At 42.2% G+C, this 115,343-nt stretch carries 107 protein-coding genes, 2 riboswitches and 2 other annotated features (2 of these 111 cut by a window edge); of the genes, 72 read left to right on the top strand and 35 right to left on the bottom strand.

Annotation, left to right across the window (positions count from 1 at the left end):
• The 12 genes from A5870_RS10405 to efp all read left to right on the top strand — a co-directional run.
• Window positions 1–735, top strand: the 3' portion of a protein-coding gene (locus A5870_RS10405) for a DUF1803 domain-containing protein (RefSeq protein ID WP_086292728.1). 75 nt of this gene lie to the left of the window's left edge; the window shows 735 of its 810 coding nt (coding positions 76–810); its start codon lies beyond the left edge, outside the window; the stop codon is at window positions 733–735.
• 197 nt (window positions 736–932) lie between these two features.
• Window positions 933–1,379 carry a hypothetical protein gene (locus A5870_RS10400; RefSeq protein ID WP_081119138.1) on the top strand — a complete coding sequence of 149 codons (447 nt, stop codon included), beginning with the start codon at window positions 933–935 and terminating at the stop codon, window positions 1,377–1,379.
• Between the two features lie 94 nt (window positions 1,380–1,473).
• Window positions 1,474–1,881 (top strand): hypothetical protein, encoded by a 408-nt coding sequence (locus tag A5870_RS10395; protein ID WP_077452679.1) that lies wholly within the window; start codon window positions 1,474–1,476, stop codon window positions 1,879–1,881.
• A 174-nt stretch (window positions 1,882–2,055) separates the two neighbouring features.
• A complete protein-coding gene (glgB, locus tag A5870_RS10390; protein WP_086292726.1) occupies window positions 2,056–4,002 on the top strand; it encodes a 1,4-alpha-glucan branching protein GlgB in 1,947 nt (648 codons plus the stop codon).
• A 31-nt stretch (window positions 4,003–4,033) separates the two neighbouring features.
• On the top strand, window positions 4,034–5,176 hold the full coding sequence (locus A5870_RS10385) for a glucose-1-phosphate adenylyltransferase (protein WP_016610807.1): 1,143 nt from the start codon (window positions 4,034–4,036) through the stop codon (window positions 5,174–5,176).
• Window positions 5,166–6,317: a glucose-1-phosphate adenylyltransferase subunit GlgD gene (gene glgD / locus A5870_RS10380; protein WP_077452536.1), complete on the top strand. Its 1,152-nt coding sequence runs from the start codon at window positions 5,166–5,168 to the stop codon at window positions 6,315–6,317. The genes A5870_RS10385 and glgD overlap by 11 nt, the downstream gene beginning before the upstream one ends.
• Window positions 6,314–7,747, top strand: coding sequence for a glycogen synthase GlgA (gene glgA / locus A5870_RS10375; RefSeq protein ID WP_086292724.1), 1,434 nt, complete (start codon window positions 6,314–6,316; stop codon window positions 7,745–7,747). Before glgD ends, glgA begins: the two co-directional genes overlap by 4 nt.
• Before the next feature lie 117 nt (window positions 7,748–7,864).
• Window positions 7,865–10,318 carry a glycogen/starch/alpha-glucan phosphorylase gene (locus A5870_RS10370; RefSeq protein ID WP_086292722.1) on the top strand — a complete coding sequence of 818 codons (2,454 nt, stop codon included), beginning with the start codon at window positions 7,865–7,867 and terminating at the stop codon, window positions 10,316–10,318.
• Between the two features lie 81 nt (window positions 10,319–10,399).
• Window positions 10,400–11,161, top strand: a complete 762-nt coding sequence (locus A5870_RS10365; protein ID WP_086292720.1) for a hypothetical protein — start codon at window positions 10,400–10,402, stop codon at window positions 11,159–11,161.
• Between the two features lie 349 nt (window positions 11,162–11,510).
• Window positions 11,511–12,080, top strand: coding sequence for a DUF2179 domain-containing protein (locus tag A5870_RS10360; RefSeq protein WP_005236782.1), 570 nt, complete (start codon window positions 11,511–11,513; stop codon window positions 12,078–12,080).
• A gap of 104 nt (window positions 12,081–12,184) precedes the next feature.
• Window positions 12,185–13,123, top strand: a complete 939-nt coding sequence (locus A5870_RS10355) for a cation diffusion facilitator family transporter (RefSeq protein WP_086293416.1) — start codon at window positions 12,185–12,187, stop codon at window positions 13,121–13,123.
• A 74-nt stretch (window positions 13,124–13,197) separates the two neighbouring features.
• A complete protein-coding gene (gene efp / locus A5870_RS10350) occupies window positions 13,198–13,758 on the top strand; it encodes an elongation factor P (protein WP_005229668.1) in 561 nt (186 codons plus the stop codon).
• Window positions 13,759–13,820: 62 nt separating this feature from the next.
• Here efp and A5870_RS10345 read toward each other — a convergent pair whose 3' ends face one another.
• Window positions 13,821–15,032: a chloride channel protein gene (locus A5870_RS10345; protein ID WP_086292718.1), complete on the bottom strand. Its 1,212-nt coding sequence runs from the start codon at window positions 15,030–15,032 to the stop codon at window positions 13,821–13,823.
• A 90-nt stretch (window positions 15,033–15,122) separates the two neighbouring features.
• A riboswitch (Fluoride riboswitch) is annotated at window positions 15,123–15,195 on the bottom strand.
• Window positions 15,196–15,426: 231 nt separating this feature from the next.
• Here A5870_RS10345 and A5870_RS10335 point away from each other — a divergent pair.
• Window positions 15,427–16,119, top strand: a complete 693-nt coding sequence (locus A5870_RS10335) for a hypothetical protein (protein ID WP_081119131.1) — start codon at window positions 15,427–15,429, stop codon at window positions 16,117–16,119.
• Between the two features lie 82 nt (window positions 16,120–16,201).
• On the opposite strand, the gene A5870_RS10330 is transcribed toward A5870_RS10335, so the two are convergent.
• Window positions 16,202–16,480 (bottom strand): GIY-YIG nuclease family protein, encoded by a 279-nt coding sequence (locus A5870_RS10330; protein WP_077452529.1) that lies wholly within the window; start codon window positions 16,478–16,480, stop codon window positions 16,202–16,204.
• The gene (locus A5870_RS10325) at window positions 16,470–17,204 is read right to left on the bottom strand and encodes a tRNA1(Val) (adenine(37)-N6)-methyltransferase (RefSeq protein WP_086292716.1); all 735 of its coding nucleotides are present in this window, start codon (window positions 17,202–17,204) and stop codon (window positions 16,470–16,472) included. Before A5870_RS10325 ends, A5870_RS10330 begins: the two co-directional genes overlap by 11 nt.
• A 137-nt stretch (window positions 17,205–17,341) precedes the next feature.
• On the opposite strand from A5870_RS10325, the gene A5870_RS10320 reads away from it, so the two are divergent.
• On the top strand, window positions 17,342–17,977 hold the full coding sequence (locus A5870_RS10320) for a lysophospholipid acyltransferase family protein (RefSeq protein WP_005229679.1): 636 nt from the start codon (window positions 17,342–17,344) through the stop codon (window positions 17,975–17,977).
• Between the two features lie 53 nt (window positions 17,978–18,030).
• Here the strand turns inward: A5870_RS10320 and A5870_RS10315 are convergent, their stop codons facing one another.
• The 3 genes from A5870_RS10315 to anmK all read right to left on the bottom strand — a co-directional run bounded on the left by A5870_RS10315 (window position 18,031) and on the right by anmK (window position 21,717).
• Window positions 18,031–19,122: a DUF871 domain-containing protein gene (locus tag A5870_RS10315; protein ID WP_086292714.1), complete on the bottom strand. Its 1,092-nt coding sequence runs from the start codon at window positions 19,120–19,122 to the stop codon at window positions 18,031–18,033.
• A gap of 117 nt (window positions 19,123–19,239) precedes the next feature.
• On the bottom strand, window positions 19,240–20,535 hold the full coding sequence (locus A5870_RS10310; RefSeq protein ID WP_005229683.1) for a PTS sugar transporter subunit IIC: 1,296 nt from the start codon (window positions 20,533–20,535) through the stop codon (window positions 19,240–19,242).
• Window positions 20,536–20,556: 21 nt separating this feature from the next.
• Window positions 20,557–21,717, bottom strand: coding sequence for an anhydro-N-acetylmuramic acid kinase AnmK (anmK, locus tag A5870_RS10305; RefSeq protein WP_086292712.1), 1,161 nt, complete (start codon window positions 21,715–21,717; stop codon window positions 20,557–20,559).
• 254 nt (window positions 21,718–21,971) lie between these two features.
• On the opposite strand from anmK, the gene A5870_RS10300 reads away from it, so the two are divergent.
• From A5870_RS10300 to A5870_RS10290, 3 genes are read left to right on the top strand one after another with little or no spacing between them, the layout of a single operon-like run.
• On the top strand, window positions 21,972–23,093 hold the full coding sequence (locus A5870_RS10300; protein ID WP_086292710.1) for an exonuclease SbcCD subunit D: 1,122 nt from the start codon (window positions 21,972–21,974) through the stop codon (window positions 23,091–23,093).
• A gap of 2 nt (window positions 23,094–23,095) precedes the next feature.
• A complete protein-coding gene (locus A5870_RS10295; protein WP_086292708.1) occupies window positions 23,096–26,224 on the top strand; it encodes an AAA family ATPase in 3,129 nt (1,042 codons plus the stop codon).
• A 16-nt stretch (window positions 26,225–26,240) separates the two neighbouring features.
• Entirely contained in the window at window positions 26,241–29,405 is a 3,165-nt protein-coding gene (locus A5870_RS10290; protein WP_086292706.1) for a DEAD/DEAH box helicase, read from the top strand.
• A 47-nt stretch (window positions 29,406–29,452) separates the two neighbouring features.
• On the opposite strand, the gene A5870_RS10285 is transcribed toward A5870_RS10290, so the two are convergent.
• Window positions 29,453–30,187 (bottom strand): HAD family hydrolase, encoded by a 735-nt coding sequence (locus A5870_RS10285; RefSeq protein ID WP_086292704.1) that lies wholly within the window; start codon window positions 30,185–30,187, stop codon window positions 29,453–29,455.
• A 244-nt stretch (window positions 30,188–30,431) separates the two neighbouring features.
• Here A5870_RS10285 and A5870_RS10275 point away from each other — a divergent pair, with 244 nt between their 5' ends.
• From A5870_RS10275 to pepF, 5 genes are all read left to right on the top strand, one after another.
• On the top strand, window positions 30,432–32,168 hold the full coding sequence (locus tag A5870_RS10275) for an ABC transporter ATP-binding protein (protein WP_034858408.1): 1,737 nt from the start codon (window positions 30,432–30,434) through the stop codon (window positions 32,166–32,168).
• Window positions 32,169–32,877: 709 nt separating this feature from the next.
• Window positions 32,878–33,276 (top strand): transcriptional regulator SpxA, encoded by a 399-nt coding sequence (gene spxA / locus A5870_RS10265; protein ID WP_003127030.1) that lies wholly within the window; start codon window positions 32,878–32,880, stop codon window positions 33,274–33,276.
• 152 nt (window positions 33,277–33,428) lie between these two features.
• Window positions 33,429–34,079 carry an adaptor protein MecA gene (locus tag A5870_RS10260; protein ID WP_005229698.1) on the top strand — a complete coding sequence of 217 codons (651 nt, stop codon included), beginning with the start codon at window positions 33,429–33,431 and terminating at the stop codon, window positions 34,077–34,079.
• Window positions 34,080–34,179: 100 nt separating this feature from the next.
• Window positions 34,180–35,169 (top strand): competence protein CoiA, encoded by a 990-nt coding sequence (locus tag A5870_RS10255; RefSeq protein ID WP_086292701.1) that lies wholly within the window; start codon window positions 34,180–34,182, stop codon window positions 35,167–35,169.
• 68 nt (window positions 35,170–35,237) lie between these two features.
• The gene (pepF, locus tag A5870_RS10250) at window positions 35,238–37,055 is read left to right on the top strand and encodes an oligoendopeptidase F (protein ID WP_016610833.1); all 1,818 of its coding nucleotides are present in this window, start codon (window positions 35,238–35,240) and stop codon (window positions 37,053–37,055) included.
• Window positions 37,056–37,185: 130 nt separating this feature from the next.
• Here pepF and A5870_RS10245 read toward each other — a convergent pair whose 3' ends face one another.
• A complete protein-coding gene (locus tag A5870_RS10245; RefSeq protein ID WP_086292699.1) occupies window positions 37,186–37,842 on the bottom strand; it encodes a DsbA family protein in 657 nt (218 codons plus the stop codon).
• Between the two features lie 108 nt (window positions 37,843–37,950).
• Entirely contained in the window at window positions 37,951–38,526 is a 576-nt protein-coding gene (locus A5870_RS10240; protein WP_086292697.1) for a CYTH domain-containing protein, read from the bottom strand.
• A gap of 196 nt (window positions 38,527–38,722) precedes the next feature.
• Between A5870_RS10240 and A5870_RS10235 the strand changes: the two genes are divergently transcribed.
• Genes A5870_RS10235 through mgtE form a run of 4 tightly spaced genes read left to right on the top strand, consistent with a single transcriptional unit; the run spans window position 38,723 to window position 42,480 of the window.
• Window positions 38,723–39,391: a GTP pyrophosphokinase gene (locus A5870_RS10235; RefSeq protein WP_005229708.1), complete on the top strand. Its 669-nt coding sequence runs from the start codon at window positions 38,723–38,725 to the stop codon at window positions 39,389–39,391.
• Window positions 39,392–39,396: 5 nt separating this feature from the next.
• Window positions 39,397–40,194: an NAD kinase gene (locus A5870_RS10230; protein WP_026008090.1), complete on the top strand. Its 798-nt coding sequence runs from the start codon at window positions 39,397–39,399 to the stop codon at window positions 40,192–40,194.
• A gap of 4 nt (window positions 40,195–40,198) precedes the next feature.
• A complete protein-coding gene (locus tag A5870_RS10225; RefSeq protein ID WP_074932946.1) occupies window positions 40,199–41,098 on the top strand; it encodes an RluA family pseudouridine synthase in 900 nt (299 codons plus the stop codon).
• A 17-nt stretch (window positions 41,099–41,115) separates the two neighbouring features.
• Window positions 41,116–42,480, top strand: coding sequence for a magnesium transporter (gene mgtE, locus A5870_RS10220; RefSeq protein WP_010749430.1), 1,365 nt, complete (start codon window positions 41,116–41,118; stop codon window positions 42,478–42,480).
• A 53-nt stretch (window positions 42,481–42,533) separates the two neighbouring features.
• Here mgtE and A5870_RS10215 read toward each other — a convergent pair whose 3' ends face one another.
• Complete coding sequence (locus A5870_RS10215; RefSeq protein ID WP_010749431.1) at window positions 42,534–43,370, bottom strand: AraC family transcriptional regulator; 837 nt, start codon at window positions 43,368–43,370, stop codon at window positions 42,534–42,536.
• 144 nt (window positions 43,371–43,514) lie between these two features.
• Between A5870_RS10215 and A5870_RS10210 the strand changes: the two genes are divergently transcribed.
• On the top strand, window positions 43,515–45,266 hold the full coding sequence (locus A5870_RS10210) for an ABC transporter ATP-binding protein (RefSeq protein ID WP_010749432.1): 1,752 nt from the start codon (window positions 43,515–43,517) through the stop codon (window positions 45,264–45,266).
• Complete coding sequence (locus tag A5870_RS10205; protein ID WP_016610838.1) at window positions 45,253–47,034, top strand: ABC transporter ATP-binding protein; 1,782 nt, start codon at window positions 45,253–45,255, stop codon at window positions 47,032–47,034. The genes A5870_RS10210 and A5870_RS10205 overlap by 14 nt, the downstream gene beginning before the upstream one ends.
• A 64-nt stretch (window positions 47,035–47,098) precedes the next feature.
• Here A5870_RS10205 and A5870_RS10200 read toward each other — a convergent pair whose 3' ends face one another.
• Window positions 47,099–47,749: a copper homeostasis protein CutC gene (locus tag A5870_RS10200; protein WP_086292695.1), complete on the bottom strand. Its 651-nt coding sequence runs from the start codon at window positions 47,747–47,749 to the stop codon at window positions 47,099–47,101.
• Between the two features lie 102 nt (window positions 47,750–47,851).
• On the opposite strand from A5870_RS10200, the gene A5870_RS10195 reads away from it, so the two are divergent.
• From A5870_RS10195 to A5870_RS10175, 5 genes are all read left to right on the top strand, one after another.
• A complete protein-coding gene (locus tag A5870_RS10195; RefSeq protein ID WP_077452507.1) occupies window positions 47,852–48,694 on the top strand; it encodes a methyltransferase domain-containing protein in 843 nt (280 codons plus the stop codon).
• A gap of 352 nt (window positions 48,695–49,046) precedes the next feature.
• Window positions 49,047–49,550: a tRNA (uridine(34)/cytosine(34)/5-carboxymethylaminomethyluridine(34)-2'-O)-methyltransferase TrmL gene (trmL, locus tag A5870_RS10190; protein WP_077452506.1), complete on the top strand. Its 504-nt coding sequence runs from the start codon at window positions 49,047–49,049 to the stop codon at window positions 49,548–49,550.
• A 17-nt stretch (window positions 49,551–49,567) separates the two neighbouring features.
• A complete protein-coding gene (locus A5870_RS10185) occupies window positions 49,568–50,221 on the top strand; it encodes a histidine phosphatase family protein (protein WP_086292693.1) in 654 nt (217 codons plus the stop codon).
• Between the two features lie 20 nt (window positions 50,222–50,241).
• The gene (recD2, locus tag A5870_RS10180) at window positions 50,242–52,896 is read left to right on the top strand and encodes an SF1B family DNA helicase RecD2 (protein WP_086292691.1); all 2,655 of its coding nucleotides are present in this window, start codon (window positions 50,242–50,244) and stop codon (window positions 52,894–52,896) included.
• 101 nt (window positions 52,897–52,997) lie between these two features.
• Complete coding sequence (locus tag A5870_RS10175; RefSeq protein ID WP_081118454.1) at window positions 52,998–53,225, top strand: cold-shock protein; 228 nt, start codon at window positions 52,998–53,000, stop codon at window positions 53,223–53,225.
• Window positions 53,226–53,330: 105 nt separating this feature from the next.
• On the opposite strand, the gene A5870_RS10170 is transcribed toward A5870_RS10175, so the two are convergent.
• Complete coding sequence (locus A5870_RS10170) at window positions 53,331–53,954, bottom strand: response regulator transcription factor (protein WP_086292689.1); 624 nt, start codon at window positions 53,952–53,954, stop codon at window positions 53,331–53,333.
• The gene (locus A5870_RS10165; protein WP_411268835.1) at window positions 53,951–55,060 is read right to left on the bottom strand and encodes a sensor histidine kinase; all 1,110 of its coding nucleotides are present in this window, start codon (window positions 55,058–55,060) and stop codon (window positions 53,951–53,953) included. The genes A5870_RS10170 and A5870_RS10165 overlap by 4 nt, the downstream gene beginning before the upstream one ends.
• An 86-nt stretch (window positions 55,061–55,146) precedes the next feature.
• On the opposite strand from A5870_RS10165, the gene A5870_RS10160 reads away from it, so the two are divergent.
• From A5870_RS10160 to A5870_RS10150, 3 genes are read left to right on the top strand one after another with little or no spacing between them, the layout of a single operon-like run.
• Window positions 55,147–56,079, top strand: coding sequence for an ABC transporter ATP-binding protein (locus tag A5870_RS10160; RefSeq protein ID WP_086292685.1), 933 nt, complete (start codon window positions 55,147–55,149; stop codon window positions 56,077–56,079).
• 13 nt (window positions 56,080–56,092) lie between these two features.
• A complete protein-coding gene (locus A5870_RS10155) occupies window positions 56,093–57,238 on the top strand; it encodes an ABC transporter permease (protein ID WP_086292683.1) in 1,146 nt (381 codons plus the stop codon).
• Window positions 57,225–58,397 carry an ABC transporter permease gene (locus tag A5870_RS10150; RefSeq protein ID WP_086292681.1) on the top strand — a complete coding sequence of 391 codons (1,173 nt, stop codon included), beginning with the start codon at window positions 57,225–57,227 and terminating at the stop codon, window positions 58,395–58,397. Before A5870_RS10155 ends, A5870_RS10150 begins: the two co-directional genes overlap by 14 nt.
• 54 nt (window positions 58,398–58,451) lie before the next feature.
• On the opposite strand, the gene A5870_RS10145 is transcribed toward A5870_RS10150, so the two are convergent.
• On the bottom strand, window positions 58,452–59,423 hold the full coding sequence (locus A5870_RS10145) for a diacylglycerol/lipid kinase family protein (protein ID WP_077452497.1): 972 nt from the start codon (window positions 59,421–59,423) through the stop codon (window positions 58,452–58,454).
• A gap of 653 nt (window positions 59,424–60,076) precedes the next feature.
• Between A5870_RS10145 and bsh the strand changes: the two genes are divergently transcribed.
• Window positions 60,077–61,051, top strand: a complete 975-nt coding sequence (gene bsh, locus A5870_RS10140; RefSeq protein ID WP_077452496.1) for a choloylglycine hydrolase — start codon at window positions 60,077–60,079, stop codon at window positions 61,049–61,051.
• Between the two features lie 59 nt (window positions 61,052–61,110).
• Here the strand turns inward: bsh and A5870_RS10135 are convergent, their stop codons facing one another.
• Window positions 61,111–61,638, bottom strand: a complete 528-nt coding sequence (locus tag A5870_RS10135; RefSeq protein ID WP_077452495.1) for an FUSC family protein — start codon at window positions 61,636–61,638, stop codon at window positions 61,111–61,113.
• Window positions 61,639–61,978: 340 nt separating this feature from the next.
• Here A5870_RS10135 and A5870_RS10130 point away from each other — a divergent pair, with 340 nt between their 5' ends.
• The gene (locus tag A5870_RS10130) at window positions 61,979–62,677 is read left to right on the top strand and encodes a sunset domain-containing protein (RefSeq protein ID WP_086292679.1); all 699 of its coding nucleotides are present in this window, start codon (window positions 61,979–61,981) and stop codon (window positions 62,675–62,677) included.
• Window positions 62,678–63,291: 614 nt separating this feature from the next.
• Window positions 63,292–63,801 carry a QueT transporter family protein gene (locus A5870_RS10125; protein ID WP_086292676.1) on the top strand — a complete coding sequence of 170 codons (510 nt, stop codon included), beginning with the start codon at window positions 63,292–63,294 and terminating at the stop codon, window positions 63,799–63,801.
• Window positions 63,802–63,883: 82 nt separating this feature from the next.
• On the opposite strand, the gene cbpA is transcribed toward A5870_RS10125, so the two are convergent.
• Window positions 63,884–64,522 carry a cyclic di-AMP binding protein CbpA gene (gene cbpA / locus A5870_RS10120; protein WP_077452493.1) on the bottom strand — a complete coding sequence of 213 codons (639 nt, stop codon included), beginning with the start codon at window positions 64,520–64,522 and terminating at the stop codon, window positions 63,884–63,886.
• A gap of 155 nt (window positions 64,523–64,677) precedes the next feature.
• On the opposite strand from cbpA, the gene rpmG reads away from it, so the two are divergent.
• From rpmG to A5870_RS17340, 5 genes are all read left to right on the top strand, one after another.
• Window positions 64,678–64,830 carry a 50S ribosomal protein L33 gene (gene rpmG / locus A5870_RS10115; RefSeq protein WP_005229764.1) on the top strand — a complete coding sequence of 51 codons (153 nt, stop codon included), beginning with the start codon at window positions 64,678–64,680 and terminating at the stop codon, window positions 64,828–64,830.
• A gap of 12 nt (window positions 64,831–64,842) precedes the next feature.
• Window positions 64,843–65,013: a preprotein translocase subunit SecE gene (secE, locus tag A5870_RS10110; RefSeq protein ID WP_005229766.1), complete on the top strand. Its 171-nt coding sequence runs from the start codon at window positions 64,843–64,845 to the stop codon at window positions 65,011–65,013.
• A 118-nt stretch (window positions 65,014–65,131) separates the two neighbouring features.
• A complete protein-coding gene (gene nusG / locus A5870_RS10105) occupies window positions 65,132–65,674 on the top strand; it encodes a transcription termination/antitermination protein NusG (protein WP_005229769.1) in 543 nt (180 codons plus the stop codon).
• Between the two features lie 128 nt (window positions 65,675–65,802).
• A complete protein-coding gene (locus A5870_RS10100) occupies window positions 65,803–67,293 on the top strand; it encodes a DUF1576 domain-containing protein (RefSeq protein WP_086292674.1) in 1,491 nt (496 codons plus the stop codon).
• A complete protein-coding gene (locus tag A5870_RS17340; RefSeq protein WP_170924081.1) occupies window positions 67,284–67,439 on the top strand; it encodes a hypothetical protein in 156 nt (51 codons plus the stop codon). The genes A5870_RS10100 and A5870_RS17340 overlap by 10 nt, the downstream gene beginning before the upstream one ends.
• Before the next feature lie 5 nt (window positions 67,440–67,444).
• On the opposite strand, the gene sdaAA is transcribed toward A5870_RS17340, so the two are convergent.
• Window positions 67,445–68,317: an L-serine ammonia-lyase, iron-sulfur-dependent, subunit alpha gene (gene sdaAA, locus A5870_RS10095; RefSeq protein ID WP_086292672.1), complete on the bottom strand. Its 873-nt coding sequence runs from the start codon at window positions 68,315–68,317 to the stop codon at window positions 67,445–67,447.
• A 13-nt stretch (window positions 68,318–68,330) separates the two neighbouring features.
• Complete coding sequence (sdaAB, locus tag A5870_RS10090) at window positions 68,331–68,996, bottom strand: L-serine ammonia-lyase, iron-sulfur-dependent subunit beta (RefSeq protein WP_005229781.1); 666 nt, start codon at window positions 68,994–68,996, stop codon at window positions 68,331–68,333.
• 319 nt (window positions 68,997–69,315) lie between these two features.
• Here sdaAB and rplK point away from each other — a divergent pair, with 319 nt between their 5' ends.
• From rplK to rplL, 4 genes are all read left to right on the top strand, one after another.
• Entirely contained in the window at window positions 69,316–69,738 is a 423-nt protein-coding gene (gene rplK / locus A5870_RS10080; RefSeq protein WP_005229787.1) for a 50S ribosomal protein L11, read from the top strand.
• A 100-nt stretch (window positions 69,739–69,838) separates the two neighbouring features.
• A complete protein-coding gene (rplA, locus tag A5870_RS10075; RefSeq protein ID WP_005229790.1) occupies window positions 69,839–70,528 on the top strand; it encodes a 50S ribosomal protein L1 in 690 nt (229 codons plus the stop codon).
• A gap of 63 nt (window positions 70,529–70,591) precedes the next feature.
• Window positions 70,592–70,718 (top strand) — a sequence feature (ribosomal protein L10 leader region).
• A 65-nt stretch (window positions 70,719–70,783) separates the two neighbouring features.
• Entirely contained in the window at window positions 70,784–71,284 is a 501-nt protein-coding gene (rplJ, locus tag A5870_RS10070) for a 50S ribosomal protein L10 (RefSeq protein WP_016610861.1), read from the top strand.
• Between the two features lie 61 nt (window positions 71,285–71,345).
• Entirely contained in the window at window positions 71,346–71,717 is a 372-nt protein-coding gene (gene rplL, locus A5870_RS10065; RefSeq protein WP_003127081.1) for a 50S ribosomal protein L7/L12, read from the top strand.
• A gap of 145 nt (window positions 71,718–71,862) precedes the next feature.
• On the opposite strand, the gene A5870_RS10060 is transcribed toward rplL, so the two are convergent.
• From A5870_RS10060 to A5870_RS10050, 3 genes are all read right to left on the bottom strand, one after another.
• Entirely contained in the window at window positions 71,863–73,158 is a 1,296-nt protein-coding gene (locus A5870_RS10060; protein WP_086292156.1) for an ISL3 family transposase, read from the bottom strand.
• Window positions 73,159–73,354: 196 nt separating this feature from the next.
• Window positions 73,355–73,528, bottom strand: coding sequence for a hypothetical protein (locus A5870_RS17335; protein ID WP_005231922.1), 174 nt, complete (start codon window positions 73,526–73,528; stop codon window positions 73,355–73,357).
• A 148-nt stretch (window positions 73,529–73,676) separates the two neighbouring features.
• Window positions 73,677–74,696, bottom strand: a complete 1,020-nt coding sequence (locus A5870_RS10050; RefSeq protein WP_086292670.1) for a branched-chain amino acid aminotransferase — start codon at window positions 74,694–74,696, stop codon at window positions 73,677–73,679.
• Between the two features lie 210 nt (window positions 74,697–74,906).
• On the opposite strand from A5870_RS10050, the gene A5870_RS10045 reads away from it, so the two are divergent.
• Entirely contained in the window at window positions 74,907–75,875 is a 969-nt protein-coding gene (locus A5870_RS10045) for a pyridoxal-phosphate dependent enzyme (protein WP_086292668.1), read from the top strand.
• Window positions 75,876–75,970: 95 nt separating this feature from the next.
• Here the strand turns inward: A5870_RS10045 and A5870_RS10040 are convergent, their stop codons facing one another.
• The 5 genes from A5870_RS10040 to A5870_RS10020 form a co-directional block, all read right to left on the bottom strand.
• Window positions 75,971–76,408: a helix-turn-helix domain-containing protein gene (locus A5870_RS10040; RefSeq protein WP_077452488.1), complete on the bottom strand. Its 438-nt coding sequence runs from the start codon at window positions 76,406–76,408 to the stop codon at window positions 75,971–75,973.
• A 9-nt stretch (window positions 76,409–76,417) separates the two neighbouring features.
• On the bottom strand, window positions 76,418–77,968 hold the full coding sequence (locus A5870_RS10035; protein WP_086292666.1) for an ABC transporter ATP-binding protein: 1,551 nt from the start codon (window positions 77,966–77,968) through the stop codon (window positions 76,418–76,420).
• 97 nt (window positions 77,969–78,065) lie between these two features.
• Window positions 78,066–78,884: a TPM domain-containing protein gene (locus A5870_RS10030; protein ID WP_077452486.1), complete on the bottom strand. Its 819-nt coding sequence runs from the start codon at window positions 78,882–78,884 to the stop codon at window positions 78,066–78,068.
• Window positions 78,881–80,002 (bottom strand): ATP-binding protein, encoded by a 1,122-nt coding sequence (locus A5870_RS10025; RefSeq protein WP_086292664.1) that lies wholly within the window; start codon window positions 80,000–80,002, stop codon window positions 78,881–78,883. The genes A5870_RS10030 and A5870_RS10025 overlap by 4 nt, the downstream gene beginning before the upstream one ends.
• Before the next feature lie 16 nt (window positions 80,003–80,018).
• Window positions 80,019–81,245: an SPFH domain-containing protein gene (locus A5870_RS10020; protein ID WP_077452484.1), complete on the bottom strand. Its 1,227-nt coding sequence runs from the start codon at window positions 81,243–81,245 to the stop codon at window positions 80,019–80,021.
• Between the two features lie 282 nt (window positions 81,246–81,527).
• Here A5870_RS10020 and dnaX point away from each other — a divergent pair, with 282 nt between their 5' ends.
• The 13 genes from dnaX (at window position 81,528) to A5870_RS09955 (ending at window position 92,004) form a co-directional block, all read left to right on the top strand.
• On the top strand, window positions 81,528–83,249 hold the full coding sequence (dnaX, locus tag A5870_RS10015; protein ID WP_086292663.1) for a DNA polymerase III subunit gamma/tau: 1,722 nt from the start codon (window positions 81,528–81,530) through the stop codon (window positions 83,247–83,249).
• Window positions 83,250–83,269: 20 nt separating this feature from the next.
• Entirely contained in the window at window positions 83,270–83,584 is a 315-nt protein-coding gene (locus A5870_RS10010) for a YbaB/EbfC family nucleoid-associated protein (RefSeq protein ID WP_086292661.1), read from the top strand.
• 14 nt (window positions 83,585–83,598) lie between these two features.
• On the top strand, window positions 83,599–84,195 hold the full coding sequence (gene recR, locus A5870_RS10005; RefSeq protein ID WP_005229813.1) for a recombination mediator RecR: 597 nt from the start codon (window positions 83,599–83,601) through the stop codon (window positions 84,193–84,195).
• 21 nt (window positions 84,196–84,216) lie between these two features.
• Window positions 84,217–84,864: a dTMP kinase gene (gene tmk, locus A5870_RS10000; RefSeq protein WP_005229815.1), complete on the top strand. Its 648-nt coding sequence runs from the start codon at window positions 84,217–84,219 to the stop codon at window positions 84,862–84,864.
• A gap of 32 nt (window positions 84,865–84,896) precedes the next feature.
• A complete protein-coding gene (locus tag A5870_RS09995) occupies window positions 84,897–85,226 on the top strand; it encodes a cyclic-di-AMP receptor (protein WP_005229817.1) in 330 nt (109 codons plus the stop codon).
• A 14-nt stretch (window positions 85,227–85,240) separates the two neighbouring features.
• On the top strand, window positions 85,241–86,173 hold the full coding sequence (gene holB / locus A5870_RS09990) for a DNA polymerase III subunit delta' (RefSeq protein ID WP_081118471.1): 933 nt from the start codon (window positions 85,241–85,243) through the stop codon (window positions 86,171–86,173).
• Between the two features lie 29 nt (window positions 86,174–86,202).
• Window positions 86,203–87,003 carry a PSP1 domain-containing protein gene (locus A5870_RS09985; protein WP_086292659.1) on the top strand — a complete coding sequence of 267 codons (801 nt, stop codon included), beginning with the start codon at window positions 86,203–86,205 and terminating at the stop codon, window positions 87,001–87,003.
• Window positions 87,004–87,022: 19 nt separating this feature from the next.
• The gene (locus A5870_RS09980; protein ID WP_077452675.1) at window positions 87,023–87,370 is read left to right on the top strand and encodes a DNA replication initiation control protein YabA; all 348 of its coding nucleotides are present in this window, start codon (window positions 87,023–87,025) and stop codon (window positions 87,368–87,370) included.
• Between the two features lie 74 nt (window positions 87,371–87,444).
• A complete protein-coding gene (gene rsmI, locus A5870_RS09975) occupies window positions 87,445–88,305 on the top strand; it encodes a 16S rRNA (cytidine(1402)-2'-O)-methyltransferase (protein WP_086292657.1) in 861 nt (286 codons plus the stop codon).
• 172 nt (window positions 88,306–88,477) lie between these two features.
• Window positions 88,478–89,695 carry an ammonium transporter gene (locus tag A5870_RS09970; RefSeq protein WP_086292655.1) on the top strand — a complete coding sequence of 406 codons (1,218 nt, stop codon included), beginning with the start codon at window positions 88,478–88,480 and terminating at the stop codon, window positions 89,693–89,695.
• 16 nt (window positions 89,696–89,711) lie between these two features.
• Window positions 89,712–90,053: a P-II family nitrogen regulator gene (locus tag A5870_RS09965; protein ID WP_086292653.1), complete on the top strand. Its 342-nt coding sequence runs from the start codon at window positions 89,712–89,714 to the stop codon at window positions 90,051–90,053.
• Window positions 90,054–90,203: 150 nt separating this feature from the next.
• A complete protein-coding gene (gene dinB / locus A5870_RS09960; protein WP_086292651.1) occupies window positions 90,204–91,328 on the top strand; it encodes a DNA polymerase IV in 1,125 nt (374 codons plus the stop codon).
• Between the two features lie 19 nt (window positions 91,329–91,347).
• Window positions 91,348–92,004, top strand: coding sequence for a DNA alkylation repair protein (locus tag A5870_RS09955; protein ID WP_086292649.1), 657 nt, complete (start codon window positions 91,348–91,350; stop codon window positions 92,002–92,004).
• A gap of 80 nt (window positions 92,005–92,084) precedes the next feature.
• On the opposite strand, the gene nrdG is transcribed toward A5870_RS09955, so the two are convergent.
• Both nrdG and nrdD read right to left on the bottom strand, forming a co-directional pair.
• On the bottom strand, window positions 92,085–92,681 hold the full coding sequence (gene nrdG / locus A5870_RS09950; RefSeq protein ID WP_077452476.1) for an anaerobic ribonucleoside-triphosphate reductase activating protein: 597 nt from the start codon (window positions 92,679–92,681) through the stop codon (window positions 92,085–92,087).
• 83 nt (window positions 92,682–92,764) lie between these two features.
• Window positions 92,765–94,960 carry an anaerobic ribonucleoside-triphosphate reductase gene (gene nrdD, locus A5870_RS09945; RefSeq protein WP_077452475.1) on the bottom strand — a complete coding sequence of 732 codons (2,196 nt, stop codon included), beginning with the start codon at window positions 94,958–94,960 and terminating at the stop codon, window positions 92,765–92,767.
• Window positions 94,961–95,246: 286 nt separating this feature from the next.
• Here nrdD and A5870_RS09935 point away from each other — a divergent pair, with 286 nt between their 5' ends.
• The 6 genes from A5870_RS09935 (at window position 95,247) to A5870_RS09910 (ending at window position 102,038) form a co-directional block, all read left to right on the top strand.
• Entirely contained in the window at window positions 95,247–96,011 is a 765-nt protein-coding gene (locus A5870_RS09935; protein WP_005236606.1) for an ABC transporter ATP-binding protein, read from the top strand.
• Window positions 96,001–98,055, top strand: coding sequence for an FtsX-like permease family protein (locus tag A5870_RS09930; RefSeq protein ID WP_086292647.1), 2,055 nt, complete (start codon window positions 96,001–96,003; stop codon window positions 98,053–98,055). The genes A5870_RS09935 and A5870_RS09930 overlap by 11 nt, the downstream gene beginning before the upstream one ends.
• Before the next feature lie 134 nt (window positions 98,056–98,189).
• Entirely contained in the window at window positions 98,190–99,272 is a 1,083-nt protein-coding gene (locus A5870_RS09925; RefSeq protein ID WP_077452472.1) for a M42 family metallopeptidase, read from the top strand.
• 9 nt (window positions 99,273–99,281) lie between these two features.
• Complete coding sequence (locus A5870_RS09920) at window positions 99,282–100,067, top strand: DUF975 family protein (protein WP_242595959.1); 786 nt, start codon at window positions 99,282–99,284, stop codon at window positions 100,065–100,067.
• A gap of 207 nt (window positions 100,068–100,274) precedes the next feature.
• Entirely contained in the window at window positions 100,275–101,015 is a 741-nt protein-coding gene (locus A5870_RS09915) for an MBL fold metallo-hydrolase (RefSeq protein ID WP_077452470.1), read from the top strand.
• Window positions 101,016–101,033: 18 nt separating this feature from the next.
• Window positions 101,034–102,038 carry a lipoate--protein ligase gene (locus A5870_RS09910; protein ID WP_077452469.1) on the top strand — a complete coding sequence of 335 codons (1,005 nt, stop codon included), beginning with the start codon at window positions 101,034–101,036 and terminating at the stop codon, window positions 102,036–102,038.
• A gap of 47 nt (window positions 102,039–102,085) precedes the next feature.
• On the opposite strand, the gene proS is transcribed toward A5870_RS09910, so the two are convergent.
• Window positions 102,086–103,519 (bottom strand): proline--tRNA ligase, encoded by a 1,434-nt coding sequence (proS, locus tag A5870_RS09905; RefSeq protein ID WP_086292643.1) that lies wholly within the window; start codon window positions 103,517–103,519, stop codon window positions 102,086–102,088.
• 41 nt (window positions 103,520–103,560) lie between these two features.
• Window positions 103,561–103,765: a binding site (T-box leader), on the bottom strand.
• A 96-nt stretch (window positions 103,766–103,861) separates the two neighbouring features.
• Entirely contained in the window at window positions 103,862–105,703 is a 1,842-nt protein-coding gene (locus A5870_RS09895; protein WP_242595958.1) for a hypothetical protein, read from the bottom strand.
• A gap of 178 nt (window positions 105,704–105,881) precedes the next feature.
• Between A5870_RS09895 and A5870_RS09890 the strand changes: the two genes are divergently transcribed.
• The gene (locus A5870_RS09890; protein WP_077453859.1) at window positions 105,882–106,400 is read left to right on the top strand and encodes a signal peptidase I; all 519 of its coding nucleotides are present in this window, start codon (window positions 105,882–105,884) and stop codon (window positions 106,398–106,400) included.
• A gap of 58 nt (window positions 106,401–106,458) precedes the next feature.
• Here A5870_RS09890 and A5870_RS09885 read toward each other — a convergent pair whose 3' ends face one another.
• Genes A5870_RS09885 through A5870_RS09870 form a run of 4 tightly spaced genes read right to left on the bottom strand, consistent with a single transcriptional unit; the run spans window position 106,459 to window position 109,693 of the window.
• Complete coding sequence (locus A5870_RS09885) at window positions 106,459–107,139, bottom strand: energy-coupling factor transporter transmembrane component T (protein ID WP_086292638.1); 681 nt, start codon at window positions 107,137–107,139, stop codon at window positions 106,459–106,461.
• On the bottom strand, window positions 107,066–108,478 hold the full coding sequence (locus A5870_RS09880) for an ABC transporter ATP-binding protein (RefSeq protein WP_086292635.1): 1,413 nt from the start codon (window positions 108,476–108,478) through the stop codon (window positions 107,066–107,068). The genes A5870_RS09885 and A5870_RS09880 overlap by 74 nt, the downstream gene beginning before the upstream one ends.
• On the bottom strand, window positions 108,475–109,077 hold the full coding sequence (locus A5870_RS09875; protein ID WP_086292633.1) for an ECF transporter S component: 603 nt from the start codon (window positions 109,075–109,077) through the stop codon (window positions 108,475–108,477). Before A5870_RS09875 ends, A5870_RS09880 begins: the two co-directional genes overlap by 4 nt.
• A complete protein-coding gene (locus A5870_RS09870; RefSeq protein ID WP_086292631.1) occupies window positions 109,070–109,693 on the bottom strand; it encodes a YkoF family thiamine/hydroxymethylpyrimidine-binding protein in 624 nt (207 codons plus the stop codon). Before A5870_RS09870 ends, A5870_RS09875 begins: the two co-directional genes overlap by 8 nt.
• 94 nt (window positions 109,694–109,787) lie before the next feature.
• Window positions 109,788–109,887: riboswitch (TPP riboswitch) on the bottom strand.
• Window positions 109,888–110,210: 323 nt separating this feature from the next.
• Between A5870_RS09870 and A5870_RS09865 the strand changes: the two genes are divergently transcribed.
• Both A5870_RS09865 and A5870_RS09860 read left to right on the top strand, forming a co-directional pair.
• Entirely contained in the window at window positions 110,211–111,755 is a 1,545-nt protein-coding gene (locus tag A5870_RS09865; RefSeq protein WP_086292629.1) for a metal ABC transporter solute-binding protein, Zn/Mn family, read from the top strand.
• 66 nt (window positions 111,756–111,821) lie between these two features.
• Window positions 111,822–112,832, top strand: a complete 1,011-nt coding sequence (locus A5870_RS09860) for a plasmid pRiA4b ORF-3 family protein (protein WP_077453853.1) — start codon at window positions 111,822–111,824, stop codon at window positions 112,830–112,832.
• Between the two features lie 92 nt (window positions 112,833–112,924).
• On the opposite strand, the gene A5870_RS09855 is transcribed toward A5870_RS09860, so the two are convergent.
• Window positions 112,925–114,040 (bottom strand): NAD(P)/FAD-dependent oxidoreductase, encoded by a 1,116-nt coding sequence (locus tag A5870_RS09855; protein ID WP_086292626.1) that lies wholly within the window; start codon window positions 114,038–114,040, stop codon window positions 112,925–112,927.
• Window positions 114,041–114,158: 118 nt separating this feature from the next.
• Between A5870_RS09855 and recQ the strand changes: the two genes are divergently transcribed.
• Window positions 114,159–115,343, top strand: partial view of a DNA helicase RecQ gene (gene recQ, locus A5870_RS09850; RefSeq protein ID WP_086292624.1) — the 5' portion only. Its footprint extends 582 nt past the window's final position; 1,185 of the gene's 1,767 nt are visible here — the first part of the coding sequence; the start codon lies at window positions 114,159–114,161; its stop codon lies off the right edge, out of view.

Below are 115,343 nucleotides of genomic sequence, written 5' to 3'. Positions count from 1 at the left end.
CATGTGCTTCTAAGCTGTCAAGAACCGCCGACATTACGAGAGCTAAAAGCCAAGTTTCCGGAGGTGTCATTTGATAAAACTCTTGACCGCCTGATCGCATCAGCTTTGATCATCCGTAAAAATCGACGCTATTTTTTAGGTTTTCCTGTTTATACTGAAGAAGATCAAAAGCAGTTGCAAGAAAGTGACGGTTTTTATCAAGAAGCCCTTGATTGGTCAACACAAGAGATTGCTGATTTTATCAAAAGCTTTACGGTGACAAGTGCTAAAAACAAATATTTTTATGGTTGTTTGCAAGGAGTGGAGCAAGGAGTCGTGTATTCGTTGACTCATGAGACGTTTCAGATGATCACTTACGCAGAAGCGCCATGGCCACCGACACTACCGGCTTTTTTTGAAGCAAATCGCCAGCTACAAAATCTAGCGGTTTATGACGAACTAATGGATTTGATCGGCGATGTCGATCCAGTCTATTACTTAGATCAAGTAAGTGTCATCTTTGAACGTATCCGTAAAAACAAAAAAGTGCGTTCAAGTATTTTTCTAGAATCGCTCCAACGATTGAAAATTGTCAGTTCCGAGCTAGATTTCTTGCTGGAAGAAATAAATTGTGATAATCTAAAAAACGGTCGTTATCCTCCTTCTGAAAAGGATAGTTTCTTGCAACGATTAGTGATTGCTCAATTAGCAATAAGGACAGGTTCATACAACACTTTATTTTTCAATAATATTTGACATTTCTAATAATTGTGTTATTTGTTTAAAATTATATGATTTTTTAAAAGCTGTTAGACATCATTCTAACAGCTTTTTTTAGTTTTCTTTAAAATGATAATTTGATGAATAAAAATTAAAAAACAACAATCGTTTTGTTTGGAGTTTTGATTTCTTGGTGATATGATGATTTCAGAACTTTGAAAGGGGATATAAAAATGGAAGGATATAAAACGGTTGAGTTTGAACAGTTGGAAGGGCATAAAACGAAAGCAGAAATGATTACATTCGTATCGATGACAGAAATAGAAGCTGCTCGGCAAGCAATTACAAATGCGGGGATCGATGAAACACGTTTTTCTGACGGAGATCTCATTCTGGCATTGAAGCAAAAGGAACGATTTGGGGCAAATACAATCGTTTCCGTGGTTATTGATTGGCTAGTGAATCAAAATTACTTAGTGAATCCAGCCCATGCTCTGCGTTACTTGGCAAAGAAAATGGCTGATGGTCCTGTAACGAGTTATAAACTATTAAGTGAGAGTGAGTTTGACTGTGATGGGAATTACTACTTGATTGGTCACACTGGTAAATCATTGGCGGTAAATAAAGCCTATAAAGTTTATACTGACGGACAAGTAAAAGAGCTTTGGCAAGCAAAATAGTTGAAGATGATTTCGGCTCTAGCGGGGAAAGAAAGTGACTGTAGAAACAGTTGTTTTCAAAAAAGGATCAAATATTGAAGGTTGTGAAAGATGCGTGAAACTAAACATTCGAATCGGCTTAGCTGGCAGTCATCTTCTGATTGGTGCATTCAGCCTGATCGGCGCACTGCTGACGCTTTACAAAGTACCAACTAGTTTTGGTACGATCCAAGTCTTGTTAGGTGAAATTTATTATACCGATACGGTATTTGACCGATTTACTCAGCTTTTCTTATTGGGGATCATTAGTCTTTATACCGTAGTGACGAGTTTTTATGGGTTTCGATTTTGGTGTTTTTGCTCCGCCTCTTCTGCATTTGGGACACTGTTGGCATATGTTGAATTAACTGAGACACTTCCGATGATGGTTGTTTTTATCCTAGTATTGGTAAGTTTGTTTCAGTTATGTGTAGTCACATACTTCATTTTCCAAAAGCTAAAAAGTAGAGCTGAAACAGGTTGAACAGATACGTTCAAGCTGTTTTTTTCTGTCCAGAACAATTCGTTCGTATCATAGGGTTATTACGTTACTAGAAATTTATTTTATGCTATGCTAACAATAGAGAACGTTTGATTGCGAATGTTTCGCTAAGGAATAAACGTGACATGATCGATCGTTTAAGAATAAGCGATCAAGATGAGTCGAAGGAGGACTGATGAGAGAGTGGTTACCAAACAACAGGTACTGACTGCGGAAAAAGACTTTCTGAGTGGTGAAAATTTTTATGTCCAACATTTCTTAGGCGCCCATCAAGTAGATGATGGCTACGTGTTTCGCGTTTGGGCACCAAATGCTCAGCAAGTATGGCTTGTTGGCGACTTCAACCAATGGACGGATACCTTGCCGATGAACAAAAGGGCAGAATCCGGTGTTTGGGAAATTGAGACCAACCAAGTAAAAGAAGGACAGCTTTACAAATACAAAGTAAAACAAGCGAATGGACGAGAAGTATTGAAGATTGATCCTTTTGCCGTTCATTTCGAAACTCGACCAGGAACTGCTGCCGTGTTGCATTCGATTCCACAAAAAAAATGGCGAGATGGGTTATGGCAAGGACGGAAAAAAAGACAAAAAACATTTAATCGACCTCTTAATATTTATGAAGTTCATGCCAGCTCATGGAAGCACCACGAAGATGGTACCCCTTATCGCTTCTCCGAATTAAAAGATGAACTTATTCCTTATGTAAAAAAGATGGGTTATACCCATATTGAATTTATGCCTTTGATGGAACATCCTTTAGGAACTTCATGGGGCTATCAATTGACTGGTTACTTTGCACTTAGCTCCTATTATGGAACACCCGAAGAATTTCAAGACTTTGTAGAGGCTTGTCATTTGGAAAATATAGGCGTCTTCGTTGATTGGGTACCAGGACATTTTTGTGTCAATGATGACAGCCTAGCTTATTATGACGGCACGCCGACATTTGAATACATGGACGTGAATCGAGCCAAAAATGTGCGCTGGGGAGCAATCAATTTTGATTTAGGGAAACCGCAAGTCCAAAGCTTTCTGATCTCAAGTGCCTTGTTTTGGATTGAATTTTACCATATCGATGGGATTCGAGTGGACGCTGTTTCTAACATGATTTACCGCGATTATGACGAAGGTCCATGGGAACCCAATCACGAAGGGGGCAATCGAAATTTTGAAGGCTATTACTTCTTGCAGAAGCTTAATTCCGTTATCAAGTTAGCCCACCCAGCAGTGGTCATGATAGCAGAAGAAAGTACTTCTGAGACCAAAATAACAGGAATGGTCGAAGAGGGAGCATTAGGATTTGATTATAAATGGAATATGGGCTGGATGAATGATGTCTTGCGTTTTTACGAAATGGACCCGATTTTCCGTAAAGACCATTTAAGTTTGCTTTCTTTTTCTTTTATGTATCGGATGCAAGAAAATTATATTTTGCCTCTCTCCCATGATGAAGTGGTTCATGGTAAAAAAAGTTTGATGCACAAAATGTGGGGGGACCGCTACAAACAGTTTTCACAATTACGCAATCTTTATACGTACATGATGATTCATCCAGGAAAAAAACTATTGTTTATGGGTAGTGAATGGGGACAGTTTTTAGAATGGAAATATGATCATGGGCTTGAATGGGTCGATTTAAACGACGCATTCAATGCAAAAATGCAGTTCTTCACCCAGACCTTGAATGAATTGTACAAAGAAGAACGAGCCCTTTGGGAATTGGATGATCAAGAAGATTCATTGATGGTAATCGATGCAGACAACTTAGATGAAACGACATTGACTTTCTTACGACAAGGAAAAACAAAAAAAGATTTCTTGATCGTGGTGGTCAATCTGACACCAGTGGAGCGTCACGATTTTGCGATCGGGGTGCCATACGAAGGAACGTATCGCGAGATTTTAAACACGGAACGGGATGTATTTGGCGGAACTTGGGTGGCGAATAACCAAGACTGCCAGACCAGTAATACCCCTTTTAAACAATACGACTATCAAATCAAAACAATTTTGCCTGCGCTTGGGGCTTTAATCATCAAACCAGAAAAAATCAAAATGACTCGTAAAAAAGGACCAACAAAATCACGAAAAAAAGAGTAAAGGGGGAAAGGTGAGTAGATCACCAAACAAAATGAAAACAGAGATGTTAGCAATGATCCTCGCAGGGGGACAAGGGACTCGATTAGGGAAATTAACAAAGAATATTGCTAAACCAGCGGTTCCATTTGGTGGCAGATATCGGATCATCGATTTCACGTTGAGTAATTGTGTCAATTCAGGAATCAAAAATGTGGGTGTTGTCACGCAGTACCAGCCATTAGCACTTAACAACCATATCGGCAATGGTGCGAGCTGGGGATTGGATGGCATCAGTACCGGAGTGACCATCTTACAGCCATATTCAAATTCAGAAGGCGAAAAATGGTTTGAAGGAACCGCCCATGCCATCTATCAAAACATCGCCTATATCGATGAGATGGACCCGCAATATGTCTTGATTTTATCCGGCGATCATATCTATAAAATGGATTATGAAGAAATGCTGGAAAAACACAAAGAAAATGATGCTTCATTGACGGTTGCAGTTCTCGAAGTTCCGATGAAAGATGCTTCTCGTTTCGGGATCATGAATACTGATAAAAATGACCGCATCATCGAATTTGATGAAAAACCAGCCGAACCAAAAAGCAATCTTGCTTCGATGGGGATCTATATATTTGATTGGAGTCGTCTACGCAGTATGCTATTGAGTAACTACACAAAAGACGGCGAAATGGTCGATTTTGGGAAACATGTCATTCCTTCTTATCTCGAAAGCGGCGACAACGTTTTTGCCTATCGCTTCTCTGGCTATTGGAAAGACGTAGGAACAATCGATTCCTTATGGGAAGCCAACATGGAATTTATTGATCCAGCCATGGAGTTGAATATCCGTGATAAAAGCTGGCAAGTGTTCTCTAAAAATCCAATCGCACCCCCACATTTTGTGACTGAAACCGGTGCTGCAAGAAATTCGCTTGTGATGGATGGCTGCTATGTTGCTGGGGAGATCGAGCACAGCATTTTATCAGAGAATGTGCAAGTGAAAGAAGGCTCGACAATCAAAGACAGTGTGATCATGCCAGGAGCGGTGATCGGCAGAAACGTCAAATTAAACCGAGTGATCGTTGGGGAAAATGCAGTGATTGGTGACGACGCAGAAATCGATGGAACAGACGAAATTGCCGTAGTCGGCTATTCTGAAATTTTAGGGGTGACGATTGATGAGAACTAATAAAATGTGTGCGATTTTAGGGAACCTACAGCGATACCAAGACTTGATGCCATTAACGGAAAATCGTCCGCTATCAACCTTGTTATTTGATTGCAAATATCGCTTGCTAGATTTCAATCTTTCAAGTATCGAAAATGCCAATATCAAACAAGTCTATATGATTTTCAATGAAGGAGAAACGCAGTCGGTCTTCGATCATATCGGTGGCGGAAAAGAGTGGAACTTGGACGGCGTACAAAACCGGTTCTTTATCCACTTATTCCAAGACTCATTGAAAAAGCAAGCCGAAGGGCAAGAGTACTACTATAATGTCATTGACTATCTGGAAAAATCCAAATCAGATCATACTGTATTTATGGGCAGTAAGATCTTATGCAACATTGATTTGCGTGCATTGCTGAAAATTCATCAACTACAAGGCAATGAAATGACTGTGGTGTATAAACGTATCGGCAGTGATCATGTTTCTGAAAGCGACTTGTTGTTCAATGTTGACAGTGAAGGTCACTTAGAAGAAGCGATCCAAGCGAAAAAAGGGGAAGTTGGCTCCTTAGTCAATTTATGTACGGATATTTTTATTATTCAAACGGATCGACTGATCACGGCTCTTAAAGAAGGCCAAACGGTTGGCGCAACGGCGGATCTCGGTCAATTTTTAAGAGAAATGATCTCTGTAGAGAATACCGGCCTTTATGAATATACTGGTTATTTAAGTAATATTTACGACATCTCTTCTTATTATCAAACCAACATGGATATGTTAGATGTGCACAAATTCACTTCATTGCTTTATTCGAATCAAAAAATTTATACCAAATTGAAGAATGAAGTACCAACCTATTACTCGGAGACGTCTGAGGTGAAAAACAGCCATTTTGCTTCTGGTTGCATCGTGGAAGGTATGGTCGAACAGTCACTGGTTGCCCGTCGTACGAAAATCCATCCTGAGGCAAAAGTCAAAGGCGCAATCATTTTCGGGAATAACGAAATCAAAGCAGGTGCGGAAGTTTCTTATGCGATCTTAGATAAAAATGTGACCATCGCAGAAGGTGTAAAAGTTCAGGGAACCAAAGATGCGCCGATCGTTATTAAGAAGAATTCTCATGTGACAGAAGATGTTATCGGAGGAGCAAGCGCATGAAGGTTTTGTTTACAGCAGCAGAATGCGCCCCGTTTTTTAAAACAGGCGGATTAGGGGATGTTGCAGGTGCATTGCCAAAAGAGTTGGTCAAAAAAGGCGTCGAAACAGTTGTCGTCTTACCTTACTTTACGAAAATGCCTGCCGAATACCAAGACCAAATGGAGGATTGTTTTTCCTTTGAAGTGGCGGTCGGCTGGCGCAAGCAATATTGTGGGATCAAAAAATTAGTTCTAGGCTCTGTGACCTATTATTTCATAGACAATCTCTATTATTTTGGTCGCGAACGTCTCTATGATTTTTATGATGATGGGGAACGCTTTGCTTTCTTCCAATTAGCCGTGATCGAAATGATGGAACGCATTGAATTTATTCCAGACATCGTTCATGTCAATGACTACCATACGGCGATGATTCCGTTCTTGATCAAAGAAAAATATCATTGGATTCAAGCATATCAAAACATACGCACCGTTTTGACGATCCATAACATTGGGTTTCAAGGGTGGTATAGTCGCGATATATTACCAGATCTTTTTGGGATGGGTACGGAAAGATACGATGATGGAACCTTGCGCTTAAACGATTGCTTGAACTTTATGAAGGCAGGAATCTTGTATGCTGACCGCATCACGACCGTTAGTCCTTCCTATAGTGAAGAAATCAAAACCTCTGAGTTCGGCTGTGGGCTTGAAGTCATTTTACGTATGGAAAGCGGCAAACTCAGCGGCATCTTAAACGGAATTGATTATGAAATGAACGATCCAGAAACCGATCCTCATTTGGACTATCCTTTCAGTGTCGAGGATTTATCAGGAAAAGCCAAAAACAAGCGAGCGCTACAAGAACAGTTTGGCTTGCCAACTCGTAAAGAGGTTCCGTTGATTTCCGTTGTCAGTCGTTTGACCACTCAAAAGGGGTTCCATTTAGTTCTTGAAGAAATGGAAAACCTCTTGCAATTTGATGTCCAGTTTATCCTATTGGGAACCGGTGAGCATGATTTTGAAGAAGGCTTTCGTTACTTTGCGCAGAAATATCCTGACAAATGTGCCGCCGCGATTTCTTTTGATATCGCATTGGCGCAAAAGTTATACGCAGCAGCGGATCTCTTCTTGATGCCTTCCGCCTTTGAACCATGTGGACTATCGCAGATGATCGCGATGCGTTATGGTACATTACCCGTCGTCCATGAAATCGGTGGCTTGAAAGATACGGTAGATTCCTATAATCCGATCACCAAACAAGGTACCGGCTTTGGCTTTCAAGAGTTTTCACCATTCTACTTGATGAATGCCTTGAAACAAGGAATCGAATTGTACGAATCGGATCAGACAACCTGGAACGCTTTAGTCAAGCAAGCAATGAAAAAAGATTTTAGCTGGAATCAAAGCTCAGATCTTTATGTTGAGTTGTATAATACTATCAAAGTTTGATTGTTTTAAGACAGAAGAATCCTTGTCTGCAACAGAACGGTTAGTTGTATGACTAGCCATTCTGGCGGCAAGAATTCTTCTTTTTTATAAACGGTTAGCATAAAGGAGTGTAACCCTATGACAAAAGAACGATTGCGTGAACTGCTAGAAACCAACGTGCACGAACTGTTTGCGATAGAGATCGATGAAGCATCGCCGCAGGAATTGTTTCAGGCACTAGCCAATGTTGTGAAGCAATTGTATTCAGAAGACTGGCGCCAGACCAGAAAAAATCTCTTGTTGGAGGATCAAAAACAAGCGTATTATTTTTCTATCGAATTTTTACCCGGCAAAATGTTAAAGAGCAATCTGTTGAATATGCAGCTGTTGGAGCAAGCAGAAGCCGTTTTTGAAGAGCTAGGGGTTTCACTTGACGATGTTGCGGAAACAGAAAAAGACATGGCTTTAGGCAACGGGGGCCTGGGTCGCTTGGCGTCTTGTTTTATGGATTCATTAGCTTCTTTAGGTTTGCCGGGAAATGGCAATGGGATTCGCTATCGCTACGGATTATTTAAACAAAAATTTATTGACGGTCATCAAGTAGAATTGCCCGATGATTGGTTGCGTTCGGGGAATGTTTGGGAAGTCCGCAAAGAAAGCAAGGCGGTGCCAATTCGTTTCGGCGGACAGGTCTATCTCGTTACCGGAGAGGACGGAAAATTAGCCCCAGTCTATGAAGGTGGCTTTACCTGGCGGGCGGTTCCTTATGATACAGCAATGGTTGGCTATCAAAATCACAATCTCAACACCTTGCGCTTATGGAGTGTTGAGGTCCCTGCAGAAGATGAGGCGCACTATGCCACACTAGAATCGCGCCAAGCATTGGAAAATCTGACAGCGGTCTTGTATCCTGATGATTCCAATGAGACAGGCAAACGGACTCGGCTGATGCAAGAATACTTTTTTGTATCTGCAGGGATCCAAAGTATCGTCCGTTATTATAAAAAATTGAATTTACCTTTGGCCATGATGAGTGAACGAGTAGCGATCCACATCAATGATACGCACCCAGCCCTTTGCGTCCCAGAATTGATGCGCATTTTAGTTGATGAAGAAGGTCTTGCTTGGGAACAAGCGTGGTCGATCACCGTGAAAGTCATGAGTTATACGAACCATACGATTATGGCGGAAGCTTTAGAAAAATGGCCTGTGCGCATGATTGAAGAAGTTTTGCCAAGAATGGATCAGATCATTAAAGAAATTGATCGGCGCTTTGTCGAAGGAATGCAAGGGGTTCATCCACAAGCCTTACTGGATCGGACGCGAATCATTATTGATGATCAAGTCCATATGGCACATCTCGCGATCATCGGCAGCCATAGTGTCAATGGCGTAGCCAAGCTCCATTCTGATTTACTAAAATCAGTGGTACTCCATGACTTTTATCTTATTTATCCTGCCCGTTTCAACAATAAGACCAACGGCATCGCGCAACGGCGTTGGCTTCAGCTAGCCAATCAACCATTAGCCAAAGTGCTGGATCAGTCCATCGGTACAAGCTGGCGCAATGATCCATTAGACCTGCAACTGCTCAAAAACTATTATGAGGACGAAACCGTTCTACAACAAATTGCCGAAGCAAAAATGAGCAATAAACGAGCGCTGGCTCGTTACATTCAACATACGACTGGTGTCACAGTTGACCCAACAGCAATCTTTGATGTGCAAATCAAACGACTACATGCCTACAAGCGACAATTGTTAAATCTCATGCACATCTTGAAGCTCTACTTTGAGGTCAAAGACGATCCGACTGCAACGTTTCATCCAAGAGTCTTTATCTTTGGCGCTAAAGCAGCACCAAGCTATCACTATGCCAAATCAATCATCAAAGTCATCAATGAAGTGGCGAATCTGATCAATCATGATGAAAGCATCAATGACAAAATCAAAGTTGTCTTTTTAGAAAATTACAACGTTTCTTTGGCAGAAAAAATTATTCCAGCAGCGGATGTCAGTGAACAAATTTCGTTGGCTTCAAAAGAAGCATCGGGAACAAGTAATATGAAATTAATGCTGAATGGGGCAGTAACGATCGCCACTTTAGATGGTGCGAATATTGAGATTCGAGATGCGATCGGTGATGAAAACATTGCGATCTTTGGGCTAACGGAAGAAGAAGTGTATCAGTATTACGCCCAGCGTAATTATTCTGCCTATGCGTATTATGAGTCAGATCCAGTATTACAACGGGTAGTCAATGCCTTTATAGATGGGACGATCCCGAATATCCAAGTAGAAGGTCGCGAGATCTTTGATTCACTTTTGAAATACAATGATGAGTACTTTTTATTAAGAGATTTCCACGCCTATTGTGATGCACAGCATCGGGTAGATATTGCTTATCAAGATACCCATCGCTGGCAAAAAATCAGTCTAATGAATATTGCGAATGCTGGGAAGTTTTCAGCGGATGAAACGGTGCGAAATTATGCAGCAGATATTTGGCAGATCGATCCATTATTTGCCCATATCAAAGAACCAAATGCGGCAAGCTTGACGGAGTCAGTGCCTCCCTTGGGGAACAGTTGAAGTGACTTCGGTTGAAATGGTGTAGTCTTTCGTGAAATTCTCTTTTATTTGTGGTATGATGAAAAAAATGCATGTAAGAGGATGAGTACAGTGGCAAATTATTTAGATGTGAAACGAAAACACTTCCGTTTTCCTGCGTATGATGATACAGATGGGGTGAAACTGCAATCTGAGCATCGCCCCGCCTTCAGTAAAGCAGATGATTGGATTTTAACAGAAATCAAAGATACCGTGAGTCATTCTCATAAGGAAGAAAATCAATCTTTGCAGCGTAAAGTGCAGTCAAGTCAACGGGATCGCGGACATAATGTGCGTCAAAAAGAAGAACTCGCCAACCACCGTGCCAACTTACCTCAGTATGGAAAACGTCCGGTGAAAGAGCAGATGCCGACAGGAAAAACCAATTTTTTTGGCAAGGATGCTAAGCACTCTTCGTATCAAGTCACAAGCAAACAAGAACGAGCGGAAGTAGCTTCATCACCAAAAAAAGAGTACTCAGGTCGTTCGTATTTTGTTCCTAAATATATCCCAGCTTCAATAATCCCTGATGAACAAAAACCAGAAATTACGTCTGACGACCTGATGGATGCAATGGCAAAAAAACAAGAGAGTTATTTGTTATTTGATAACGAACCAGCAGCCTACCAAGTCAAAGAAGAAAATGATCCGACGGTAAAGAAATTCAATCGTCCCCAATCGGTGGGCATGACTCGTAGTGAGTTTCGCGCCAATAACAAAAAAAATAGTGATAAGAAGCGGTCCGTTCTAGATCGTTCTTTACAAGGAATGATTGAAGACGATCAACGGGAGGACTCAGCAAACGGTTATTTTCGTTCGGAGTAACTTAGCAAAAAGCAAACAAACAGCAGGAACCAGAATTGAAAGAAAGAATACGGATCAAACCAGTTAGAAGCTTAAATCTAACTGGTTTTTTGAATAGTCATTGTAACAAATGAATGTATGACAGTCGGAGGTCTGCATCACTCGATGGAGAAACTGGTTTTTGTAGATTATGAAAGAGAGTGAATCGCAAATTGTGTACTCATTTTCTGAGTGTCTTTGAAAAAAACGGTGCTTTTATTCATGGAGGTGGTTGATTGATTTTATTAAAGTGTTTTAGTAGTTAACTCCTGCTCAAATATTTTAATTTTCGCTGACCTTTTGATATGCTAAGAACAAGGGGGAATCAAAGATGGAAGTTGATTTACAAATGCTGGCGATGATTTTCTTTATCAATCTCGCCTATGTTACATTGAATACATTGCGATTTTTATTGACAATGAAAGGGTATCGTGTGATTGCCCCATTAGTGAGTATGATTGAGATCACGATCTATATTTTAGGATTATCTATGGTATTGGATCGTTTGGATAACCCACTGAATCTCTTGTTCTATGCGCTAGGCTATGCCGCTGGAGTCAGTATCGGGATCAAAATCGAAGATAAGCTGGCTCTCGGGTACACAATGGTTACCGTGATCTTGCCTAGTAATACGGATGAGGAAAAAAGTTTGCCTAAGATCTTACGACAAGAAGGCTACGGAGTTACACAAAGTTATGGAGAAGGCTTAGAAGGACCGCGACTGATTTTAGAGATTCTCTCCCAAAGAAAAAGTGAGAAAAAGCTCTATCAGACGATCAAAGCAGTGGAAGAACGAGCATTCATCATCAGTTATGAACCCAAGTATATTTCAGGCGGTTTTTGGACCAAAAAAATCAGCCGCCGAGAAGCGAAGCTAAAAAAACAAGCACCTGTTGATTGAAGGAGTTTAGTCAGGCATGATTCATTCGAGAAGAATAGCTGAGTATAAAGCAGGGAGTTTATTGATGAGAGGAAGCGTTAGGTGTGGAAAAGAAAGCAAATGGCATGATGGCGGTCATCGCTGCCTTGATCTCAAACATTTTGGTGGCAATCAGTAAGTTTGTCGGTTATGCACTAAGTGGCAGTGCGGCCATGCTGAATGAAAGCATTCATAGTGTCGTAGATTGTAGCAATCAAATCTTTTTGTTGATCGGGGATAAACGGGCAACAAAGGGACAAAGTGAACTGCATCAGTTTGGTGAAGGTCGAGCGAAATATTTTTTCAGCACGATCGTTGCCATGATGCTCTTCTTTGGTGGGGGCGCACTCGGTGTGATGGAAGCGGTAGAAAAGCTGCTGCATCCTGCCCATGAAGTTGGTAACGCTTGGTTGGTGATCGCTATTTTGATTTTCGGGATGATCGTTGAAGGAAGTTCGTTGTGGATCGCGATCAAGGAGATCCGCGAACTGAATGTGGAACGTCAACCAATCTATCGTTTTTTGAAAGAAAGTCGGCATAGTGAGATTCTGATTATTTTCACAGAAGACTTTTGTGCAATGATCGGCCTAATGATCGCACTATTTGGTACGATTTTAACCATGATTACGGGTAACGCATTTTTTGATGCCTTCAGTGGTTTATTGATTGGTCTCTTATTGATGGTAGCAGCCATTTTCTTAGCCCGCGAATTTTATAGTCTACTGATTGGCGAAAGTGTCACAAAACGGGATCTAGCAGTGATCAAAAGAGCATTTGAACGGCCAGATGTTGATCGCTTGATTGATGTTAAAACGGTGCATTTAGGACCAGCAGAAATTTTGATTGCGGCAAAAGTTGATATTGCCGCAAAACAAGAAGAGGTCGGCTATGAGATCATTAATGAGATTGAAGCCGAGATTCGACACCAGATGGCAGATAAAAAAGTCTATATTTATATTGAGACAGATGAGTATGACCCTCACTATATGGAGAAACGCCGTAAACTTGTGCGACCTTCCCACTGATTTAGCTAGAATAAAGCAGCTTTTTTTGATACAATAGACAAGGATTATCACATAGTGAAGGAGATTTCAAAATTATGATCAATGCAAGTGACTTAAGAGCTGGAATGACATTCGTTCAAGACGGCAAACTTATCAAAGTATTAGATGCTAGCCATCACAAACCAGGTAAGGGAAATACGGTTATGCGTATGAAATTACGAGACGTTCGGACTGGTTCGACTTACGATACAACCTTCCGTCCCGAAGAAAAATTTGAAAAAGCGCATATCGATACGAAAGCTGTACAATATTTGTACACAATGGATGATACAGCATTCTTCATGGATCTGGAAACGTATGAACAATACGAAATTCCAGTTGAAGTGGTCGAAGAAGAAATGAAATTCATTCTTGAAAATATGGAAGTAAAAATCCAATTCTTCGGCAGCGAAGTAATCGGCGTGCAATTACCATCAAGTGTGATCTTGAAAGTCGTTGAAACACAGCCATCAATCAAAGGGGCGACTGTGACTGGTTCAGGCAAGCCAGCAACGATGGAAACGGGCTTAGTTGTCAATGTTCCTGACTTTGTTGAAGAAGGCGAAATGCTAGAAATCAATACAGCTGAAGGTACCTACTTGAAACGTGCGAAATAAGAAAAAAACCGCGATTTGTTCGCGGTTTTTTCTTTTGCTCTGGATGAGGGATCAAAAGTACATCATTTCCCATCTGCCAATGACTTTTGTAAGGGATAGATACTATAGGAGTTGCTGACAAAGTAGGCGACGGAGCAGACGATCACAAACAAGGGCAGATTTTCAAAACCAAAAACTTCCCCACCGATAAAGATTGGTGCAAATAAAGTGCTAGTAGCACTGCCAAAGACACTGGCATAGCCTAGGGCTGCCACCAGTTCGATAGGCAGTCCAAAGAGTGGTGCCAGCACGACGCCCAAAGAGGCGCCAATCGCAAACAAAGGGGTAACTTCTCCACCCAAAAAACCAATACTGATGGTCAGTACGGTTAACACCAACTTAAACAGCCAGTCATAAGAATAAATGGGTTGATCAGCAAAACTGGCGCTGATCAAATTCGTTCCTAAACCTGAATAACGACCATGGTACAAAAGGACAAAAAGTAAAACCAGTACGAGTGAACCGATGCCGATACGCCAGAGAGGATGAGGAAACCGCCGTTTCATGATCCGTTTCATCGTTTCTAATAATCCCGCAAAACTGCCGCCAACAATACCAAATAGTAAGCCAATCAAAAGTAATTTCAGAAAAACAGCCAAAGTCAAATCAGGGGACGGTGACAAAGCAAAACTAAACTTTTCTAATCCTAACAATTGAGAAGTCGTACTAGCGGTGAAAGCAGCCAGCAAAGTCGGTAAGAGTGCATGATGACTGAATTTACCGATGACAAGTACCTCCAGTGCGAAGAACGTCGCAGCGATCGGGGTTTCAAATAAACCAGCAAATCCCGCAGCCATCCCAATCATGATCAGGGTGCTGGCATACTTTTCTAGTCGCAGCCATTTTCCTAAACGGTTGGCAATGGTGGCTCCTAATTGAACTGCCACCCCTTCTCTGCCGGCACTTCCTCCAAATAAATGCGTTAGCCAGGTTCCCACCATCACAAATGGGATCAAGCGCAACGGAATGTCTTTTTCTTCTTCATATCCGACTAAAAACACTAAATTCATTCCTTGAGGACTTCGGTCACCATACTTTTGGAACAGGAAAGTAAAGCAAATACCGATAATTGGTAAAAAGAGAATCAAGGGCAAAAAATGACTTTCACGAAAGGCACTTAAGGAAAGTAGGATTTTACCAAAGAAAGTATCGACGGCTCCAGCAAGCACCCCAATCACCAGACTGAGCAATCCTATTGCAACCAGTTCAAAATACGTTGTTTTTTGTTTCTTCATTTCTATCACGATCCTTTAAAAAAATAGGAATAATGCTCTTGCAACTATGATGAACGAGTGAAAATAAAAAATGACTACTACACACTAAAAAAAGTGGTAGAAGTCATTAGCAAAATTGCGGTTTCAGTAAGAACTGAGGGAGACATTCATTCCCGATTAGCATTAATATTATCTGATAAAACCCTCCTTTTGTCAATGGATGCTGGTCGTGAAAAGCAATCCAACGAATACTTATCTTTTATACATACTTATGGTAAAATTAATTTCATAAGAATTTACATGTGAATTGTGCGTCGTAAGAGTCACTGACAAGAAAAGGGATGAAAGGACGATCCTTCTACTGTTTGACCAAGGGAAAAACAGTGGGCAGGGAGGAATCGAAGGGGAAGAAAAAATGATTGCATTTATGACGAGCGAAAAATGGCTGCAAAGTGAGCGTTTTTACTATGTGATCCTACCAATTCTCATGGTGGTTGGTTTGATTGCGTTATTAGGGTTCCTGATGGTTCTGCTTTATCGAGAAAACCGCAACCCGAAAGTGACGCTATTGCTTGGCGGCATAGTCGTTACGTGTCTATTAGGTTTTTTTATTGGTGATCAAATGTATGGTGAATTCAAAACGTATAATGCGCTGATCACACCGAATATCCGAGACCGCGAAAAAATGTTTCTAGGCTATAAATATTACGAATCTGATACTACAGCAATTTATCAGCGCATCCAAAGCAATGAAGCGATTGAAACTTTAGGGATCTATCAAGCAATACCGGTGGAACGGGAGATTGAATATCTTGGTTCTGCGCATAACTCCGTATATTTTAAAATGGGCGCCCAGATTTACTATGCTCGCTATCAACCGACATTTGTGGAAGAGGAAACAACTGCTAAACTGCAGGGGGTTCAATACCATTTGACGGATCCTTCCTTTGAAACAATTGGATTCTATTCCGAAACCAACAACTATTTAACGGCAATTACGATTCCAAAGACCCAAGAAACCCTCGAGTATCAATCCGTTGATTCTGTGATCCCGAAAGAATTCGGGAAAAGTCAAACCCAATGGGCGTTACCGAATAGGAATGAATAACCATAAAAGAAAACTACCTAAGTCACGCAAGGAAGTTTCCTCAAGCAGGAATCTTCCTTGCGCAGGTAGTTTTTTGGCTTGGTCAGATAACATTGCTTTTCCTATGACTGATTAGGTAGTCCTCTTTCTTTTTGCGAGGCAATTTTTTGAAGGCGGCTTCTGCTTGAGTGGCTTCACTGCGAGTGGAAAAGCTTTCTGCATGAATCATTTGCACAGGTCTGCGACTAGCAGGACGGGTATATTTTGCCCCGATCCCTTTGTTGTGCTCTAATAAGCGGCGACTCAAATCTGTGGTATAACCACCGTAGAAGGACTGATCGTTGCAACGCAAGACATAAAAATAATGATTCTCAGCAGCCATAGAGCATCGCCTTCACTTCTGAACTATAGGCACCTGTTTCATCATAGGTAATGAGAGGGGAATCAATTTTAAAGCCATCCGCCTTACCATCCTTGATTCCTTCAATCAATAAAATATTTGCCTCTTTGCCTACTTTCGGATAGACGAAGCGGACGCGTTTTGGGGCGATTCGATGGGCACGCATATGGTCCAAAATATCAAGAAAGCGATCCGGTCGATGAACCATCGCAAACCGTCCGTTCATTTTTAATGCTTTGCTTGCGGTTTGGATCACTTCATCTAAAGTTGTGGTGATCTCGTGCCGTGCGATCGCAAAATAGGGATTCGGGTTTTTGATCGCCGTCGGTACATTTTTAAAATAAGGCGGATTGCAGACCAAAAGATCGACGGAATCAGGTTTGATTTTTTGAAAGAGGTCCTTCAAGTCCATAGGATAGACCGTCAGCTGGTCTTGCAAGTCGTTTAATTCGATACTGCGCTGCGCCATATCCGCTAAGCGTTCCTGTAATTCGACCTGATAAATATGAGCGGTCGTTTTTTTGCTGATAAATAAACCGACTGCACCATTCCCTGCACAAAGGTCAACGATCACACCTCTTTTTGGCACTCTAGCGTAATTTGCTAATAAGACAGCATCTAATGAAAAAGAAAAAACTTCGGAACTTTGAATGATCTTGATGTCATCGGCATACAATTGGTCGATGCGTTCGTTCGGTTGCAACATGAAGCATACTCCTGTTCTAAATTCATTTCAATGTATTATACTACGATTAAGAATAATGGGAAACGCTAAAAAATGCTTGTCATTTAAACCGTTTTTTTGCATACTTGAATAGGAGAGAAATAGAAAGGAAAATGAGTATGTTTTTTCGCTTTATGCGCGGTGTGGTTCGCGTAGTATTATTTTTGATCAACGGCAATGCTCGTTATCAAAACAAAGAGGTTTTACCTAAAAATGAAAACTATATTTTAGTGGCTCCTCACCGAACCTGGTGGGATCCATTGTACCTAGCAGTGGCTGCTCGGCCAAAGAAATTTAGTTTTATGGCGAAAGAAGAGCTGTTCAAAAACCCGATTTTACGGTTCATTTTGATCCATGCCAATGCTTTTCCAGTCAAACGGGACAAACCGGGACCGAGTGCGGTAAAGACGCCAGTCAAAATCTTGAAGGAAACCGATCTTAGCTTGATCATGTTTCCAAGTGGTACCAGACATGCAACGGCTTTAAAAGGTGGCATGGCGTTGATCGCAAAAATGGCCAAAGTCAAGATCGTTCCCTCTGTTTATCAAGGACCGCTGACGTTAAAGGATTTATTTAAACGCAAGCGAGTGACTGTCCGCTTTGGGGAGCCCATTGACATCAGTGACATCAAAAAGATGGACAAAGAGGGCTTGGCGGAAGTGGAACGGCGCATCCAAGGTGCATTTGACACACTGGATCAAGCGATCGATCCGTCATTTGTTTATCAAATCGATGAGTCCAAAAGAGAAGATTAATACGCAAGAAAAGCCGCTGATCCTTTTGTGATCAGCGGCTTTTTTCTAACGATTTAGTCCAACAATTCGAAAGCAAATTTGGTCCATGGTTTCAAATATTCCAACAAAGGCAACTCCTCTTTGGGAATAGCGCCGACTTTGTTTTTTCGGGCGTCTTGGTGAGGGGTCAAAACGATCTGCAATTCGTTTTTGTACTGACCAAAGGTATCATTGCCGATAACGATGTCCCCATAGGCAAAAGGTTCTTGGTTTGTATGAGGGAGGTTTTCGATGGGACGGTACTTCACCCGTGACTGTGTGGAACGAGCGACTAACGCATTACTGTCACCACGACGAAAATGATTGGTTTCGGCTAATATTCTTCGTTCGATTTCGCTGGCGTCTGCGTCTACGAGAACGCCAAAGGTCAGCTTGTAACGATCGATCGCCGCCAGAGCTTTCAGCTCTGCATCCGACGCATAGGCATTGCCAATAATCACCGTATCGATCAACCCAGAAGCAAAAAGCAGTTTCCCTTGCAGCGCCAATGGTAAATCTCGACAAGATTCTAAGGTCGGTAAGCCATCATTGACTTCCCAAGGGCCAATTTTGGCTGATTGACTAGTGATGAAGGCGGCTGTTTTCAACCCGTATTTTTTAAAACGTTGGCTGCAGCTGCGGAAAAAAGTATCCGTTAAGCCTGTGCCTCGTTGGGGGTAAAAATTGTGGCAGCCATATAAAAAAGGTTCATTGGCTTGATAAGAAAGGATATTTTCTAAATAGTTCACATCATTACTCATGTTCAATTCAATCGCCAAGCCAAATGGATTAAAGGTCAGCTGGGCTTCTTTATTGCCATCAAACCCTTGATCCAAGCGGATACCGTCCGCACCTAATTCTGCAAAGAAGCTAAGATCGTCATAAGAGATCGCCAGATCACTAAAAACAGCAGGCGAAATATCTACTATCGTTTCAAAGCCAAGGTTCTTGGCAAAGCCGATAATCGAAGAGAATTTTTTTCTGACGGTCTCTTTGCCTTCACTGACTTCTAGCATACTCATAAATAAGCGAGAGTAACCAAGGGCAGCAGCTTTTTTTAAATAGTCTTGATCCAGTAAAGGATCGCTATGGTCGGGGTAAATCGAAAGGCCAATTTCTCGTTTCAATGGTTTTCCTTCTTTCTAAAAAACCGCACGAAGCACCTCTTGGCATTGGAAAAAGCTGCTGAGGAAGGCTTCTTCTGTTTGTCTTGGTGGGTGCTTCGTACGACCGTTATTTACACATTATTGTGCGACTGGTTGATTTTCTTTTTCCAATTCGTTTTTGTCATAGATTTTTACGAATGGGTAATAGATCAGGATCGATAAAAGAATCAAAAGAACATTCAGCACGATCGCACGCCAATCGCCGCCAGTCGCTAAGAAAGCGCCAATTGGTCCAGGCAATGTCCAAGGGGCATTGACCGTAACTGCATTGACTAAACCAGCTGAGGTAGCGACCCACGCAATGACGCCATTGATCAGTGGTGCAATGATGAAAGGTGGGATCAAGATTGGGTTCAAAACGATCGGTGTACCGAAAATCAGTGGTTCGTTGATGTTGAAAATAGCTGGGATCAAGGCTGTTTTTCCTAGCTTTGAACCGAATTCCGATTTGGTGCGAAACGCTAACAAGATAGCCAAACCAATCGTTGAACCAGCCCCACCGATCCAGATGAACCATTGATAAAATGGTTCGGCTGCGATATTGGGAATCATATCTCCTGAAGCAAGCGCAGTCGTATTTCCTTCCAATAACTGCAACCATAATGGACGAGCCAGTGAACCAACGATAGAAGCACCATGGATCCCGAATGACCAGAAGAAGGTCGTCAAGAAGGTGATCAAAAGCACACTTGGCAAGGTGTCTGCGGCACTGACTAAAGGATCGACGACTTTTGCCACGATCGTGTGCCAGTCAAAGCCGATATAGTAAGTGATCGCACCCATTCCTAAAATAATGACTAAGGTAGGGGTTAAGGCTTCGAAAGAGCGAGCGACTGCAGGTGGGACTTGTTCTGGCATCGTGATTTTAAATTTCGATTTGTCCGTTAACCGATAGATTTCAACGGCAAGAATCGAGGTGATGATCGCCACGAACATACCAGCACTCCCTAAATTGGCCATTGGCAAGACAAAGCCGACCGTTCCAGCAGCATCCAAGGCTTCTGCTGGGATATTGACAGGGGTGAAGGTCAGTAAGAAGGCGGTCGTAGCTAGGATCCCGCCAGAAAGACCATCAAGCTTATAAGAGCGAGAAAGACTGTATCCGATCCCGAATGCCGCATACAAGCTCATAATGTACATCGTCATTCGATAAGGCAATAAGATCGTTGTGGCATTGCTAGACAAGAATTGATAGATGCCCCAACTTTGAGGCAGCGGTGGAAAGGCTAAAATCATAAAGAACGAACTGACGATGATCAATGGCAAGGTTGAAACGATCCCGTCACGAACCGCCCGCAAGTGACGCTGGCTGCCAAGTTTTTCCATCGGTCCTGCCAAATGGCGCTCGATGAATTGAGTGAATTTATCTAACATGGTTTATCCTCCTAAGGTGTTTTACATTTTTGCTTCCCATGGATTCGGAATGATTTTCCCTAAAATCACGCCTTGGGCTGCCCCGGTTGCTGCAGGGGCATTGTTGACACGGCTGTGAAGGGTTTCATTTCCTAAGATGGCAAAAGCCACCGCTTCTTTGGCATCGTTCGAACCGCCAATGTCATCTTGTGTTCCAACGGCTACTGATTCTGGTAAATAGCCTTGGATCAGCTCAATCAGCAGATGATTGTGGGCACCGCCCCCCGAGAGAATCACTTCTAGATCGTTTGTTCCCAACTGAGGAAAAATGAACCGTTGGTAACTGTCAGCAATGGAAAAAGCGGTGAAATCGGTCAAAGTCCTCACCAAGTCTTCAGGTGCTGCTTCGGGATACTTGGTCAATAACTGCTGCACGAATTGTTTTCCAAAAAGCTCACGCCCGGTGCTTTTCGGCGGTTGCTGGGACAAATAAAAATGAGTTCTTAATTCCTTTTGCAAGGCTGGTATAATTGCTCCCGCACGGGCTGTTTCACCAAACGCATCATAAGGCTGATCGAATAGCTGAACCATTAATTCATCGATGACCATGTTTCCGGGACCTGTATCAAAGGCATACAGCTCGTTTAAGCTGCCACTTTTTGGTAGTACAGTAACATTGCCGATGCCGCCAATATTTTGCAGCAAACGATTTTTGGTGTCTGATTGATAGAGCAGATAATCTGTATAAGGAACAAGAGGGGCGCCTTGACCGCCAGCAGCCATATCCATCACTCGAAAATCGGCGACGACTTTCGTTTGTAAGCCATAAGCGATAATCGAAGGTTCGCCAATTTGCAAGGTGCTGTTTTTCGCTGGATCAGAATCGGGGGAGTGCCAGATCGTTTGTCCGTGGCTGGCAACAAAATCAATGCTTTTTTCTTCAATACCAGCTTTTTGGCAGAGGATTTGACACGCTTTCAAAAATTGATATCCTAATTCAGTATTTAATTGGCAGATGAGGGGAACATTTGATTCCACCGGATCACAAGCGGTTTTTATTCGTTCCTTCAATTCTTCACCAATGGGTAGTGTGACCATTTCCATCAGCTGTACGTCTGTTTCGGTGCCGCAGCCATTGATTTTTACTAAAGCAGCGTCGATCCCATCCAAACTGGTTCCTGACATTAGTCCTATTGCAAGCATAGCGTTTCTCCTTTCTTTTAGAATAGTGATGAAAGCGATTGTTGAATTCGATTTCACACTCATTGTAAATGAAGTGTAATTATATTTCAAGATATAAATTTATAATTGAAAAAACATTTCAACATAATGATGTCAGGCGTTCGCTCTTTTTATCAAAAATGGGTGGTAAGTGAAATTTCGCTGGCAGAGAGATGTCTAACGATCAGGGAAAGTGGTATAATGGTTGGAAGGATATTTTTTAAGAAGGTGAAGAAATGCGCTTTATACATACAGCTGATTGGCACATCGGAAAAAAACTACATGGCTATGATCTGCTGGAGGACCAGCGAGCAATTATCGATCAAATCATTGCGATCGCTTTAGAAGAAAAAGCCGATGCCATCGTCATTGCGGGGGACCTTTATGATCGTTCTGTTCCTGCTGTTGATGCAGTCAAATTACTAAATGAAAAAATCGCTGAAATCAATTTAACGAATGAACTGCCATTATTGGCTATCTCAGGAAACCATGATAGCCCAACGCGGCTAGAAACCGGCAGTCAGTGGTTTCAACAAACACGTTTTTATCTGTCCACTAGCATCGAACAAAGTTTACAATCGGTTGAGTTTGACGATACACAATTCTTTTTACTGCCTTATTTCGAACCGATCGAGGCCCGGATATTTTTTGACGAACCGTTAATGAAAATTTCAGATAGTGTCCAAAGAGTGATTGAGGAGATGACCAAGCACTTTGATTCGTCAAAAAAACAAGTGTTAGTGACCCATTTTTTTGTGGCGGGCGCTAGCCAAACGGATTCTGAAACGAAAATTCAAGTTGGCGGATTGGACAGTGTGCCGACCACCGCTTTTGCACCTTTTGATCGGGTGGTTTTAGGCCATTTACATGCCAATACGGCTCTGAAACATCCGAAAATCGGCTACAGCGGCTCACCGCTGAAATTTTCTCTTTCTGAACGGACGAACCAAAAAGGGATCTATCTTGTTGATACCGTAAAAGATACCAATGAATTTATTCCGCTGACACCAAAAAGGGATATCCAGCAGCTGACGGCGTCCTTTGAGGAGTTGATCGATCCGGTTTTTTACCGTGATCTGGATCGTGAGGCGTTTTGGCATTTTCTGCTGACGGATCGTGCTGTGATCCCAAATATGATGAATCAGTTGCGAAAAATTTATCCGTTTATTTTATCTGTCGAACGGTTGAATGGACGGGAACAGACAAAAAAAAGACAATTAACGACACGAGAAACCGATCCACAGACTTTGATCAGTCATTTCTTTCAAGAGATGACAGGAGATTCATTGCTCGATTCACAAACCAAATGGATCGAACAAGGGTTAAATGAAGCATTTGTCGTGGAAAAGAGGGAATAGTCATGCAACCAAAGTCTTTACAAATGAAAAATTTTGGGCCATTCATCGATGAAAAATTGGATTTCAGTCAGCTGCAAGCTGGCGGGTTGTTTTTGATCAGCGGTAAAACTGGTGCAGGAAAAACGACGATTTTCGATGGAATGACATTTGCCTTATTTGGTGAAACATCGGGGAATCTGCGTTCAGGCAAAGAAATGCGTTCGATGTTTGCTTCACCAACCGAAGAGACCAGCGTCACGTTTACTTTTGAACATCAGCGTTTTACCTACCAGATCCAACGGAAACCGGAACAAACGTTAGCAAAAAAACGTGGTGACGGGGTCACCAACCAAACGGCAAAAGTTCAATTGACGATTTTTGACGCAGATGGCAAAGAGAAAAAGCAGATCAGTAAACGGACAGAGGTTGATGCGTTTATCAAGGATCTGCTGCAACTGGATGCCAAACAGTTTTTTCAAATCATGATGTTGCCGCAAGGAGAATTTCGTAATTTTCTGATTGCTAGCAGTAATGAGAAAGAACGCGTTTTGCGAAATCTATTTGGTACGGAAATGTACCAGCAATTTAATGAATGGCTAAAAGAGCAGGTCAAAGCGCAAAGCAGAAAGCTTGAACATCAGCAACTAGTCGCTTCGCAGATCATGGAGCGTTTTGAATGGGAAGAAGAGCAGGAAGTTTTAACGGTTGCGGAATGTCTGACTTTGTGGGGGCAAGATTTAGAAAAACAACAGATTCAACTTCAGCAGTTATTGCAGAGAAAAGACCAGACAATGCAAGAAATGAAAGCTGCGCAAGAGGCTTTTTACCGTGCAAAAGAAATCGAAAATGCGCGGATCGAAAGGCAAGGTCTACAAGAAAAAGCCCGAGAGTTGCATGCTAAAAAAACCGAGATCGCTCAGAAAAAAGCCCAGTTGAACCAGTTGGTGTGGGCGCTTGAACATCAAGAAATCATGCAGCAAAAAGAAGAACGAGTGAAAGAAGCACAGCAAGCTGCTCAGCAAATCAACGAAACAAAGCAGCAACTGCAAGAAATTCAGCAGCAACAAATAAGCTGGCAAGACCAACGATTGTTGATTGACGGCATCAAGAAAAAACAGGAAGCTGCTAGTCAAAAAGTTCAACGAATCCAGCAGCAGATCCCGCTAGCACAGCGCACACAAGCCCAGCAAGAGGAAGTGGCGCAGCTTGAAAAAGCCGCACAACAACAGACCATCGAGTTAACGAAAATAAATCAAGCGCAAGCACGTGCCAAAACGCAAGCACAGCATCTTGCAGAAGAAATCGATACCTTGCGAGGGTTTCAAGCAGAAGCGGTGAAATTGGTAGAAACGCAGGCTCAGGTAGAAAAATGGCAGCAGGCAAAAATGCTGTTTCATGAAGCCGAGCAAAAAGCAGGGGAACAGCAACAAATTCATTCGGAGTTAGTCCTTGAACAACAGCAATTGACAGCATCCTTGCTGGAGCTGCAAAAAACGCTAAAACAAGAGACCAGTCAAAATGCTCGAATGCAAATTGCTCGGCTTCGCCTTTTACTGGAAGAAAATGAACCCTGTCCGGTTTGCGGATCCTTGGATCATCCGAATACACAGGAGCACACGACCTATCGCATCGAAGACATCATTGCCAGTGAGCAAAGACTTGAGCAAACACAAGAAAAATTGACGAAGATCCAACAGCAAGTATCGGCAAATCAAACGCTGCAGGAGCAAGCCACATTGCGAATCAGCGAATGGCAAGCCACCAGTGCTGCTGCGCAGAAGCAAGTGGCATTCGCTTGGACTGCAGTTCAACAGGCATTTGCTGCCTTGCAGCCGATAGAAAACCAAGAGGCGATTACCGAGGAAACGACGGTAGCGGAACTAAAGAAACGGCAATCGTTTAATCAACAAAAAGCCGCTTCTTATGAAGAAGCGCAGAAGAAACATCAGGCAGTAAATGAGCAGCTAGCAACATTCAATGAGTCCTATCAGCAAGTCAGTGAGCAAGTGAAAAAAGCTCAAGAAGCGCGCCAGCTTGCGGAGGGGAAATTGGCTTCTTTGCAGGAACAACTTGCCGGCGCAACGTATGAACAATTACAAGCTGATTTAGGAGAAACCAATGGTTTACTAATGGAATATACGCAACAAATCGAGGCGGATGCCCGACAAGAAGCGCAGATAAACGAGCAACAAGCGATCCTATCAGAGAAGCTGAAAAATCTGCAGCAATTTTGTGAAGAAAAGCAAGCGGCTAAGACAAAAGCAGAACAACGACTGACGCAGCGACTCCAAGAAGCTGGTATGACTGAAGAAACGATGCGGGACTTGATTGCCCAAGCCCCTCAAACAACCGTTCTCTCAGAAGAAATCAAAACCTATGAGCAAGAAACGGCGTTTGTTCAGCAGCGGCTAGCATTGTTAGATGCGCAGTTAAAAGAGCAAGCTACGATAGATTTAAACCAATTGGAAACGGCCTATCTTCAGTTGCAAACTGTGATGGAGGAATTGCAGCAAGAAACAGTCCGCAAACAGGAGAAAGTCAATGGCAATCAACGGTTGTTTGACGAGTTGCAAGTCATTTATCAGAAAAATGTCGAAGAACTTGCCCAATTAGGCCAACTTCAGCAATTAGCAGAAACCATCAATGGTGAAAACGTCAAAAAAACCAGTTTGGAACGGTATGTACTACAGCAATTTTTGACGGAGATCTTAGAAGTCGCCAACGAACGCTTGGCCCGTTTGACCCGCGGCCGTTATCAATTTGAATTAGCAGATAAAGTCGGGAGCTATCGGAGCTCAACAGGATTAGAGATCGATATCTATGACGATAATGCCGGTCAAGTCAGAAGAGCCCATACGCTGTCAGGTGGCGAAAGCTTTATTGCAGCCTTAGCGTTGGCGATCTCTTTGGCAGATGTGATCCAGCAACGAGCTGGCGGGATTGAGATCGAAGCACTCTTCATCGATGAAGGCTTTGGCTCGCTTGATGAAGAATCATTGGAAATGGCGATGGAAGCATTAGAAATGATCGAAAATGAAGGTCGCATGATTGGAATCATCAGTCATGTTCGAGAATTGCGGGCAAGAATCATGCAACAAGTTTTCGTAGAGACTAACGGCAGCGGGCAAAGCCGGATCCGAATAAAAGAATAAGGAGAGGAGGGCTCTTATGAAGTGGAGTATTCCAGAAAAAGTAATCGAGCGAGGTAGAACCTACGTTAATGAAGGTCGTGTCTTGTCTGTCACACCGGATAAAGAGAAAAATGTGTGGCACGCAGAAGTACTAGGAACAGAATTGTATTTAGTTACTTTGGATGCTACTGCCAAAGAAGTGGATTATTGCCAATGTCCTTATTGGGAAGAGCACCATTATTGCAAACATACGGTGGCCGTCGAACTCTATTTACGCAAACAAGGAAAAGCACGAAAAATCAATGAACAAACCCCCATCAAAAAAGCCTTTTCTGCTTCAGAGATGTTTTCCAATGGCTTTGCCCGCTTAGGGAGCGAAAAAGAAACGAGCCAACCATTACAGGTTGAATTTCGGATAGATACCATCGCCACCAATCCTTACCATCAAGAAATGGATATCTTAGGGATTTCCCTCAAAGTCGGCCATCGTGGTACCGCACGCACCTATGTCGTTAAAAACATTTATAAATTTTTGCAGATGTACCAAGAAAACAAGCAGTACGCAGCGAATAAGCAGCAGACCTTCTTTCTATCTGCGGATGCCTTTGATGAGAAAAATCGAGCCTTGTTGAATCGATTGGCAGGAATCGCGCAAACGCAACAGTTAATCGGGCAAGCAGGCATTCAGATCAGTGGTAAACTTGACAAAAAGTATTTGCTGCTACCAGTTGAGTTCGGCAAAGAATTGTTGTTACAGTTAAACGAAGTCTATACGCAAATAACCATTGGTGAAACAAAAGTCAATGAAGCCGATTTTCAAATCGGTGAACCTTTGTCGTTTTCAGTCACAAAACAGGAGGATCATTTTCCGCTGGAATTCGTGAAAGATTTTGACCATTTACTTAGCTATTATAATTGGGGTCTGCTGGATGGAACCTTTTATGAACTGACTGTCGAACAAAAGGAAATCTATGTCACGATGCAGCAGTTGTTTAAACGATTTGAACAGCCAGTCATCGACTATCCGAAAGAAGAACTAGCGAATCTCTTTATGAAAGTATTGCCTTATTTGCGAAAAATCGGGCGTGTCCAAGTAGCACCAGAAGTTCAAAATGAAATCGAAGAGTCTGAATTGAAAGCCGTCTTTTCGTTACGGAAAATCAAAGGACAAGTCGATTTACAAGTAGACTTCACTTATGGAGAAGTCGTTTTTTCAAGTGATGAAAAACATCACTATATGCCAGAAAATCATCCCGAGATTTTACGTGATTTTCAACAAGAAGCACGAATTGAAGCGATTATTGAAACCTTTGGCTATCAAGCGAGCACTAAAAATTGGCAAAAAAGCTTACCTGCGGGGGAACAACTTTATACCTTTTTTACAAGGGAGATCCCTGTTTTAAGGCAATTAGGTGAAGTCCGTATCGGCAAGAAGCTGCGGGAACTTTACCTTGACGCCCAACACCATCGACCAGAAATCGTTATCGAAGAAAATGGTTCTTGGTTGGATATCAAGTTTGATGTCAGCGGCATTCAAGAGTCAGAGATCAATGAGGTCTTGCGCAGCCTGTTACAGTCTGCACAATTTTATACCACTGAAAATGGGCAAGTCCTTTCATTGGAATCGGAAGAGTTTCAAGAAGCAAGTGCTGCCCTGAAAAAATTGCGTCTTTCACTTGAAGCGAAGGATGGGGCGATCCAAGTTCCTTTGAATCAAGGGCTGCTCCTGCAAGAGCAGTTTGCTGATCAAGCCAGCTTTAGCGCCGGTTTTCAGCAAATGACGGAAGACTTGATCCATCCAGAAAACTTTGAGGCGCAGCTGCCAGAAAACTTGCATGCTGAGTTGCGGCAATACCAAGAAGTTGGCTTCCGTTGGTTAAAAATGTTGAGCCACTATCAATTTGGCGGTATCCTTGCCGATGAAATGGGGTTAGGGAAGACCGTTCAGACGATCAGCTATTTACTTTCAGAAAAACAAGAGAAACAAAAATTGAATGCATTGATCGTGGCACCGGCGAGTCTAACATTCAACTGGCAGCAAGAAATCAAACGTTTTGCGCCGACGATTTCCGCGTCTGTCATCAGCGGAACGAAAGAAGAGCGCGAAGGGCAGATGGCGCAACCAGCGGACGTCCGCATCACTTCTTATGCAAGCTTGCGGCAAGACATTGATGCCTATCAAGCACTAGATCTGACTTGTTTGATTTTAGATGAAGCGCAAATGGTCAAAAACAGTGCGACCAAAACGGCACAGGCCTTGCGATCCTTGGAAGTTCCGCAGCGGTTCGCCCTCAGTGGCACACCGATCGAGAACAATTTGGAAGAGTTGTGGTCTTTGTTCCAAATGATCATGCCGGGCTTTTTCCCAAACAAGCAGAAATTTAAGGAACTGTCCACGCAAGAAATTGCGAAAATGATCAAACCCTTTATTTTGCGAAGAGACAAAAAATCCGTGCTGCATGATTTGCCGCAAAAATTGGAGACAAATTATTACAGTGTCCTTACAGAAGAACAAAAGAAAATCTATTTGGCGTACTTGCGGCAAATGCGGGAAGAAATCGCGCAAATGGATTCTACGTCTTTCCGTAAAAATCGAATCAGTATCTTAGCTGGTTTGACTCGACTGCGGCAAATCTGTTGTGACCCACGATTATTCGTGGAGGATTATGAAGGGTCTTCTGGGAAACTTGAACAGGTCAAAGATTTACTTTTAGCAGCCAAAGAAAATGGGCGTCGTGTGCTGCTATTTTCTCAGTTTACTAGCATGCTTTCGATCATTGAAGAAGAGCTAGCACAAGAAGGGTTTGAGTCCTTTTACTTGCGAGGCAGCACACCGCCGCAAGATCGTTTGACGATGGTCGATGCCTTCAATAGTGGAGAAAAGGACGTCTTCTTGATCTCGTTAAAAGCAGGAGGAACAGGACTGAATCTGACCGGCGCAGACACCGTGATCTTATACGATTTGTGGTGGAACCCGGCGGTGGAAGAACAAGCCGCTGGACGAGCCCATCGGATCGGTCAAAAAAATGTTGTCGAAGTCTGGCGAATGATTGCTGAAGGAACCATTGAAGAACGAATGGATGCGTTGCAACAAGAAAAACGTGAGCTTTTCCAAAAAGTGATCCAAGGCAATGAAACACAGCTTCAACAAATGACAGAAGAAGATATTCGCTTGATATTGAGTATCGGCGAAGAAAGTTAGCCAATCAAAAAGATGGACCTGCCGCAGGAGCGAAGGTCCATCTTTTTTTAGTTATACATGTAAGCAGGTACTTGCATCAGTGTGTCAATACTGTCTTGCAGCTGTGAAAAAGCGGTGATCGACACATCTGGTAAGTCTTCCAATCCATTAGGGGCCTGACGGAGACGATGATTGAACCACAAAGCTTGCCAACCGGCTTTCTTACAGCCAACCACGTCATTATCAAAATTATCACCAACGTACAGTGTCGTTTCTGGATCAAGAGCAAAGGCGGTTTCTGCCAATTGGAAAATTTCTAGTTGGGGCTTTTGATAACCAGTTGCTTGTGAAATGATCATATGCTCTGGTTTGATCCATCGAGTCAGTTGTAACTGATCCAATTTTTTTTGCTGGTGGTCAGTGGGACCATTGGTAATAATTCCTAGTTTGACTGGCAATGTGGACAAATAGTTCAAAGTTGACTCAACTTCAGGATGCAGCGTGATGGCATCTAGTTCTTGTTCATAACACAGCTGAAATTTACAGCTTTCTTCCATTGTAATAGGTAAGTACCCTAAATCGGTTAATGAATGCGTCAGTCGAAAATAGCGAAAATGATCTAGCGTCCATTCATTTGCCAATACCCGTCCAAACTGCTCATCACTGTGCACCCGAAACCGTAAGTAAAGAGCAGTTAAATCTTTGTGGGCTATTTGTGGGAAACAAGAGGTTACGGCATTGCGAAATGGTTGTTGCTGGTCATATAAGGTATCATCGACATCAAAAAGAATACTAGTGATCAAAAAAGACACGCCTTTCAGAGTTAGTGAAAATTTTCAGTTTGTTTTCGAATCAATCATAAGCCATTATTCCTGTAAAAAAAAGAGGGAAATCCCTGTAAAATAAAGGTTTTATTTACTGTTTTTAGAAATCCGCGTCTTTATAGGTTTTCAAAATTATAGTGAATTTTACCCATTTTCACATGTTTCTCATTTTGCATTTCTACTGAGAGTTGCTTATAATGAAAGCTATTGAGGAGGGGGAAATGTGTTAAAAAGGTTTTTTCGTTATTATCGACCGTATCGGTCACTATTTATACTCGACTTTACTTGTGCGGTATTTGCTGGTTTATTGGAACTAGCCTTTCCAGTTGCCGTCAACCAAGTAATCGATAAGATCATGCCCCAGAACAACTTTCGCCTAATACTGTTGGCATGCTTAGGCTTGTTCTTGTTTTATGTGATCAATACTGTGTTGCAATATATCGTGGTTTTTTATGGTCATAAACTTGGGGTCAATATTGAAACTGATATGCGTCAAGAGTTATTTCGACATCTGCAAACGCAATCTTTTGAATATTATGATAATCAAAAGACCGGCAAGCTGATCAGTCGTTTGACTACGGATCTCTTTGAGATTTCTGAAGTCGCTCACCATGGTCCAGAAGATGTTTTTATTACCATCATGACTTTGGTCGGTTCATTCCTATTGATGTTAAATATGCATGTTCAATTAGCTGTGGCAACATTTGCGTTGATTCCCTTGATCACGATCGCCTTGGTTTTTTTCAATAAGAAAATGACCAAAGTCAACACACAGATCTATGATAATCTCGGTGAGTTCAACGCCGGAGTGGAAGCATCTGTCAGTGGCATTCGAGTGACACAATCATTTGCCAATGAAACGTTTGAACATAAACGCTTTGACGGGTTAAGTGAGATTTATCGGCAGTCTAAGATCCTTTTTTATAAGGTAATGGCAATCAGTTCAGCGTACAATTATTTCTTGATTCGGTTGATCAACTTGTTTGCTCTGATCTTTGGTGCCTACTATGTGATTCGTGGTGAACTGACGAACGGTCAGTTCGTAGGGTTTATCTTATTGTCAAATGTCTTTGTTAGACCAATCGAGAAGGTTAATACGATGATCGAAAGCTATCCGAAAGGCATCGCTGGCTTCAAACGCTTGACCGAAGAGTTGGATAAAGAACCGACGATCAAAGACAAGCCAGGGGCACGGGCAGTAACTTCCTTAAAAGGAGACATCGTCTACCATGATGTTTCTTTTTCCTATGCGGATGCGACGAAAGTCTTGAATCACATCGACTTGTCGATCAAAGCGGGTGAGACGATCGCCTTCGTTGGACAAAGTGGTTCAGGGAAAACAACGTTATGCAACTTGTTGCCGCGGTTTTATGAAGTCACGGAAGGCGCCATTACGATCGATGGCATCAATATTCAGGAGATGACCTTGGCATCTTTACGTCAGCAGATTGGTACGGTGCAGCAAGATGTTTTTCTTTTCCCAGGAACGATTCGAGAAAATATTGCTTATGGCAAACTTGATGCAACAGAAGAGGAGATTTTAAAGGCAGTCAAATTGGCACACTTAGAAAAAGTCATTGATCAAATGACGGATGGCTTGGATACGGTCATCGGTGAACGAGGCGTCAAATTATCTGGTGGCCAAAAGCAGCGAGTAGCGATTGCTCGGATGTTCTTGAAAAACCCACCGATTTTGATTCTAGATGAAGCAACTTCAGCGTTAGATACCGAAACGGAACAAGTGATCCAAGAATCATTGAATTCTTTGGCAGATGGGCGTACAACCTTGATCATTGCCCATCGCCTCGCGACGATCAAACATGCGACACGAATCATTGTCGTTAGTGAGAAGGGGATCTTAGAAGAAGGAACCCATGAAGAGTTGATGGCGAGAAAAGGGCATTATCGTGCATTGCATGATGCTCAATTCGCTCGTGACCGAGAACCAACACTCGCTTAGAAGAAAGACATGATAAACGATCAGTTCAAGAATAGTACAGTCTATTATGCTTTGTCAGTGACCAAGCAACAAATTGGCTGTCTTCTTGGATTGATCGTTTTTTACTGAGTTTTTTGTGAGAAACCCTTTTCATTTATAAGCAGATGTTCATTTCTGCTGCTGTTTTATAGCAGATTATGACAGAAATGCTTCTATGGTTTTCTGATTAAAAAGGAATGTGATACAATAAAACCAAGAAGAAAGAGAGCGGTTGCGATTACTCGTACAAAAAAATAACATCCATTTTCATTGTAGCGCGATCGTTTCTCGGCAAAGGAAGGATCGTGAAAAAGTTCTTTTGAAAACGATTGAGCGATGGCCTTGGTTTTTCTCTCATTTTTTGATTACATCTGTAATTGTCGAAGGGGAATTAAAAAACGTTGCCTTCTATTAAAAGAATATTTTAATATTCTGACATCTTTTTGATACACCTTTGACACACTGTTGTATAAAAGAAGTAATATTAAAAAAAAATTTGAGTTTTCTCATTTAGAAATAAACTTTTTGTATGAAACCTTTTGCCTTAAAGGTTTCGCTTTTAATATAACTTTCGAGTTTTATTAAAAAATATGAGATTTAGACTAGATTTTTTTTAGTTAAACCTGTATAATTGAAATCAAGCGAGGGAACAGGACTTGCTTGATTGAAAATTAAAAAGGAGAGATGCACGTTGTTGACACTATACACTTCCCCAAGTTGCACATCTTGTCGCAAAGCTCGTGCGTGGTTACAAGAGCACGAAATCCCTTTTGTTGAAAGAAATATTTTTTCAGAACCGTTAAATATTTCTGAGCTTAAGGCAATTCTACAAATGACAGAAGATGGCACAGAAGAAATTATTTCCACCAGATCCAAAGTATTCCAAAAGTTGAATATGGATCTAGATGACCTGCCCCTAAAAGATTTATTGACACTTGTTCAAGAAAACCCAGGATTATTGCGTCGTCCGATCATGATTGATGAAAAACGATTACAAGTTGGGTTTAACGAAGATGAAATTCGTCGGTTCTTACCTCGGGATGTTCGCCAACTGGAACTAAGACAAGCGCAATTAATGGCAGGATTATAAATTTGACTTCATCGACTCGCTTTCTCTTTGAAAGTGAGTCTTTTTTTGAGTTTTTACGTTTTTCTTAAGAGGATATTCGTTTTCTCTTTACTTTTTATCAGGTTTCGATACAATGAACCTATAGTGAGTAGCAAAAGTGAGGTGTAGCTAATATGGAAATGGAACATATCAATGAGAACACCATTCGTGTATTGATCAAAAGTGAAGACTTAGCTGCGAGAGGCATCACTTTTCTTGACCTTCTAGGAAATCACAATGAAATTGAAAACTTCTTTTACAGTATTCTTGAAGAGGTTGATATTGACGAAGAATTTAAGGGCAGTGAAGCTGTAACTTTCCAAGTCTTGCCTAAAGGCGATGGGTTAGAATTGTTTATTAGCAAAAATCTTCCACCAGAAGGAATGGAAAATTTTGATGAGATGAACGATGAGGCGAATGAAGACATTACCGACATGTTGAAAAAGCATGTGGCGGCTCAATTACAAGAGTCAGAGCAAGCAGAAGACATCGGCAATCGTTTTGTATTCGAGTTGTTGCGATTCGAAGATATGATTCAATTGGCATCCGAAGTATATTTGGATTCCGTTGCAACCAATCTTTACCAAATGGGTAACCATTATTATATTGAAATTCGATTCATGGATGCAGAGGTTACTGATATCGAAGTGGAAAATGCACTTTCTTATTTGATGGAATTTGCCCAACGGACATCAGTGACGCCAGAGGTTTTATCTGAATATGGTCAATTGATCATGGAAAACGATGCACTTGAATTGACTCGTTTCTACTTCAAGAATGATTAATGAATGAAATTCATTTCCAGCCAAGAACATGTTGCTAATGTTCTTGGCTTTTTCAATTGTGTTTGATGAAAATGGCGTATCTTTTATTGAGGTGAGTTAGATGCTCAAAGCATTGAACCAAAGAAAAGAAGTCATTGCAGCGAAAGGGAGAAAGAAAGCATCAGGCCCTTTTTATTGCCCAGGGTGTTACCAAGAAGTGACTTTGCGGCAAGGACCAAAACGACAGCCCCATTTTGCCCATCAAGCAACTGCTGATTGTCAGACGTACAGCGAAGGGGAGACGAAGGAACACTTGGAAGCCAAACAACTATTGTTTGAATGGTTTCAAGATACAGGGATTGAGATCGAATCCTTTTTGCCTAAACTCCAACAGCGTCCTGACCTTTGTTATAAGAATATCGCCATTGAAGTACAGTGTTCTTCCCTCAAGTTTTCACGATTTCTTGAAAGAACCAGCACGTATTTAGCAAACGGCTATCGACCATGGTGGATCTTAGGGGAGAAATTGCATCCGAAACGCCAATGGTCACTTTTGGCAAAAGCCTGCTGTAGTTATCAGGCAACTGGTTTTTGTTTGTGGCTGATTGATACGCAAAATCAATCCTTAATGAAGTTAGAACAAATCAACTGGCACTATCAAGAAGGAGTCAGCAGTAAAAAGAGCGATGCACGAAAAGGGGCGCCTTACCATAAAGAAACACTTCGCCCTTTGTGCAAAGGACAAAGCTCAAACGACCACCGTCCCCCTGAGTGGCATGCTGCAAACTATCAGGTGTGGTTGATACAAAAACTGCGAAAGAACCTGCCAAAAATCCGTGTGATCCAAGAAATATTGTATCCGTTAAAAGGCAATATCTCCCAGCTGCCTATGTGGTGCTATTGTAAAAGCAGCTTTGGCATTTTATTTGAGCATCGAATATTGGTTTTTCGCTTTCTTTATTTAAGTGACTGTCCACTTCGTTTTGATCAATGGGTAGCACGGCTGCGGCAGCTGGATTGGCAATGGCAATTCCCGTTACTGGATCAACGGGAAATTTTGCGCGGACTCTTTCAAGAATGCCAATATTTAGAAAATTCGGTTTCTTTTTAAGCCAAAGATTTGGTTTCACTGAAAAGTATGATAAGATATTTTTAACCAATGAACAAGGAGTGAAGGGAATGTCAGAAACAAAACAATTACCAGCACGTGAATCGATTCCAGTCGAAAAAACGTGGGACTTAACGAAAATCTATGCCGATGATGCGGCTTTTGACATAGAATTTCAAGAGATCCAAGCACAAGTCAAAGAAGCAAGTCGTTACCAAGGTACTTTAGCCGATGGGCCGCAAGCCTTCTTATCCGCATTAGAATTTGTTTTAGCGCTTTCTCGTCGTTTAGAGAAACTCTATGTATACAGTCATTTGAAAAACGACCAAGATACTGCCAATACGACGTATCAAGGATTGTATGCAAAAGCAAGTAACTTGGTTGCGCAAGTAAGTGAAGCCGTTGCTTGGTTTGATCCTGAGCTATTGACGATGTCTGATGAAACGATTTGGGGCTATTTCGATCAAGAGCCGAAACTAGCTGTTTATCGTCATATGATCGAAAAAACCATCAACGAGCGTCCACATGTCTTGCCAGCGGAGCAAGAAGCGTTATTAGCTGGTGCTGGCGAAATTTTTGGGGCACCTGGTAACATTTTTTCTGTTTTAAACAATGCTGATTTGGATTTTCCAGTAGTTGAAGATGAAAACGGGGAAAAAGTACAGTTATCTCATGGTGTATACGGTGAGTTGATGGAAAGCACGGATCGGTCTGTCCGTGAAGCAGCCTTTAAAGGTCTTTATGGTGTTTATGAGCAATTCCGCAATACCTTTGCCCAAACATTAAGCACCAATATCAAAGCCCATAACTTTAAAGCAAAAGCCCGCAAATTTGATTCGGCACGGCAAGCCGCTTTGAGTGCCAACCACATTCCTGAAAGTGTCTACGATACATTAGTGGATGTCGTCAATCAGCACCTGCCATTGTTGCATCGTTATATGGCATTAAGAAAACGCCTGTTGGCTGTCGATACGTTGCATATGTATGATGTTTATACACCGATTTTAGGGGAAGCACCCATTCGATATACCTATGAAGAAGCGGTCGAAAAAGCGAAAGAAGCGTTAAAACCATTAGGTGAAGAATACCTTGCGGTGGTTGAAGAAGCCTTCAGCAATCGGTGGATCGATGTCGTTGAAAACAAAGGCAAACGCAGTGGCGCGTATTCTTCTGGTGCCTATGATACGCTGCCATATATCCTGATGAACTGGAATGATCGATTGGATCAACTCTTTACTCTTGTTCATGAAATGGGACACAGTGTGCATAGTTACTTTACACGTAATAACCAGCCTTATGCCTATGGGGATTATTCGATCTTTTTAGCGGAAATCGCTTCAACCACCAATGAAAATATTTTGACAGAGTATATGCTGCAGACTGAAACAGATCCGCGGGTCAAAGCTTATGTCTTGAATCATTTTCTCGATGGCTTCAAAGGCACGATTTTCCGTCAAACGCAATTTGCCGAGTTTGAACACTTCATGCACGTGGAAGATGCGAAAGGAACGCCGTTGACCAGTGAGTTCTTAAGCGAGAACTATGCCGAGTTAAATGCAAAATACTACGGACCTTCTGTTGAAAAAGATCCTGAGATTCGTCTTGAGTGGTCACGTATTCCGCATTTCTATTACAATTACTATGTTTACCAGTATTCAACCGGATTTTCGGCAGCTTCTGCTTTAGCGAAGAAAATCTTAGCAGGTGAACCAGATGCCTTAACCAACTATTTGAACTATTTGAAAGCTGGACGCAGTGATTATCCAATCGAAGTCATGAAAAAAGCGGGCGTCGATATGACAAAAGCAGATTATATTGAAGACGCGATGAAAGTATTTGAACAACGCTTGAATGAATTGGAAGAACTTGTCAAAGAAATTGAAGCATAATTGAAAAGCGAACCAATCCGTAAAGGATTGGTTTGTTTTTTTGTTCGTCCACAATAAAAAACGCTGCGCAGCGAGCCAAACATAAGATCATCGTTTGGCTCGCTGCGCAGCGTCGCTATTGAATAGGGTTTCATAAAAGAATCAACCCGCGATCAATTTCATGAATAGTGGAAAGTTTTGGTGCTTTCAAAGACTGAGCTTTTTGCAAAATTGTATCGAGTTCTGTTGCTGTACCACAGACGAGCGGAAGACTTCTCAGTTCCTCTGATCCTTCTAAAAGGACCCCATATTCTTCTTCACTTGAAAAATCATACACCACAGCAGAGGGTGTGATCGTGATGCCCATATCTTTGGCTACACGCTGATCGGTGGCAAAGTTCTTTTTCACTAGCTCAGAGGCTCGGTCTTCTAGGAACATCTCTAAATCACCATTCGTTTCAGAAAACAATCCTTTCACTAAGGCATCGCTGTATTCTTGATTTTCGATCCCTATCCGTTGTTGCAGTTTCAACAAGAAATCCCGAGCAATTTTTTTCCCTTGCAACTGAGCTGCCTTATAGTCCAGTGATGCAGCATAGATTTGGTTGGTCTGTTCATTTCGCAAGACCAAATCCGCCTTATTCATGGACAAATAGTCCATTGAGACACCTACGGAAAACAAGTTAACGAAAGGTAGAATCTGCAAATGGACTTTTTTGCGGCTCGTGTTTAATTTATTGAGAATCTCTTTTTCGATATCATAACAAATAGGCCCAATCGGATTAATAAATAAAAACAGTTCGATCATTTGAATCTCTCCCCAATTAAGATTCTTTTGTACCTTGAAAAACAAAATAAGTATGTTTTATTAAATATAGCAAAAAAACGCGAAAAAAGTAAGCAAAAGGACAGCTTACTATGATTTTTCTTCAACGGCTCGGATGATCTTGTTTTTCGCTGGTCGGTAAGGAACGCCAAAGAAACGTAACAAGGAGTGAAAGGCATCTTTCCCTTTAATCGGCTCGTTGACTTCTAACTCCAACTCATAATCATGCTGTTGACCATACCAGCTTTCATCTAACGCGAGCAATCCTTCTTCAATCGGAAATTCCGCCCGTTTCGTTTTTAATGCTGCGATCATACGTAACGTGTCAGGCTCGATACCTGCCGCTCTTAGGCGCTGAGCAACGATACCCGTAGGTAGAATTTTTTCTGAAGCAATCAATGCAGCTGCCGACGTTTTCGTTAAAGGATCAGTCGTCTCTAATAACCCGTGCTCAATGGGGGTTTTTAGCGTTAATTCCGCATTGGTAGCAGTCGTGCGAATACGCAAGCCAAAGTGCTTTTCCCGCAGCTTATGATCTGCCGTATCAAAATAGTAGTTGGTTTGTATCTTAAATGCTTCTTCTGACAAATTGTAATAAGCAAGCAACTGGTGGTATTCTTTTTCCGTCAACATCGTTTTATATTCGATCTCTATTTGTTCGCCCATCGTTTCTCACTCTCTTTCTGTTGCAACCATAGTGTACGCTGTTTCAGCTATTCCGTCAAAGAAACCAAACAAAGAAAAGCTGAGACGTTGGGGGAGAGACAAAAAATCTTTTGTTTCTGCTCTTCTGTTCATTCAGTTTTATTCCAAGAGTATGGTAGAATAAGAGGTATGTTATGAACAGAATCGAGGGAGAAGAATGATTCGAGATTGGGAAGAATTCTTAGCGCCTTATGAACAGGCGGTTTCAGAATTAAAAGTAAAATTAAGAGGCATACGAAAACAATATAGGGAACAAAACAAGCATGTTCCCATTGAATTTGTCACTGGGCGGGTCAAGCCAGTGGATAGCATTTTAACGAAAAGTAAATTGCGTGGGATTGCTTTGGATCGGCTTGAAGAAGAGATGTCTGATATCGCTGGATTACGAATCATGTGTCAATTTGTGGAAGACATTCACCAAGTCGTTGAACTCTTACGAACACGCAAAGACATGAAAGTGATCATTGAACGGGACTATATCACCAATAAAAAAGCCAGTGGCTACCGTTCGTATCATCTAGTGATCGAATATCCCGTTCAACTGATCGACGGGGAAAAAATTATTTTAGCTGAGATTCAAATCCGGACACTAGCGATGAATTTTTGGGCAACGATCGAACATTCATTAAACTACAAATACCAAGGGGAATTTCCCGCTGAAATCAGTGAACGACTGCGTCGGTCGGCAGAAGCCGCCTATCAGCTAGATGAAGAAATGTCCAATATCCGTGAAGAGATCCAAGAGGCACAACGGTTATTTTCACATGGGAAAGGCAAGCGAGGCGGACATGATCAGAACCCGTTGCCAAAGGGGGAAACGGAATGAAAGGTATCCGCGTGGCAATCGTCCATAATCAAGAAAGCAAGTCGGTAGAAGTGACAAAGCGTTTAACTACGCTTTTAGAACAGTCAGAAAATAAGATCGATCAAGACAATCCTGAATTAGTGATTTCTGTTGGGGGAGATGGCACGCTCCTTTCTGCTTTTCACTTGTACAATCATAAGTTGGATCAAGTACAGTTTTTAGGCGTCCATACGGGTCATCTCGGCTTTTACACGGACTGGCGTGATTATGAATTGGAAGAACTAGTCGAGTCATTATGCAATGACCATCAAAAAAGCGTCAGCTATCCGTTATTAGATGTCCGTATCACGTATGCGAATGGAAAATCAGACAAGCATTTCCTAGCATTGAATGAATCAACGATCAAGCGCGGCAATCGAACGATGGTTGCCGATATTTCTATTAAAGAAGACCTCTTTGAAAAGTTTCGCGGCGATGGCTTATCGATCTCAACGCCCACCGGCTCCACTGCTTATAACAAGAGTGTTGGTGGGGCAGTCTTGCACCCAAGTATCAATGCCTTTCAATTGGCAGAGATTGCTTCGTTGAACAATCGTGTCTTTCGGACCCTTGGTTCGCCGATCGTCGTGGGTCACCATGAATGGGTCAAAGTACAACTGCAGCAAAGTACCGACTATTTAGTGACGATCGATCAGTTTACCATCGAACAAGAAGAAATCGATGCTATCTATTACCGTATTGCCGATGAACGGATTCATTTTGCGTCTTATCGGCATATGCATTTTTGGAATCGGGTCAAAGATTCCTTTATTGGAGAAGAATAAACCCATGGAATTTACGTATCACTATACTGGACAAGGACAGCAAGTCAAATACTTTTTGAAGGAACAAGGGGTGTCCAAAGGACTATTAGCAAAAATCAAATTTCAAGGCGGAAAGATATTTGTCAACGATCACGAGCAAAACGTCTTGTTTTCTTTGGCGCAAAATGATAGGGTAACTATTGTAATTCCTCCTGAAGGGGAACATGAGACGATGCTGGCTGACCCGACACCGATTGAGATCGTGTATGAAGATGCCCATCTGTTAGTCGTGAATAAGCCAGCAGGCATCTCATCGATCCCTGCGCAATATCATCCGACTGGCACGATGGCCAATCGCGTCAAGGCCTACTATCAAGCGCAGCACTATGAAGATCAAGTGATTCATGTAGTCACGCGGTTAGACCGTGACACATCAGGACTGATGCTTTTTGCAAAACATGGGTTTGCCCATGCGAAGCTGGATAGCCAGTTGCGAAAGAAGCAGGTCGTAAAAAAATATCAAGCCCTCGTTGCTGGTGAACTGCCCGCACTTTCTGCCCATGGTGAGATTGAGCTGCCGATTGCTAGGGACCTGACGTCACTATTGAAACGCAAGGTCAGTGACGAAGGAAAAGAAGCACGGACGGAGTATTGGCTAAAACAACGCAATTCAGATTGCGCTTTAGTTGATATTCAGTTACACACAGGCAGGACACATCAAATAAGGGTCCATTTTTCTGCAATCGGTTGTCCCTTATTAGGAGACGAGATGTATGGCGGTACAATGGCTCTTGGGATCAAACGACAAGCTTTACACTGCTGTCAGCTGCAATTTCAGCATCCCTTTACGAATGAACCGTTGGCTTTTAAGCTGCCCTTACCAGCAGACATGGCCGCTGTTTGCTCAGCCATGGATAGGCAATAACAAATGAGGTGAAGAGATTGGATGAAAATCAAGAATTAACTGAACGGTTTGATCAACTGAATCAAGCATTAAAAGACAATGATATCCAGGGATTTCGTGAGGCGTTCTTGGATCTGCATATCTACGAGCAGGGTCAGTTCTACCAATCTCTAGAAGCAGCCGATCGACAAATCGTCTATACGTATCTTTCCCCGAAAGAATTGGCAGACATGTTTGACGTCATTGAAGAAGATGATGAACACATGGTGGACTATCTTTCAGAGATGCGTCCTGCCTATGCGGCTGATATGTTGGCGCAAATGTATACCGATAATGCGGTTGACCTGCTGAATACTCTGGATAAAAAACAAACAGCAAAATATTTGAGTTTGATGACCGCTGAAGCTGCTAGCGAAATCAAAGAGCTGCTGCACTATGAAGATGAAACTGCTGGATCGCTGATGACTACCGAGTTTGTTTCCATTGTTGCCAACCAAACGGTTCGTTCAGCGATGTATGTCTTAAAAAATGCCGCAGATGTTGCCGAGACGATTTACTATATTTACGTCGTGGATACCGATAATAAGCTTGTGGGCGTTATTTCTTTAAGAGACTTGATCATCAATGATGAAGATACCATGATCGCTGATATTTTGAACGAGCGGGTGATGTCGGTTCATGTTGGAGATGACCAAGAGGATGTCGCTCAGACCTTCCGAGATTATGACTTTCTCGCATTGCCAGTCACTGATTATGACGATCACCTATTAGGGATCGTGACCGTCGATGATATCATCGACGTTATCGATGATGAAGCAGCCAGTGACTACTCTGGTTTGGCAGGGGTCAATGTGGAAGAAGTCAGTGAGAACCCGATCAAAGCGTCTTCGAGACGCTTGCCTTGGCTTATCACCTTACTCTTTCTCGGAATGGCCACCGCCAGTCTGATCAGTCACTATGAAGAGTTGGTCAGCGAAGCAAGTATTCTCGCTGTTTTTATCTCACTGATCACTGGGACCGCCGGTAATGCTGGTACCCAATCCTTAGCCGTAGCCGTTCGTCGTCTGGCGATCAATGACGACAAAGAAAACAGCTTTATGAAGACGGTGGTCGGTGAAGTGCTGACAGGACTGTTCACAGGTGCCATCACGGGGTTGACGATTTTTGCTATCGTAGCTGTCTGGAAACAAAATCCGATTCTAGGGTTTGTGATTGGGATGGCGATGATGTGTGCCATCACAGTAGCCAACTTAGCGGGAAGTTTGATCCCGATGCTGATGGACAAGCTGGGTTTTGATCCAGCAGTGGCAAGTGGTCCGTTTATCACGACCCTTAGCGATTTGACCAGTGTTTTGATCTACTTCAACATTGCCAGTCTTTTTATGAACTATTTTATTCAATGAAAAAAGAGCAAGCCGATGATTTTTCCTTCAAAGGAAGATCATCGGCTTGCTCTTTAATTTTTTGGTTTTGGCAATACCCCAGAAGGAGAGACACCATAAAGTTTTTTAAAAGACTTGCTAAAGTGATAAGCATCCTGATAGCCCACAGCAGAGGCGACTTCTTTGATCGTGAGGTTTTCATTTTTTAACATGTCTTTGGCACGCTTTAAGCGAATCTCAATCAAGTAGTTGATGGGACTGACACCCGTCGCCTCTTTAAAAATCTTTGAAAGGTACGTCGGGCTGAGAAATTGATCCTGTGCGAGCTTCTCCAACGTGATTTCTTCTTTGTAATGATTTTCCAAGTAATAGACCGTATAGTTGACGATCTGTTGTTGTCGTCGTTGGCTTTTGGAAAGGTAAGGCACGACATTGATATGGTCTTCATTTAGTCCACGTAAAATGTAGACGAGCATCTCCATCAAAACAGCCTTTTGCATCAATTGAAACTCATCCCGCTCTTCACTGCTTTCTCTCACCAACTGCCAGGCTTTTTCCAAAACTTGATGATGGTATTTGCCTAGCTCCAACAAGGGGTGTTTGTTCGGGAAAAAATTCCGTTTAAACCCTTCCAAAGAAATATTTTTTAAACCAATATGCAGCTGATGGGAGCGAGTGCCCTTAGGCTGCAATTCGCAGTGATCGACGCCAGGATTGAAAAGCATGACGCTGCCAGCACGGATTTTTTTCGCTGGTTCTTTTTCAAAATAATAGGTACTTTCTCCTTCTAATAAGACGCTGATTTCTAAAAAGTCATGATGGTGCATTTCTCCATGACTTTCTGATTGTGTCCATGGGTCAAAGAGATAGATGATTTCTGGATTAAACGTGCGAGGGTTAACTAAATTCATGGCTGATTCACTCCAATTGGGTGCTTATTTCCTGTAAAAAAAGGGAATGGTACTTCTTACTAATATTTTACATCAAAATGAGTAAGAAAAACCATTCAAATCGCTTTTCAAAACGCTAAGCTTAACAACGAGAGGGGGAATTAGATGAGTAATACACAATGGATCTGGCGCTATGCCAAAAAGAACCGGGGAAAAATCATATTGGCAGTCCTGTTTTTAGTGATCAATGCAGCGCTGATCATTGTTAACCCGTACTTGGGAGGAATGGTGATCGATGATGTCATCAATCAGCAAAAAACGCACTTATTGATTCCATTATTGTTGATCATGATCGCAACGACCGTCATTCGTACCATTGTCCGCTACAGTTATCAAATTTTATTTGAACGGGTCGGGCAAAATACGCTATACGATTTACGGGAAGATTTGTATCAGAAGCTGCAAGAATTGGATTTCGACTTTTTCAATCACACTCGTGTGGGAGATATTATGGCACGGATGACTGGTGATACCGATGCCATTCGCCACTTTGTTTCTTGGGTGACCTACAATATCGCTGAATGTATCTTGTGGTTCTTTTCAGCGGTGGTGGTTATGAGCTTTATTGATTGGAAATTGATGTTGGCGCTGGTGGCTGTCACACCGATCATATTTCTGTTGACCAATCGCATGTCTAAGAAAGCACACCCGTTGTTTTTTGACATTCGTGAGAGCTTTTCGCGCTTGAATTCAATGGTGGAAGAAAATATCGGCGGCAATCGAGTAGTGAAAGCTTTTGCTCGTGAAAATTTTGAGATTGAAAAATTTCGCTCCTACAACGAAGATTTTAAGACCCGCAATATGGCATCTGCCAAAGTATCCCGTACCTATCTGCCATGGCTTGATGGCTTAGCAGGAAGTTTGTCAGTCATTGCCTTGATTTTGGGTGGGATCTTCGTTATCAACGGCGAGATGACATTAGGGGATCTTGTTGCGTTTAATGGCTATCTTTGGATGTTGAATAATCCTATGCGTATGAGTGGTTGGTTGATTAACGACGTTCAGCGATTTTCCGCAGCCTGTATCAAAATTCGGCAAATGTTGGCGCAAGAATCGAAAATTCCTGTTCATCAACAAGAAAAATTAGAGCCAATCAAAGGATTTGTAGAGTTCAAAGATGTTTCCTTCCACTTTTCGGATGATCCGAATCAAAATGTGTTGGAAAACATCAACTTCAAAATTGGCCCTGGCCAAACGTTAGGGATCTTAGGGGAAACCGGTTCAGGGAAAACGACGTTAGTGAATTTGGTTGGACGCTTTTATGATCCGACTGAAGGGGAAGTATTGATTGATGGAAAAAACGCCAAAGAGTATCCCGTGCGCCAAATGCGGGAAAACATTTCAATGGTGATGCAAGATGTTTTCTTGTTTTCCAATACCATCTCCGACAACATTGCTTTTGGAAATCCTTTAGCTGATGAAGGCTTTATTCGGCAAATGGCGGTAGTCGCTGATGCAGATACCTTTATTTCTCGGATGCCTCAAGGCTATGAAACGATCGTGGGCGAGCGAGGTGTGGGGCTTTCTGGCGGACAAAAACAACGGATCTCCCTAGCACGGGCCTTAGCCAAAGATCCATCGATCTTGATTTTGGATGATACGACGTCTGCCGTCGATATGGAGACAGAATCGAAGATCCAACAGGAGCTGACAAAATTAACAGGAGAGAAAACGACGTTTATCATTGCGCATCGGATCTCCTCTGTTCGAGAAGCCGATCAGATTCTGATGATGGAAAAAGGACGAGTCGTTGAACAAGGGACCCATGAAGAACTTGTCAGTCTGCGGGGCAAATACTACGAAGTGTATCAAAAACAATTAGGCTTGTCAGGAGGTGAAGACGATGGCGAGAAATAAATTTGATGTGGATGAGGAATTAGACCAGGAGTTTAGCTGGAAGGATTTCAAACGCTTGTCACAATATGTCGTTCCTTATAAAAGAAGTATTGCGAAAGTACTATTTACGATCATTCTGGCAAACTTAGCAGGAATGTTGGCGCCCGTGTTTACAAAGATCGCGATCGATTCATCGATTCCTGAGAAAAATGTCAACCAATTGCTGCTTCTAGGAGCTGCCTTTCTAGTGACCTTGATCGTTATCGGCGTCTGCATGCGTTACCGTATCTACCATATCACGAATATTGGTCAAGACGTATTGAAGGATATGCGCTTTGATATTTTTGAACATTTGCAGCGGCTGCCGTTTTCTTATTTCGATACAAGGCCCCATGGCAAGATCTTGATCCGCATTGTAAACTACATCAATACACTGAGTGACCTGTTGAGTAATGGACTAATCAATTTGATTTCCGATGTTTTCAACGTCATCATCACCTTGATTTTTATGTTTGCGATCGACTTCAAATTGACCCTGTATTCCCTTGCGTTGCTGCCAATCTTGTTCATCATGGTGATGGTAATCAAAAATAACCAGCGCAAAGCTTATCAGGTGTTGAGTAATAAACAGTCCAATTTAAATGCCTACATTCATGAAAGTATTGCCGGCATCAAGATCACCCAATCCTTCGCACGGGAAGAAGAAAATGCAGAGATTTTCCAAGAAGTCAGCAATGATTATCGGACTTCCTGGATGAAAGCTGTCAAAATTCAGTTTCTCATGTGGCCTGGGGTGCAAAACATTTCAGTCATTACGACTTGTTTGATTTATTTTGTCGGCATTCGCCAAATCGGTGTCGATGTCAGCACAGGTACTCTGATCGCTTTTATCAGTTATATCAATAATTTCTGGAATCCAGTCATCAATATCGGGAATTTTTATAATTCTTTGATTACAGCAACAGCCTATCTTGAACGGATTTTTGAAACGATGGATGAAGTCCCAGATATCGAAGACAAACCAGATGCAAAAGTATTGCCGACGATGAAAGGGACCGTTGATTTTGAACACGTGACCTTCCGATACGAAGAAGGCAAAAACATTCTTTCTGATGTCAATTTCCACATCGAACCCGGGGAAAGCATTGCTTTGGTTGGTCCTACCGGTGCAGGAAAGACCACGATCATCAACTTGCTGAGCCGCTTTTATGATGTCAATGAAGGCAGTGTCAAAGTGGATGGGATGGATGTTCGTGACGTGACGCTGGAATCCCTGCGCTCACAGATGGGGGTCATGCTCCAAGATACCTTTATTTTCTCAGGAACGATCATAGAAAATATTCGCTATGGAAAATTAGATGCGACAGAAGAAGAGATCATTGAAGCAGCGAAGATCGTCCGTGCTCACGACTTTATCACGGAGTTGAAAGACGGCTATCAAACCGTCGTCGAAGAACGAGGAAGTACTTTATCTGCGGGGCAACGGCAACTGATTTCCTTTGCCCGAGCGTTGTTGGCTGATCCAAAAATCTTGATCTTAGATGAGGCTACTTCTAGTATCGATACGAAGACAGAAGAATTGCTGCAGGAAGGATTGTTGAAGCTGTTAGAAGGCAGAACCTCATTTATCATCGCTCACCGACTGTCCACGATCAAAAATTCTGATCGAATCTTTTACGTGGCAGGGGGGACGATCGCTGAATCTGGTAACCATGATCAGCTAATGGCACAAAAAGGCTTGTATCACCATTTGTATCAATCACAATACGACTTGTTGCAAGCCATCTAAAAGAATCCCCACAAACGATGCGTTCTCATCGTTTGTGGGGATTTCTTTGCGTGATTCTTTTGTGTCACGCAAAGAAATCATTAAGGTCGACGATTCTGGTCCCATGAACTTCTTTTACACTTAATGTATCAGCAACATGTTGGGCATTTTCAAAGGAAATGCCACCGCCAGGTAAAATCGTTAAACGCTCACCAGCATAGGCGATCAATTCTTTCAGATGATCGAAGTTGTCTTCAATCGGAGTCCCTGCAGCACCACCATGGGTCAAAATCCGCTGTACGCCATGCTCAGCTAACCAATCGATCGCTTTAAATTGGCGCGCTACAGGAATCGCGTCGAAGGCCATGTGAAAAGTAACCTGCAAGCCTTCTGCGGTTTCTAACAATAGCTCCAATGCTTCTTCGTCTAACCAGCCGCTAGGAGTTAAGCAACCTAGAACAACGCCGTCTGTTCCTAGCTTTTTTGCTTCGATCAAGTCAGTGTGCATGATTTTCAACTCAGTGTCATTGTAAACAAAATCACCGCCTCGAGGTCGGATGATCGTCATAACGGGAATTCCTTTTTCACCAGCATATTGCAAAACTTCTTCTTGCACACCAGTACTTGGCGTTGTTCCGCCGACCGCTAAATTATCACAGAGTTCAATCCGCTTTGCCCCTCGGGCGATTGCTAAGGGAATATTGGTATAATTTTCTGCACAAAATTCTTTTAACATGATTTACCTCCAATAGATGGTTGTTCAGTTGATTTGTTATTCTATCCACTAGCATTCTACCACAAGAATATGCTAAAGTAGAGCAGAGATGAGGGAAGTTGAATGTTAAAAAAAATCGATCGCGGGCGCCTTTTTTTAAACGCCCATTATCACTTATTTGAATGTCCATTGTGCCGCCAAGCATTTTTCCCGACCGAAAATGGCTTGGTTTGTCCAAATCGTCATCGATTTGACTTATCAAAGAAAGGCACACTTTTCTTTTTGGATCATCAAGTCAAAGCAGATTATGATCAAGCACTGTTTCTGCCGCGTCAACGTATGATCGCTAGCGGCATGTATGCACCAGTCATTGAATGCATCAAAGCAGTTTTGGGGGATGCTAAGCATCTTTTAGATGTCGGCTGCGGCGAAGGCAGTTTTCTGGCTCAGCTGGTCAATGAAAAGACCCAGGCGGCTGTCGGCTTTGATATCGCCAAAGACGGAGTTTATCTAGCAACCAATCAAAACGTACCGGCTTTTTGGTGTGTGGCGGATCTGACCAACTTGCCGTTTGCTGAAGCGAGCTTTGATACGATTTTCAATCTATTTTCGCCGTCAAATTATGGGGAGTTCAATCGTATTTTGAAAAAGGGTGGACAGTTGATCAAAGTCGTCCCTGCGGCGGATTATTTAAAAGAATTGCGGGCTGCTTTTTATCCGAATGATGAAGCGAAACAGCAATACTCAAATGAACGGGTCGTCACTAAATTTCTTGAACATTACCCTGACGCTTCCCGTCAAAGAGTGACACATGTTTTTACGATCCCTGAAGAAAATCGCCAAGATTTACTTGCCATGTCCCCGTTAGAGTGGGGGGCTTCGGAGGAACGCAAAGAAAAGCTCCGGCAAGCTCCTTTGAGACAGATCACTGTTGATGTTGAGGTGTTGATTGCGAAAATTTCCTGAAAATATTTTGAACTTTTTTGTTATTTACTCTTGCAATCATGCCATGGGAGTGATATATTGTTCTCAAGTCATTTTTCATTGGTTTTTATCAGGTTCCTGTTCTGATAAAAGTTAGTGAAAAGAGCTTCACTAACGTAACGACTCGCAGTGATCGACACCGAGTTGGTACGTTTTTTTTATGCCCAAAATTCTACACAAAAAAGGTCGTTTCTAAAAAACAAGCGTGCCAAAATATGGTACTATAGAAGTTATTGAAGAAGCTATTGAGAATCAATTGTAAAACGCAAGATACAGAGACACAAAGGAAAGCGAGAACCGATCGGTAGTATCCGAGCGAAAGGAGTTTTTATCTATGAATCACATCGTTCTTTTTGAACCTCAGATCCCGGCCAATACGGGAAATATTGCACGGACGTGCGCAGCAACAAATACTCATTTACACTTAATCGAGCCTTTAGGCTTTTCAACGGATGACAAGCAATTAAAACGAGCTGGGCTTGATTATTGGCATGATGTCAATATTACCTATCATAAAGATTTAGCTGCTTTTATGGACTTTTTAGGGGAGCGTCCGTTGTATCTGATTTCGAAATTTGCCAATCGCGTGTATTCTGACGTCGATTACACCGCAGATGATGATCAGTTCTTCATTTTCGGGAAAGAAACGACGGGGCTTCCAGAAAGTTTTATGCGTGAGCATGCCGAAAAATGTTTGCGGATCCCAATGAATGATGAGCATGTTCGTTCCCTTAACCTATCAAATACGGCTGCTTTGATCATTTATGAAGTTTTGCGACAGCAAGGCTTCCCAGAATTGGAATTGACGCATCATTATGAGAACGACAAATTAGACTAAGAAGCGAGGCTTTTTCGATGCAATTATACTTTACCCGTCACGGAAAAACAGAGTGGAACCAAGCACGCCGCTTTCAAGGAATGCTGGGGGATTCGCCGTTATTGCCAGAAAGTTATGACGAAATCAAATTACTCGGTGATTATCTGGCAGCTATTCCTTTTGAGAAGATTTACTCAAGTACATCTTTGCGAGCAAAAGTGACTGCCCAAGAGATCCAAGCAAGACTCCAACACCCAGTTGAAATCATTTATAATGAGAATCTGCGAGAAATCGGACTCGGTGAATTGGAAGGTCAGTCCATCGATGAAATGCATGAGAAGTATCCCCAACAACTGACTGATCTGCGTAATCACTTGGATCGTTACGATCCAAGTGCCTTTAAAGGTGAGCCGATCCAAGAAACATTGAGCCGGATCGAGACCGTCGTCATGGATGCGGTGATGCAGCATGAAGGCCCATTATTGTTCGTCGGTCATGGGGCATCCTTTACGGCTGCTATCCAGTGGCTTGCAGGCAAACCATTAGCCGAATTAAGAGAGCAAGGTGGATTAGTCAATAACAGCGTTAGCTTATTAGAGACGAATGAACAAAAAGTATTGCCTTTTGAACTAAAACTTTGGAATGAAGCAAGCTTTTTAAGCAATCAAGCAGGATTAGACGCTTTGTTGTAAACCATGAAAGGAGCGGCACCATGATTCCAGAAAGAACGTTTTTTGTCGGCCATGTTGCCGCCATCTTTTTCCAGAATCCCAGCAATTTTTATAAAGTACTATTAGTTAAAGTCACTGAGAATAATGCCGACTACAAAGACTCGGAGATCGTCGTTACTGGTAGTTTCGGCGAAATCCAAGAAGAGGAAAAGTATCGGTTTTTTGGTGAGCTGGTCAATCATCCCAAGTACGGTGTCCAGTTGAAGGCCGAAAGCTATCAACAAGAACAACCGACCTCTGAACAAGGGTTGATCGCCTATCTTTCTGGAGAAAAATTTCCGGGGATCGGCAAGAAGACCGCTGAAAAAATCGTTGACCTTTTAGGAGAAGAAGCGATCGACCGGATGCTGGAAGAACCAACATTGTTGGATCAGATTCCAGGATTGAATGAAAGTAAGCAAAAAATGATTTTAGATACTGTACGGCAAAATCATGGGATGGATCAAGTGATCGTTGGCTTGAGCCGCTATGGTTTTGGTAGTCAGCTTTCTTTTGCAATCTATCAAGCCTACAAAAATGAAGCATTATCAATTATCGAAGAAAATCCTTACCAGTTGGTGGAAGACATTGAAGGCATTGGCTTTAAACGCGCAGATGGCATCGCTGAGCAGCTAGGGATCGAAGCTTCGTCGCCGCAACGGTTTCGAGCGGCGGTCTTGCATCAGATCTTTGCGCAATCCTTGCAGACAGGCAATACCTTTATCCATGCCCAAGACTTGTTAGAGCAGACACTGCGTTTATTAGAAACGAGTCGTCCTATTGAGATTGCGCCAGACGACCTGGCATCAACGATCATTCAATTAGTGGAAGAAGGAAAAATCCAGCAAGAAGAAACTCGTTTGTACGAAAACAGTCTGTACTTTTCTGAATGGGGAATCGCTAGTTCCATCGAACGCTTGCTTTCCCGCAAAAAAGAAATCGTCTATCCTGAGAAAACAATCAGCAAAACGCTGCGAAAAATTGAGAAGCATTTAGGTATCACCTATGGGTCTTCGCAAGAAGAAGCGATCAAAGAAGCCATTCGTTCGCCATTGTTTATTTTGACAGGTGGTCCGGGTACCGGGAAAACGACGGTGATCAATGGGATCGTACAATTGTTTGCTGAGTTGAATGATCTGGACTTAGAGCCATCAAAATACAGTGAAGAAACCTTTCCGATTCTCTTGGCAGCACCGACTGGTCGAGCCGCCAAACGGATGAATGAAACGACAGGTTTGCCAAGCGGGACGATCCATCGTTTGTTAGGCTTGAACGGACGTGAAAAAGCGCCATCGATTAGCCCGAAAGAATTAGAAGGCGGCTTATTGATCGTCGATGAGATGTCTATGGTCGATACATGGTTGGCGAATACGCTCTTTAAGTCGATCCCTACAAACATGCAAGTGATTTTTGTGGGGGATAAAGATCAGCTTCCTTCTGTGGGACCAGGACAAGTCCTTCATGATTTGCTAGCGATCGATGCGATCCCGAAACAAGAATTGACAGAAATCTATCGCCAAGGAGATGGATCAAGCATCATTCCACTGGCTCATGCCATCAAAAATGGGCAGCTGCCTGCTGATTTTACACAAAACCAAAAAGATCGCTCCTTCTTTGCGTGTGATGCTTACAAAATCGAACCGTTGATCGCTCTGATAGTGAAACGGGCAAAAGACAAAGGCTACACGCCGCAAGATATTCAAGTGTTGGCACCGATGTATCGTGGGGCAGCCGGGATCGATGCTCTGAATAAAATGATGCAAGAGATTTTTAACCCCAATGATGGGACAAAAAAAGAGGTGACTTTCAATGATACGGTGTATCGTATCGGTGATAAGGTTTTGCAGTTGGTAAACTCACCAGAAGATAACGTGTTTAATGGCGATATGGGCCAAATCGTTGGGATCACTCTAGCCAAACAGTCGGAAGACAAGGTTGACGAACTGGTCATTCAGTTTGATGCCAATGAAGTGACCTATAAGCGGAATGAATGGAATAAGATCACATTATCCTACTGTTGTTCGATCCATAAATCTCAAGGTAGTGAATTTCAAATGGTTATTTTGCCGATGGTTCATCAATACCAACGTATGCTGCAACGCAATCTGCTTTATACTGCTGTAACCCGCAGCAAAGAAATGCTGATTTTACTTGGTGAACCGCAAGCCTATCAAACTTGTGTCAGTCACGAATCTGCTACTCGCTTAACGACATTAAAAGAACGTATCAATGGCACGGAAAAAATGACGCCGCTGCAACGAGCAAAATTGGCCCAATTTGAAGAAGCGGATGATCCGTTTTATGATGATTCCTCTGAAAACAGGAAAGTAAAAACGTCATCGACGAAGTTACAGGACCAATCCAGTGCGGAAGCTGCTGCGAATCAGCAAGTTGCAGAAAAGACCTCGGATAGTGGGCTTAATTTGTTTGCTTTTGCCGAGCCTGAGCCGCCGGCATCAAATCAGACAGAAACGGCAAAGCCTCTGTCAGGGGGAAAAGACCTAAGTGAAGGGACTATGGGGGAAGAAGCACTCATCGAAGAAACGTCGAACGATGGTGTATTGACCTTAACGATGGTCAAAAAGCATTTAGTGGATCCAATGATTGGCATGAAGGACTGTTCTCCATACGACTTTATGCCCGCAAAAAACGGCTGATTGAAAGATGAGAAAATACTAAAAAAGGTAACTTAGTGAGCGCTTTCTTTTGGTTTTTTAGCTTCTTATGCTAAGCTAAAATCAAAAGGAGGCGTTACGTTATGGCGAAAGAAACCGAAGATAAATTAGCAAAATTAGCAAAAGAATCTGGCAACGACTTTAAGAAATTAGATGAGATGGAAAAAGAATTTAAACTAGATGAAAGTCCCGATGCAGAACGAGGCGAGCGGGATGAATCAGGGTTAGAAAAAACGTTAGAAAAGGCGCCGATTTTCCCGCCTAACACACCGAACAATCCAACGAATCCCGGCAGTCCCGGAAATCCATAGCTTGTCAACTAAAAACTACGACAGTCGGATAATCGAATAGAAAACAAAAAACCTGAAGAATGCAGCTTCGCATTCTTCAGGCTTTTTTTTTGCAATCGATGAGACTTACTGTAAATGCTGATAAAAATAGATTGCTAATTGCGTGCGATCCCGCAATTCCAGTTTTTCCAGTAATTGACTGATGTAATTACGGACAGTACCATCACTCAAGTACAAAGCATCGGCAATTTCTTTATTGTTTTTTCCAGCGGCTACTTCTTTGATGATCGCAAATTCACGTTCGCTAAAAGAAGCTTGATTGTTAATTGATGGTTCGTTCTTCATTAGCTGCGTGAAGGTCTCAACGATTTCATTCCCGAAGACAACTTGGCCATTATAAGCGGCTTTGACAGAAGGGATGATCGCTTGTAAATTCTGCTTGATCAAATAACCTTTCACACCGATGGAAAAGGCTTCGCGAATGTATTCTTCATCTTTGAAGGTAGTCAATAGCAAAAGGATCGCTTGGGGAAATTTAGCCAATATTTCTTTGGCAGCATCGATCCCCGTTTGTTCCGGCATGCGGATGTCCGTCAGCAAAACGTCAGGATGATAGGTTTCATATAATTCCAGTGCGTCTTTGGCACAATGGCCGATTCCTAATACACGAATCTCTTCTGTGTTTTCTAAAATGGTTTGCAAAGATGTGGTCACAAACGGATCATCGTCAATAATAACTACAGTAATCATTGGTGTTCCTCCTTTGGTAAAATGATCGTCAACTGAAAGCGTTGGTTTTCTTGTAAAATATGAACTTGACCTTGTTGTTCTTGGACCCGTTGACGCATCGTTTTCAGACCGATTCCAGTGTCTGGATTTTGAGGTGTGCGGACGCCATCATTCGTGATTTGCAAGCGAAAAAATGCAGGCAGCGTTCGAAAATGCAACACGAGGGTTTTCGCATAACTATGTTTGATACTGTTGGTTAAGGCTTCTTTGATGACCATTAGGAAACAGTTTTGCTGTGCTTCATTCAACCCTTCAAATAGGTTTCCTTCAATCGTGACAGGTGATGGAAAATCAGCAATTAGAAACTCTAAGGATTGCTGGAAAGAAATCGATGTCTCGTGGAGATCGTGAACACTTTGTCGAATGCGATCCATCCCTGTATGAACGGTAGCACTTAAATTTGCTAGGGGGTCATTTAGTTTTGGCTCTTGATTGATCATTTCAAGCGCGCCAATCTGTAAAATGGCACTCGACAGTAGATGGCCGACATTGTCATGGATATCGCGAGCAATTCGATTTCGTTCTTCGGCAATTTGCAAGGCTAACTTTGTTTCTTGTGATAGGGCTAGCGCTTTGTTTTGCTGCGATAACTGTTGCTGCTTTTCCCAATGGGTATCTTTTGAAGCGATGTACTTTTTCTCAAGATCAGACATTCGCTGATCTTTTTTGCGTAAGTAAAAAGCAAAGAGCAACAAAAGGATGACAAAAGCGAGCTCCGTGAGAGAATGATGGACAACCGTTGCGATCAATAAAAATCCTAATAAAAATAGAACATCATCTTTACTATCTTCCGGAGCGATCACCCGCATCAATGCAGGCAGAAAGAGGGCAAGCTCTGGCCAAAACGTACATAGAAGCAACAGAATAACTTGAAAAAACCAGTTTGCTATTCTAGGCAGTAAATAACTGACGCCAGTAAATATAACGGCGATCAGTAGATAGATGACCTGCACAGCAACAAAACCTTGATTTACCAATAAAAGTAATGAGACGGCGAGTAGAAAGCCAGCTTCGCTGAGTAGTCGAGATTTAGACATGATAAACTCCTTCATTGTGACAAATGTCATGCTTAGTTTAGCCAATCGTCACTAGTTTCTTTCCTTGAAGTTTATTATAGTCAGATTAACAAGAAATTTGGAAGGAGTTTTTCATCGTGATTATCGAAATTGATAAATTAGTTAAACGCTATGGTGATTTTGTGGCATTGAATCATTTTGATCTGCAAGTACAAGAAGGAGAGGTTTTAGGATTATTGGGACCAAACGGCAGCGGGAAATCGACCGCCATCAACTGTATGCTCTCTTTGTTAAACTATGACAAAGGCACCATCAAACTTTTTGGATCAATCATGACGCCTGAAAATTATGCCGTTAAAGCAATGATCGGGGTCGTTCCTCAAGATGTTGCCGTCTTTGAAGAACTTAGTGTGCAAGAAAATATCGATTATTTTTGCGGGTTATATGTTGCTGACAAAGAGAAACGACAAGGATTGATCGAAGAAGTGATTCAATTAGTGGGTTTGGAAAATTTCGTGACCTTTCATCCAGGAGAGCTGAGCGGTGGCTTGAAACGGCGGTTGAATATCGCCTGCGGGATCGCACATAAACCACGTTTGATTTTTTTGGATGAACCAACAGTAGCTGTCGATCCCCAAAGTCGTAATAAAATTTTGGAAAGCATCAAAGAGCTAAATCGCCAAGGAGCAACGATCGTTTACACGACCCATTACATGGAAGAAGTGGAAATTCTGTGTGACCAGATCGTGATTATGGATCAGGGACAGGTGATTGCCAAAGGGACTAAGGAATCTCTGAAAGACATGGTACGCACGGCAGATCGTTTGACCATCGACATCCCCTTATTGCCTGACCACGTGTTGGTAGCGATTCAGAACACCAATACTGCTAACGGAATCGTTTACAAAGACGGACAGCTCCAAGTAACAACAACGGAACTCAATGCGGTCTTGTTACCCATTTTGACACTCTTACAAACAGAGAAAATCAGTTACGGAAAAATTGCAACCAAAGAAGCGACCTTAAATGATGTCTTTTTAGAGATCACGGGCAAGGAATTGAGAGACTGAGGAGGGGGAAACCATGTTTTGGCATTTTTACAAATACCGCACAAAGGTGTTGTTGCGAAATAAATCGATGCTGTTTTGGACGTTGGCGTTTCCCATTCTCTTAGGCCTAATGTTTATGGCGGCCTTTGGGGAGATCGATCAAGCGGGAAATTTAGAGACAATCACGACGGGGATCGTAAAAACCGGGGACCAAACAGCGCTTACGGAAAATTTTTCCACCGTCCTTGAACAAGTGGAAATCAATGAAAAACCATTATTTGCACTCGAGGAATTACAAGAAACAGAGGCAGTTGAAAAGCTGACTGCCGGTGAATTAGCTGGATATTTCCTGATTGACGACAAAACCATTTCTCTGCATGTGGGCCAAGCGGGCATGAGTCAGACGTTGATGAAAAATGTAATGGATCAATTTTTACAACGTACAGCGATCATTTCTAGTAAAGCAGCAGAACTTGAAACGCTTGATCTTGCACCTATTATGGCCGCATTTGAACAGGAGGCGACTTTTCAAGAAGTGAATGCAGATCGTGACATGAGTGTCAAAAGTTTTTATTTCTTTACCTTGATCGGGATGGCGATCCTCTATGGGACGATGTGGGGTGTCCGTAATGTCCAGGATCAGCAAGCCAATCAATCCGCGAATGGTATTCGGCTTTCCTTGATACCAAGAAAACGGACATTGGTTTCAAGTGCGAATTTGGCGGCGAGTTTTACGATTGTGTTAGTAGAAGTCTACATTATTTTAGCGGTGTTTCGTTTTGTCTATCAAGTAGACTTTGGTGATCGTTGGCAATGGTTACTGCTGGTTGCCGCATTAGGATCATTGTGTGCGATTTTGCTAGGGACATTGATTGGAAATCTGACGCCAAAAATGAATTTGGTGCAAAAAGATGGCATTTTGGTCTCCGTTACAATGGCAATGAGCTTTTTTGCTGGGATGATGGGCTCGGAACAAATCAAGTATTGGCTTGATCTACATGTGCCGATACTGGGGCAAGTAAATCCCGTCAATTTGATCAGTGAAAGTCTTTATCAATTGTATTACTATACAGATTTGAGTAGCTTTTATACCAATCTTTTCTGGTTGACTGGCTTTATCGTCCTTTTGTCAATTGGAAATGCTTGGATCGAAAGAAGGGTGCGCTATGACGCTTTATAAAACGATTTGGACTTTGCTGAAGGCAAATAAGTCGAACTTACTAATTGGAGTATTGATCACAGTTGGTGTCACGTTCTTTTATGCGCAAAGCATCGACGTCGAAAACACCTCTTTACAAGAAGCCAACATTGCTTTGATCAGTGAGGAGGAGTCGCCAGTCGTTGATGGTCTTCGGGAGTACTTGAAGGAAAAGCAAACCTTGGTTGCTTTAGAGGGGACCTCACAAAAAGAAATTGACGATGCCCTTTATTTTAATCGTGTAAACATTGTCTTGCATTTGCCAGCTGATTTCTCCAAACAAGTGGAGGCTGGCCAGATGCCAACGATCGAGATTCAAAGCCGGCCAGATGCTTTTTCTAAAACCATTGTCACCCAGCAAGTGAACACGTTCTTACAGACGCTTTTACTTTTTCAAGAAGAAGGCAAAACAGTCAGTGAGGCGATAGAAGAAACACAAACAGCGCTAGCCGTCACAGGGCAAGTTGAGCTCAGTACAGAATATAGTCAACGAATGAAAAAAATGTTAACAGGCATGACCTTTAACTTATTGTCATATGGCCTCTTTCTATCAATATTTAGCGGGTTTGGTGTGATCAATCTGACCTTTAACCGCCAAGAAATCAGCAAGCGAAACCAGAGTGCGCCTCTTCCAAAGCGGATGCTACAGCGGAAAATCCTGTTAAGCTTAATCAGTTACTCGCTGCTTTTAACCTTCGGCTTTTTATTACTGATGGTGTTACTAGTGATTCGCACATCCTGGGATACAGCAGCTTGGTACCACATTTTGAACACGTTTTTGTTTTTACTACCTGTCATCAGCTTCTCGGCTTGTGTCACCTCTCTTGTGAAAAATTCAGAAGCGATCGGCGGTATCAGCAATATCTTTATAACCGGAAGCTGTTTTATCGGTGGGGTCTTTGTGTCCGCGAACTTTCTGCCGGATATCGTCAATAAAATCGCGGCATTCACGCCAACCTATTGGTTTGTTCAAAACAATACCTTGATCAGTGAGACCCTCACGTATAATCAAAGGTTCAATGAATCCTTCTGGTTCAATGGCTTTGTCTTGGTAACATTTGCAGCAGTATTTTCAATGATCCAATTTATTTTGGGAAGAGAAAAAAGCCGTCGTTGGCAATACAACTCGGCGAAAAATTAATAATCTAACGCATAGAAAAACGATACAAATCAGCAGCGATTTGTATCGTTTTCTTTATGGGCACCAAAATAATTGACTAGCTGTTGTAAAAGTAATATCAAAGGGACGTTGGCCCATTTCCTCACCGTCTTCTTGTCCATGTTGGGGCACGGTAGAGATAATTCTCAGCTTCGACGTGGAAAGATGGTGAAAGTAACGTGAATTCATGTGTTTCTTTCGCATCAGTAAACCGATCAGCCAGAAAATCTTAAAAATCGATACACGCTCGACAAGAACAAAATCAAACTTTTTCTCTTTGACCGAAGCGGTTGGGGCGATCGCAACACCGCCGCCAAAGTAAGGATGGTTGGTCGTAGTGCATAGAAAAGCTTTCTTATAACTGAATTGTTGCCCATTACACTCAACTAAGATCGGGAAGCCTTTTTGGCGAAACAAAACCCGAATAATTGCAGCGATATAGGAAAAGGAGCCGAGGTTAAACTTATTCAGACTACTTTTTGCCACAGAGTGATTGGTGGTGTAGACGATTGCCGCATCAAGGCCAATACCGACATTGTTAAGCGCAATGCCGCTTTCCTCCTGGATCTGCTCATCATAGTGGATAATGGCCAATTCTTGGGGCTTAGTAGTACCCGCAATTTTCCAAAATGCTTTTTCCGGTTCCCGCGGCAACTCGATACTTCGCGCAAAATCGTTTCCTGAGCCAGCGGGGATGTAAGCAACGGGGATTTGTTGTTGTTCAAGTTGTAACTCTGATACTACTTGGTGCAGCGTTCCATCTCCCCCGATAACGACCAGCAATGGATATAGCATTTCGCCATTTTCTAAATAAACATCGTCCCAAGGCAAAAGGCGTTCTTTTAAGAGTTTTCGGGTGATGTTTCGTTCGTCGCCGGGCGATTTTGTTAAATAGAGTTGATGGGGGAAACGATGCTTGTTTACGATTTTTTGCACACGCTCCGCCGCTTTTTTCCCCCTTCCACTGCCTGAGGCAGGGTTTACGAGGAAGTGATAATAATAGTTCATTTTATGAATAGCTCCATATCGTTTTTTCGTTCAATGCGTTTAATTATAGCATGTTTCGAAAGAAGGCGGGGAGACGATGCCTGAAAAAAGAGCAAAAAAATAGATTCGACGATTGTGCTTTCTGGGTTTTCAAAGGTTCTTATGTCCACTTTGATCCTCAGGTAACGATGCCCATCGCCGAATCCTATTCAATTAGTAAGGAGTAACTCAAATTCCCACATCCTTTGTCTTTTATTCTAAGTTGACAACAATTCTTTTCTTGCAGAACCTGCTTCGTCTGCTTTACTGGGAACCCTTGCTCCTTACACTTATAGTATAGCACATTTTTTATATTGAGCAATCGCTTACATTGTTTTGTCGTTGCCTTTTAGAGAAATTTAAATAGTTTAATGAAAGGTAAAGGAAAAAGGGTGGAGATTATGATCATCGCCGCTTTTGAACGGCTCTTCTAAAGGATTTGTAATCAAAGTGAATTTGCGAGAAGGTAGGCTAACTAAAGAATACTAGATTGAAATTGCCTTATATACAGTATATTAAAATGATTTTAAATCATTTAATTGTATTTTTATTATTGTTTATTGCTTTTTCCTTGTTAAAAAAAAGCGATAGGAGTAAATTAGTAGTGTAAAAAACTTATTTTAGGAGGAAGTATTATGTGTACTGCGTTAACTTATGTAACGAAAGATCATTATTTTGGCAGAAATTTTGATTATGATGTTTCTTATAAAGAAGTAGTGACCATTACTCCGAGAAATTATCCATTCAAATTTCGCAAAGTAAGTGAAATAGATCACCATTACGCAATGATTGGGATTGCTGCTGGAGTCGCTGAATACCCACTGTATTATGATGCGGTCAACGAAAAAGGCTTAGGTATCGCTGGTTTGAATTTTCCAGAAAATGCTTTCTATAATGAGTTTCAAGAAGGAAAAGAGAATGTTACGCCTTTTGAGTTCATCCCATGGCTCTTAGGGCAATGCGCTACTGTCGAAGAGGTAAAAGGGTTATTAGCTAATGTCAATCTCGTTCGGATCAATTTTAGTGAAGATTTGCCTTTATCGCCTTTGCATTGGATGATTGCTGATAAAAAAAGTGCCATCGTTGTGGAAAGTATGAGTGATGGCCTTCATATTCATGAAAATCCGGTGGGAGTTTTGACAAATAATCCGCCATTTGACTATCAATTGTTCAATTTGAATAACTACCGTGTGTTATCATCGAAAACTCCGGAAACTCATTTTTCTGACAAGCTGGATTTTGATGAATATAGTCGTGGAATGGGAGGCTTAGGGCTGCCAGGAGATCTTTCTTCGATGTCTCGCTTTGTCAAAGTAGCTTTTACCCGATTGAATTCCGTTTCTGGAGAATCTGAATCCGAAAGCATTAGTCAGTTCTTCCATATTTTAGGTTCGGTTGAGCAACAAAAAGGACTTTGTGACATAGGCAATGAGCGCTATGAGTACACGATATATACGTCTTGCTGCAATACAGATAAAGGAATCTATTACTATCGTACGTATGAAAATAGTCAAATCGTTGCAGTTGATATGAATAAAGAAGATTTGGAAGGTAATGCACCGATTTCTTATCCATTAATTGAAGACCAACAAGTTCTTTTCAGTAACTGATCCATTCTTAAAAAAACCATCTCAAAGCTGTTTTGAGATGGTTTTTTTCTTTTCCATTTTTAAAATGAGTCACTCTCATTTGTTGTCGTCTTCGTCCCTGCGGTACTTTTATTCGGAAATGGAAAAAAGCGATTCACCAATATCGCAATCGTCATGCCGATAAAACTATCAACGATCCGATTAAAAGCATACAAGTAAGATTCAGTTTGAGGAATCATAAATAAAATCGTCAATAGTGTGGCACAAGCACCAACTGTTCCCTCGGAATAATCAAATTTGACCAGTAAAGCGATCATCAACATGATCACTAAAGGGATCGCAATCATTTGTATAAAGGACGAATGTCCGAAAAAGTTAAATATCGCAATACAAAATACAGAAGCGATTGCGCCGAAGCTGTTACCGGCAATCCGATGTTTCCCGTATTTGACGGTGTTTTCATGATCTTCTCTTAATGTGAAAACAGCTGTGATCGTCGATACGACGTAGGTTTCTCGATTCAAAAGAAAACTGATCAAAATACAGAGGAATACACTGATTCCCGTTTTTACATTTCTTAAGCCAAAGGTCAATCCAAATAAGTTCAATCATGACATCCTTCCAAAATAAATTTCAACGAATTAGATTATACCACATTGCAGGCGGTCATTCGTTTCGATTCTCAGAAAAACGAACACTGATTTTTCTTCGTAAGTCAAGATGCACCTTTTATCAGTAGTTGAATAGCTAGTTTGATGCTAAGCATTTTTCAATTTCGAGTTAGAAATAATACAATAATTGGAACGCCCTCTAGAAGTGTTGATTTTACGCTTTACCCAGCAGTTCATTTTCTAAGTGAGTTGAAATGATAAAAAAATACTTTTTGTTTATAAATAGATTGTTTTTTAATAATATTATTGGCATAATCAAAAATAAGGAGGGGTTAAAATGAAAAAAGTTTCTATACTATTGGTGTTCTTGCTTGGCTTCGTTGTTTTTCCGATGACAGTTTTTGCTACATCTTCACCAAGTGTGAGCTATCAAACAAATGTCCAGTCTCAAGGGTGGCAATCATGGAAAACAAATGGTCAGACGTCAGGGACCACAGGGAAAGCAAAGCGACTCGAAGCAATCAAGATAAAAATTACTAATGAAAAATACAAAGGGAATATTGAATATAAAACCTCCATTCAGAAACAAGGATGGGAAAAATCGTTTAGAAAAAATGGGACTCTGTCTGGTACAAGTGGAAAAGGGCAACGGTTGGAGGCGATCCAAATCAAACTCACCGGTGAGATCGCTAAGTATTACGATGTCTATTATCGAGTCAATGCACAACAATTTGGCTGGATGGGGTGGGCGAAAAACGGGCAGTCTTCAGGAACGTCTGGTTTTGGCTTTCAACTGGAAGCAATCCAAGTCAAACTGGTGAAAAAAGGTGGGAAAGCACCTGGAACGACGAATGATGCATTTCGAGATGGACTGAAAAAATATGTAGACAAACGGGGCAAAGGGCTGATCAAAGGCTCCAAACAAAAGATTTATCATATACCGGGGAGTCAATACTATAATAAAACGACCAGTCCAATTCGGATGTTCAAGACAGAGGTGGAAGCCTACAAAGCGGGTTATCGGCCTGCTAAATAGAGGCGTGGCAGGCATTCGCTGAGTAAACATCTATGAGAAATTGCTTTACCAAAAAAGTTACGAGGCAACGAGAAGAAAGCTATTTTTGATCAAAAAGTAACTGAATCGTCTGATTCATTCTAAACATCCCTTTCCATTAATGAAAAGGGCTGTTTTACGTATTCAAGATCATTACTGTGCGTAGATCAGGCGGATCTTATTAACCTTCCATCATGAGATCCGTCTTCATTTAGCGAGGTTCCAACATAAAGCCACTATCTTCATCGTTTATTTCTTCGGTAGGCGTAAAAATAATATTTTTGCCATCTCTTTCAAGGGTAAAGATTGAATCACCAACCATTAGGAAATCTGACGATGGATGACTCATTGATCGTCGAATTGGGCTAGAAAATGAAAGCTGCGAAGTGTTTCTTTGAATCAACGAATGAAGGAATAGAGGGAGCAATTTCATCTGCATAAATTTTTGTCAGGTGAATTCGAGATGATTTGATGATTAAATGGCCAGTTTAACATTGATATATGGCTATTAATGTGTATAATAAGTACTTGTGCGAAGCGCACCGCGGTTCATCAACCATCCCGCGTAATCAAAACTCGGAGAAAGTAGGGATCATATGGAAAAATCAACAAATCTAACCAATCAACGTTTGCGTGTCGTCGCAGCGAATGGGATCATCATGGCACTTTATATAGCTGTAACGGTTCTAGTCGCACCAGTTGCCTCAGGAGCGATTCAATTCAGGATATCTGAAGGATTGAATCACTTAGTCGTTTTCAACAGAAAATTGATGTGGGGTGTCGTCGGCGGGGTTGTTGTGTATAACTTGTTCTTTGGAATGGGGGTCTTGGATGTCGTATTCGGTGGGGTCGGAAGCTTTTTGGCTTTAGGAGCGACTGCGCTGGTTCAGAAGAAGATTCCAAATGTTTTCTTAAGACTAGCATTTAACACCATTGTTTTTTCATTAAGCATGTTCCTGATTGCGATTATGCTAAATATCACCTTAGCATTGCCTTTCTGGCCAACATTTGCAACAACGGCATTGAGTGAATTTATTGTAATGACGATTACGGCACCTGTGATGTATATTATCAATCGTGCTGTTCGTTTTGATAAACGCGTTTAAAGAAAACTTGTTTTTTGCTTTGATGGTTCTCAAAAAACAAGAAAAAGATCATTCCTAAGAAATGAAGGAATGATCTTTTGTTTTATTCTGCTTTTAAGTCTTCGATTTCTACAACTTTGAAGTTTTTCGCTTCTAGTTGCGTAACGATCTTGTCGCATAATTCTTTTGATGTGTTTGCTGGTAAAGTGATCATCGTACGACGAATAAATTCGTCTTTGCCGATATCCAGTGTGATACAGCTGGCGATACTGCTGTATTTTGCGATTATTTTTGAGATAACCGCTAAGTCGCCTTGTTGACCTGTTGATGCGATCGTCAACACATAGCTTCCTTGCTCAACGCTCCATGATTGTGACAACATATTCAATAAGGAGCTGTGGGTCAAGATGCCGTAAAATTGATTGTTTTCATCTAATACCGCAATATAAGGCAATTCTTTGATTGTAAAGAAAACCTTAAAAAATGAAGAGTTGACATAGATGAACTTCGTCGCATTTTTTAGCAGATAGGTGACGGGTAAAGTCATGTCACCGCCGTTTGCTTTATGGCGATAGATGTGCATTTTATAAATATTTCCTCTAAAAATCTTTCCTGATTCATCTAGGATAGGCACACAACGATAACCAGACTCTTCTAAAATTGCCAGCGCTTCTTCTAAGGTAGCTGTTTCCTTTACCGTTGTTAAATCGCGTTTTTTGTAAACCATTGTTTTTAATAACATAATTTTCCCTCCCAAATACCCATTTAACACCATTATCATACCACAAAATCAGCAGAAACTATATTTATACGACAGAAAATCAAAAATTGACACAATCTTAAATAAATGGTATTTTTAGTGTTGGAAAACTTTATAAAAAGGGGGAGGACACTAAGATGGCAACAAAAAAAGCTGCTTTGGCTTGTTCTGTCTGCGGATCCCGCAACTATTCAAAATCAGTCAGTGAAGGTAAAAAAGGCGAACGCCTTGAAATCAACAAATTTTGCAAGTATTGTAATCAATATACGTTGCATCGTGAAACGAAGTAAGGAGGGAATCAAATGAAATTTTTGAAAAATGTTGTTGAAGAAATGAAAAACGTTTCTTGGCCATCGAAAAAGCAATTACGTAAAGATACCTTTGTGGTGATTCAAACAACCATAATTTTTGCATTGATGTTCTTTGTGATGGACACACTGATTCAAACAGTCTTCAATTGGATCCTAAAGTAAGACTTCTTACTGATAGCGCTAGTCATTTATCGCAAATCATGCTATAATCGCTTTGAGGAAAAACTTCGGTGCAGCTGAGGTTTTTTTATTTTACAAAAAGATGGGGAGTCCGAAAAAAATGGAATCTTTTGAAAAAAATTGGTATGTTCTACATACGTATTCAGGTTACGAGAACAAAGTAAAAGCAAACCTAGAGTCACGTGCACAAAGCATGGGGATGGGTGATTATATTTTCCGTGTCGTTGTTCCCGAAGAAGTGGAAACAGAAGAAAAAAATGGCAAAACCAAAGAAATCGTTCATAAAACCTTTCCTGGTTATGTGCTAGTTGAGATGGTCATGACGGATGAATCTTGGTACGTGGTTCGGAATACACCAGGTGTGACTGGTTTCGTTGGCTCTCATGGTGCAGGAAGCAAGCCGGCGCCTTTATTACAAGAAGAAATCAATTCGATTTTGCGTTCGATTGGTATGAGCACCCGAACAGTTGAGTTAGAAGTGGAAATCGGCGAAACCGTCAAGATCATCGAAGGTGCGTTCTCTGGTTTAGAAGGTCAAGTAGCAGAAATCGATGAAGAGAAACAAAAACTAAAAGTGAACATCGATATGTTCGGTCGTGAAACCAGTACAGAACTTGATTTTGAGCAAGTAGATAAAATTTAACTGCTGGATAGACTAGCATGAACGGCTCATTTACGGTAAAATAACAGTAATGAGAATAAAGTGGACCAATTCGTTGGCCCACTTTTTTTCTCAAAATGAGTAAGCGCTTTATAAGAGGAAGGGGTCCTATGTCAAAATTAGTTACTTTTTTTAGAGTAAAGTTTCACAATGATTTTCATCCCCATACTAAAGGGATGATTTCTGTACATAATGGGTATAGCTTGTTGTTTCTTTTTAATTTGCTACTGTTTTTCTTTGCCATGTTGTTTTTCGATCCAAGGGTGGCAGTCGAAGAGCTCAAGTTGATTTTATTTTCGGAAAGTCATCTTGTGACAGATTATATTGCTATGACTTCTGTAGGGACGGCTTTATTAAACAGCAGTTTGATGACGTTTGTATCGATCTCGATTTGTTATCATTATCGGGTGCCGATCACAGGCGGCGCGGTGTCCGCTATCTTTATGGTGACTGGGTATGGTTTTTTTGGGAAAAATTTACTGAATTTTATCCCGATATTTTTAGGCGTCCGCCTGTATTCTTACTTTATGAATGAACCATTGAAAAAATTTCTATTGATTGCCTTGTACGGATCGTCGGTTTCTCCGATCGTCAGCTATTTTGCTTTCAATGATTCATTACCACCTTATTTTAGTTTAGTGATGGGGTATGTCATTGGAATTTTTACCGGTTTTTTGATGGTTCCCATGGCACTGTACTTTCAAGCGCTGTTTCAAAGTGTCAGTCTATACAGTGCGGGATTTACTTCAGGGATGCTATGTACACTGGTCGCTGCCATCTGCCGAATGTTTGGCTTAACGATCGAGCTAAGAACATTAGTATCTCAAGAACAGCAACCGCGATTGATTTTTATGATGCTGGTTTTAGGAGGGATATTCGTCGGCTATGGTTTGCTGATGGCGATTAAGAAAAAACGATTGAATATGCGAGCGATTTGGTCTCATAGTGGCAAAATCGAGCGCGATATTTTAAGGGATACCGGCGTTTACAATACCATGATCAATATGGGGTTAATGACATTCTTGTTAGTGGCTTACGTAGTCAGTATTGGTGCGGTTTTAAATGGACCAGTTATCGGTGCGATCTTTTGTGTCATCGGCTTTTCTGCTTGTGGCTCTCATGTCTTTAACTCACTCCCTTTATTGGCAGGAGTGACGATCGCCAACCTATTGAGTGTGTATACTATCAACGAGACGGTCACAGTCACGTCAGCGATTTTTGGGATGATGCTCTGTGCAGTAACGAATGCCTATGGCTGGAAAGGGGGCTTGGTGGTTGGCTTTGTCCACGCCTCTATGGTACTGAATATTGATTTCTTACATGGTGGCTTGAATTTGTATAATAATGGTTTTTCTGGCGGGTTAGTCGCCATGATGATCATTCCCTTGTTGGATCTCAGCAAACAGCTTTGGCAAAAATCAGCCGATCAGGTACCAGCTACCCAGAAAGAAAAAACACAAACAGTCTCGAAAGTACAAGAAAGTGAACAGCCATTAGTCCCATTAGATCAAACAGAAGGAAAACCTAAATTTTCCGAGCCTGTGAAGGTATTAAAACCCGTTGCCCAAAAGAAACACTATAGGGTCGGCGAGTGGGAGTAGAAAAACCGCCAATGTCATTTGTTACTTGTTTAACAAATGGTGTTTCTTGTCTTTTCATCGCTGGAAATCATGAGAAAATGAAAACCAACCAAGAACAAGCAACGATTGGTTGTTCTTGGTTGGTTTTTATTGGTGTTCATTTCTAAAAAAATCAACGATTGGCTTCTAAGATTTCTGCCTGCAAGCGTTGGGCAGTCGGTGTCATGGCTAGACCGCCTTCAGCCGTTTCCTTGAAAATGCTAGGCATTTGCCGACCGACTTGATACATCGCTAAGACCACTTCATCTGGTGGGATGACACTTTCGATTCCTGCCAGTGCCATGTCGGCAGAGATAAAGGCTTGGGAAGATCCCAGGGCATTGCGCTTCACGCAGGGGACTTCGACTAAGCCCGCGACAGGGTCACAAATCAAGCCCATCATATTTTTTAAGGTGATCGCCACCGCTTGAGCCGCTTGGTGAGGGGTACCACCTTTTGCACAAACCAAAGCCGCCGCAGCCATTGCGCTAGCAGAACCGATCTCCGCTTGACAACCGCCTTCGGCACCGGAAATCGAGGCATTGTTGGCAATCACCAGACCAAAGGCGCCGGCTGTAAACAAAAAGTCGACTTGTTGCGCTCGAGTCAGTGCCAAACGCTCACGCACGGCCATCAAGACACCAGAAACAACACCCGCACTACCGGCAGTCGGAGTGGCGCAAATCAAGCCCATTTTCGCATTGACTTCATTGACTGCAATGGCATTTTGGACCGCTTGTAGAATGGTTTCTCCGCTTAAAAAATCACCGGCAGCAAGGTAGTCGTTCATCCGTGTCGCATCGCCACCGGTCAATCCCGTCACCGATTTAACACCAGAGACACCTTCAGCGACTGATTGTTCCATAACAACTAAATTCTTTTCCATGATTGCAAGGATCTGTTCGCGACTTCGGCCAGTATTTTCTGCTTCGATCGCAATCATCATCTCTGCAACGGAAGGATAATTTTTACTCTCTGTTACTAATTCATCTATTGTATAGAACATGTTCCTATCTCCTTTAATCAAAATACGCAGCGCTGTAAACGTGCGGCAAAACTTTGATTTGTTGCGCCAGCTGATCATTACGCTGATCGACTTCGATGATCATGATGGCTTTATCACCGACAGCTTCTCTTGTTACGGTCATCGTACCGATATTGATTTGAGCCTCTGATAGTAAATTGGTTACTTTCGCAATCATTCCTGGAACATCTTGATGGACGATCACATAAGTTGGCGTACCCAGTGTCAGAGAAATTTTGAAGCCGTTAAGCTCTGAGATTTGAATATTGCCACCACCAATCGAAATACCAGTGACGGATAGTTTGTGGCTACCTTTTGTCAAAATCATCTTGACCATATTTGGATGTTCCGCTTTTTCTTTTTTAGGGACGAATAAGACTTCGATCCCTTTCTCATAAGCGATTTTTAAAGAGTCTGCTAGGCGAGCGTCATCTGGCTCCATGCCTAAGAGACCGCCAACTAACGCAATATCGGTTCCATGACCGCGATAGGTTTTGGCAAACGATTCATACAACAGGATATCTACACTGTCTGGCTGTTCGCCAAAAATACTGCGAACGATTTTTCCAATCCGGGCAGCACCGGCTGTATGAGAACTGCTGGGACCCACCATGATGGGTCCGATTATATCAAATACACTGCGGTATTTTAATTGTTCCATTTTTTTCACCTCGAATAGTAGTAAACGAATAGGGAAGAATTCCAGTAGTAGTGTAGCATAAAAAAATGAGAGAATGAAAAAAGCAGACCAAAAGCAAGGGATTTTTATTTATTTTTTTAGCGAAGGAATAACGAAAAGCGCTGGTGAGTATTTTTTCGAAAAAAACAGCTGAAAAACCTTGAATTATTCCTTAAAGATGCTATAATATTCCAGTGTGCTTTCGTCACACGTTTTTTGTGTGTGCACATGAATCACCAAAGTGGGAGGAGAAATTTGGATCTCCAATTAACCACATCACGGACTCAAGGAGGTATGTCTCGTGGCAAAAAAAGTAGAAAAAATCGTTAAATTGCAAATTCCTGCAGGTAAAGCAACACCAGCTCCGCCGGTAGGTCCTGCGCTAGGTCAAGCGGGTATCAACATCATGGGATTCACTAAAGAATTCAATGCTCGTACAGCTGATCAAGCAGGTTTGATCATTCCAGTAGTGATCTCTGTATACGAAGACCGTTCATTTACTTTCGTTACAAAAACACCACCAGCAGCAGTATTGTTGAAAAAAGCAGCAAACGTTGAAAAAGGTTCAGGCGAACCAAACAAAACAAAAGTTGCAAAAGTTTCACGCGATCAAGTAAAAGAAATCGCTGAATTGAAAATGGAAGACCTAAACGCAGCTGATGTTGAAGCAGCAATGCGCATGGTTGAAGGAACTGCACGAAGCATGGGGATCACTGTAGAATAATTACAGCCCTAAGGAAGTAGCTTCTCAGTCGGCTTCATATTGAAAAATATGGGACACGTGGGAGGTTCTACCGTTATAACCACATCAAGGAGGAAACAAAATGGCTAAAAAAAGCAAAAAAATGCAAGAAGCATTGAAAAAAGTTGATGCTACAAAAGCTTATTCAGTTGAAGAAGCAGTAGCTTTGGCAAAAGAAACAAATATTGCAAAATTCGACGCAACGGTTGAAGTTGCTTACAAATTAAACGTAGACCCTAAAAAAGCGGATCAACAAATCCGTGGCGCGGTTGTATTACCAAACGGTACTGGTAAAACACAAACAGTTTTAGTTTTTGCTAAAGGCGATAAAGCCAAAGAAGCAGAAGCAGCTGGTGCTGATTTCGTTGGTGACGACGATATGGTTCAAAAAATCCAAGGTGGCTGGTTCGACTTTGACGTTGTTGTTGCAACGCCTGACATGATGGCTACTGTTGGTAAATTAGGTCGTGTATTAGGCCCTAAAGGTTTGATGCCTAACCCTAAAACTGGTACAGTAACAATGGACGTAACAAAAGCAGTTAACGAAGTAAAAGCTGGTAAAGTTACTTACCGTGTTGACAAAGCTGGAAACATCCACGTACCAATCGGAAAAGTTTCTTTTGAAGATGACAAATTGATCGAAAACTTCAAAACGATCCATGAAACATTGTTGAAAGCTAAACCTTCAGCAGCAAAAGGTCAATACATGAAAAATATCTCAGTTACAACAACATTTGGACCTGGGATCCATGTAGAACAAGCTTCTTTCTAATTTAATACAAAAATTTAAAACTTTTATTGACTTGACTGCCTTATCTATGGTAAGGTAGTCAAGGTTAAAAGTTTAACTGTACCGAAGACAGTAGGTGGCATTTGCCTTAATTTCCTACCGAGGACGTTTATTGAGAACCTTCAATAGTCCCTCTATGTCTACGGTGGCATAGAGTTTTTTATTGTCTTTTTTTAAGACAAAGGAACCGTTCGTTTCGAAGAAACTCTTCCATCAAAATCAGGAGGTGAAATATAAATGAGTGAAGCAGCTATCGCTAAAAAATCCGCGATCGTTGATGAAGTGAGTGAAAAATTCTCTGCAGCCGCATCTGTAGTCGTTGTTGACTACCGTGGACTAACTGTTGATGAAGTAACTCGCTTACGTAAACAATTGCGTGATGCAAACGTTGAGATGAAAGTTATCAAAAACTCAATTCTTTCTCGTGCTGCTGAAAAAGCTGGTCTAGAAGGTTTAGGTGAAGTATTCACTGGTCCTACTGCCGTAGCATTCAGTAACGAAGACGTTGTTGCACCTGCAAAAATCATTAACGATTTCGCAAAAGACGCAAAAGCTTTAGAAATCAAAGGCGGTATCATCGAAGGCAAAGTTTCTTCATTGGAAGAAATTACTGCATTGGCGAAATTGCCAAACCGCGAAGGACTTCTTTCTATGTTGCTATCTGTGCTACAAGCACCTATCCGCAACGTGGCTTACGCTGTCAAAGCAGTGGCAGAAAAAGAAGAAGATGCAGCATAATTGCCGCATGATTTTTCAGTATTAAAAAACTAAACTACTTACTTAAATGGAGGAAAACAAAATGGCATTGAACATTGAAAACATTGTCGAAGAGCTAAAAGGCGCGACAATCTTAGAATTAAACGATTTAATTAAAGCTATCGAAGAAGAATTTGGCGTATCTGCTGCAGCTCCTGTAGCTGTAGCTGGTGGAGCTGGCGATGCTGGTGCTGCTGAAGAACAAACTGAATTCACTGTAGAATTGACTGCAGCTGGCGATCAAAAAGTTAAAGTTATCAAAGCAGTTCGTGAAGCAACTGGCTTAGGCTTGAAAGAAGCGAAAGCAGTCGTTGACGGAGCTCCTTCAGCAGTTAAAGAAGGCATCTCTAAAGACGAAGCTGAAGCATTGAAAGCAGCTTTAGAAGAAGTTGGCGCTTCAGTAACAGTTAAATAATTTTTCTTAGTGTCAAATCCTTTTGTATGAAGGGTTTGGCGCTTTTTTTTATAAATGAAATCCGGCTCTTTGTCAATAAGGACTGATGAGTTGTGCAAAATCAAATCTGGGTCAGAATGAACCACATTCTGGCTCAGATTTTTTGTTATCTCACTTTGATTAATTGATTGATCAAAAAGATTCTAATTCTCATGTTCTCGAATGATTTAAATCCGTAGGATACTCGTTTCATTGTCTTTATGTGGGTATTCTTCGCTTCTATTTTTCCATTGGAATAAGGATAGATCATTGCGTTGGTGATGCCTTCTTCATGGGTAAGAAGGTTTTGAAGCTTTTCCCGAAAGCTGTCATCTAACGTTTCAGGAAGTTCTGTCAATAAGGAGAAAAATAAGTCAGGGTCTTTGTCTCGAAAGGCTTCAACTAATTCATGAAAAAAGGGATACGCCTCCTTCAGGGGCGTAGAAAACTCAAGCAATCGATCAATCATCATTGCTTCAGTAAGAAATGGGTATTTTGGTGCTCGGAAACTTTTCCATGTTTTGTATTCATAATGGTTGATGTTTGCACGATTTTTTAGCAAAAAGCGCCAATTCTTTTTCAGTTTTTCTGCCTGGCTTTTCTGTCCTGCTTTACGAAGTTCATTCATTTCACGGATACGCAACTCATTGAACGCTTGATTCATGTGTTTGACAATATGAAACCGATCAATCACTATTTTCGCTTTTGGCAGAACACGTTTGGTGAGCTGGAAGTAGGCGGCGTTCATGTCTGTCACCAAAAATTCTACTTCTTCTGGATTGGTACACCCTAAGAAATAGCTTGTTAATCGAGGTAATTTACGCGTAGGCAAAACATCGATTAATTTTCCTGTTTCACCATCTGCGCAAATAAAGCTCATTTTATCTTCTATGGAAGCATGCGAACGAAATTCATCAACCATCAATACTCTTGGGAGAATCTTCTTAGATTGTTTTGGTAAATAGCTTTTAAACTCTTTTAATGTACGAATAACGGTGGTCAAAGATACCTGACAGCTTTTCGCAATAAAAGATAAAGATACTTTTTCAGTCAGTAAAGAAGCAATTTTATATCTCACATGATTTGCGATTGAATGTCTGGGTTGGACAAAATAACTTTGAGCAGTCCAATGGGTGCGACAGTTTTTACAGGTATAGCGCTGCTTTTTTAGGCGCATAACCAAAGGCATATGATTGTATTGCTCAAAACGGACAATCGTTTCCTTCTTCCCATTTTTCACTATAATTGATTTCCCGTTTCCATCTACCACAGTAGAACCACAACTTCTACAAGCACGAGGATTAGGCGAGAGAACAGCATCGACGACCAATGTCTTTTTCTTCTGAAGGGTCTCGTAAGAGACCTCTGTAATCATCAAATCTTTCTCTGTTATTCTCAGCATTTTTTTGATAGAATCATTCATATAGCATATCGTCCTCTCAGTTGTTTATTTTGTGGTGATTTAATCATACTAGAGAACGATATGTTTTTTAATACCTAAAATGAAAATGGGGCTGAAGAATCAATTCTGATTCATCAGTCCCATAAATTATAGAGCCTGAAATCCCTGCAAAAGGAATAAGCAGCGACCCCCGTTTCTTACTAGCGAGGATCACTGCTTATTTTTTTCTAAATTGTTGGAATAAGAACACAAAAATAAAAAAGAAAAATGCTTCCCACAATGTTGTGGTCCAGCTAAAACTGCGGTTTATACCAAAAACGAGATTACCGATATTGGAAACCACTAAATACAATGCTGTTGCTAGCAAAGAATAGCCGAGTCGTTTGCCCATCATTACGCCTCCCTTTGCTATGATTGTAACAAGTCAAAAGAGTTGTGGCAATCAATTCTGATGTAGTGATGATAAATTGATTGATAGAAAGAGAAAAACCGAACGATCACAACGGATCGTTCAGCTGAAGAGGATATACACGGTTCGCTTAACCCAATGGGACGTCAAAGATCCAACCAGTTGGTGCGGCAATGTCTCCGAATTGAATGCCGGTCAATTGGTCATACAATGCTTTGGTTTGTGGACCAACTTCCGTTTCGCTATAGAACACATGGAAATCCTCACCGTTTTGGATCCCGCCTATCGGAGAAATAACAGCAGCTGTTCCGCAGGCACCCGCTTCGACAAAACGATCCAGCTCATTGAGATAAACATCACCTTCAACCGGGGTCAATCCTAATGAATGTTGCGCTAGATGCAGCAATGAATATTTTGTGATACTTGGCAAAATAGAAGGAGATTTTGGTGTCACAAATTCATTGTCAGCCGTGATCCCGAAAAAGTTGGCAGAACCGACTTCTTCGATTTTGGTATGTGTTTCTGGATCAAGATAGATGCAGTCGGAAAATTTCCGTTGATGGGCTTCGTATCCAGGCAATAAACTCGCTGCATAATTTCCGCCAACTTTGGCTGCACCAGTACCATTTGGTGCCGCGCGATCATAATCAGAAACAATGAAATTCGTCGGTGTCAATCCGCCCTTAAAGTAAGGACCGACAGGCATACAAAAAACCGTAAAAATGTACTCTGGTGCTGGACTAACACCGATGTTTTCTCCGACGCCAATCAATAGCGGACGAATATACAAGGTGGCGCCGCTGCCATAAGGCGGAACATATTCCTGATTTGCTTTTACAACTTGTTTTACCGCATCTAAGAAGAAGTTCTCAGGAACCTCTGGCATGCGCAGACGATAGGCACTGCGGTTCATCCGTTTGCTATTTTCGTCTGGACGGAACAAATTGATGCCGCCATCTTTTCTTCGGTAGGCTTTTAGTCCTTCAAAACATTGCTGTCCATAATGAAGAGCGGTTGATCCCTCGTGGATATGCAGATAATTATCCTCGGTAAGTTCGCCTTCATTCCAAGAACCGTCTTTCCATGTTGCCAAAAAACGCCATGGCGTTTTGATATAAGAAAACCCTAAATTTGACCAATCGATTGTCATTCGTTCACACCCTCTTTTAATTTTTCTAAGTATAGCACTTCAGAAAAGAAATGTCATTATTTTCTGAAAATTCTTCTGTAAGAATATTTGGTGACATTGACGTGTAAAGAAAGGGGAAGTGATCTTTGCTTGTACGAGTTCCCCAGATTGTTTTTCTACAAGTTCTGTGCTTCAATGAGAGTATAAAAAAACAAAAAAGGGGGAACGTTTGTGATTGAGGAAGTGTTGACGGACAGTCTAGGGATCGCTGCTGCGTATCGACGATTGAAACCAATCATGATCCATACACCACTTGCACCAAGTAATATTTTAGGTAAAGAAAAAGAGGGCACGATATTTTTGAAATTAGAAAATCTACAGCGCACCGGCTCCTTTAAAGCGCGTGGGGCGTATAACAAACTCGCTTCATTGACTGATGCAGAAAAACTTCGCGGTGTCATTGCCTGTTCTGCAGGAAATCATGCACAAGGTGTTGCCCTCGCCGGATCGTTACTGGGGATCAATGTCCGAATCTTTATGCCATTGACGGCTGCCAAAACAAAAATAGAGGCGACAAGAAGCTATGGCGCACAAGTCGTTTTAGCAGGAGAGACGTTTGATGAAACCAAACAACTGACACTAGAGGCCATGAAAGACAGTGGCGAAGTATTTGTCTCTCCTTTTGATGATCGTGCAGTAATGGAGGGGCAAGGAACGATTGCAATCGAACTGTTGGAGGATCTTCCGGATGTTGATAATGTCATAATTCCCATCGGCGGTGGTGGGTTGATCGCTGGGATCGCTTTAGCCTTAAAAGAACTTCGTCCAGAAGTCAAGATCATCGGCGTTCAATCCTATGGCGTTTATGGCATGATCGCCTCACTTTGGCAGCAAAAGCTAGTAGCCAATCGCCGTAGCCGAACGATCGCCGACGGCTGTGATGTCGCTTTGGCAGGGGAGCTGACCTATGATGTTTTAAAGACCCGTATCGATGAAACAGTCTTAGTTGAAGAATCCGACATCGAACAAGCAATCCATTACTTGGCTTTGAAGGAAAAAGTCATTGCAGAAGGTGCCGGTGCATTAAGTACGGCGGCGATTTTAAGTGGACAGATCGATCATTTGCTTCGAGGAAAGAAAACTGTGGCATTGGTCTCCGGCGGAAATATTGATTTCTCTGTGTTTAAGGAAATCATCTGAGTGCAACAAGCCTTCCAATAAAGAAAGAAGAGACCTGATTAGACATTCTCCTAATTGGGTCTCTTCTTTTAAATTCAAAGCAGGTGCTCAGATGATTACTTTGGGGGAGAAAGGATTGTTTCGATCCACTGTCCAAAGGTTGTTACATATTTCAAGGGTCCGACCAATGTAAATCGTGCCATCGTTGGGTTGATTTTTTCAAAGTAAAAACGCCGACTTTCCCCTGAGTAAAGTGCATTGAATTCATCAATAACGATTTTTTTTTGCTGTTGTAGCAATTCCTCTGATTCAATAAAGAAATCAATGGCAAGTAAGCTTTCGGGTATCTGTTTTTCTGAACGTATTGAAGCAAAAGAAAGCAGGGGATCTTCAAATGGTTCGCCCATCAACGAAGCCACATCTTTGTAAGAAAAGCGCCACTGCCCGCCAATTTTTGTCCCTTTAAGTTGGTTGGTCTTTTGATAATTTCGGATGGTTCGAGTCGTTACGCCCAGTTTTTCAGCGACTTCTTCAACGGTATAATAATCTTTCATCGGTTCCTCCTACAAAGCGATTGTACGATCACAAAAGCGTTGCTCCTCTTTCTTATGACTAGTATAGATGATAATGCGTTTTTCTGCATGTTTTTTTAAACACTTCATAATCTTTTCGGCAGCTTCATCATCAAGGCTGCTGGTAGCTTCGTCTAAAAGAATGATTTCGGCATCACTTAATAAGATGCGAGCTAGAGCGATTCTTTGCTTTTCTCCTCCAGACAAGTCGGCACCATTTTCCGTAAGCCTGCTAGTCCGTGAGCGCTGTTGAAAAATAGGCGCTAAAATACCAGAGGTTTCGATAATTGTTTTTTCTTCTTCCGTCATTTTTCTTCCCCATACAAGATTTTCTTCAATTGTCCGAGAGAGAATCGTAGGGTCTTGAGCAAGGTAGATGGTTTTATCTGTTTCAGGGTTTCTTGGCTTGATGCGTGTACTCTTCGTTGAAAGCGAAATTCCTTCTGATGGATAAAGGCCAGCAATTGCCTTTAAAAACGTTGATTTTCCTTTTCCTGAAGCGCCAGCCAAGTAAATATGTTCACCAGGCTTCAAGGTTTCTTCAATGAGAAAGGAAAAGCTGTGGTTGCCAATTGATACGACAGGGTGGTCGAAAGTAAGACTCAGAGTAGCTTCACTCGTTTGGTTCCAGCAGTCATCGGGAGCAGCCAATTCTTCGTTAACAAAACGTTGATTGGTCCTCAGAGTAGCGGTATCAAGATTGATTTTCGTTAAACCACTTAACGCAGAAAAGTAAATGGGTAATAGTACGCCAATCAAAATCAACGCAGAGGTTGGCAGTTCATCTTGTAATATTCCTTGAATCATAAACAAATAGATGCCGATCTGGGCGATCTGATTGATCGCATTAAGGACTAAACTAGTCGTTTGGGCAAATGTATTGGTGTTTGCTAATGTTTGATACATCGATGACAATTGAGAGGAAAACAGCTGCTCAAGAACAGCGTCACTCCATTGCTTCATTGTATCAATATGGGACAATGTTGTTAACATTTCCTTATTGCTGAGAGCAAATGCTTCTTGCATATTTTTCATCTTAATACTCAACTGTTGATTGATCCATCGAAACCCAAAAACATTGATGGGAAATAGCAATAGTAAAATGAAACCCAGTAAATAATGCAATTGGAAACACAAAAAAAGTGGGATCAGCAATAAGAAAAAGCAGCGAATAGCTTCGCTAAAACTACCGCAAATAAACAAGTATAAGGAATCAACAACGCCAAAGATGCGGTTTAATAGATAAGTGGGCTCCTTTTCAGAGAGCTCAACATAACTCTTCCTTTTCATTTTTTTTAACAATTCTAAGAGATGGCGCACATTCATCGAAGCTGCATAGCGCTCTTTCATCACAATCAATAAGAATTGCGCGCAATAAGTAATGCTTAATATGAACGCTAATAAGCCGACGAGATGATCAAAGCGCAGTGCGTGATCTTCTTGTAGAAGCAAAGGGAAAGCGAGGTTTGTCAGGACAGTCAAAAAAACTAGCAAACTACTCAAACTGATAAAAAGTTTATTGTTTCTAATAATTTCAAACATAAAATCAACTCATTTCCTATATTTTCCTAAATGGTAGATGTTTTTATGAAAAATGTCAACAAAAAAAGAGTTCCTGATTAAAGGAACTCTTGAAAAATCAAAAGCTGCGTCCGCCGCCACCGAATGTACCGCCACCGGAAGAGTGAGTCGTACTGCCGCCACCGCCGCCAGAAAAACCACCGCCGCCTCCACCATTATTCGAAGGACGGGGGATGCGTCTGGTTGTGACAAAGGAGTTGACTAAGCGATCTTCTTTTTGGGTTAGATCAATACTTGATTTTTCTAGATAGTTAAATTTGTAGCCGCCCATTTTTAATTGATAACGGGATTTAACAATGATGAAAAAGGCGATACTGATCACTGCCGCGATCGCTAAGCAAATAGCAATTTCTAGTGGCGTTATCACTTTGTAATAAGTAATTTTTCCGGTATCACGATCGATGCGATAGTGATCGGCAGGAACACCCGCTTCCACAAAACTTTCTGCTTTTTGCAGATAGACCAATGCAGCTTGATAATAATTTCCCTCTGCCATCTGGTCAAATACCGCATCAAGTAGCTTATCTAGACGTGAATCGGTAAGATAATCGATCATATTTCCGGAAGTCGAAACGTGAAATTCCCGTTGCGCCATATCGATCACCAATGCCGAACCGTTGTTGTCGTTGCCGATCCGTCTTGAAAGATATCGATCAGTGTACAACTCGATATCTCCCGTATTGCTGTTCGTTGTTTGAATAAAAACTTCGCCTTTGATCTTTGCATTCAGCGCTTCTGCTTCTTCGTTCAACTTCTGGATCTCTTGTTCGGTAAAGAGTCCAGCGTGGTCTGCGACTGTCTCTTCGGCTGCGAAGGCGGGCAGGGTGGTTAAGAAAAAGCCAACTAGCAGAAGCAACAAATAAGATAGTTTTTTCATAAGAAATACGCTCCAATCAACGCGAGGATGGTCGTTGCCGCGAAAATGGCGCCACTGACGATTCCCAAGCGTTTGTAACTGATCGGTAAAACACCGCTGACTTTTCCGGTTTGCCCATTCATCGCATAATAAAAGGCACTCTTGTTTTCATCATCGGCTCGATAGGTCACTAGCCATACAGGAAGCAAAACGTAGTTGTTTTCTTCTTTTGTTAGATTGATGGATCGATTGTTGCGTTTAAAACTAGTATAGCCATTGACGGTGCCTGCTAGCAGGTTTTCAGCATAACCCGATAATTCGTTTTTGACTTCGTCGGAAAGATCGATGTACTCAATGTCTCTTTTTTCTGCTTGGAAGCCGGCTAAATACTGACTGCGAAACGCAACGGCTTTTTCAAGGGGAAACGGTTGAACGCCAGTTACCATTTTTTGTTGGACGTTTTTTGACAGCGCATGCTTGAGTAATTCGTTCACCTTGATTTTGCCTCGTCGCAAGACGTCGTATTGTTTATGCTCGGTATATTCAATGTCACCCACTCGCCAAATTCGCAAGGAGGTACCCATTCCTGAGAGGGATCCGTTCATCTCGGCATCAACGACCCAATAAGGGAAGTATACGCCAGTCAATTTCTCTACTTGTGCTTGGTCGAAGAAATCCCGTGGGACGAATTTTTTCTTTTGTGCCCATTCTAAAAACTTTTTGGTTGCTTCTTCTTTTTCGATCGCAAAGGGAAGGACTTTGTTTGGCAAAAATTCTCCCGAAAGCCGACCAGATAAAACGACCGGATTATGGCAAAAGTAGCAATAAGTTGCGGCTGTAGTCGCATCCGTCACGATTTCAGCACCGCAGCTGGGGCAGGTGAAAAGGTCCATCTGCCCAGCTTGTGCATCGGCTTGCTCTCTAACTTCTTCTTGAAGGGACGGTTCGGTCTCGGTCGCTGCAGAAGGATCTAAGACAGGAGTATCGGCCATCTGCGCTTCTTTTTGCTTTTCTTCAAAGGCAGTGACTTCGTCTTCAGTAAAAATACTCAGACAAAATGGACAATGAAATTTTTGATCGCCAGGATCAAAGGTTAAAGCGCCCCCACAATTGGGGCACTTATGTGTGATAACATCCATCAGCAATCCTCCTCAATTAGTCTACTGGGACACCTTTGAAAGGTTTGCCGCAATTCGGACAGAATTTTGGAATACCGTTGGCTAAATCGATCACTTCACCACAATCGCTGCATTTCATTTTTAGGCTTGGTCCATCGCTCGTTGGTTTTGGCGTCCCGCAATTGCTGCAGAATTTACCAGTATTAGAGGTGCCGCATTGTGGACAGTCCCAATGATCTGCGTTGGTTTGTGCGGAAGCCTGTTGCTGCATTTGCTGTTGGTTGTTTTGTGACGCTTGGTTCAAATAACCGCCACCAGCGTTCATCCCCATGCCCATGCCAACAAACCCAGTCGTAGCCCCAGCGGCATTGCTACCGGCAGATTCCATACCACGAGCAACCGAACCTTGAACATAGCCTTCACGAATCGAAGGGTCGCCTAACATTGCCCCTTGGTTCCGCATGTTGATCAGTTTTACGGAATCATCCGTATAAGAGATGCTTGCGACAGCAACCGAAACGATTTCCATTCCTCGGAGTTCTCGCCAGCTGTCATCAAGAACCGTTCCCATATATTTGCTTAATTCCATACTCTTAGATGGAACGTAAGAAATTCGTTCGCCATCTGCTGACATTTTGTTGATCGCTGTTTGTAGGGCGGTCAAGAATTCAGCTAAGTACTGCTCATTGATGTCGTTAATATCGACTTGACTTTTGTTTTTGGGGATCGCATTCGTATAGAACAAAATTGGATCGGTAATTCGTAAGGAATAGTTTCCGTGCGCCCGCAAGAAAAGTTCTGCGTTATAAAAGTTGTCAAAATAATTCAAAGGCGATGAAGTACCGAAGCGAATTCCTTTGATTTCTTGTAGATTGATATAAAAAACTTGTTGTTTTTGCGGTGTAACGCCACCAAACTTAAAGCGGTCGAAGGTTTCAGAAATCGCATCTTTCAATGAACCATTCAACATCGAAGGCGCTAATTCGTTTTTCACTGTATAGTAGCCTTCTTCGGCGGTATAATCGATGATTCGCCCGCCATCAACCAATAACATCATCATATTCGGATAGACATGGATCACTGAGCCATCAGTGATGACATCTTCCGTGCCTTTTCTGTTGGCACCGCGTTTGTCATTACGCCGCACTTTGACACCTTTTGTCATTACTGTCGAATCACTCATATTGTCAGGCTCGATCACCTCTAGCCATTGATCTGCTAATCCGCCGCCAATTGTGCTTGTTGCCGCTTTGATAATACCCATTTTCAGTCCTCCTTTAAATTGTTTTCATCACAATAGATGAACATAGATTCATTATACCATAGGAGGAGAGATATACGTTATCAGTCTAAAGTTGGAGAAGAGGAATGGTCTTTTTATTGAAAATAGGGAGGAACAAAAGGATATAGTGAGTGAAAGCGCGCGGAATGGCTCTTCGAATTAAATTTCCATTTCTTTTGAGATTCCACCACGCAAACGGTGGTTTTTTTAGCTGATATTACGTATAATAGAAGGTAGCGAATTTTGAAATGAGTGTGGAAAACTATGGCCTATCAAGCATTATATCGTGTTTGGCGTTCTCAGCGTTTTGATGATGTTGTCGGACAAAAAGCAATTACCCAAACCTTAAAAAATGCAATCGATCAAAACCAGATCTCGCATGCCTATTTGTTTACGGGTCCTCGAGGAACCGGGAAAACAAGTGCAGCGAAAATTTTTGCCAAAGCCATCAATTGTCCAAACCAGGTCAACGGTGAGCCTTGCAATGAGTGCGACATGTGTCGCTCAATCACAGCAGGGACGCAAGAAGACGTGATCGAAATCGATGCGGCAAGCAACAACGGTGTAGAAGAAATTCGCTTTATTCGTGATCGTGCGAACTATGCACCGACCCAAGCTGAATACAAAGTTTATATCATCGATGAAGTGCACATGCTGTCGACAGGGGCCTTCAACGCGTTACTAAAAACATTGGAAGAACCAAGGAAAAATGTTGTCTTTATTTTGGCAACAACAGAGCCCCATAAGATTCCAGCAACGATCATTTCTCGTACCCAACGCTTTGATTTCAAACGGATCAATACGCAAGACATCGTGGGTCATTTGGAAACGGTCCTTACTACTAGTGAGATCAATTACGAAGCAGAAGCTTTACAGATCATTGCGCGAGCCGCAGAAGGCGGGATGCGGGATGCCTTGAGTATTACCGACCAGGCGATCGCTTTTAGTGATGGAACCGTAACGACCCAAGATGCTTTAGAAGTGACGGGCAGCTTGTCCTATGAAATGATGGACCGTCTGATGCAGGCTTGTGGGGAAAAAGAAGTTGCCGATGCGTTAGCGACCTTGCGGGAGTTATTAGCCTCTGGTAAAGAAGCTCGCCGCTTATTGGAAAACTTGTTGGTTTATTGTCGAGACTTGCTGATGTATCAACAAGCGCCGCAGCTGCTATCTGAAAAGTCGCTGCAGTTGACGGAAGCGTTTCAAACACTGGCAAAAAATACCCCGCCAGCAAAGATCTATCACTGGATCACGGTCTTAAACGATACGCAAAATGAAGTACGATTTACCAACAATCCTACGATTTATTTGGAAGTGGCTGTGGTCAAATTAGCCAATGATCCAGAAAGTGCTGCTGTTGCTAGCAATTCAGCTGACAATAGTCAAGAAGTGGCGCAGTTGCGTCAAGCACTGCAAAAGCTTCAAGCAGAAGTACAACGACTGCAAGAGAATCGACCAGCGGGTGCCGTTGCTGAGACCAACGCGCCAGTGAAGAAAACCAAGGCGACCACTACGTTCCGTTTACCAAAGGAACGCGTGTTCCAAGTACTGAAAAGTGCCACGAAGAAAGACTTGGCAAATGTTCGTAATGTCTGGGACGATCTTTTAATGTCTCTTTCCGTGACGCAAAGAGCGATGCTGCACTCCAGTGAAGCAAAAGCTGCCAGCGAATCGGGCGTCGTGATCGCTTTTGACTATGAGATCTTATGCCAACGAGCAAGTAACGACCAAGAGTTTCAATTGATGATCCATAATCAATTGTCCCGTATGATCAAAGACTACGCGCCGCAGGCTGTCTTTATTACAAAAGAAAGTTGGCCGGCGCTAAGACAAGAGTTTTTGGCTGGCGGTCAAGCAACGGAAGAGTCGGAAATTGAAGTAGAGCAAGAGGATACCGAAGTGGTCTCTGTCGAACCAGAAAATGATGACTTAGTAACCAAAGCGCAAGAGTTATTTGGTGAATTAACCAGCATTGAAGAAAATTAATGAAAATGGAGTGATGGATAATGATGCAAGGCATGGGAAATATGCAAGGCATGATGAAACAAATGCAAAAAATGCAAAAAGAAATGATGAAAGAACAAGAAGCGCTGAACAGCAAACAATTTATCGGCGAATCGACAAATGGCTATGTCAAAGCGACCTTTACTGGCGATAAGACGTTACAAGACATTGCTATCAATGAAGCGATCGTTGATGCAGACGACGTGGAAATGCTGCAAGATATGATCATCCTAGCAGTAAACGATGGTTTAAAGAAAATTGAAAAAGAATCGGAACAAACAATGGGCAAATATACACGAAACATTCCGGGTCTATAAAAGGAGAAATGACGGTGCAATATCCTGAACCGATCGCCCGATTGATCGACAGTTACATGAAACTGCCGGGAATCGGCCAAAAAACCGCAACACGTTTGGCGTTTTATACGATTGATATGAAAGAAGAAGTCGTGAATGAGTTTGCCAAATCACTGCTTAGTGTCAAACGAGATTTGCACTTTTGTAGTATCTGTGGAAATATAACGGAAGAAGATCCTTGTGAGATCTGCAGTGATCCCACAAGAGACAAAGAAACGATTTTAGTGGTGGAAGAGCCTAAAGATGTGATGGCGTTAGAAAAAGTCCGCGAGTATCATGGACTTTATCATGTGCTTCACGGTGTGCTATCCCCAATGGAGGGAACCGGACCAGAAGATATCAACATTGCATCGCTAATACAGCGGCTGCACGATGATCAGGTCAAAGAAGTGATAATTGCGACCAATGCGACCACGGAAGGTGAAGCAACGGCGATGTATATGTCGCGTTTGATTAAGCCTGCTGGTATTAAAGTCACGCGTTTGGCTCATGGGTTATCTGTGGGCAGCGATATTGAGTACGCGGATGAAGTGACCTTGCTTAAAGCAGTAGAAGGTCGCCGAGAATTATAATAGATATTGGAGGCAATTAGGGTGAATGGATTGTTTATAACCATCGAAGGACCTGATGGCGCTGGTAAGACCAGTGTGATCGAAGAGTTGTATCCTCGATTACAGCTCGAAGCAACAAGAAAGATCGTCAAGACAAGAGAACCTGGCGGAGTCAAGATTGCTGAAAAGATACGTAAAATTATATTAGATCCTCGAAATGAGGAAATGGATGAGCGGACAGAAGCCTTGCTTTACGCAGCAGCTCGTCGCCAACACTTGATTGAGGTTGTCCTGCCGGCATTGAATGCCGGGCACATCGTGATCTGTGACCGTTTTGTCGACAGTTCGTTGGCTTATCAAGGAGCTGGCCGGCGGATCGGGATTCCTGAAATCGCCCGGATCAACGAGTTTGCGACGGAGGGAACGACCCCTGATTTTACGTTGTACCTAGATGTCGACTCAGATACTGGTTTGCGACGCATTCAGGAAAACCGTGCCCATCAATATGACCGTCTTGATTCGGAAGGATTGGAGTTTCATCAACGCGTCCGTCATGCGTATCTAAAGCTGGCGGAAGAAAATCCTGTACGCATTCATAAGATTGATGCTAGAATGGGGTTACAAGAAGTTGTTGAATCCAGCTATTCAGCAATCGTTGAATCGTATCCTGCTTACTTCAAATCAATCTAAGGTATGCTGGATAACACAAAGGAGATGGTCCCATGAAATTAATTATGGCAATCGTACAAGACAAAGACAGTAATCGTTTGGCAAATGAGTTTATTGATGCCAATATCCGTGCAACAAAATTGTCATCAACAGGTGGGTTTTTAAAGGCTGGTAATAGTACCTTTATCATTGGTATTGAAGATGATCGTGTGCAAGATGCGTTAGAATTGATCAAAAAAACCTGTCAATCAAGAAAGCAGTATGTCTCGACACCGATGTCTCTAGATATATCCTTAGATGGTCAAGTTCCTTATCCAGTCGAAGTCGAAGTTGGTGGCGCCACCGTATTCGTACTGCCAGTTGACGGATTCCATCAATATTAAAAAAGGAGCATTTCATGGAGGAGTTATTTCTACAAGAATATCAGCCTCTTGTTTTTGCCCAACTAAAAAAAAGTATCAAGCATGGGCGCATTGCTCATGCTTATCTTTTTGAAGGGGACAAGGGGACTGGCAAGCATGAGTTAAGTCTATGGCTCGCAAAACGCCTTTTTTGTACCGACGTGCAAGAAGAAGCACCTTGCGGGAAATGCAGTAACTGTGTGCGGATTGCTCAAGGAGAGCATCCGGACGTTATCCAAATAGAACCAGATGGACAGATGATCAAAGTTGATCAGATTCGGCAACTACAAGAAGAATTCTCAAAAAGCGGTTTTGAGAGCCGTTTAAAGATTTTTATTTTGTCTCAAGCAGATAAAATGAACAACAGCGCTGCCAACAGTTTATTAAAGTTTTTGGAAGAACCGGTGGGAAACTTTTTGGCAATCTTAGAAACGGAGAGCCTTGGTCGTATTTTGCCAACCATCCAGTCTCGCTGTCAGATCATTCATTTCTCTCCTTTGTCAAAAGAAAAACTGCAAGAAAAGTTACAAGAAGAGGGACTTTCTAAAGAGACAAGCCGACTTCTAAGCCACTTGACCAATAGTTATCATAAAGCAGTTGAAATCTCGCAAGATGAATGGTTTAATGAAACTAAGGATGCTGTTAAGCGTTGGGTGAATTACCTTTTGAAGAAAGACCCGCAAGCATTTATTTTTGTTCAGAAAAAATTATTGGGTCTAGCAAAAGAAAAAAATCAGCAATCAGAAATCTTTTTGCTCTTGTTATTTTACTTTCAAGAGGAGCGGGATCGATTGTTGGCGCAAGGTTTATGGGGAAAAGAGATCAATCGTGCCATTGAAGCCGCATTGCAAGCACAAAAAAAGCTGCAAGCCAATGTGTCTTTCCAAGGTGTGGCAGAACAATTTTCCGTGAAAATCATCTATGGATAATATGCAGCAGCCGGAAAAGGAGACCAGAGATGATCGAAGTTGTCGGAGTGCGTTACCATGACGTAGGCCAGATTTATTTTTACGCACCGAAAAAACAGACCTATACCATAAATGACCAAGTCATCGTGGAATCACAAGATGCCAAATGTCTTGCTACGGTGGTTACCAAAAGCAGAAAAATGGACGAAAGCGATCTGCCTCAGATAGTCAAACCGATTCTACGTCGGGCGACGAAGAAAGATTTGGAACAAGCGGCAGCCAATCAACAAGCGGCAGATGAAGCCTTAAAAATCGGAAAAGAAAAAATCCGGGCGCACCAGCTGCCGATGAAATTGATTCGAGTAGCCTATACTTTTGAGCGAACAAAGCTGATTTTCTCGTTTACCGCAGAAAGCCGTGTTGATTTTCGTGAATTAGTCAAAGACTTGGCAAGTGAATTTCATACCCGGATCGAACTGCGCCAAATCGGCGTCAGAGATGAAGCCAAAGCACTAGGGGGAGTGGGTCCTTGCGGGCGAAAACTGTGCTGTGCGACGTTTCTAGGAGATTTTATTCCCGTATCCATTAAGATGGCTAAAGATCAAGGACTTTCTTTGAATCCTACGAAAATCTCAGGATTATGCGGTCGCTTGATGTGTTGTCTTAAGTACGAAAGTGAAGAGTATGAGCGGGCAAAAAAAGAATTGCCGGATCGCGGCAAGGAAGTTGAAACGCCAGATGGCAAAGGACGTGTCGTTGGGCTGGATCTGTTAAGCCGGGTGATCAAAGTCCGTTTGCATGATCGGCAAACACCAATCGAATATGATTATGAAGAGCTAGTGACAAAATAAGTAGGTGACCATAATGAGCATGGACAAACGATCAATATATGACGGATTGAATCAGTTAGAATCGGAGTTGCAAAATTCCTTAAATAATCTAGCGGAAATGAAGCAGTCTTTGCAAGAAATCGTCGAAAAAAATACGACATTAGAATTGGAAAATCAACGCTTACGTGAACACATCCGTGAGTTGAACCAAGTGGCAGATGCACCTGCTGAATCGGTCAAGCAGGAACTTTCTAAATCACGGATGAATTTAGAAAAGATTTACGAAGAAGGATTTCATGTTTGTTATGACTTATACGGTTCTCGCAGAGAACATGACGAACCTTGTGCATTTTGTCTAGAAGTGATCTATCGTGAAAGCGGCAAATAACTGACTGACAGTCTAATAGGTTCGTTAGAAAAAAGATCAGTTTCCACTGGTCTTTTTTTCGAAAGGAGCAGTACATGCAAAAGCAGCAAAGTTATAAACAAGACACTGGAAAATTGTATCTTGTTCCGACGCCGATCGGAAACTTGGAAGATATGACGGTCCGGTGTGTCAAAATTTTAAAAGAAGCGGACCTGATCGCAAGTGAAGATACTCGTAATACTCAGAAATTGTTGAATCATTTTGAGATCACAACACCGCAAAAAAGCTTACATGAACACAATTATAAAGAGCGAGTTCCGCAGTTGGTAGAACAGCTGCAGATGGGCAAGACCATTGCCCAATGCAGCGATGCTGGTATGCCCTCCATCAGTGATCCGGGGCATGAATTAGTCAAGGCCTGTCTAGCTGAAGGAATCGCGGTGATTGCGCTTCCAGGACCTACGGCTGGTTTGACCGCGCTGATCGCTTCTGGTTTATCACCGCAACCAAACCTCTTTTATGGCTTTTTACCTCGTAAGAAAAAAGAACAAAAACAAGCCTTGAGTGAATTAGCGACCCAGAAAGCAACGATGATTTTCTATGAATCACCCTATCGAATCGCTGCGACGATTGAAACGATGCGGGAGGTATTTGGTGAACGGCAGGCAGTCATCTGCCGTGAATTGACGAAAATCCACGAAGAATATTTGCGCGGAACTTTTTCAGAACTGACTGACTATCTAGAACAGCAGTCAATCAAAGGAGAATGCTGTCTGTTGGTGGAAGGGTCTTCTGAAATACAAGAAATTGTTTATGAAGGAAGTTACGCAGAACAAGTGGCTGCCTTGATGCAAGAGACCGAATTGTCCTCAAAAGAAGCGATCAAAGAAGTGGCTAAGCGTAATCAAGTAAAGAAACAGCTTGTCTATCAAGCCTATCACCAAATAGAAGAGTAATCATACCGAGACTTCTCTCGGTATTTTTTTGTATCAAACGCCTACTTATGTGACATTATCTAACATATAAAGTCAGCTATTTTCAGAAAATTCATGTTTTTCTCAGAAAAATCTAGATTATTCGAAAATATGGTGTTAGGATAGCTAACATATAGAAAGGGAGGCGTATAAAATGGATACAGGGAATATTGCATTTATTTTAATTTGTAGCGGTATGGTTTTTCTAATGACTCCAGCATTGGCATTTTTTTATGGAGGATTGGAACGACGCAAAAACATCCTCAATACCATGATGATGGTGATTTGTACGATGGGCTTGGCGTCCGTCCTCTGGGTCGCTCTAGGGTATACATTATCCTTTAGCGGGACAGGATCATTTATTGGCAATTTAGACAAAGTCTTTTTCAATCATGTTTCGATGTCAGAAGGAGAGGGAATTCCTGAAGGGTTATTTGCTGCCTTTCAAATGATGTTTGCTTTGATCACAACGGCGATCATCACTGGATCAGTTGTTGGAAGAATGCGGTTCTCTGCTATTTTCCTATTTATTGGCTTCTGGCTGGTTTTCGTGTATTTTCCAATGGCGCATATGGTGTGGGGCGGCGGCTTCTTAGATGCGATCGGCTCGATCGACTTTGCAGGAGGCAATGTCGTTCATATCAGCTCAGGAATCAGTGGGTTAGTCTTAGCGATCGTTGTCGGCAAACGACGAGAATTTCATCAAACGGAATATCGACCTCATAATATTCCATTCGTTGTTCTAGGAGCGGGATTGCTATGGTTCGGTTGGTTTGGCTTTAATGCCGGCTCTGCTCTAGCAGCTGATGGCCTAGCGATCCACGCCTTGATGACCACGAATACGGCAGCAGCCAGTGCGATGCTGTCTTGGATGTTGATTGAAAAAATCGTCGTGGGCAAACCGACGATCGTCGGTGCTTGTACCGGAGCAGTGGTGGGCTTAGTTGCGATTACTCCAGGGGCGGGGTTTGTCTCCCTTTGGTCTTCCTTTATCATTGGCGCTTTAGTCAGTCCATTTTGTTACTTCTTTATTTCTGTCATCAAACATCGATTAGGCTTAGATGATGCATTGGATGCCTTTGGTTGTCATGGGGTAGGCGGAATCTTCGGTGGTTTGATGACCGGGATTTTTGCTGATCCAGCTGTTGGTGGACATTCAGGATTGCTTTATGGCGGTATTGATCTTTTTATCGCACAAGCCGAAAGTATCGTGTTCACGATTTTGTTTGCCGGTATCCTATCCTTTGTCATTATCACCTTGATCAAATGGGTGATACCGATTCGGGTCTCTCAGCAAGAAGAAGCGGTGGGGATGGATCGGATTGAACATGATGAAACGGCCTATCCTACCTTTATGGGGTTAGATTCTTAAGAGTGGAGGAGCAGTCATGAAAAAAGTTGAAGCGATTATTCGCCAAGAAAAATTAGAGGAGCTAAAAGCCGCATTGGATCAATCGGATCTGATCAGCGGGATGACGGTCAGTCAAGTCCTCGGATGTGGCAATCAAAAAGGCCTAAAAGAGTTTATTCGTGGCCAAGAAGTGATCACGACTCTTTTACCAAAAGTAAATGTCCGTTTCGTTTTAGCAGATGAAAAAGTTAACGATGTGATTGAGTTGATTTTATCGATCTGTCGAACAGATGAAGTCGGTGATGGCAAAATATTCGTCTACCCGTTGGAAGAAGCGATTCGGATTCGCACCAATGAACGAGGGGAAGCCGCCTTATAACAGAAATTCTTAGACTATGAACCTTGCAGCAAAAGCAGTAAACGTAGAGGGAAGGACCAATGAAAATTGGTCCTTTTTGCGTGCTTCGCTTGATTCCTTGCTTGATAGGGAACCTCTGTTCGTTTATAATGAGAAGTGAGGTGAGCAACGATGTCGGAACTGCAATTTCCCTTAAAAAATGATACGAGCCGCAAAATTATTCATATTGATATGGATGCTTTTTTTGCTTCGGTGGAAGAACGGGATGATCCTGAGCTGGCCAAGCATCCCCTCGTGATTGCCCGTCACCCAAGTGATACTGGCGGACGAGGAGTGGTCACGACAGCGAATTATTTGGCGCGACAATATGGTATCCATTCGGCAATGAGTGCGCAAAAAGCCTACGAGCTTTGTCCGCAAGCGATTTTTAAACCGGGGAATCATCAAAAGTATCGTGAAGTGTCCCAGCAAGTCAGAGAAATTTTTCACCGATACACCGACATCATCGAACCAGTTTCTATCGATGAAGCGTATCTAGATGTGACAGTTAACAAAATCAATTGTCCTTCCGCGATCAAGATCGCTCGTTTGATTCAACGAGACATTTGGCAAGAGACTCATTTGACCTGTTCGGCGGGTGTCAGTTACAACAAATTCTTGGCAAAACTATCTTCCGATTATCATAAACCACGAGGATTAACGGTGGTGATGCCGGATGAGGCAGTGGCCTTTTTACACCAACTACCCATCGATAAATTTCATGGGATCGGGAAGAAAACTGTCCCCAGGATGCATGAGTTAGGCATTTTTACAGGAGCAGATCTATACGCTTGGAGTGAGATGGCGTTGATCCGCGAATTTGGCAAAATGGGGTATTCCTTGTATCGGAAAGTTAGAGGAATCCATGATTCACCAGTCAGTGTGACCAGAGAACGAAAATCAGTTGGAAAAGAGCATACATACGGCAATCCATTAACTAGTGAAGAACAAGTTTTGAGCCAATTACGGGCTATCGCAGAAGAAGTCGAAAGATCACTGAAGCGCACACAAAAACATGGCAAAACAGTCGTGTTAAAAGTCCGTTACAGTGATTACTCTACGATCACCAAGCGAGTGACCTTGCCAACCTATGTTCATAAAAAAGAACAGCTATTTTCCGAAGCAAGTCTGATCTGGGAAGAAATTTTAGGTTTGGAAAAAGGCATCCGTCTTTTGGGGATCACCGTCACAAATCTTGATCCACTGACCTATGAAAATATCGTACTGCCCTTATGGCAACTATCTGACGAGCAGTAGGTAAAAGAGGAGGAGCAAAATGACACTCTATCAAGTATATGGCACGATGGTGGGGTTGGCTGATCAGGAGCGAAGTGAAAAAATGGCCGCCTGCATGCGGCATCAGTTTGATTTTCTGGGCATTCCTGCGCCGTTGCGCCGCCAGCAAGAAAAAACAGCCTTTAAAGCAGCAAAACAAACGAAAACGGTCGATTGGGATTTTATCGATCATTGTTGGCAAAGTAACTATCGAGAACACCAGTACTTTGGGATTGATTATTTAGTTGCGATGGAGCCCTTTTTAATAACCGTTGATCTAGCAAAAATTGAACAGTTGGTCATAACGAAAGCTTGGTGGGACAGCGTGGACGCACTGAGTGAGGTCGTCAGAAAACTTGTTCGCCGATTGCCAGCGTTAAAGGTTGAGATGCTTCGTTGGAGTCTTGACGATAATCTTTGGCTACGGCGCGTGGCGATTCTCCACCAACTGTTGCAAAAAGAACAGATGGATCAACCATTGCTAGAAGAGATCCTTGTCAACAATTTGGGTAGTTCTGAATTTTTTATCAACAAAGCCATTGGCTGGACCTTGCGAGATTATGCCAAGACAAATCCTCAGTGGGTTCAAGATTTTCTCCTGCGCTATCAAACAAGTCTGGCGCCTTTGACGGTTCGTGAAGCGAGTAAGTACCTTTAAAAAGTAGCTTTACTGGCTGAATATAGCAATAAAAAACACCGTGCAGTATCTTTTTTGAAAGATGCACGGTGTTTTGATCGTTAAATTTGTTTTTTGATTTGTTCGTAGCTTGCTTCCGCATCTTTGCACTTTGCCCAGATAACCGCTTTTCCTTGTTCCTGGGATGCAGCAAGATCAATGATTCGTTGATTGCTGCTGCCACGAAATTGCAAGTTTAGGTTTCGCTTACTGAGTTCAAAGCGGCCGTCCACCAAAATATCGATTTTGGATAAGAGTTCCAGTTTATCAGGTGTTTCCAAAAGCAATTCTTCATAGGTGTAGCCGGACCAGCTCCAAATATCTTTGCTGTGCCCGAACTCAGCACGAACGCGATCAACGACTTTCAGACAGACTGTCGTGTTTAAGAAAGGTTCGCCGCCTAGGAGCGTCAGTCCTTGAACATACTCATGTCGCAGATCTTCAATGATTCGATCCTCTAGTTCTTGCGTAAAAGGTGTCCCATAGCGAAAGTTTTGGACGGCTTTGTTGAAACAGCCTTCACAAGCAAACAGACAGCCGCTCACATACAAACTATTTCGAATGCCTTCACCATCCACAAAGTTGAAGGCTTTGTAATCAGCAATATAATTTTGACTGTACTCGTTTGCTTTCCATTCTTGGGGCTTAGGATTTCTCATAAGAAAACTTCTTTCTATTGTGAATTACAGGGGTTGGTCTTCGATAAAAGGAGTGTAGAGGAAATCTAACACTCCTTTTATGATTATTCTTGCAAATGTTTGACCCGAGCAGAGATTTCTTTGTGACGACCGTTGACCATTGGACGAGCTTGAGGATTTCCAAGATACCCACAGGTTCTTTTGACAACATCACAACTTTTTGGATCGTGATTGCCACATTGTGGACATTCAAAGCCTCGTTCGGTTGGATTAAAGTCTCCTTCATATCCGCACTCGTAACAGTGATCGATAGGGGTATTTGTTCCAAGGTAAGCGACCCGATCATATGCGTAATCCCAAACCGCTTCTAACGCTTTTGGATTTTGCTGCAAGACTGGGTACTCGCAGTAATGAATAAAGCCACCAGAACAGTATTTTGGATAGTCCTTTTCAAAATCAAGTTTCTCAAATGGTGTCGGATTTTTCCGCACATCATAGTGGAAGCTGTTCGTATAATATTCTTTGTCGGTAATGTTTTCAACTTCACCGAATTTTTCGGTATCTAAGCGACAGAAACGATCAGTCAGGCTTTCACTTGGCGTCGAGTACACGCTGAAATGATAACCGTATTCATCGCCCCAGGCATCCGCATGAGCTTTCAATTCTTTCACGATCGCCATCGTAAAGGCTTTTGCTTCTGGGTCTTGTTCCCAAGTTCCGCCATAAAAAGCAGAAGCAGCTTCGTATAAACCAATGTAGCCAAGTGAAACAGTGGCCCGTTTATTTTTGAATAATTCGTTGACATTGTCTTTGCGATCCAAACGTTCACCGAAAGCCCCATACATATAAAGGATCGGCGCATTGGCGGGACTCGCTTCTTTACAGCGTTCTACGCGATAGACAAGGGCATCTTTAACGATTTGCAGACGGTCCTCCAGCAGCGACCAGAATTTTTCTTGATCGCCATTTGCTTCTAAGGCGATTCGTGGAATATTCAATGTCACGACACCTAGATTCATCCGACCGACATTGATTTCTTCACCACGTTCGTTTTTCCAGCCTTGCAAGAAAGAACGACAGCCCATCGGCACTTTAAAGCTACCGGTCAATTCAACCAATTTATCATAATTCAAAATATCCGGGTACATCCGTTTAGTGGCACATTCTAATGCCAGTTCTTTGATATCGTAATTTGGATCGGTAGGGGCCAAGTTGACCCCGCGGCGAATACTAAAAATCAATTTTGGGAAAATAGCGGTGCGCTTTTCACTGCCTAACCCGTTGATGCGAATTTGGAGAATCGCTCGTTGAATTTCCCGTTCGAACCAGTTGGTTCCTAAACCAAAGCCAAGGGAAGTAAACGGCGTTTGTCCGTTCGAGGTGAATAACGTATTGATTTCGTATTCTAGACTTTGCATTGCATCATAGATATCTTTGCGCGTTTTGCTCTTCGCGTACGCTTCCCGACGTTCGGGTGTCTCGATCCATTCTTCGGCATCTTTTAGATGCTTTTGATAATTCAACTCAGCAAAAGGAGCCAATAATTCATCTGTTCGATCAGCAGAACAGCCGCCGTATTGACTCGATGCTACGTTTGCAATGATTTGGGAGATTTGAGCGGTGGCCGTTTGGATCGATTTTGGCGACTCCACTTCGGCGTTCCCAATTTTAAACCCATTATTTAGCATGCCTTTAAAATCGATCAGGCAGCAGTTGGTCATTGGTGTGTAAGGATGATAATCCAAGTCATGGTAATGAATGTCGCCTTTTTGATGGGCATTTGCCACGTGAGGAGGCAGCATTTTCAAACCGATCGATTTTCCTACGATCCCGGCGGTCAAATCACGTTGTGTGTTGAACACATTGCTATCTTTATTGGCATTTTCATTGACGACCGATTGATCTTTATTCATCAATTTGTTGATCGTAAAGTTGATGTCTGTTGCTTTGCTGCGCTCGAAATCACGATGGGTCCGATAGTTGATATATTCTTCAGCCAAGGCATACTCGTTTTTTGCTAACAAGATATGCTCGACGATATTTTGAATCTCATAGATTTTTACATTTGTACGAAAACGTTCCGCGATCTCGTGATCGACACTGTCAACGATCTCGGTGATTTTTTCGTGGTCGATGGGAGAAAGCTCGCCGTTGACTTTTCTTAGGGCTTTCACTAACGCATCGTAAATTTTTTGATCATCAAAATCGACAAGCCGTCCATCACGTTTTACGATTTTTAACTGACGCAAAGCGGACTGTCTTTCCAACCCTTGCTCAGGATTTCTCTTAATGTTCATCATTTCTACCACTCCTTATCTTCCTCAATATAATAAAACATATTATAGAAATGAGCAACTATATATAGTGGTGAATAAGGGATAGTAAATTGGATATACACAATATATGGTGTATATTCATTGGGGTGTTTTCTGAGAAAACTGATAAGATTAAGGATTTGGTTGTTCCATGTTTCACATAATGAATAAAAAACTTTTTTAAATTTATTTTTTCTCTGTTTTTAAGCAGAACGATTCAATGAAAAGTATGCTACCATAAGGAGAGAATTTTTTTTAAGGAGGGTTCTATGTGAAAAATATGATTGATGTGAAGCATCTGACCAAAAGTTACGGCACTCGATTCAATCAAACCAAAGTATTAGATAACCTTTCTTTTGCAGTGGATCAAGGAGAATTTGTTGGGGTTATGGGACCAAGCGGTGCTGGGAAAACGACCTTGATGAATCTGTTGTCTTCCATCATGCGACCTAGCTTAGGCTCGATCTATATCGATGGCAAAGACATTACCCGAATGTCGGAAAAAGCCCTCAGCGATTTTCGGCGTCAGCAGATTGGCTTCATCTTTCAAGATTTTAATCTTTTAGAGACATTGACAGCCAGAGACAATATCTTGCTTCCGTTAGCCATTGATCGCTTGCCCGTGAAGGAAACCCAAGTACGTATCGAGGAGACGGCCAATTTGTTAGGGATCGAACACTTATTGGATCGTTACCCAGAAGAATTGTCTGTAGGGCAAAAACAAAGGGTTGCTGCTGCTCGCGCAATCATCAGTCGTCCGGCGGTCCTTTTTGCTGATGAACCCACCGGAGCGCTTGATTCAAAAGCGGCGACAGAATTGTTACGGTATTTGGCACAAATCAATCAACAAGAGAAAACAACGATCTTGATGGTCACGCATGATCCTTTCACCGCCAGCTACTGCAATCGCATTTTATTCATCCGCGATGGCGTCTTCTTTGCAGAAGTTGTCAAAAAAGGCAGTCGTCAGGAATTTTTCGAAAAAATCATCGATATGCAGGCAACGATTGGAGGCGGTCCGCGCCATGTTGTTTAAAATCGGCTGGCGGAGTTTTTTGCGGCAGTTTCGCAATTATATGGTGTATTTTATCTGTATGATGACTGCCGTGATGATTTTCTATTCATTTAATGCTTTGATGAACGATCGTCTCTTGAATCAAAGAGTTCAGCAAGATATTCGGATCGAAGGGGTATTAGGATTCGGCAGCAGTGTGGTAGCATTTGTTGTCTTGTTTTTTATGCTGAGTGCCAATCATTTTTTTCTTAGCCAGCGACAAAAGGAAATCAGTGTCTATCAGCTTTTGGGGTTACGACAAGGTCGTCTTGCTTGGTTGCTGCTGCGGGAAACGTTTCTACTGAATTTTTTCTCTTTAGTAACCGGTATTTTTATGGGAATTATTTTTTCGAAATTCTTTTCAATGATTTTGATTCGGGCAATGGGCCTGAATTTAACCAGTCATTTCTTTAATTCCCCACAATCGATTTTTTCGACGGTCTTTGTTTTTATCGCGGCGATGATCATTTTGAGTATTCAAGTGATCCTTTTTGTTTGGCGTACCCCAATGAGTGAATTGATCAAGACCGAATACCGCTTACCGATCAAAAAAATGAAAATGACTCCGTTTCGTTCCTTAATGGGGGTTCTAGGTCTGATTCTACTTGGAGTAGGGTACTATCTGTCATTAACCCTGCGGGAAACATGGACCAACTATATCACGTATACGCAAGACTTTTCAGCGATTCTATGGATCCCATTACTGATTCTATTTTGCTGTGTAACGGCAACCTATCTCTTTTTTGATTGTACGTTGCCGGCACTGTTGTATTTTTTGAGCAAACCCAAAAAACACCTCATTAAAGGGGCAAAATTGATTGCTTACAATAACGTGCGTGCATACTTGCAAAGGACGTGGAAAAGCTATGCCCTTTTGACGATCATTACCGCGATCGCGATCTCACTGATTGGGGGAACAATGGGGGTCATCTCATTAAATTACCAAGCAACAAACCGTATCTACCCAACCTCTTTTCAAGTGTCAGGAGAGCAGGCGGGGACCTTGCGTACCCTTTTAGAAAAGTCGGGTATGCCAATTACAGCGGAGCAAACGATTCCTTACAAAATGACCAATATGACGGTGCAGACTCGCTACCTAGGAGAGTTGCAAGATGAAAGTGTAGAAAATATGATGGTGAATCTGGTGGCACTTTCTGATTATCAGCGTCTACGAAAACTAGTTCCAAATGCTCCTGAAATTCGACTGAGTACAGACAAGCAAGCGGTACTTTTTGATAGTCAGTACGACGTGACTCGTTCATTTATCACGTATCGGGATGAAGTCAAAGTTGGCAGTCAACATGAGTTTAAACTTATTCAAGCACAGCAGGACTACTTTGGAGATTATGCCTTGCGCTATTCTTTGCCAAATGTCCTTGTCATTCAAGATGATGCGTACCAACAAATCGAGGGATTCACCTATAGCATTGCTTATTTGCAAACCGAAAAGGTGCAAACAGACGCGCTGACACAGTTGTTGGATGAAGAATTGCCGATCGAGTGGGCGCATCCTTTGACCTATGAATTTAGCGACGATCAAAAAAACGTACGCTTTTATCCAGAGACCGCACGGGATTCAAGCAATGATAGTGGTCAGACGACCGCTTATCGGCTAACGTTAGCCAATCGCTTTACAACAATGCGGGGGGTGCGGCGACAAGCAGGAATCATTTTGTTCGTATCGCTGTTTGTTGGGGTGATCGTTTTGATCACCACGTCTAGTAGTTTGATCGTTCGACAATTTTCTAACACGGAGCGAGAAAAGCACAATTACCGACTATTGACAAAATTAGGCTACACCCGTAACGAAGTGCGCAAGTTGGTGTACTGGCAAAACATTTGGATTTTTATGCCCGGCACCTTATTAGCGATTTTGCATGCGGTATTTGCTATCAATACCTTCACACAGATCATCGACAGTCCCGGGTATTGGGTCGCTCATTTGTTTGCAGGAGTAGCAGCAGTTGTCTATCTATTTGCCTATTTGATTACCGTTAAGCTGTGTCTGCGGATTATTGAAACTTGATCTCTTTATACGATAAAACGATTCTAGGAAACTAGGATCGTTTTTTTCGTTTAACCAATCTTTTTGTATTTCCCTCTGGCACCAGATTAAGAGAATGGTATAATCATAATCAATGAGACAAAGGAGGAAGCAAGATGGAGAAAAAAGAAGAACAGCTTTTAATAGACCTAACGACTGCGCGTGGGGTTCCTGGGAATGAGGAGGAAGTGCGTGAAGTCTTTAAAGAATATGCCAAAGACTTTGCTGAAGATATCTTTTTTGATGGGTTAGGAAGTGTCATTGCGAAACATGTTGGTGATGGCGGCGGTCCGAAAATTTTTATTTCGGGACATATGGATGAAGTCGGCTTTATGGTAACGAAAATTACGGAAAAAGGCTTTATTGAATTTCAAACCCTTGGTGGCTGGTGGGGGCAAGTGATGCTGGCACAGCAAGTCGAGATCAAAACCAATGATGGCAAATTGATCCACGGTGTCGTCGGCTCAAAACCACCCCATGTCTTGAGTCCAGAGACTCGAAACAAACCTTACGATATCAAAGATATGTTCATCGATATCGGCGCTTCAAGTGAAGAAGAAGCCAAAGGCTGGGGGATCCGTCCTGGAGATATGATCACCCCCTATATCCAATACAAACGGATGAACGACAGCAAATTTTTGCTAGCCAAAGCATGGGACAATCGAATTGGTACGGCGGTATCACTACGGGTATTAGAAACCTTGGCAGCCGAAGGACATCCAAACTGCTTGTTTGCCGGCAGCGACGTGATGGAAGAAGTTGGCCTAAGAGGGGCACGAACAAGCACTCACTTAGTGAATCCTGATATCGCTATCGCCCTAGATACTGGTACCGCTGGGGACACACCTGGAATGACACCAAAAGAAGCGGATTCTGTGTTAGGCAAAGGCCCACAAGTCTTGATTTTCGATGCTTCCATGATTCCTCACAAGAAATTATTGAATTTTGTGATCGATGTCGCCGAAGAGATGGAAATTCCTTTCCAATATACCGTGATCACTGGTGGGGGAACCGATGCTGGTCAAATGCATTTGACTCGTGATGGGGTTCCGTCGATCGCTATTACTGTGCCAGTTCGTTACCTGCATTCTCATACTTCTGTCATTCATGAGGATGACTACTTCAATACAGTCAAGCTTGTAACGGAAGTGGTTCGCCGCTTAGACGATAAGACCGTTAAAGCATTGCGTAGTTATTAAGGTGAGTCTATGAGATCAAATACAATGATTCGAGAGACGGCTAAAAACTCCTTGCGCGGATTCTGGGGAACGTTCGTCTTAAGTATTTTAGCGACGGTTGCCGTACAAGCGGTCGTCAATTCACTGTTCAGTAGTTTAGGCTCTTCCGTAGGGACAAACAACGCAGGAAATTGGCTTGATTTTATTTTGGACAATTTTGTCTTCTTTACTTTTTCAGTAGCATTGAGTATTATGGCACTCTATCTGGTTCGTGGTAAAGGGATCAAAGTGGCGGATATTTTTCTCGTATTTGATAAACGATTCTATGTGCCGTTTTTGCTGTTAAATTTGGTGAGTACCTTCTTAAACTATCTTTTAAGTTTTGCGATTTTCTTGCCGCAATTTGTCTTATCAGGCCTTAATCAATATTTGGGCTTGGTATTCAATTTTAATCGGGGAATTTCTATTGATGTATCGATGTTTAACGGTTCGATCGCTTTTGTGGTTGGGACGATTCTCTCCATCATCTTGTTCTTCTTTTTGTCGCAAGTCGTTACTGGTGTGATCCAATTAGCAATCTATCTACGCTATGATCAGCCGGAATTAGGGGTTCTTCAGTCTATCAAAGTAGCCTTTGCTCTCTTGCGACCACATCTGGGCCAATACATTTGGCTGCAATTATCATTGATTGGCTGGTTTATTCTGGGTTTCTTGGCGCTTATGATTGGGATGTTGTGGGCAAACGCCTATGCGTATGCGGTGAACGCAGCATTCTATGAAGAATTGATCAATGAACAACGAGCGCTGATCAGATAAGCAAAAAAAAGACGACGTACCATTGGAATGGTTCCTTAAGGATAGAGTAGAACACTCATTCAAAGGATTCATCAATAGACGTCGTTTTTTTCTCATTTTCTTGATCCTTTTCGCAAAAAAAATGGTCAGATTTTAGTCAAATCAGCAGAGATGTGATAGCATTAAAGAAGTAGAAAATCAGCTTGAGCCAAAGAGGAGGAAACACAAGTGAAAATAACTGTCTTAGGTTGTTTAGGTGCCTATCCGTATAACGGTGAAGGGACTACTGGCTATTTAGTTGAGTCAGAAGGCTTTCATTTGCTGCTTGATGCGGGAAGTACCACCTTGGTCCAACTAGAAAAAATCCTTGATCCCTTAGACTTAGATGCAGTGATTTTGACGCATTACCATCACGATCATATTGCGGATTTAGGGGTATTGCAATACTATTGGCAATTATATCCTGGAAGCGAAGAACGTCAGGTTTTGCCGATCTATGGCCATGGGGAGGATACGGTTCATTTTGAAAGCTTGACGATGCCCGGAGTGACTCAAGGAATTGATTACCTCCAAACGGAATCATTGGAATTAGGCCCGTTCACCATTACCTTTATGAAGACGATCCATCCAGTCACTTGCTATGCCATGCGATTTGTTGAGAAAAACACCGGCAAGGTCTTTGTTTTTACTGGAGACTCTGGCTATTTAGAATCTTTTGTTCCGTTTGCTGAAGGGGCTGACCTGTTTTTGGCAGATACCTATCTTTTTGCGGGCAATGAGCGGCACAAGGCTCATTTTACTTCGCAAGAAGCAGGGGAGATTGCCCATGCAGCGCAGGTGAAAAAATTAATGTTGACGCATTTGCCGCAACATGGTGACTTAGAACAGTTACGAGAAGAGGCTGCACTAGCTGCTAATGGGATCCCTGTTGAGTTGGCGGCTGTTCAAAAAATAGTAGAAATCATCTAATTAGGAGGAACGAATAGTATGCTTTTTGTACCAAATGAACTGAACGACCCACGCATCAATTTAGCCATCGAGATTTTTCTTCTTCAAGAAATGAAAGTAGATGAACCCATCTTACTTTTCTACATTAATGAACCATCGATTATCATTGGACGCAATCAAAATACGATCGAAGAGATCAATAAGGAATATGTGGATGAACATGGGATTCATGTCGTTCGTCGCTTCAGCGGCGGCGGTGCAGTCTATCATGATTTCGGAAACTTGAATTTTAGTTTTATTATGCCTGACGATGGCAATTCTTTCAGAGATTTTGAAAAGCTGACGAAACCAATCGTCCAAGCCTTGCATGAGATGGGGGTTGAAGGAGCGCAACTAAAAGGCCGCAACGACCTTGTGATCAATGACATGAAGTTTTCTGGGAATGCGATGTACGCAACGAATGGTCGGATGTTTGCTCATGGCACGATCATGTTTGACAGTGACATCAATGAAGTGGTCAACGCATTGAAAGTCCGCAAAGACAAAATCGAATCAAAAGGTATCAAATCGATCCGCTCAAGAGTAACCAACATCAAACCATTCTTGCCAAAAGAGAAGCAAGACATGACGACTGAAGAGTTCCGTCAAGAAATCTTATTGAAGATTTTTGGTGTCGATTCCGTTGAAGAAGTCAAAACTTATGAATTAACAGAAGAAGATTGGGTCAAGATCAATGAGATTTCCGATAAGTATTATCGCAACTGGGATTGGAATTACGGTAAATCTCCAGCCTTTGATATTGAACGCCGTCATCGCTTTCCAATCGGATCCATCGAAGTTCGTTTGAATGTGGCAGAAGGAAAAATTACGGATGCCAAAATCTTTGGTGACTTTTTCGGCTTAGGGGACATTGCGGATGTAGAAGAAGCCCTGATCGGTACTCGCTATGCGAAAGAAGATTTGGCACAAGTCATTGCCAACATTGATGTCAAAAAATATTTTGGCAACATCACGCCTGAAGATTTTCTTTCATTGATTTATTAATCAAAAAACGAAGCAGCCTTTTCAATTCTGGCTGCTTCGTTTTTCTATTAGTATGCGCGGGCGATCCAAACGGTATGCTTGGCAGGTTTGCCGCTGACGATATCGACTGTTTTTTCAATTGGTGCTTCAAACGGAATGTTCCGGGTAGTAAAGCCGGTTTCTTCTTTGATTTTCGCTTCCGTTTCTTCCGAGCCGTCCCAACCGATCAAGACAAAGCCAGTGACTTTTTCTTCTTGTTTGCACGTTTCGATATGTGCTTTTAGTTCATCTAATGTATCGATGTTGGTGTACTCATTTTCTTTGTTCCGTTCCTTCGCCGCTTGCAATAAGCGTGGGGTCATTGCTTGCAGTTCTTGATCAACGAAGGCTTCTAAGTCCTCAAGCGCCACCGTTTGCTTGTCAGCCAGGTCGCGGACTTTGACCATCACTTTGCCAGCTTCTAAATCTCTTGGGCCACATTCGATTCGCAAGCAAGCGCCTTTTAGTTCCCATTCGTTGAACTTATAGCCAGGTGAGTTATCAGAATCATCCAAACGAACACGAATGCCCTTGGCTTTAAAGTTGGCATACAGTTCTTCTAATTTTTCTAAGATGGCTGGATTCTTTTTCCAAGGACCGACTGGTAACAACACAACTTGGGTTGGTGCAATGGTTGGTGGGAAAACTAAACCATTTTCATCGCCATGGGTCATGATCAAGGCACCCAACAAGCGGGTAGAGACACCCCAAGAGGTTGTGTGGGCATGGGTATGCTTGTTTTCTTTCGTTAAATACGTAATATCAAATGCTTCAGCAAATTTTGTCCCCATGTAGTGGCTGGTTCCTGCTTGGACTGCTTTACCGTCTTTCATCATCGCTTCGATTGAATAAGTATCAACTGCTCCAGCAAAACGCTCAGAAGGGGTTTTTTGTCCGCGATAAACAGGGATCGCTAGGAATTCTTCGCAAAGGCGGGCATATTCATCTAAGACTTTCATGGTGCGTTGACGTGCATCTTCTTCATTTTCATGAGCGGTATGACCTTCTTGCCATAAAAACTCTGAGGTACGCAAGAAAGGCAATGTTTTCTTTTCCCAACGAAAGACGTTTGCCCATTGATTGATTTCATAAGGCAGGTCACGGTAGGAGTTGATCCAATCAGAAAAGGCAGAGCCAATCATGGTTTCTGAGGTTGGTCGCAAGGCCAAAGGTTCTTCCAATTTTTCATTGCCGACTTCTGTGACCCATGGCAATTCAGGCGCAAACCCTTCAATATGATCGGCTTCTTTCATAAAGAAATTTTGCGGAATCAGCATTGGGAAGTACGCATTGCGAATGCCCTCTTTTTTCAAGAATCGATTGAACTCTTCTTGGATGTGCTCCCAAAGTTCGAAGCCGTCAGGACGGAAAATAATGGAGCCTTTCACTGGGGAGTAAGCCATCAATTCGGCTTTTTGAATCGTTTGAATATACCATTCTGTAAAATCATTTTTTTGTGTCATTCTTTTTCCTCCTTAAAAAAATAAAAAAGCATCTCGTCCTAAAAAAGGACGAAATGCTTGGATTTCGCGGTACCACCTTTGTTGATTATCTATCGGGATAATCCAACTCGTAAAGGATAAGGCCTTTCCACCGACCGTTTTGCGGTCATTGCCATTGGGTAGGTTCATTTTATCAGTGGGTGTCGATTTTTCAGCTGCCATCGACTCTCTAAGACCATTATAAAACTACTATTCCAATGCTTGTTGCTGTTCTTTATCATGCTAAAGCGAAAAAGCGAAAAAAGCAAGAGTTTTTTCGCTTTTTCTTAAAATCGCTCCTTTAAGACTAATGTAGCAAGACGGTCAGTCGAAAGACAGCGGATCTATCTTCGCCCTAAGTGTCAAATGCAAGAGGTGTAGCCCGTCAGTTTCTTCGATCCGGATACTTCCTTGGTAGGCTAAACAAAGTTGTTCGAGCATTTGCCTGTCAGCCTGCATCGCCTGTCGTTTGGTTTCATTGTTCTGTAGTTTTTCTGCTTCTTCATTTGAGAGAAGCGGCATTCGGCAGTCGATATGCAACTGGCCGTTCGTGTCATTCACCCTCAACGCGAGTCTTCGCTTTTGAGGATCAGTGACCGCACAAGTGTATCGGATGGCGTACTCTAGGCAATGAGCGATCAAGGATAGACGATCATTTTCCTCCAATTGTTCCAGTGGTTCTATGATGCCATCACAGGCAAAGGTGATTCTTTTTTGAGTAGCTGTGTGTTGATAATTAGTAATCAGCATCGTTGTGAGTGATTCTTTTTCAACGGATGGACGTGTTAGCTGTTGTTTGATCTGTTCTTCGATCTCACAAAGACCTTCGTACGCCGCTGCCAATTGTTGATCTTCCAACATGTCCTTGACTGTATGAGTTCTTTTTTTGATGGCTTGCAAAACTTGTTGCATTTTTAATGATTGTTCTGGGTTATTCGCTTGTTGTTTCTCATAAAGACGGAGTTTGATATCTGCCGTATCGATTCGCTTGTTTTTGCCTTCGCTGGAAAAAAAGAGTTCAAGAAAGCCGTAACAAGTAAAGATGATAATTAGTAAGAAAAAGATGATCGAACGCCAATTGACATCAGATTGTGGCAAAACTAAAATATCCTGAATATACAAGAAACAATGACCGATAGCCGCAACGACGATCCAAGGTGCACAAATGACAAAAAATGGATTTTTTTTCAATGCTTCATAAATCGCCGCAAAAGAAGTAACAAAGGTGCTGGTGATATTCAGTAAAAACATGTAATTCATGATAGTGGGTAAACTTTTTGTTTGAAAAAGAGCGAAAAGGATCGCAAAGAGACCGAAGGAGTAATGAAAATATAACCATTTCTGGTAATACTTACGAACAAAGTGCATGTTTGTACAGTAAAACCCAATCAGAAACATTGGCGTAATGATAGAAAGAATATTTAACATCGCAGAATTCACGATTGGAGGAAACAGTAGTCCACCAAGCATATCGCTAAAGCCTGCTTCCAAACCTGCAGTTAAAGCAAAACCACTGAATAGGATAGAAGACAATTTAAGCTTTCGTTGATTGATAAAAGAAACGATGACATAAAACAAGTTGATGATACAAATAAATCCTGTAAATAAGAGGATATAGATATTTAAAATTGACAGACTGAAGACATAGCCGATCAGTGCATTTGCAGGTCCAAAAAAGACTTCGGCGGGAAAGCCGGAATAGATGTCAAAAGGGCTAGTTACGTATATTTTTAATGTCTTACCAACGTAATCCTCAGGTAAGGTAATAAAGGCCAGTGTTTTACCTGGATGATTGAGAGTCAATGGATCATTTGGCTCCTCGTTGGTGTAAATTTCTTGATCATCGAGATAGACGGTCATGTGTTGGTGGTCGCCAATTAGCAACATCGTAGGGTATTTATAATCATTGGTCATTTTTCGCTTCATCACAAAATGATCATTGGCTTTCACACTAGGTAAATGTTTCACATAACGACTAATAAAAGTTGATTCGGGATTGTCCTCAGCATAGAAAATCCAATCTTCCTTTTTCTCCACTGCATGGATATCAGAAGTTGGGAATAAAAAAAGAACGAGAAAAAAGACGATACTTCCCAGTAAAAATAGAACCAGAAGGATGAAGGGGATCCAACGTTTTAAAAACAATTTGTTATTTAAAAAAGGCATATTTTTTCTCCTCTGTTTTTTAATCGCCTTTAGCATAATATATATGATTAAATAAAGTCAAATAATAATAGACAGAGTTGCGTATAAAAATTCAATGAATCGTTTTTAAATATTTGAAAAAAAAAGAATTATGTTATAGAATCATTAAATAAACTGAAGCTTAGAAGGAGAGGAAAGAATGAAGCTTTTTCCAAAACAAAGTATCATGCTCTCACTTTTTGTTCTGATGTTCATGCTGCTATCTGTCTTAACTGTTGTAATACCGCATGCATTTGGTTTCACAATGGCTATTGTTACGAGTGATGCAATGGAACCGACATACTCTAAAGGAACGCTACTTTTTGTTAAAAATGCTTCAGAAGATAATTTAGTGGTTGGCAACGAAGTAACGTATTATGTCGATCAAGGTAGACAAATGCGGACCCGGCGAATCGTTGCGGTTGCGGAAAACCAATCAGTACTGTACACCATTGGTGACAATCAAAACCAGATGGAGCCAAAAGAAATTCAAAAAAGCCAAGTGATTGGCCAGCCGATTTTTTATATCCCAAAAGTTGGGGCTTGGCTGAATCAAACGACGATCCAGCTGTTTAAAAACATGTATCTGCTTTTCGCCTTGTATATTTTAGCAACGACCTTGTTCGTCACATTTTATCAAATAAAATCTGGTTCAGTAAAAAAGACGATCACTTCTTAATATATATAAAAAGACAAAGAAACGTCAGGGTTTCTTTGTCTTTTTCTCTCTTTATCGATTATAGGATGAGTGTCCCCCCCAGTCCCATTACCAGGCATAAGGATAGAAATAGTGCATCCATGAAAGTGACGTGAAAGGTATTTGCGTAAGTTCGCTTGGCTTCGCTGTCAAAACCTCTTGAAAGCATGGCAGTCGCCAATAATTCAGACCAACGAATCGATTTGACCAATAAAGGGATCAGCATTTTAAATGAAAACGGATTGACCGAGATTCCTCTGGAACGCATGCTATTACGGATATTCTGATACTCTGCTGGAATAATGGGAGCAATTTGAAACGCAGCCAGTAGACCGTAGGCAAAAACGGCAGGCAGACGCAGCTGTTGCTGCAGTGAATAAATCAATTCATTGATCGTGGTGGATACACTGAAGGAGCTTCCTAGAATGCCAAAGCAATAGATACGGCTTGCCATATCAAGACCATAGCGAATAGCTGCTGTAGAGGAGGGACCGCCTTGATTGCCTTGGTAATAAAGGAGTCCAGTGAAAAAGACCCCTGTAGCTGCCAGTGTCAATGCAGAAAAGAGCAAAAGACTTTTTTTCAAGGAGCGTTCGTTTACAGTAATACCAAAGAACAGGACCGAAAGTAGCAGGTTTAATCTGAAATTATTTTGAAAAGAAACCAGTAAGGCGAGCCCTAAAATGGCGAATAATTTGACTGTTGGATTTAGCGTGCGCATCAGCATCCTCCTTTTCATAAAGATTAAAATCAATGATTTGGGAGCAGAACTGTTGCAATAACAAGATATCATGGCTAACGATCAAAACTAACGTGCCAGTGGTTGCTTTTTCGGCTAATAGCTGCATGATCTGCCAAGCTTGTTTGATATCTTGACCATAGGTCGGTTCGTCCACGAGCAGCAGGTCGACCGGGCGTTGCAGTAAAGAGGCAACAGCCAAGCGCCGTTGCTGTCCTTGACTCAGTCGAAAAGGTGACTGAGTGCTCTTATTTTGCAGGCGCAATTTTGCTAGTAGCTTTTCGCTCTCGGTCGGCGTGCTACCTTGGCTAAGCTCTTGGGCAACGGTGGCAGCCAAAAATTGGTCTTGCGGATTTTGCATGATCCAACTGATGGAGCGAAAAGGTGACGGATGCTTCTTGATTGGTTGACCTGCCAAGAGAATATCCCCTTTGTAGGCATGCTGCTGCAAAATAGCTTTTAAAAACGAAGATTTGCCGCTGCCGCTGCGTCCAGTGATCCCAATCAGCGTGCCTCCATCAAATGCAAAATTGGGAAAAACAATCTCATGGTTGCGGATCGGTAATCGGAATTGCTGAAAAGATAGGCGTTTTTTGTTAGAAGACGACTTGATTTTTGCAAGCGGCAGTGTCTTTCGGATGTGTTGATCAAGGTCACGGATCGCTGCTTGATCGATCGTTCTGAAATCTTCTTCAATCAATAGCCACTCATCGACCCAGTTAGCAGTCTCTTTGATTTGATGGTCGATCAATAAAATACCAATGGCTTTCTTTTGTTGAATGTGCTGCAGTTTTCGGATGACTTTTTTGCTGGTGTCCGCATCCAAATTCGCAAAGGGCTCATCCAAAAGCAAGTATTGGCTTTCTAGGATCAAACAGCAAGCCAATGCGGCTAACTGTTTTTCACCCCCAGACAAGGTCGTGAAAGGTTGATCTGCAAGATGAGTGATCTCGCAAAATGCCAAAGCGTCAGCCACTTTGTTTGGCATGTCTTTTTGGGGAATACATTGATTCTCTAAACAGAAAAGCAGCTCTTCTCGAGGTGTTGCCATACAAAACTGCATATCAGGATTTTGAAACAATAAGCTGACGGACGTGCTTCTTTCCCCGATGGAGAGTTGGCTCATCGTTTGGCCGTCAATCGTATATGTTCCTCCCTCAAAACCTTTCTCGTTGAGTCCTGCTAAAAGATAGAAAAGGGTGCTTTTCCCTGATCCTGAAGCACCATAAATTCCCTTTGTTTCACCAGGGGCCAAAGACAGAGTCAATTCAAATCGCTTTTGATCCACAAAAAAACAGCCGTTTTTTACTAACAGACTCATACGATTTCCCGTTGGACGGTGATCGTTTGATCGTTAGCGATAGGGTAACTGTTGAGGACTCCCATTCGTGCCAGATGGTCACAGACGATCTTCACCAAAAAGGCTGAAAAGAACAACGAAGAAAGCAAGCGAATAAGAAAGATCGCCAACAGCAACTGCCATTGCAAGTCAACGAAATTTGATCGAAGAATTCCCCAAAGAAAACTCGTGATCGTGGCGCCCACGGCTCCAGTAACTAAAGGAAACCAGCCATAGCGGCGGTAGCGGCCTAATGCAAAGCCGGCCTCGGTTCCAATCCCTTGTACAAAACCACTAATAAAAATAATAGGTCCATAAAAATTCCCCATAAACACTTCTAAAAGAGCCGCAATCATTTCAGTGATCGTAGCTGCCCCCGGCTTACGTAGCACATATCCGGCAAAAGCTGCCGACATGAACCAAACACCAAAGATAAACTCATTGGCTAAGACAGATAAACCAAAGGGGGTTAGAAGTGTCCCTAATAGCAATCCGAAATGGACAGCCCCAAGATAGATCACGCCAAAAATCAGCGAAGCAATTCCTACCATGATGACATCTTTCAACGCCCACTTAGTCATGTGGCATCGCCTCCTTTTTTGAAGGGCTATTGACTGAAACCGTCGCTTCCAGAACATAGTGGGGAAGATGGTCATGGGCATAAGCTAATGCGGCTTCAAAATAAGCAAAGAGTTGACTTGCTGATCCCGTCAGCATCGTCACATAGTGAGCGGAACGAGGGCTCAAGCCATGAGTTTCTGCCAGCTGGACGATCGTGGCGATTTCTTCCATATAATGATTTTCGCCAAATACATAAAACGAATATTTGCAATCAACCAAAAAGTCACCATTCGCAAGGTTCTTTCCTTTATTGGGTTGCACCTGTTCGCCATTCAAAAACGTGTCCCCTGCAGTGTCCCCGGGGCAGCCCTTGGAAAAGGTAAACTCACCCACGAGGTGTGTCTTGGATTCGTAGGCGTTGATAAATAGCGCTGCTGCTGCGTCTAGGACACTGGGCGCTTCCCCACGAAAAAGGGTGCTAAACAGGTCGGTTTGCTGCCAAACAGCACTCGTATTCGTTTTTTCGATACTTGTTAAAATTTGTTGCGCGAAATGGTCTTTCATTGGGTACAAGCTCACCCGGCACCCCGTGATATCGATTCCATCTTTTGCACAGGCGATTGGTTTATTTGCCATTTTTCTCTTCTCCTCTCGATGGTTTTTCTGTCTACAAAAAAAGCGTTCCTCCTTTTTCTATCCACACGTAGACAGAAAAAATGGGAACGCGAAAAATCATGCGCTGCCACTTCCCTACGTTGGTACTAACCAAATCAGGTTCTAAGGGACCAGACATAAGTCTATCTCAGCATAAAGCGCCCCTAGTGGATAATCTTCTATTCAATTACCCCTCGAGTGTAGCATAGGAGGCGACAAAGGACAATAGATAGTGACTTTTGCAAATCGCTCGATTCCTACGAATCAAAGGAGTTACTTAGCGATCCTTCCGTGATATCAGCAGTGGTACATATGAAGGTTTTTACATATAAAAAAACATCTAAAAAAGAAGTTGACAGGATTCAAATAGTTGTGTAAAGTATAAAACCGATGGTAAAGCGTAAACGTTACGTTTTGTTTTTGTAAATCGTAATTGATTTATCAGCGTTTTTCCAAAGGGAAGAAAAAGAGGAAAATAAAAAGGAGTGTATTTTCAAAAATGAAGAAGTTTTTTAAAATAACTATGTTATCTGCTGTGGCCCTGACTTTGGCTGCTTGTGGACAAGGAGGATCTGATGCGACCGAGCAATCAGGAAACGCCTCCTCTGAGAATGAACAAATTCAGGTCATGGCTACGTTTTATCCGATGTATGATTTTACTCGTCAAGTTGTAGGGGATGAAGGGAAGGTTGAATTATTGATGCCCGCGGGAACTGATTCCCACGATTATGAACCTTCTGCAAAGGACATGGCAAAGATCCAAGATGCGGATATCTTTGTCTACAACAATGAAAATATGGAAATGTGGGTTCCTTCGATTGAAGCCACATTAAATGATGGAGACGTGACAGTGGTCAAAGCCACCGAAGGAATGGTCCTGTTACCCGGTGACGATGATCACGACCACGATCATGACCATGATCATGGCGATGATGGTCATTCTCATGAATTAGATCCCCATGTCTGGTTAGCCCCAAGCTTAGCCATGAAACAAGTAGAGGCGATCCGTGACCAGCTGAGTGAGGCTTATCCAGCGAAAGCGGCAGCCTTTGCTGAAAATGCGGCGAATTATTTGGCACAGTTACAAGACCTCCATGAATCATATGAAGAAGCGTTCAGCAATCCAGCGCAAAATCATTTCGTGACCCAACACGCTGCTTTTGGTTATTTAGCTTTGGAGTATGGGCTAACGCAAGTGCCGATCTCAGGTCTTTCACCAAGTGAAGAGCCTTCCGCTTCACGAATCGCAGAACTAAAAGAGTTCGTCCAAGAAACAGGCATTCAAACGATCTATTTTGAAGAAAACGCCAAAGACAGCATTGCCCGAACGTTAGCGTCAGAAGCAGGCGTCGAATTGGCTGTTTTGAATCCATTAGAAGGGTTGACCCAAGAACAGATGGACAACGGGCAAGACTACATTTCGATTATGGAACAAAACCGTGATGCTTTGAGAAAAACCACCGATGTTGCAAATGACAAAGAAATGGCTGAAGCTGAAAAAGAAAAAACAGTTTATAACGGCTATTTTGAGGATGCCGACGTACAAGATCGTGCTTTATCTGACTGGGCAGGAGATTGGCAATCCGTTTATCCATTTTTACAAGACGGAACACTGGACCAAGTGTTTGATTATAAAGCAAAAATGGACAAGAAAATGACGGCTGACGAATACAAAGAATATTACACGACTGGTTATCAAACAGATGTTGCTCAGATCAAGATCACAGACAACACAATGACATTTATTTTCGATGATGGTACCGAGAAAGAAGCAAATTATGTGTATTCTGGCAAAGAGATCTTGAACTACTCAGCTGGCAATCGTGGTGTGCGCTTCTTATTTGAAAGCACCGATGAAGATGCGGCATTCAAATATATCCAATTTAGTGACCATATGATCGCTCCTGGCGCATCCCATCATTTCCATATCTACTTTGGTAACGAGAGTCATGAAGCGTTACTAGAGGAAATGGAACATTGGCCGACCTATTATCCAACAGGGATGAGCGGATTAGAAATTGCACAGGAAATGCTCTCCCATTAAAAAAAAGATTGACAATCCTCGCTCTTTTCGTCAAAGTAAACTTGATAGGAAGGAGCGAGAATTTTTTTGGAAAAAACATTGAAGAAATTAGCGAAAGTGATTGACCGCATGATGGATCACGTTGATTTGTATGGCGGACCAAGTGTGGTTAGTGACGACGATCTTGAACACTACTTAGATCCTGTTTTTTACTTGATCTTTTGCGCGGAAACAGATGGTGGCATGACTAAATTAAAAGACAAAGTCTTTGTCGAATCGGTGTATACCGAAATGCTGCCTCAAGAAGTACCGTACAGTTTAAATTTTCTTCCGTTTGCCAAAACAGCCATTGAAGACTTTTATTACTGCATGTATAAAGAAAAGCATATCACCAAATCACAATACCAAGAAATCGCCTTTGTATTGGCTGAAAAACAACCTATCTTTTTCGCACGGATGTCCAAACCCCAGTTTTGGTCAGCTGAAAAGAAAGAAGCGATGTTAGCGATGATTCAAGACACCGATCCTGAAGAACATGAACTATTGCCCATTGATGACCCGCGTATTGCTACAATCTCGCCAAAAATCGTCCCGTTTCCAACGAAACATACGGCTTTTGATGACACGGCGGATACGCCGGTCGCCTATCAAGTCCGTATTGATTTAGAAGGATACCGTCCGCCAATTTGGCGTCGTTTGATCATTCCTGCAGGAGTGACCTATGAGCAGTTGCATATGTTGATCCAGATTGCCTTTGAGTGGATGAATCAACATTTGTACTTGTTTATTGCCGGTTCGAAATCGATCGGCTTAGGCAATTCCGTTCCAACCGATGCGTCCGGTATTGACCAAGATTTTCAATACTGTAAGTCCATGACCTACATTTATGATATGGGGGCAGATTGGACGCATAAAATTAAAATTGAAAAAGTGTTGACCGCAGAAGATCACCCAGATCCCGTCGTTCCGGTTTGTATCAAAGCTGTTGGCGATGTCCCGATCGAAGATGCCTTTGATGATGATATGCGAGAACCACTGGATCGTGAGATTATCAATGAAGTCTTACTCGATTATTGGGAAACTGGAGAATATGTTTAGCTAGTAGCTAGAAATTGTCCGTAATTTTATAAGAATCAAACAACAAAACCACCAGACCGTAACGATTCTGGTGGTTTTTTAGCAGTTTCCTGTCAAAGTCGTTTCTTGATATATTCTGTCATCGGTTTGGTGTAACTTGAGAAATCTGTTGGTTGAGTGTGCGTATTATTAATCCGATTGGCTAGCAGATAACCAATATAAGGCCCGGTCGTTAACCCAGAAGAACCAAGTCCACTGGCGGCGAACAAATTTGCTTCATCGGGCACTTCCCCAAAGAAAGGTGCAAAATCAGAGGTGTAAGCACGTGTGCCGACCCGCATAGTCATTGGCGTTGCAAAGAGTGCTTCGGGGTCTTCAAGAAAAGCACCGATTCCTGTCATCAATTGCTGTTTGGCAGCTTCCGTAGGCGTTAAATCCCAACCTGCATCGTTTTCATGGGTGGCTCCTAGTAAAATTTGACCATTAGAGAAGGGAATCAAGTCACCTTCACCCTCTAGCATGGCGACCGGCCAACTGTTTGTCGGCAGGTTGGTGGCAAAGGAAAGCAACTGGCCTTTTTGTGGACGGATATCGACCTGATAACCTAAAGGTGATAATAAGTCTAGCAATCCCGGTCCAGCTGTCAGGCAAAGAATCTCGGTTTCAAGAAACTGATCCTTGGTTTTGATTTGCCAATGGTTGTCGTTTCTGACGACCTCAGCTTTTTCTTCAATAAAAGTCACTTGCTGCTGCTGAGCGTTTGCTTTTAAGTGGGCAAGATAAGCCTGACCATCTAAGCGGCCACCGCCTGTGATTCGTAAAGAGGGCATTTCTTTTAGTAACGGCAATGCCTCTTTGGTTTGTGGGCCCGTCAATAAGTCGATTTCGCCGATTTCTGGTGCCGCTTTACGTCGATTTTCAGCTAATTCTGCCAGTTCTTGAAGCGCCTTTTCTGGTCGCACCACCAAAGTGCCACAGGGGGCATAGATGGATTCATCTAAAGCAAAATCCCGTACCAATTGCGGGAAGAAAGCGGCGCCGTCTTGTGCTAACTGGTACCATTTTTTATTGCGGCGTTTGGATAGCCAAGGGGAAATGATGCCAGCGCTGGCAGATGTTGCTTGACCGATGAGGGAATCAATGACAGTCACGTCAAATTTGGTTTTATCAAGATAATTGGCGAGGGTCAAACCGATGATCCCACCGCCGATAATCATAACTTTTTTCATAGTAGAAGACTCCTTTGGTTGATTTCATTGAAAAGCGAATAAAAAGCGAAAGTTCTCTTAATGCCGTTTTCTTTGCGTACTTAATTGCGTATAATAAGGAAATGGAAAAGAGGGTATTATGCAAACTATTCAAACAGTCTTAAAAGAACATTTTGGCTATTCACAGTTTCGTGAAGGTCAAGAGACGATTATTCAATCTATTTTAACACAACAAAATGTTTTGGGGATCATGCCTACTGGTGGAGGGAAATCGATTTGTTATCAGTTGCCAGCGCTTTTGTTGGATGGAGTGACCTTGGTCATCTCCCCTTTGATTTCATTAATGAAAGACCAAGTAGATAGCCTCGTTGATATGGGGATCCCAGCAGCTTATATCAATTCTTCCTTGACAGGGGCACAGATCAACCAGCGCTTGCAAGAAGCACGCCAAGGGCGGATCAAACTGCTGTATGTTTCGCCAGAACGCTTAGACTCAGAATCTTTCCGCTACTCATTGCGGCAGATGCCGATCGCTTTATTGGCCGTTGATGAAGCCCACTGCATTTCCCAATGGGGCCATGATTTTCGCCCGAGCTATCTGCGACTCGCCGAAACGATCGAAAACTGGGAGCAAAAGCCAACGATTGTTGCCCTTACGGCGACAGCTACACCTAAAGTTGCCGAAGACATTGAAAACTTACTTTCAATTCCTGCTGAAAATCAAGTCAAGACCGGGTTTGCTCGGGAAAATTTGGCTTTTCAAGTTGTCAAAGATCAAAAAGATACCTACATTACGACGTATTTGAAAATGAACCAAGGACAATCAGGTATCATTTATGCCAGCACCCGCAAAGAAGTGGAACGGATCTATCAGCTGTTGAAACATGAACATGTTTCTGTCGGGTATTACCATGGCGGACTTTCAGAAGAAGAGCGCTCCTTTTTCCAAGAAGAATTTCTTTATGACCGCCTGCAAGTGATGGTAGCGACCAATGCATTCGGGATGGGAATCAACAAAAGCAACGTCCGCTTTGTGATCCATGCCCAGATACCTGGAAATTTGGAGTCTTATTATCAAGAAGCCGGGCGTGCCGGACGAGACGGCGAACCCAGTGATGCGATCTTGCTTTATGCTCCGCAAGACATGCAGATTCAGCAATTTTTTATCGATCAATCCGAATCAGATATTCTTTATCGCCAAAACGAATACTTGAAGTTGCGGGAGATGAGCCAATACGGACATACTCAGCTGTGTTTGCAACGCTATATTTTGCGTTATTTCGGAGAAGATGGACCCGATTGCGGTCGTTGCAGCAATTGTCTC

The organism is Enterococcus sp. 2G9_DIV0600 (genome assembly GCF_002140615.1).
Classification (GTDB): Bacteria; Bacillota; Bacilli; order Lactobacillales; family Enterococcaceae; genus Enterococcus_D; species Enterococcus_D innesii.
The sequence above is the reverse complement of the archived record's forward strand: the minus strand, read 5'-3'. Positions and strand labels throughout refer to the sequence as shown.

Excerpts from the sequence above, each read along its gene's own strand:
- A5870_RS10400 (WP_081119138.1), top strand. The coding sequence starts at position 933 with ATGGAAGGATATAAAACGGTTGAGTTTGAACAGTTGGAAGGGCATAAA.
- glgB (WP_086292726.1), top strand. The coding sequence starts at position 2,056 with ATGAGTCGAAGGAGGACTGATGAGAGAGTGGTTACCAAACAACAGGTA.
- A5870_RS10385 (WP_016610807.1), top strand. The coding sequence starts at position 4,034 with ATGAAAACAGAGATGTTAGCAATGATCCTCGCAGGGGGACAAGGGACT.
- glgD (WP_077452536.1), top strand. The coding sequence starts at position 5,166 with ATGAGAACTAATAAAATGTGTGCGATTTTAGGGAACCTACAGCGATAC.
- glgA (WP_086292724.1), top strand. The coding sequence starts at position 6,314 with ATGAAGGTTTTGTTTACAGCAGCAGAATGCGCCCCGTTTTTTAAAACA.
- A5870_RS10370 (WP_086292722.1), top strand. The coding sequence starts at position 7,865 with ATGACAAAAGAACGATTGCGTGAACTGCTAGAAACCAACGTGCACGAA.
- A5870_RS10365 (WP_086292720.1), top strand. The coding sequence starts at position 10,400 with ATGAGTACAGTGGCAAATTATTTAGATGTGAAACGAAAACACTTCCGT.
- A5870_RS10360 (WP_005236782.1), top strand. The coding sequence starts at position 11,511 with ATGGAAGTTGATTTACAAATGCTGGCGATGATTTTCTTTATCAATCTC.
- A5870_RS10355 (WP_086293416.1), top strand. The coding sequence starts at position 12,185 with ATGATGGCGGTCATCGCTGCCTTGATCTCAAACATTTTGGTGGCAATC.
- efp (WP_005229668.1), top strand. The coding sequence starts at position 13,198 with ATGATCAATGCAAGTGACTTAAGAGCTGGAATGACATTCGTTCAAGAC.
- A5870_RS10345 (WP_086292718.1), bottom strand. The coding sequence starts at position 15,032 with ATGAAGAAACAAAAAACAACGTATTTTGAACTGGTTGCAATAGGATTG.
- A5870_RS10335 (WP_081119131.1), top strand. The coding sequence starts at position 15,427 with ATGATTGCATTTATGACGAGCGAAAAATGGCTGCAAAGTGAGCGTTTT.
- A5870_RS10330 (WP_077452529.1), bottom strand. The coding sequence starts at position 16,480 with ATGGCTGCTGAGAATCATTATTTTTATGTCTTGCGTTGCAACGATCAG.
- A5870_RS10325 (WP_086292716.1), bottom strand. The coding sequence starts at position 17,204 with ATGTTGCAACCGAACGAACGCATCGACCAATTGTATGCCGATGACATC.
- A5870_RS10320 (WP_005229679.1), top strand. The coding sequence starts at position 17,342 with ATGTTTTTTCGCTTTATGCGCGGTGTGGTTCGCGTAGTATTATTTTTG.
- A5870_RS10310 (WP_005229683.1), bottom strand. The coding sequence starts at position 20,535 with ATGTTAGATAAATTCACTCAATTCATCGAGCGCCATTTGGCAGGACCG.
- anmK (WP_086292712.1), bottom strand. The coding sequence starts at position 21,717 with ATGCTTGCAATAGGACTAATGTCAGGAACCAGTTTGGATGGGATCGAC.
- A5870_RS10300 (WP_086292710.1), top strand. The coding sequence starts at position 21,972 with ATGCGCTTTATACATACAGCTGATTGGCACATCGGAAAAAAACTACAT.
- A5870_RS10295 (WP_086292708.1), top strand. The coding sequence starts at position 23,096 with ATGCAACCAAAGTCTTTACAAATGAAAAATTTTGGGCCATTCATCGAT.
- A5870_RS10290 (WP_086292706.1), top strand. The coding sequence starts at position 26,241 with ATGAAGTGGAGTATTCCAGAAAAAGTAATCGAGCGAGGTAGAACCTAC.
- A5870_RS10260 (WP_005229698.1), top strand. The coding sequence starts at position 33,429 with ATGGAAATGGAACATATCAATGAGAACACCATTCGTGTATTGATCAAA.
- A5870_RS10255 (WP_086292701.1), top strand. The coding sequence starts at position 34,180 with ATGCTCAAAGCATTGAACCAAAGAAAAGAAGTCATTGCAGCGAAAGGG.
- pepF (WP_016610833.1), top strand. The coding sequence starts at position 35,238 with ATGTCAGAAACAAAACAATTACCAGCACGTGAATCGATTCCAGTCGAA.
- A5870_RS10245 (WP_086292699.1), bottom strand. The coding sequence starts at position 37,842 with ATGATCGAACTGTTTTTATTTATTAATCCGATTGGGCCTATTTGTTAT.
- A5870_RS10240 (WP_086292697.1), bottom strand. The coding sequence starts at position 38,526 with ATGGGCGAACAAATAGAGATCGAATATAAAACGATGTTGACGGAAAAA.
- A5870_RS10235 (WP_005229708.1), top strand. The coding sequence starts at position 38,723 with ATGATTCGAGATTGGGAAGAATTCTTAGCGCCTTATGAACAGGCGGTT.
- A5870_RS10225 (WP_074932946.1), top strand. The coding sequence starts at position 40,199 with ATGGAATTTACGTATCACTATACTGGACAAGGACAGCAAGTCAAATAC.
- A5870_RS10215 (WP_010749431.1), bottom strand. The coding sequence starts at position 43,370 with ATGAATTTAGTTAACCCTCGCACGTTTAATCCAGAAATCATCTATCTC.
- A5870_RS10210 (WP_010749432.1), top strand. The coding sequence starts at position 43,515 with ATGAGTAATACACAATGGATCTGGCGCTATGCCAAAAAGAACCGGGGA.
- A5870_RS10205 (WP_016610838.1), top strand. The coding sequence starts at position 45,253 with ATGGCGAGAAATAAATTTGATGTGGATGAGGAATTAGACCAGGAGTTT.
- A5870_RS10200 (WP_086292695.1), bottom strand. The coding sequence starts at position 47,749 with ATGTTAAAAGAATTTTGTGCAGAAAATTATACCAATATTCCCTTAGCA.
- A5870_RS10195 (WP_077452507.1), top strand. The coding sequence starts at position 47,852 with ATGTTAAAAAAAATCGATCGCGGGCGCCTTTTTTTAAACGCCCATTAT.
- trmL (WP_077452506.1), top strand. The coding sequence starts at position 49,047 with ATGAATCACATCGTTCTTTTTGAACCTCAGATCCCGGCCAATACGGGA.
- A5870_RS10185 (WP_086292693.1), top strand. The coding sequence starts at position 49,568 with ATGCAATTATACTTTACCCGTCACGGAAAAACAGAGTGGAACCAAGCA.
- recD2 (WP_086292691.1), top strand. The coding sequence starts at position 50,242 with ATGATTCCAGAAAGAACGTTTTTTGTCGGCCATGTTGCCGCCATCTTT.
- A5870_RS10175 (WP_081118454.1), top strand. The coding sequence starts at position 52,998 with ATGGCGAAAGAAACCGAAGATAAATTAGCAAAATTAGCAAAAGAATCT.
- A5870_RS10170 (WP_086292689.1), bottom strand. The coding sequence starts at position 53,954 with ATGATTACTGTAGTTATTATTGACGATGATCCGTTTGTGACCACATCT.
- A5870_RS10165 (WP_411268835.1), bottom strand. The coding sequence starts at position 55,060 with ATGACATTTGTCACAATGAAGGAGTTTATCATGTCTAAATCTCGACTA.
- A5870_RS10155 (WP_086292683.1), top strand. The coding sequence starts at position 56,093 with ATGTTTTGGCATTTTTACAAATACCGCACAAAGGTGTTGTTGCGAAAT.
- A5870_RS10150 (WP_086292681.1), top strand. The coding sequence starts at position 57,225 with ATGACGCTTTATAAAACGATTTGGACTTTGCTGAAGGCAAATAAGTCG.
- A5870_RS10145 (WP_077452497.1), bottom strand. The coding sequence starts at position 59,423 with ATGAACTATTATTATCACTTCCTCGTAAACCCTGCCTCAGGCAGTGGA.
- bsh (WP_077452496.1), top strand. The coding sequence starts at position 60,077 with ATGTGTACTGCGTTAACTTATGTAACGAAAGATCATTATTTTGGCAGA.
- A5870_RS10130 (WP_086292679.1), top strand. The coding sequence starts at position 61,979 with ATGAAAAAAGTTTCTATACTATTGGTGTTCTTGCTTGGCTTCGTTGTT.
- A5870_RS10125 (WP_086292676.1), top strand. The coding sequence starts at position 63,292 with ATGGAAAAATCAACAAATCTAACCAATCAACGTTTGCGTGTCGTCGCA.
- cbpA (WP_077452493.1), bottom strand. The coding sequence starts at position 64,522 with ATGTTATTAAAAACAATGGTTTACAAAAAACGCGATTTAACAACGGTA.
- rpmG (WP_005229764.1), top strand. The coding sequence starts at position 64,678 with ATGGCAACAAAAAAAGCTGCTTTGGCTTGTTCTGTCTGCGGATCCCGC.
- secE (WP_005229766.1), top strand. The coding sequence starts at position 64,843 with ATGAAATTTTTGAAAAATGTTGTTGAAGAAATGAAAAACGTTTCTTGG.
- nusG (WP_005229769.1), top strand. The coding sequence starts at position 65,132 with ATGGAATCTTTTGAAAAAAATTGGTATGTTCTACATACGTATTCAGGT.
- A5870_RS10100 (WP_086292674.1), top strand. The coding sequence starts at position 65,803 with ATGTCAAAATTAGTTACTTTTTTTAGAGTAAAGTTTCACAATGATTTT.
- sdaAA (WP_086292672.1), bottom strand. The coding sequence starts at position 68,317 with ATGTTCTATACAATAGATGAATTAGTAACAGAGAGTAAAAATTATCCT.
- sdaAB (WP_005229781.1), bottom strand. The coding sequence starts at position 68,996 with ATGGAACAATTAAAATACCGCAGTGTATTTGATATAATCGGACCCATC.
- rplA (WP_005229790.1), top strand. The coding sequence starts at position 69,839 with ATGGCTAAAAAAAGCAAAAAAATGCAAGAAGCATTGAAAAAAGTTGAT.
- rplJ (WP_016610861.1), top strand. The coding sequence starts at position 70,784 with ATGAGTGAAGCAGCTATCGCTAAAAAATCCGCGATCGTTGATGAAGTG.
- rplL (WP_003127081.1), top strand. The coding sequence starts at position 71,346 with ATGGCATTGAACATTGAAAACATTGTCGAAGAGCTAAAAGGCGCGACA.
- A5870_RS10060 (WP_086292156.1), bottom strand. The coding sequence starts at position 73,158 with ATGAATGATTCTATCAAAAAAATGCTGAGAATAACAGAGAAAGATTTG.
- A5870_RS17335 (WP_005231922.1), bottom strand. The coding sequence starts at position 73,528 with ATGGGCAAACGACTCGGCTATTCTTTGCTAGCAACAGCATTGTATTTA.
- A5870_RS10050 (WP_086292670.1), bottom strand. The coding sequence starts at position 74,696 with ATGACAATCGATTGGTCAAATTTAGGGTTTTCTTATATCAAAACGCCA.
- A5870_RS10040 (WP_077452488.1), bottom strand. The coding sequence starts at position 76,408 with ATGAAAGATTATTATACCGTTGAAGAAGTCGCTGAAAAACTGGGCGTA.
- A5870_RS10035 (WP_086292666.1), bottom strand. The coding sequence starts at position 77,968 with ATGTTTGAAATTATTAGAAACAATAAACTTTTTATCAGTTTGAGTAGT.
- A5870_RS10030 (WP_077452486.1), bottom strand. The coding sequence starts at position 78,884 with ATGAAAAAACTATCTTATTTGTTGCTTCTGCTAGTTGGCTTTTTCTTA.
- A5870_RS10025 (WP_086292664.1), bottom strand. The coding sequence starts at position 80,002 with ATGGATGTTATCACACATAAGTGCCCCAATTGTGGGGGCGCTTTAACC.
- A5870_RS10020 (WP_077452484.1), bottom strand. The coding sequence starts at position 81,245 with ATGGGTATTATCAAAGCGGCAACAAGCACAATTGGCGGCGGATTAGCA.
- dnaX (WP_086292663.1), top strand. The coding sequence starts at position 81,528 with ATGGCCTATCAAGCATTATATCGTGTTTGGCGTTCTCAGCGTTTTGAT.
- A5870_RS10010 (WP_086292661.1), top strand. The coding sequence starts at position 83,270 with ATGATGCAAGGCATGGGAAATATGCAAGGCATGATGAAACAAATGCAA.
- A5870_RS09995 (WP_005229817.1), top strand. The coding sequence starts at position 84,897 with ATGAAATTAATTATGGCAATCGTACAAGACAAAGACAGTAATCGTTTG.
- holB (WP_081118471.1), top strand. The coding sequence starts at position 85,241 with ATGGAGGAGTTATTTCTACAAGAATATCAGCCTCTTGTTTTTGCCCAA.
- A5870_RS09985 (WP_086292659.1), top strand. The coding sequence starts at position 86,203 with ATGATCGAAGTTGTCGGAGTGCGTTACCATGACGTAGGCCAGATTTAT.
- A5870_RS09980 (WP_077452675.1), top strand. The coding sequence starts at position 87,023 with ATGGACAAACGATCAATATATGACGGATTGAATCAGTTAGAATCGGAG.
- rsmI (WP_086292657.1), top strand. The coding sequence starts at position 87,445 with ATGCAAAAGCAGCAAAGTTATAAACAAGACACTGGAAAATTGTATCTT.
- A5870_RS09970 (WP_086292655.1), top strand. The coding sequence starts at position 88,478 with ATGGATACAGGGAATATTGCATTTATTTTAATTTGTAGCGGTATGGTT.
- A5870_RS09965 (WP_086292653.1), top strand. The coding sequence starts at position 89,712 with ATGAAAAAAGTTGAAGCGATTATTCGCCAAGAAAAATTAGAGGAGCTA.
- dinB (WP_086292651.1), top strand. The coding sequence starts at position 90,204 with ATGTCGGAACTGCAATTTCCCTTAAAAAATGATACGAGCCGCAAAATT.
- A5870_RS09955 (WP_086292649.1), top strand. The coding sequence starts at position 91,348 with ATGACACTCTATCAAGTATATGGCACGATGGTGGGGTTGGCTGATCAG.
- nrdG (WP_077452476.1), bottom strand. The coding sequence starts at position 92,681 with ATGAGAAATCCTAAGCCCCAAGAATGGAAAGCAAACGAGTACAGTCAA.
- nrdD (WP_077452475.1), bottom strand. The coding sequence starts at position 94,960 with ATGATGAACATTAAGAGAAATCCTGAGCAAGGGTTGGAAAGACAGTCC.
- A5870_RS09930 (WP_086292647.1), top strand. The coding sequence starts at position 96,001 with ATGTTGTTTAAAATCGGCTGGCGGAGTTTTTTGCGGCAGTTTCGCAAT.
- A5870_RS09925 (WP_077452472.1), top strand. The coding sequence starts at position 98,190 with ATGGAGAAAAAAGAAGAACAGCTTTTAATAGACCTAACGACTGCGCGT.
- A5870_RS09920 (WP_242595959.1), top strand. The coding sequence starts at position 99,282 with ATGAGATCAAATACAATGATTCGAGAGACGGCTAAAAACTCCTTGCGC.
- A5870_RS09910 (WP_077452469.1), top strand. The coding sequence starts at position 101,034 with ATGCTTTTTGTACCAAATGAACTGAACGACCCACGCATCAATTTAGCC.
- proS (WP_086292643.1), bottom strand. The coding sequence starts at position 103,519 with ATGACACAAAAAAATGATTTTACAGAATGGTATATTCAAACGATTCAA.
- A5870_RS09895 (WP_242595958.1), bottom strand. The coding sequence starts at position 105,703 with ATGCCTTTTTTAAATAACAAATTGTTTTTAAAACGTTGGATCCCCTTC.
- A5870_RS09890 (WP_077453859.1), top strand. The coding sequence starts at position 105,882 with ATGAAGCTTTTTCCAAAACAAAGTATCATGCTCTCACTTTTTGTTCTG.
- A5870_RS09885 (WP_086292638.1), bottom strand. The coding sequence starts at position 107,139 with ATGCGCACGCTAAATCCAACAGTCAAATTATTCGCCATTTTAGGGCTC.
- A5870_RS09880 (WP_086292635.1), bottom strand. The coding sequence starts at position 108,478 with ATGAGTCTGTTAGTAAAAAACGGCTGTTTTTTTGTGGATCAAAAGCGA.
- A5870_RS09875 (WP_086292633.1), bottom strand. The coding sequence starts at position 109,077 with ATGACTAAGTGGGCGTTGAAAGATGTCATCATGGTAGGAATTGCTTCG.
- A5870_RS09870 (WP_086292631.1), bottom strand. The coding sequence starts at position 109,693 with ATGGCAAATAAACCAATCGCCTGTGCAAAAGATGGAATCGATATCACG.
- A5870_RS09865 (WP_086292629.1), top strand. The coding sequence starts at position 110,211 with ATGAAGAAGTTTTTTAAAATAACTATGTTATCTGCTGTGGCCCTGACT.
- A5870_RS09855 (WP_086292626.1), bottom strand. The coding sequence starts at position 114,040 with ATGAAAAAAGTTATGATTATCGGCGGTGGGATCATCGGTTTGACCCTC.